We start from the raw sequence: 114907 nt of genomic DNA, 5'->3' as shown, positions 1-114907 counted from the left end.
CCGTACGGCGCTGCCCCCCAGTGTTCCCGCGGCCCGCGTCCGTCCGTCCGCTCGCGCCCTCCGGCCGCCCACCGCGGTCTCCCGCGAGGGGCCGGAGGAGCGGCGGATTCTCAGTGGGTGAGACGGCCTGAGACACCCTGACCCGACGTCATTTTCCGCCGCCCTACCGCCCCCTTCGGCCGCCGGGGCCGCACTCCGCCCGGCCTGCGCATTGTGCGGCGCCCGGGGCATCCGGCTGATCTTCCGGCCGAACTCCCGCCGGGTTCCGGGCCGAAACGCCCTCTTGTGTGTTGCCTGTGAGGTCTGAATACTCCCATGAGTACTCGTCAGCCGCATGAGGCGTTCGTTTATCGGTGCGGTCATGACGGTACACCGACAAATCACCCGCCCCCTACCTCCCACCCCCACAGGAGGAACGAGTGAAGTCCACCCGACGCATACAGCTGATCGCGGTCACCTCCGGCCTGCTCGCCGCGACCGCTTTCGCGCTGCCGTCCGCGACCGCCGCCCCCACCCCCAAGGCGACTCCGGAAGCAGCCGCATCCGTGGCCTCGCACCTCGGCGCGAACGCCACCGCGGGCACGTACTACGACAGTGCGAGCAAGACCACCGTCGTCAACGTCACCACCCAGGCCGCGGCCGACACCGTCCGCGCGGCGGGCGCCACCCCACGGCTCGTGACGCACAGTGCCGCCCAGCTGGCCCAGGCCGACAGCGCGGCCCGGAGCGCGGACATCGCCGGCAGTGCCTGGTCGGTCAACCCGCGTACCAACACCCTTGACATCAACATCGACAGCCGGGTGACCGCAGCTCAGCTCGCCCAGCTGCGGCAGTCCACCGCGAGCTACGGCGACGCCGTCCACATCAGCCGTGTCTCCGGCACCTTCAGCAAGCTGCTCTCCGGCGGCGACTCCGTGCAGACCACCCAGTGGCGCTGCTCGGTGGGCTTCAACGTCCGCAGCGGGAGCACGTACTACTTCCTGACCGCCGGTCACTGCACCGAGGGCAGCCCGGCGTACTACACCAGCTCGGGCACGTACATCGGCCCGACGACCGGCACCAGCTTCCCGGGCAACGACTACGGCATCGTCCGCTACGACTCGAGCGTCGCCCATGACGGCACGGTCGGCAGCCAGGACATCACCAGCGCGGCGAACGCCTTCGTCGGTGAGTCGGTCAAAAGGCGCGGTTCCACCACCGGGATCCACAGCGGCACCGTCCAGGGGCTCAACGCCACCGTCAACTACGGCGGAGGCGACGTCGTCTCCGGGCTGATCAGGACCAACGTGTGCGCCGAGCCCGGCGACAGCGGCGGCTCCCTCTACGACGGCGCGAAGGCGATCGGCCTGACGTCGGGCGGCAGCGGCAACTGCTCCTCCGGCGGGACGACGTACTTCCAGCCCGTCACGGAGGCGCTGAGCGCTTACGGAGTCAGCGTCTTCTGATCGATCCGCTTCACCCCGCCCGTGCGCGGTCCCGCCGCGCGCGGGCGTGACGGAACGGTGCTTCCCGGTGGTCCCGCCGCGTCCTGCTCGCGCGGCGGGGCCACCGGCCGTCCGCAGGCCCGGCGTCCGCAGGCCCGGAGTCCGGGTGTCCGGAAGCCCGGGGTCCGGAGGGCGTACGGCCCCGGGGATCGCGGACAGATCCGGTCCGCGACGGCTGGCAGACTGAGCCGCATGCTGGAAACGTCCGCGCGGCTGCTGCGCCTGCTCTCGCTGCTCCAGTCACGGCGCGACTGGACCGGCCCGGACCTCGCCGAGCGGCTCGACGTCACCACCCGCACGGTGCGGCGCGACGTCGAACGGCTGCGGGCGCTCGGCTATCCGGTGCATGCCGCCCCCGGCACCGCCGGTGGCTACCGGCTCGGCGCGGGGGCCGCGCTGCCGCCGCTGCTCCTGGACGACGAGGAGGCGGTGGCGGTCGCGCTCTGTCTGCGGACCGGGGCCGGCGGCAGCGTCGAGGGGATCGAGGAGACGTCGGTACGGGCGCTCGCCAAGCTGGAACAGGTGCTGCCGTCGCGGCTGCGGCACCGGCTGCAGGCCATGGAGGCGGTCACCGTCAGGCCGGGCACCGCCGGAGCGACGGTCGGGCAGGAGGTCCTGACCGTGCTCGGCGCCGCCTGCCGGGACCGGGAACGGCTCCGCTTCGACTATCTCGACCACGGCGGCGCGGCCAGCCGCCGCGAGGTGGAGCCGTACCGGCTGGTGCACCACGGCCGGCGCTGGTACCTGCTCGCCCACGACGTGGACCGCGCCGACTGGCGGACCTTCCGGGTCGACCGGATCGAGCCCAAGACGCCCACCGGCCCGCGCTTCACCCCCCGCGAACTGCCCGAGGACGCCGCCGAGTACGTCGCCAAGGGCGTCACCACCAGGACCTACCGCTTCCAGGCCCGGGTGCTGCTGCGCGCCTCCGCCGAGGTCGTCACCCAGCACACCTGGGCCGGCTTCGGCACGGTGACCTCGGCCGGCGACGACTCCTGCGAACTGGTCACCGGCTTCGAGTCGCTGGACTCCCTGGCGATGTACCTCGGGATGCTCGGGGTGGACTTCGAGGTCAGGGAGCCGCCGGAACTCGCCGCGCACCTGCGGGTGGTGGCGGCCCGGCTGACCCGCGCGGCGGAGAGCCGGCCGGCCGCGCCGGGCCGGCGCGGCGCTCTCCCGCCGGTCAGTCCAGCGGACCGCTGACACTGCCCTGGCCGCGTCCCCAGCCGTACGCGCGGTCGGCGCGCAGTTTGATGACCAGCCGGCGGTCGGAGACCATCGCCGCCCGGTACTCGTCCCAGTCCGGGTGTTCGCCGGCGATCGCCCGGTAGACGTCTATGAGTTCCTCGACGGTGGCGTCATGGGGATCGGCGGCCACCGGGGTGACCTCGGCGTCTCCCTCGGCGACCAGATAGGCGCCGAGGTCGGGCGTGGACACGTAGAAGCTGGCCCGCGGGTCCCGGCGCAGATTGCGGGTCTTGGCGCGGTCGTCGGTCGCCGAGATCCGGACGGTCCTGGTGCTGTCGTCGTAGGTGAAGGAGACATTGGACAGCTGCGGCCTGCCGTCCCTCTTGAGAGTGACGAGCACTCCGGTGTGGTGCTCCTTGAGCAGGTCGAACAGCGGGCCGGTGGCGGGTGGCTGGCTCATGGTCACTCCGTGGTGGTCTCAGTGGTGGGGTGCCGGGTCCGGGTGGCCGGTGTCAGTGGCTGGGTCCGGCGGCGGGCTCCTCGGTGGCCGGACTCCGTGGTATTCGCGCAGGTGTACTGGCCAACGTGACCCCGGCGGAGGTTGTTCCGGCCGGGCGCCCGTATCGGCGTGTCGCCCGGGAGTTCACCCGTTCGGCGGACGGTCCGTACCGCGTGGTGCGCTGCCGTGAAGCGCGAAGGTGGTCCGGTGGTGCCAGCGGACGCCGTCGTTGACCACGAGGTGGACGCCGCTGACCCGGGTACGCAGCGGAAGCCCGGGGGCGAGTTCCCGCTCCATCGCGTCGAACGTCTCGACCGGCAGCTTGACCGCGACCGTCAGATGCGGGATCACATCGTCGAACGCCCCGCCGTACGGCGGCGCTTCCGGCCAGCGAGCCTCGGCCGCCGCGGTCAGCGCCCTTACCGGGCCGTCCGCTTCCGGGGCCAGCCAGAGCAGCTCCGGGAACCGCCCGAACCCGGTGAAGTCCAGCGTGAACTCCTCATGCCCGGCGAACATCTCCCGCAGTTCCGCGAGCACGCCGTCGTCGATCCGGTCGTCCGGCAGGAACGGGTACAGCACCGTCACATGCGCCGGAATCCCGCTCCTGGCCGACGCGTCGTGCTTCTCGCGGACCGCGCCCACCAGCGGGTCCGCCTCCGGCACCGTGATCAGCAGTGCCGTCTCGCCCGCCACCCACCGCGGCTCTTCCTCATCGCTCATCCCCCCATGCTCTCCTGCCGGACCCGGCGCCAACTCCTAATTCCTCCCCCCGCACTTCCGGCCCTCGCCCGCCCCCGGCCGCGGGCCGCCGCAGTCCAGGAACCCGGCGATTTTTTACCCGCCCGTAACTAGGCATCGCTTACTACTCGTGCGTAACTTGTGATGAGCCCCGTACGAGTGATCCGGATCACAGGGCGTGTCGTCCACGCGTTCCCCCCACCCGTGAGGAGATCACATGAGGCTGCCCTGGAAACGTCTCCTGCCCGCGTTCGCGCTGGCCGCGGCGATGACGGTCGTCCCGGCCGCCGCCGCCTCGGCCACCTCCGCACCCACCAGCGGCTGGAACAACTTCTCCTGCCACCCCTCGGCCCAACACCCCCGCCCGGTCGTCCTTGTGCACGGCACCTTCGCCAACGGCACCGACAACTGGCTGGCCTTCGCCCCCTACCTCGTCGCCCGCGGCTACTGCGTCTTCTCCTTCGACTACGGCATGCTGCCCGGCGAGACGCTGATCGGCGGCCTCGGACCGATCGCCGACTCCGCCCAGCAGCTCTCGGACTTCACCGACCGGGTGCTCGCCGCCACCCACGCCGCCAAGGTCGACATCGTCGGCCACTCGCAGGGCGGCATGATGCCGCGTTACTACCTGAAGTTCCTTGGCGGCGCCGCCAAGGTGAACGCCCTGGTCGGACTGGCGCCGGACAACCACGGCACGACGCTGAGCGGGCTGACGGCGATCCTGCCGTACTTCCCCGGCGCCGCCGACCTGCTGCGGGACAACCTCCCCGGACTCACCGACCAGGTGGCCGGATCGCCCTTCCAGCAGACGCTCAACGCCGGCGGCGACACGGTGCCCGGCGTGCACTACACGGTGATCTCCACCGTCTACGACGAGGTGGTCACGCCGTATACGACCCAGGCGCTCTCCGGGCCTGACGTGCGCAACGTGGTGCTGCAGCACCTCTGCGCGGTCGACCTCTCCGAGCACGTCGCGATCGGCCTCACCGACCGCATCGCCTTCCACGAGGCGGCCAACGCGCTCGACCCCGCGCACGCCACCCCGTCCACCTGCCTGTCGGCCTTCAGCTAGCCGTTCTCTCCACGGCTGGTCATGTCCGCGAACCGCCGTCCGGCGAGGCTTCGTTGCCGGCGGTCGCGGCGCGATCCACGCCGTGGCCGGCTCCTCCCCGGGATCGCTGCCGCCCGCGGAGGAGCCGGGAAGGCCGCAGTACCGCGCGCGAGCGGTGCCTGGCTGCGGCGGGCGCAGCCGATTGTCAGAGGTGGATGGCAGGCTGTTCCCATGAGCACTGAGAGTGACGGCCGCCAGTTCTGGGACGACGCCGCCGAGCGGTTCGACGAGGAGCCCGACCACGGTCTGCGTGACCCGCGGGTCCGGGAGGCGTGGGACATACGGCTCCGCGGCTGGCTGCCCGCCGCGCCCTGCGACCTGCTCGACCTCGGCTGCGGCACGGGCAGCCTCGCCCTGCTCGCGGCCGGGCAGGGACACCGGGTCACCGCGGTCGACAGCTCGCCCCGCATGGTCGAACGGGCCCGGCGGAAGCTGGCGGACACCAGTGCCCAGGTGCTGCCGGGTGACGCGGCGTCCCCGCCGGTCCCCGACGGCTGCGCCGACGTGGTGCTGGTCCGGCATGTGCTGTGGGCGCTGCCCGATCCGGCGGCGGCCCTGCGGAAGTGGGTGCGGCTGCTGCGGCCCGGCGGCCGGCTGGTGCTGATCGAGGGCCGCTGGGGCACGGTGGAGCCGGTCGGACTCGACGCCGACACCCTCGCCGCACTCGCCGCGCCCCTCGGCGGCTCGGTCCGGATCGAACAGCTGGGCCACGACCCGGCGTTGTGGGGACGCCCGGTCCAGGACGAGCGGTATGCCGCGGTGGTCAGGCCGGCCCCCACCGCGCCGCCCGCCGCCCGGCAGCGCCACACGGAGATCGTGGACGTCCACCTCGTCCTGCTGCGCGGCGCCGAGGTGCTGCTCGCCCGCCGTGCGAACACGGGCTATGCCGACGGGCTGTTGCACGCGCCCTCCGGACATCTGGAGGACGGCGAGGACGTCAGAAGCGGCATGATCCGCGAGACCCGCGAGGAGATCGGCCTCGACCTGGCACCCGAGGACCTGGAGGCGGTGCTGGTGATGCAGCACCGGGCGCCGGACGGCCGCTCGCGGATCGGCTGGTTCTTCCAGGCCCGCCTCCCCGAAGGCGCCGAGCCGGTGAACGCCGAGCCCGACAAGTGCTCGGAGCTCGGCTGGTATCCCCTGGCCGCGCTGCCCGACGACATGGTGGCGTACTGCAGGGCGGGCCTGGACGCCTGGTGCGCCGGCCACCGCTTCCTGCTGCACCTGCACGAGAGCGGCGACCGTATCGCCCACGACCCCGACGGGCCGGGCCGGGCGGTCCCGCTGGCACCGTCCGCTGTGCCAGGATCGCTCATATGAGCTTGAAGATCGTCATCGATCAGGACGCGTCCGCCGCTCCCTACGAGCAGCTGCGCGGGCAGATCGCGGCGCAGACCAGGGCCGGCCGCCTCCCGGTCGGCTACAAGCTGCCCACCGTGCGGGGCCTGGCCGAGCAGCTGGGGCTCGCCGCGAACACCGTCGCCAAGGCGTACCGCGCGCTGGAGGCGGACGGAGTGATCGAGACCCGGGGCCGCAACGGCACGTACATCGCCGCAGGAGACGCCCGCGCCCGCGAGAGCGCCGCCGCCGCGACAGCCTACGTGGAGCGGACCCGCCGCCTCGGCCTGGACCGCGACGCCGCCCGTGAGGCGGTCGAGGAGGCCCTGCGGGCCGCCTACGGCGACTGACGCCCGTTCCCGGCACGGGGGGATGTCCGGGAGTCCGGCGGGCCGCACAGGGGGGCGTCCGTCCGTTTTGCGTACTTCCGGAGGTGGCGGGCAGGCGCTCGCTACGGCCACCCGGCCGCCGATGGAGGTAACAGATGACGATCACTGCCGCGCTCCCGCGCAATCTCGGCGCCCTGTGGACACTGCCCGGGGTGTACGCGCCCCAGGCCGACACGTATCTGCTCGCACGGGCGCTTCACAACGAGGGGGTCACGGCGGACATGGACGTCCTGGACATCGGTACCGGCAGCGGGGCACTGGCCCTGCTCGCCGCCCGGATGGGCGCCCGTGTCTCGGCCACCGACGTCTCCTGGCGGGCCGTGGCGACCACCAGGATCAACGCGGTCCGCAGCCGGCAGCGCATCCGGGTGCGGCGCGGTGAGTTCGCCGACCCGGTGGCGGGCCGCACCTACGACCTGGTGATCAGCAACCCGCCGTATGTGCCGACACCGCATCCGCGGCAGGTCCGCACCCGGGGCGCGGCCGTCGCCTGGAACGCCGGCCACACCGGGCGGCAGGCCGTGGACCGCATCTGCGCCCGCTCCCACAAGGTGCTCAGGCCGCACGGTGTGCTGCTGATGGTCCACTCCGGCCTGTGCGGCGTCGAACCGACCCTGCGGCGGCTGACCGACGCCGGCCTGCGCTGCTCGGTCACCGAACGGGCGTACGTGCCCTTCGGACCGGTGCTCACCGAACGGCTGCCGTGGCTGCGGGCCCAGGGGCTGATCGGCGCTGACGAAGACAAGGAAGAGCTGGTGGTCATCCGTGCCGAACGGAGCTGACCGGCCCCGTCGCGTCACCGTCGACCGGGACGGCCCGATCCTGATCGAGGGCCCGGTCGAGGTGGTGAAGGACGACGGCACGGTGGTCTCCTCCGACCGGTTCGTCGTCGCCATCTGCACCTGCCGCCGCAGCCGCAGCTACCCGTGGTGCGACACCAGCCACCGCGGCCACAAACGACCCCCCGCCGCCGAGCGTCCCCGCCCGGACGGACGGCGGCCCCACCACGACACCGAGGGACCCCATGACGGCGACCACCACTGACCTGCGCCGTACCGGCCCGGCCCTGCCCGCCGCGCGCGGCCCGCTGTCGGCGGGCGTCGTGGCCGCGCTCACCGCGCCGCACCTGCCCCCGCCGGACCCGCGCGAGGCCGCGGCGGCCGACCCGTACGGCGAGGACCTGCAACTGGCGCTCTATGTGCTCTACGAACTGCACTACCGCGGCTTCGGCTCGGTGGCCGACGACCGGGAGTGGGATCCCGCGCTGATGCCGCTGCGCAGGGCCATGGAAGAACGGTTCCTCGCGGCCCTGCGCGGCGACGTGCGCGCGGGCCGGAGCTCGGACGAGGCATTCGGCGACCTGCTGGTGGAGTCCACCGACCACCGGAGCAGCGTCGCCTACCACCTCGAACACGAGGGCGAGCTCTGGCAGTTGCGGGAGTACGCGGCCCTGCGTTCGCTCTACCACCTCAAGGAGGCGGACCCGCACGCCTGGGTCATCCCGCGGCTGCGCGGCAGGGCGAAGGCCGGCATGGTCGCCATCGAATACGACGAGTTCGGCGGGGGCCGGGCCGAGAACGTCCACGCACAACTCTTCGCCGACCTGATGACGGACCTGGGCCTGGACACCGAATACGGCCACTACCTGGACCAGGCGCCGGGATCCGTGCTCGCCACCGTCAACGTGATGACGCTCTTCGGGCTGAACCGCGCCCTGCGCGGCGCCCTGGTGGGGCACTTCGGGTGCGTCGAAGTCACCTCCTCGCCCGGTTCGCGCCGCCTCGCCGAGGCCATGCGGCGCACCGGCGCGGGTCCCGCCGCGGAACGCTTCTACGCCGAGCACGTCGAGGCCGACGCCGTGCACGAGCAGGTCGTACGGCGTGAGGTGATCGGCGGGCTGCTGGCCGACGAGCCGCACCTGGAGGCCGATGTGGCCTTCGGGGCCGACGCGACGGTCTTCCTGGACGACCGGCTGGCCGCGGAACTGCTGGGCGCCTGGCGATCAGGCCGCTCCGCCCTCCGGGACGGCCGGGCGCCCGGAGGACGGGACCTTCACAGGTAGAGGCCGTCGGACGACTGGGCCGGGACCGGCAGGATGGCCGGCTGGCCGCGGCGCAGGGCGTAGAGCTCGGCGAGCGTGGCGCCGTCCCGGCCGACGCCCTCACTCGTACCGAGCCAGTTGACGGCCTCGGGGCGGGTGAGCGGGCCGATTTCGATCCGGGCCAGGCAGCGGCCCGGACGGACCACGGCGGGGTGCAGCCGCTCCAGGTCCTCATTGGTGGTGATGCCGACCAGGACGTTCCGCCCCTGGCCGAGCAGGCCGTCGGTGAGGTTGAGCAGCCGGGAGAGGGCCTGCCCGGTCTGGTGCTTGGCCTGACCGCGGATCAGCTCGTCACAGTCCTCCAGGAGCAGCAGCCGCCAGCGGCCCCCGGTCGCGTCGTCCTCGCCGATGGCGATGGACATCAGATAGCCGACGTCGTTGAAGAGGCGCTCGGGGTCGAGCACGCAGTCCACCTGACACCAGTCCCGCCAGGCGCGGGCCAGGGTGCGCAGCGCCGAGGTCTTGCCGGTGCCCGGCGGGCCGTGCAGGAGCAGCAGCCGTCCGGCCACGTCGTCGGCGGTCAGCTTCATCAGGCCGTCCATCGCGTCGGCGACCGGCGCGGTGTAGTTGACCCGCAGCTCCTCCCAGGTGGCGGCGGCGATCCGCCGGGTGGTGCGGTGCGGTCCGCGGCTCGGCACGATGTACCAGAAGCCCATGGTCACGTCGTCCGGCTGGGGCTCCGGCTCGTCCTCGGCGTCGTCCACCGAGGACTTGAGCACCTGCTCGGCGAGTTCGTCGGTGACCGCGGCCACGGTGACGTCGGCTCCGCGGTTCCAGCGGGAGATGAGGATGGTCCAGCCGTCGCCCTCGGCGAGGGTGGCGCTGCGGTCCTTGTCACGGGCCATGCGCAGTACCGAGGCGTCCGGCGGCAGCAGCGTGAGGCCCGACTTGACGTTCTCCACCGAGGACCCGCGGGCGAACGGGTGCTCCCCGGAGGTGAAACGGCTCAGGAACAGGGCGTCCACGACATCCGACGGCGAGTCACTGTCGTCCAGGCGCAGATGGATGGGCAGCGCCTGCTCCGGCGCGGTGTTGCCGGCCCGCACGGTCGTGTTCCCCACGGCCTTCCGCGCCTTGCCGGCCTTCCCGGTGCTCCCGGCCTTCTCCTGCTTCTGCGCCTTCTGGGGCTTGTCGGCCTTCTCGGCCTTGTGGCCTTTCGCGGGTTCTGCGCTGGCGTTCGCGGACTCGGCGGCTCCGGCGGGTGGCACTTGCCTCCTCGGTTCGCGGGCTGTGGCGGACATGCGGCCCATGATCCGCCCTCGCGGGCCGATTCGCCCAGTGCTTTTCCTCACGGGTACGGCGATCGGCCCTGACGTCACACGCTTGGCGGCTCCCGGCGTCGCCGCTGCTTCTCGGCGCTCCTTGCGGCTGTGGCCGCGCGCGCCCTGGTCCGGCCGTCCGGTTTCCGCTCGTCCGTTCGCCTGCGGCGGGCACGTTCCGGCGTCAACACCCTTGGGCAGAAGGTGAATAGAGCGCGCAAGCCGGGCCGGGGATGCGCACGTGACGTGACGGGGCGATAGGGTTACCCTGCCCGAGCCGGGTGCCCTCGACAGGGTGGGGAGAGTCATGGAACAAATAGCGATGCCCAGCAGGCCGAGAGTGCCTGCCATCAACTGCGGTACCAGCGCGTCCAGTGCGCGCCTGGACCGGCACTTGGCGATACTCGCCGGGCCCGCCGCACCGCAGCGCGACACCGACGACGCGACGGTGCTCATGCGGGAGTTGACCTCGCGCAACACCGTCCACACCCGGACCAACCGGGGCGCCCGCGTATCGCTCTTCGCACCGCTGCGGCGGCTGCGCAGGTCACTGTTCGGCAACCGCGGCTGACCCGGGGCCCGGCGCCCGCGCGGTGACTCACCGCGCCCTCCCTGGACCCGGCTCACCACCCGGACCGTCACGACGGCCACACCGTCCCGGCTCGGCGCTGCGCTCCGCAGCGCCTCGGTGTGCGCCCGTCGGGGCCGCCCTCTCCCCGGCGGCCGCTTCGGTCCTCGTCCCTGGCTCCGTCCGACGGCATCCGGCTGCCCCCGGCCGGCCTCACAGCAGTGCGAACTGCCCGTCAGGGCCCTCTTCATGGTGCGCGAGCACCGACGCGGGCCTGCGTCGCGCCGCGGGCACCGGCAGAATCCCCGCCGCCCGCAGCTCGGCGGTCACACCAGGGGCACGGCCGCGTCCACCCCGTCCACCCTCCTCCTGCCGCGCCACCTGTGCGGCGAAGTCGGAGAGTTCCCGGCGGAGCCCGGCCAGCAGGGTCAGCCTGCTGATCAGCTCCAGCAGCTCCGAGGTCGTGGTGCGGGTCCAGGCGGCCGGGCGCAGCGCCTCCAGCGAACCCGGCTCACCCGCGGCTGTCCGCCGCTCGTACCACTGTTCCAGTACGCGTACTCCGCTGCTGGACAGCTCCCACGCCTCCGGGGCGACCGGTGAGATCCGGCCGTCGCCGATCAGCAGGGTGCGCGTCTGCGGGTCGTAGCAGAGTTCACCCGGACGGGGGACGGATGGGAGCGGGGACCGCACATAGGGCCGGCTGCCGCCGGGCAGCCGCAGCCGGTCCTGACCGCGTCCGGCTGCCGGATCGGCCCACCGGGCGCCCGCGGTGTGCAGCCACACCGACTCCCGGCCGAGCGTCAGACCCTGTCGCCACAGGTCAGGATCGGCGGGGAGCGGTACGGAGCTGCCCGCCGGCCCGGGCCGGGCCGCCGCGGCGATCCAGGCGAGTACGTCCCCGGCGCCGACCCCGACGCCCAGCCGGGCGGCGAGCCACGCGGTGAGCCCGGGCGCCAGGTTGGGCTCCAGGCCGCCGGGGCGGCGGTACAGCGGACGGATCCGGCACGGTTTCCCGGCCGGCGAACGCCCGTCGGGCAGCAGGGCGGAGAACACCACCGGCGGCTCCGGCGCCTCGGGCAGATGAGCCAGTTCGATCGCGAAGATCTGCTGCTCGTCGGCGACCCGCCACAGCTCCGGGCGGGCCACGTCGATCAGGCGGTGGTCGGGTATCAGCCACTGCGGGTCGAAGGCGCCGTGCTGGACCCGCACCGGCTCGGGGCAGCGGCCGTCCTCGCGGGCGAGCGCCGTGGTCGGGGTGCGGTGGCCGGGCAACTGGGCGACCGGGGTGTACAGGCCGCGGGCCCGGGTCGGGTGCAGCAGTGCGGCCCGGGCGGCGGGGTCCGCCGCGCCGGTCAGCAGCGCCCAACGGGCCCGCAGACAGGTGGGTTCCGGGGCCAGCGGCCAGCCGCGGCCGATCCGCAGCGGTCGCACGGACCACGGCATCAGATCATGCAGCGCAGGCACGTCGTCGCTCACTGCATGCATGCTACTGACGGCCCTCAGGGTGCCTCCATGGTCACGGTGAAGGAGAACCGGTCGCCCCGGTAGTGGATGCGCACCACGTCCACCGCCCGGCCGGAGCCGTCATAGGTCACCCCGGTGTAGTGCAGGATCGGGCTGAGCAGCGGCACACGGAGCAGCCGGGCGGTCTCCGGATCGGCGAGCCTCGCCTCCACGGTGTCGGTGATACGGCTGATCCGCACCCCCAGCACGTCCCGCAGCACCTTCGTCATCGGCCCGCGCTCCAGGTCGGCGAGGTCGATACGCTCGGCCAGTTCGGGCCGGACGAAGTTCTCCGCCCAGTTGGTGGGCTCCCCGTCGTCGTCGCAGCGCAGTCTGCGGTAGGCCATGGCCTCGGTGAGACCGGGGAAGTGCTCGGCGACCCCGGGCGGCAGCGGCGACAGGCCGTGCTGGAGCACCGCGGTACGGCCGCCGGACTGCTGGGCCACGATCGCGTCCACCGAGCCGAGCAGCTTCACCGGTGCGCCGCGCAGGGCGGTCGGCTCGATGAAGGTGCCGCGTCTGCGGTGCCGGGTGATCAGGCCCTCGCCCTCCAGCTCCTTGAGGGCCTGGCGCATGGTCAGCACGCTGACCCCGTAGTGCGCCGCGAGCCCGTCCTCGGTGGGCAGCCGCAGTGGGGTGTCCGCGGGCCGGCCGAGTATGGAGGCGCGCAGCGACTGCGAGACCTGGTACCACAGCGGCAACTTGCTGTTGAGCACCAGTGAGTCAGGGGCGAAGGAGGTCACGGCCGGAAGTTTCTCTCAAGTCCCTCCCAGACCTTGTCGTACCCCTCCTGCCGGTGGGCCGCGCCCATCGCGGTGCTCGTGGGCACCACCGGCCAGCGGGTCTCGAACATGAACGCCAGCCCGTCGTCCACCTTCTGGGGGATCAGTTCGGCGCTGCTCGCCCGCTCGAAGGTGGCCCGGTCGGGGCCGTGCGCGGACATCATGTTGTGCAGCGAGGAGCCGCCCGGCACGAAGCCCTCCGCCTTCGCGTCATAGGCGCCCTCGATCAGGCCCATGAACTCCGACATCACATTGCGGTGGAAGTACGGCGGGCGGAAGGTGTCCTCGCCGACCAGCCAGCGGGGCGCGAAGACCACGAAGTCGGCGCCCGCGAGGCCCGGGGTGTCCGAGGGCGAGGTCAGCACGGTGAAGACGGACGGGTCCGGGTGGTCGTAGCTGATCGATCCGATGGCGTTGAAGCGCCGCAGGTCGTAGACGTACGGCACATGGTTGCCGTGCCAGGCCACGACGTCCAGGGGGGAGTGGTCGTAGTCGGCCGCCCAGAGATTGCCGCCGAACTTGTTGACGACCTGGGTGGTCTCCTCCCGGTCCTCGAAGAAGGCCACGGGGGCGAGGAAGTCCCGTGCGTTGGCGAGGCCGTTGGCGCCGATCGGGCCGAGGTCGGGGAGCTGGAAGGGCCGGCCGTAGTTCTCGCACACATAGCCGCGTGCGCTGTCCTCCAGCAGTTCGACCCGGAAGCGCATCCCGCGGGGGATCAGGGCGATCCCCCCTGGTTCGGCGCGCAGCAGGCCCAGTTCGGTCCGCAGGAGCAGGGCGCCGTGTTGCGGGACGACGAGGAACTCGCCGTCGGAGGAGGAGAAGACCCGGGTGTCCATCGACCGGTTGGCCGCGTACCAGTGGATGCCGATGCCCTCGCGGCGCAGCACATCGCCGTTTCCGCCCACGGTGACCAGGCCCTGGACGAAGTCGGCCGGCTCGTCGGGGAGCGGCAGCGGGCTCCAGCGCAGGCGGTTGGGATCGGGCTCCACGTCCTGGAACGGGGCGCTGCGCAGGGAGCCGTTGGGGATCCGGCGGAAGGAGGGATGAGCCGCCGAAGGGCGGATGCGGTAGAGCCAGCTGCGGCGGTTGGCGGCCCGGGGCTCGGTGAACGCGGTGCCGCTCAGCTGTTCCGCGTACAGCCCGAGCGGCGCTCGCTGCGGCGAGTTGCGGCCCACCGGGAGGGCGCCCGGTACGGCTTCGCTGCTGTGCTCGTTGCCGAAACCGGACGAGTGGGCCAAGTCCTTGCCGGCGCCCGTTTCCCCTGACGCTTCTTCCTTGCCGGTGCCCTGCGTCACGTCCATGGTGCGCTCCCCGTGCTTGCCGCTGTGCCGCCGTCCTGATTCCTATGCTGAGCCATAGGAATCAGGACGGCAACCCCCCTCGGCCCGCAACCGGTGGCTAGGGTTGGGCAAGGGGAGTGCGGCAGGTTCGGTTCAGCAGGTTCAGCACGTTCGGTACGTTCGGTACGTTCGGCATGTTTTGGTACGGAGGATGGTGGGCCGTGGCGGCGACACGCACAGACACTGACGGCGGCCCGCAGGAGACCGCCCCGGGCGGCGGCGCCGTCGAGGAGCCGCAGGCCGCGCCGGCTGAGTCGCGGGCCGAACTGAGCGCGTTCTCCGACGTGTTCGCCGCCGAGGGCTGAACACGCCATGCCTCGTACCGAGAGTGCGGGGAGCGGTCTGCGGCGCACACCTGTCCAGCGCCGCAGCACCGAACGGCTGGAACGGATCCTCGACGCGTGCGCACGCGAACTGGACGAGAACGGCTACGAACGCCTCAGCACCCGAGCGGTCGCGGCCCGTGCCGGGGTCCCGATCGGCTCGGTCTACCGCTTCTTCTCCGACAAGCGGGCGATGGCCGACGCGCTCGCCCACCGCAATCTGGACGACTTCCTCCGCCGGGCCGCGGCCCGGCTGGCCGAACCGGACACCGGCTCCGACTGGCGTGCCGCCGTCGATGTGCTGGTGGACGAGTACGCCGCCATGAAGCGGACCGCGGCCGGCTTCGCGCTGGTGGATTTCGGGGTGCCTGGCGAGAACAACCACGATCTCGCCGACCGGCTGCCCGCGCTGCTGGGCGACCGGCTCACCACCGATCCGGCCGATCCGCGGCTGCGGCTGGCTCTGGTGGTCGCGGTGGAGGTAGCCGACGCGGCGCTCCAACTGGCTTTCCGTCACGATCCGTCGGGGGACCCCGGTGTGGTCGCCGAGACGAAAGAGCTGGTCCGGGCCTATCTGGCGACCGTGCTCGACTGAGCCGGCCGGAGTTTTCCACAGGCTGGGAATGCGTCCCGGCGGGACGGGGGCTGCCGGAGCTACTGTCGTTCTCAGTACCGGCGAGTACCGGCGAGTACCGATTGCTGTCGATGAGTTTCCGATCGGCGACGCCGCGACCGACAGGGGGAGTCACCGATGTCCACCACCGCTCTGCGGATCTGCCCGCTCTGTGAGGCCACGTGCGGCCTCGCGCTGACCATTGACGGCGGCCGGGTCACCCATGCCCGCGGCGACCGGGACGATGTGTTCAGCGCCGGCTTCATCTGCCCGAAGGGCGCCTCCTTCGGGGCGCTCGACGCGGACCCGGACCGATTGCGCCGGCCACTGGTCAGGCGCGGGGGACAGCTGGTCGAAGCGGGCTGGGACGAGGCGTTCGCGGCGATCGCCGACGGCACCGGCGGGGGCACCGGCGGGGTCACCGGCGCGCACGGCGGGGCGGCGGTCGGTGTGATGCTCGGCAACCCCAATGTGCACACGGTGGCCGGCGGCCTCTATCCGGCGCAACTCGTCGGGGCGCTGGGGACCCGCAGCCTGTTCACCGCGAGCACACTCGACCAGATGCCCAAACACGTCGCCTGCGGCCACATGTACGGCGACCCCAACGCGATCGCGGTGCCCGACCTGGACCGCACCGACCATCTGCTGCTGATCGGCGCCAACCCGCTGGTTTCCAACGGCAGTCTGGCCACCGCGGCCGATTTCCCCGGCAGACTCAAAGCGCTGCGCGGACGCGGCGGCCGGCTGGTCGTGGTGGACCCGCACCGGACCAGGACCGCCCGCGCCGCCGACCGGCATGTGGCACCCCGCCCCGGCACGGACGCGGCACTGCTCTTCGCGATGGTGCACGTGCTCTTCGCCGAGGATCTGGCCGACCCCGGCGAACTGGCCGCCCACCTCGCGGGAGTGGACGAGGTGCGGGCACTGGCCGCGGACTTCGCTCCTGAGCGGGTCACCGGCTACTGCGACGTCCCCGCCGCGGAGATCCGCACTCTTGCCCGTGAACTTGCCGCCGCGCGACGGGCGGTGGTCTACGGGCGGCTCGGCAGCACCGCGGTGGAGTTCGGCACCCTGGCCAGCTGGCTGGTCGACGTGCTCAACGCGCTCACCGGCAACCTGGACCGGCCCGGAGGCGCGATGTTCCCGCTCTCCGCGACGGCCCGGGCGCCCCGGCCGCCGCGCCGGGGAAAGGGTTTTCGCACCGGCCGCTGGCACAGCAGGGTCTCCGGCCACCCCGAGGTCAAGAGCGAGCTACCCACCGCGTCGCTCGCCGCGGCCCGGGAGGCGGGTGCGAACGTCAACCAGCTGCTGCACGGCAGCCGGCTCGACCCGCTCTCCGGCACGGCGGTGCTCAACGGCTTCCCCGTGCGGATAACGCCGGCCACCGACGGCACCCCGGGAGCCAGGCCCCTGGCCACACAAAACTAACGGCGCTAGTTTGGGCGTCGCACGCAGTCGAGAGTCCGGAGGACGGCACGGTGGACGGCACAGCGGCAGAAGACATGGCCGGACAGGCGGCGGGCGCGCCCAAGGTCTTTCCGGCACGGGACGCGCAGTACATCGGCGGGAAATGGCGCCCCGCGGCGGCGGACGCCCGGATCGATGTGGTCGCCCCGGCGACCGGGCAGGTCATCGGACGGGTTCCCGCCGGGGACGCAAGGGACGTGGACGCCGCGGTGCGGGCGGCGCGGGCGGCGCTGCCGGGCTGGGCGGCCACCGCACCGGCCGAGCGGGCGGCCAGGCTCGCCGCCGCCCGGGATCTGATGGCGGCCGGGCGGGCGGAGATCGCGGCCACGGTGAGCGCCGAACTGGGTGCGCCGCCGGCCTTCGCCACCGCCGTCCACGCCGATCTGCCGATCCGCGTCATGGGCTCCTTCGCCACGCTGGCCGCCGAGTACGCCTTCGAGGAGAAGATCGGCAACTCCCGGGTGTTCCAGGAACCCGTCGGGGTGGTGGGCGCCATCACCCCCTGGAACTACCCGCTGCATCAGATCGTGGCGAAGGCCGCGCCGGCACTGGCCGTGGGCTGCACGGTGGTGCTGAAGCCGGCCGAGGACACCCCGCTGGTGGCGCAGTGGCTGGCGGCGGTCCTGGATGAAGCGGGGCTGCCCGCAGGGGTGTTCAACCTGGTCACGGGGCTCGGACCGGTGGCCGGCCAGGCGCTCGCCGAGCATCCGGAGGTGGACTTGGTGTCGTTCACCGGCTCCACGGCGGTGGGACGGCGGATCGGCGCTGTGGCGGGTGGCGCCGTCAAGCGGGTGGCGCTCGAACTCGGCGGCAAGTCGGCGAACGTCATCCTGCCGGGCGCCGATCTGGCCCGGGCGGTGAATGTCGGCGTCGCCAACGTCTTCGCCAACTCCGGCCAGACGTGCAGTGCGTGGACCCGGATGCTGGTCGACGCCGCGCGGTACGAGGAGGCCGTGGAGCTGGCCGCGGCCGCTGCCGCCAAGTACGTGCCGGGCGAGCGGCTCGGCCCGGTGGTCAGCGCCAAGCAGCGGGAGCGGGTGCGGGGATACATACGGCGCGGGGTGGAGGAGGGCGCCCGGATCGTCGCGGGCGGGCCCGAGGCACCCGAGGGGATGACCGCTGGGTACTACGTGCGGCCCACCGTCTTCGCCGATGTGCGGCCGGAGATGGCCATCGCGCAGGAGGAGATCTTCGGCCCGGTGGTGGTGCTCATCCGGTACGAGGACGAGGAGGACGCGCTGCGGATCGCGAACGGCACGGTGTACGGGCTGGCCGGGGCGGTCTGGGGCGCCGACGAGGAGTCGGCCGTCGCCTTCGCCCGCCGGATGGAGACCGGGCAGGTGGACATCAACGGAGGACGGTTCAACCCGCTGGCGCCCTTTGGCGGTTACAAGCAGTCCGGGGTGGGACGGGAACTGGGGGCGCACGGGCTGGCGGAGTACCTCCAGACCAAGTCGCTCCAGTTCTGAGACCGGGTCCGTGACCGGGCCCGCTCTCCGCCCCTCCGCCCCCGGGCCGGGCCGAGGCCACCGCGCCCCCGGCCGTCAATCGACTTGTCCATGAACCGCTGAGGAGACACCGTGGTCCGCGCCGCCGTCCTGTCCGCCGTGAACGCCCCGCTGACCGTCGCCGACATCGAGTTGCCGGAGCCCGGCCCGGGCCAGGTGCGGGTACGGCTCGCGGCGGCCGGGGTCTGCCACTCCGACCTGTCGCTCTCCAACGGAACGCTGCGGCAGCCGGTGCCGGCGGTGCTGGGACACGAGGGTGCCGGCACGGTGGTCGCTGCCGGAGAGGGCGTCACCCATGTCCGCCCGGGCGACGGCGTGGTGCTCAACTGGGCGCCCGCCTGCGGTTCCTGCCACTTCTGCGGCCTGGGCGAGCCGTGGCTCTGCGCGAACTCGGGCGCGGCGGCGGCAGCACCGTACGCGAAGCTGGCGGCGGACGGCAGCGAGCTCTATCCGGGGCTGGGTACGGCGGTGTTCGCCGAGGAGACGGTGGTGGCCGCGGGGGCGGTGCTGCCGTTGCCTGCGGGGGTGCCGTTGGCCGACGCGGCACTGCTCGGCTGTGCGGTGCTCACCGGATACGGCGCGGTACACCACTCGGCCCGGATCCGCGAAGGCGAGACGGTGGCGGTCTTCGGCGTCGGCGGGGTCGGCCTCGCGGTACTCCAGGCGGCCCGGATCGCCGGCGCCGGGCGGATCGTCGCGGTGGACGTGGCACCGGGGAAGGAGGAGCTGGCCCGGGCCGCGGGGGCAACCGATTTCGTGCCGGCGGGGGAGGACACCGCCAAGCGGATCCGTAAGCTCACCGGGGGGTACGGGACCGACGTGGCGATCGAGTGCGTGGGCCGGGCGGAGACCATCCGCACCGCGTGGTCGGCGACCCGGCGCGGGGGCCGTACGACGGTGGTCGGCATCGGGGGCCACGACCAGCAGGTGGGTTTCTCGGCGCTGGAATTCTTCTACTTCGGACGGACGCTGGCGGGCTGCGTCTACGGCAACTGTGACCCGGTGAAGGACCTGCCGGTCATCGCGGAGCACGTACGGGAGGGCCGGCTGGACCTGTCGGGCATGGTCACCGACCGGATAGGTCTGGACGACATCCCGGCCGCCTTCGAGGCGATGACCGCCGGGCGGGGCGGCCGGGCCCTGGTCGTCTTCTGAGCCGCCGCTCAGCCGCCCGAGACCATCGCCAGCCACTTCTCGTGCGCCCCGCCGAAGGGCCCGCCGCCCGCCGCCACCGCCGTCATCAGCCAGTCGGCGGAGGCCAGGGCGGCGGTGATCACCTCCGGCGGATAGGAGTAGCGCACCTGGTGCTCGGCGAACTCGTCCTCGTCCACCAGGATCGGGGCGTCGGAACCGCGTTTGCGCAGGACGTCGAGATCGAGGTCGACCATGGTGACCCGGCCGGGTGACGGCCATTCAGGAGGGGTGGTGATGTCGCAGTAGATCTCGGTACTGCGCGGGGCCGCGTTGAAGGTGGCGGTCCACCAGGCGTCGCGCGGGAAGAGGAGGACGTGGGCTTCGGGGACCGGGATCTCCGGGTTGTGCCCCTTGCGCATCACACTGCCCGCGGGCAGGCCCAGCCAGACGCCGTGTTCGTCCTCGCCGAGCCGCCTCATCCGCAGGTTCCAGTGCAGGCTGCCGTCGTATTTGTGGTAGTCGACCTGGACAAGTCCGTATCCGTAGGTGGCCATGCCGACATCCTGTCAGCCGCCGGCCGTCCGCAGCTCCTGATATTGGAGCGCCAGCCCGTCGACGAGGGCGCGCAGGCCGGTCTCGAAGGCACCCTGGTCGACCTGCTCACGGTGACCGGGCAGCAGATGGGCCTGCCCGAGGTGGGGGTAGTCGGCGGGGTCGTAGGCCGCCGCGTCGCCGACGAAGCCGCCGGCGAAGGAGCCGAGCGCCGAGCCGGTCACGAAGTACCGCATCAGGGCACCGATCCTGGTCGCCTGGGCGGCCGGCCAGCCCGCCTCCACCATTCCGCCGAAGACCGCGTCGGCCATCCGCAGCCCGGCAGGCCGCAGCCCCGGCCCGGTGGCCAGGAAGGGCACGATGTGCGGGTGGTCGGTGAGCGCGGCCCGGTAGGAGCGCCCCCAGGCCAGCAGCGCGCCCCGCCAGTCCCGCCCGGTGCCGTCACGCCCACCGCCCGCGCGGGCGGCGAGCGCGTCGAACATCGACAGGTCGACCTGCGCGACGACCGTGTCGGCCGCCGCGTCCAGGATCGCCTCCTTGGTGGCGAAGTGGTTGTAGAGCGAGGGCCCGCTGACCCCGAGTTCGGCGGCGAGCCGGCGGGTGGACAGGGCGGCGAGCCCCTCCTCGTCGATGAGGGCGAGCGCGGCCTGTGCGATGCGGTCGCGGCTCAGCAGGGGCTTGCGGGGGCGGGCCATGCGGCACATAGTAGAGGCCGCCGCCGGAAAACTAGCGGTGGTAGTTTCGGGAAGGGGTCCCCCGTGAATCTTGAGCTGTCCGCCGAGCAGAGCGCCGTCAAGGCGCTGGCCAGGGACTTCACCGACCGCGAGATCACCCCCCACGCGGCTGCCTGGGACCGGGCGGAGAGCGTGGACCGGGGGATCGTGAAGAAGCTCGGCGCGCTCGGTTTCCTCGGTCTGACCATCGAGGAGCGGTACGGGGGCTGCGGCGGTGACCATCTGGCGTACTGCCTGGTCACCGAGGAGCTGGGCCGCGGCGACTCCTCGGTCCGCGGCATCGTCTCGGTCTCCCTCGGGCTGGTCGCCACGTCGATAGCGCGCTGGGGGAGCGAGGAGCAGAAGCAGGAGTGGCTGCCCCGGCTCACCTCCGGCCAGGCGCTGGGCTGCTTCGGACTCACCGAGCCCGGCACCGGTTCCGACGCCGCGCGGCTGACCACCCGCGCCGAGCGTGACGGCGACACGTATGTGATCACCGGCAGCAAGATGTTCATCACCAACGGCACCTGGGCCGATGTGGTGCTGCTCTTCGCGCGCACCGGCGGCGAGCCGGGGCACCGCGGCATCAGCGCCTTCCTCGTCCCCGCCGACGCGCCCGGGCTGACCCGCCGGGAGATCCACGGCAAGCTCGGGCTGCGCGGCCAGGCGACCGCCGAGCTGGCGCTGGACGCTGTGCGGGTCCCGGCCGCCGCGATGCTCGGGCCGGAGGGCAAGGGCTTCTCGGTGGCGATGGCGGCGCTCGCCAAGGGGCGGATGTCGGTCGCGGCCGGCAGTGTCGGCATCGCCCAGGCGTGCCTGGAGGCGGCGGTGGCCTACGCCGGGCAGCGTGAACAGTTCGGCGCGCCGATCGCCGGCCGCCAGCTGGTCCAGGAACTGCTCGCCGACATCGCGGTGGACGTGGACGCCGCCCGGCTGCTCACCTGGCGGGTGGCCGACCACATCGACCGCGGGCTGCCCTTCGCCACCGAGTCCTCGACCGCGAAGCTCTACGCCGCCGAGGCGGCGGTCCGCTGCGCCAACAACGCGCTCCAGGTCTTCGGCGGTTACGGGTACATCGACGAGTACCCGGCCGGCAAGCTGCTGCGCGACGCGCGGGTGATGACGCTGTACGAGGGCACCAGCCAGATCCACAAGCTGCTGATCGGCCGGGCGCTCACCGGGGTGTCGGCCTTCTGAGCGGACCGGGTCCCGGCCGGCCGCGGAGGGTACCGATCGCATGACGCATCCGCCGTGCATCTAAGCGCTTGCTCACCCGCCAGGTAGGGTGTGGCCCTGTCAACGAACCGGGGTCGGGCGACCAGGTGGGAGGACGTGCGATGAGCGCGGAAGCGGCAACAGGCGGCGAACCGCCCGCCGAGGAGGAGTCTCCCGGCGAGCTGTCCGGCGGTGCGGCGGACGGCGGTGCGGCGGACGGCGGTACGGCGGACGCTGACGCGGCGCAGGGCGGTACGGACGCCGGAGCCGGGGCGGACGGCGGGTCCTGGGAGGGCATCACCCCCGACGCCGCCCGGCGGCTGGTGGTCGCCGCCGTCGAGGCGTTCGCCGAGCGCGGATACCACGCCACCACCACCCGCGACATCGCCGGCCGGGCCGGTATGAGCCCGGCGGCGCTCTACATCCACTACAAGACCAAGGAAGAACTGCTCTACCAGATCAGCAAGGTGGGCCATCTGCGCTCGCTCGCCCTGCTCGCCGGGGCCAGGGACGGCGCGGGCACGGCGGCCGAGCGGCTGGCGCACGCGGTACGGGTCTTCGTCCGCTGGCACGCCGAGCACCACACCACCGGGCGGGTGGTGCAGTACGAACTGGGCGCGCTCAGCCCCGGGCACTACACCGAGATCGTGGCGCTGCGCCGGCAGAGCGAGGACGCGATCCGGTCGATCATCGGGGACGGGGTGGCGGCGGGCGAGTTCGACGTGCCCGACGTCTCCGGGACCACGCTCGCGGTGCTGTCGCTCTGCATCGACGTCGCCCGCTGGTTCAACCCGAACGGCCGGCGGACCCCCGACGAGGTCGGCGCGCTCTACGCCGACCTCGTGCTGCGGATGGTCCGGCAGGCGGACGGGCAGGCCGGGCCGGCGGCGTAAGACCCGCGCGGGAGAACGGCCGGCCGGCCCTCGCACAGGCGCACGAGCGGTCAGCGGTAGAAACGGGCCACCGTCTCCGCCACGCACACCGGCTTCTCGCCGCCTTCGCGCTCGATCGTGACCTGGGTGACCAGCTGAAAGCCGCCGCCGGCCTCACTCACCTCGGCCACCACGGCGGTGCCCCGCAGCCGGGAGCCGACCGGTACCGGGGCCGGGAAACGGACCTTGTTCACGCCGTAGTTGACACCCATCTTCACGCCCTCGACCCGGAAGAGCCGCGGGGTCAGCGCCGGGATGAGGGAGAGGGTGAGGAAACCGTGCGCGATCGTGGTGCCGAACGGTCCGGCCGCCGCCTTCTGCGGGTCGACGTGGATCCACTGGTGGTCCCCGGTGGCCTCGGCGAACGCGTCGATCCGCTTCTGGTCGATCTCCAGCCAGTCGGTCCAGCCGAGCTGTTCGCCGACGGCGGCACGCAGGTCGTCGGGCGAGGAGAAGACGCGGGGCTGCTGCGGCACGGCGGGGACCTCCTGAATACGGGTTACCAAGCGCTTGCTCAGCATGGTTCGGGCGGCCTCAGGTGTCAATGTCCGCCGCCCACACCTCCGGCCGTCGCCCACACCTCCGGCCGCCGCCCCGCCCACGGCCGCGCCGCCTCCAGCTGCGCCGACAGGGAGATCAGCGTCGCGTCGTCCCCGTACCGCCCGCCCAGCATCACCCCGATCGGCAGGCCGTCCGCCGTCCAGTGCAGCGGTACGCTGACGGCCGGCTGGCCGGTCGCGTTGTAGAGCGGGGTGTACGGCGTGAAGTGCGCCAGACCCGCGAACTCGGCCGCCGGGTCCGCCTCGTCGCGCAAACCCCCGACCGCCGCCGGCGGCTTGGCGAGCGTCGGGGTGAGGATCACGTCGTACGCCGACAGCAGCGCGTCCGCGATCAGCTGGCCCAGCGCCCGGAAACCGTAGAGCGCCGAGGCGAAGGCCGGACCGCTCACACCGGCCCCGGCCGACCGCAGATGACGGGTCAGCGGCATCAGGGACGCCTCGTCGTGCGGGGCCACCGGATAGACCGTGGCCATCACCGCCCACACCGTCTCGAACGCGGTCTTCACCGATTCGTCCACCGGCAGGGCCAGTTCGTCCACCTCGTGCCCGAGGTCCCGCAGCAGCGCGACGGCCGCGTCGTGCGCCGCCCGGCAGTCGGGGTGCAGTTCCACGCCGGGCACCGGCGGATCGGGCAGCGCCACCACCCGCAGCCGGCCCGGGTCGCGGCCCGCGTACGAGGCGAAGGACTCGCCGGGCGGCAGCGAGGGCGCGCCGTACGGCAGGCCCGGCATCGGGCCGGCCAGGACGTCGAGCAGCGTCGCCGCGTCGGCGACCGTACGGGCGATCGGCCCCGAGGTGCTCAGCCCGCTGACATCGTGCTGGACCGGCCCGCCGCTGACCCGGCCCCGGCTCGGCTTGATCCCGAACAGGCCGCACACGGAGGCCGGGATACGGATCGAGCCGCCGCCGTCGCTGCCCTGCGCGACCGGCGCGAGCCCGCCCGCCACCGCCGCCGCGGCTCCGCCGCTGGAGCCACCCGCCGAAAGGGTGAGGTCCCACGGGGTGCGGGCGGGCGGTGCCAGCCGGTTCTCGGTGTAGCAGGGCAGACCGAACTCGGGGGTGTTGGTCTTGCCGAGCAGGATCGTGCCGGCATCGCGCAGCCGGGTCACCACGTGGTCGTCCACGTCCGGCACGTGCTCGGCGTAGGCCGCGCTGCCCAGCGTGCAGCGCACGCCCGCGACGAAGTTGAGGTCCTTGACCGGGACCGGCACACCGTAGAGCGCGGGCAGGCCGCGGCCCTCGCGGCGGGCGGCTCGCGCCACCGTCTCGGCCTCGGCGGCCTGCTTGCGGGCGATCTCCGGCGTCCGGGTGATGAAGGCGCCCAGCGTCGCGTCCAGCCGTTCGATCCTGGCCAGGTAGTGCTCGGTCACTTCGACCGGTGAGAGGGAGCCGTCCCGGATCGCGGCCGCCTGCTCCACCGCCGTCAGATCGTGCAACTCGCCCATGGCCGTCCCTTCGCCGGATTCCCGCCACTCGGCGCGATCCTCGCACTACCGTCGGGTAACGGCCATACCTCGGGACGCACCGCCGACGGCGAGTCGCGGGCGTGGCGCCACGGGTTGCTCCAGCCGGGTGAGCGGCGCCCCGACGCCGGGTGCGGGCCCTGATCGCCGGGCGCCGGGCGCGGCCGGCCCGGCGCCCGCTGTATTCGAGTGGCACGCCGCCCGGCCGATCGGGCAGCATGCCCCGAAGCCCGAAGCCCGAAGCCCGAAGCCCGAAGCCCGAAGCCCGAAGCCCGAAGCCCGAAGCCCGAAGCCCGAAGCCCGAAGCCCGAAGCCCGAAGCCCGAAGCCCGAAGCCCGAAGCCCGAAGCCCTGACTCCAGGGCAGCCGGCACACCGGGTCCGCCGCCCCGCCCCGCCCCGTGAGGGAACCGCATGAGCCTGCGCCACCACGAGATCGCCGAATCCGGCCATCGCATCCTCAACCCGTACACCGAGGAGAAGCTGATGCTCCTCGGTGAGATCTGCCGGCTCCAGGAGGGGCAGCGTCAGCTCGATCTGGCGTGCGGGAAGGGGGAGATGCTGAGCCGGTGGGCGCAGCGGTGGGGGACCGGCGGGGTCGGGGTGGACCTGAGCCGGACGTTCCTGGCGGCAGCCGAGGCCCGGGCCGCGGAGCTCGGCGTGGCCGGCCGGGTGACCTTCGAACGCGGGGACGCGGGCGCGTACCGGGCCGAGGAGGGCGCCTTCGACGTGGTGTCCTGCATCGGCGCCACCTGGATCGGCGGCGGTTTCGCCGGGACGGTCGAACTGCTGCGGCCGGCGATGCGGCCGGGCGGGCTGATGCTGATCGGCGAACCGTACTGGACCGAGCCGCCGCCCGAGGAGGCGCTGGAGGCGGTCGAGGCGGAACCCGACGACTTCACCTCGCTGGCCGGGACGCTGGACCGGATCGAGGCGGCCGGGATGGAACTGGTCGAGATGGTGCTGGCCGACGGGGACAGCTGGGACCGGTACGCGGCGGGCCAGTGGTTCACCATCGACCGGTGGCTGCGCGAGACCCCGCGGGACCACCCGGACGCGGCCGACATGCGGGTCTTCCTGGAGCACTCCCGGCGGACCCATCTGACCTGGGCCAGGCGGTACTTCGGCTGGGGCGTCTTCGTGCTGCGGCCCGCACGCCGCTGAAGCCGGCCCGGACGCCGGCGCACAGTCCGGACGCCGGCACACGAGCCGGCCGGCCGGGGCCGCGCACGCCGCTGAAGAAATCCCGTCCGCCGGAAAAACATGACGTATGTTCATCTTCCGGGGTCGATGTACCGGCAGTAACCTCCGGCGCACCGGTACCCGGAAGGAGCAGACATGCCGCTACGGACCCCACAACGGATCGGCAGGCACAGCAGGTCCCGCATTCTGAGATCGGCGACCGCCGCCGCCCTCCTCGCCCTCGCCGCCACTTTGGTGGCCCCGCTGCCCCCGGCGCTCGCCGCGGACCCCGGCACCGACTACTGCGCCCAGCAGTGCGCCGACATCCTGCCGCCGGGCGAGAACGGCAACGCCACCCTCGCCGACATCCTGGCGAACAAGGTGCTCGGCACCCGGCCCGCGCACACCATGGACCAGCTCGGCCCGTACTCCTCCCTCGCGGACGGCTACCAGAACCTCACCGACGCGACCATCACCACCTTCTTCAACGACGCCTCGTTCGGGGTGCCTTCGGGCCAGGTCGCCTCGGTGACCAGCCCGCGCCCGGACGTGACCATCACCCGGGACAAGAAGACCGGTGTCCCGCACATCAAGGGCACCACCCGCGCCGGCACCGAGTTCGGCGCCGGATACGCCGCGGCGCAGGACCGGTTGTGGCTGATGGACCTCTTCCGGCACGTGGGCCGTGGCGAGTTGTCGTCCTTCGCCGGCGGGGCCGCGGCCAACCGCGGCCTGGAGCAGGAGTTCTGGCGGCAGGCGCCGTACACCGAGGCCGATCTGCAGGCCCAGGTGGACTGGCTGGCCGACAACAGCGGCCCGCGCGGCCGGCAGGCACTCGCCGACGCCCAGTCGTACATCGACGGCATCAACGCCTACATCACCGCCTCGAAGAACGGGCGTTACTTCCCCGGCGAGTACGTGCTCACCGGGCATGTGGACGCGATCACCAACGCCGGGACCATCGACCCGTTCCAGCTCACCGACCTGATCGCGCTCGCCTCGGTGGTCGGCGCGCTCTTCGGCACCGGCGGCGGGGGAGAGGTGCAGTCGGCGCTGTCGCTGCTGGACGCGCAGCAGAAGTACGGCGTGGAGCAGGGCACCCGGATCTGGGAGTCGTTCCGCGAACGCGACGACCCGGAGGCCACCGCGACCGTGCACGACGGCACCAGCTTCCCGTACGCGGGCAAGCCGGCCGACCCGCAGGGTGAGGCGCTGCCCGACCCCGGGTCGGTGGTGGCGGAACCGCTGGTCTACGACGCGACCGGCGGCGCCACCCAGGCCACCACCAAGAGCCCCGGCGTGCTGCCGGGCAATCTGCTGGACAGCCCGAAGAAAGGCATGTCCAACGCCCTGGTGGTCAGCGGCGCGCACACCGCGAGCGGCCACCCGGTCGCCGTCTTCGGCCCGCAGACCGGCTACTTCGCGCCGCAGCTGCTGATGCTCCAGGAGCTGCAGGGCCCCGGCATCAGCGCCCGCGGCGCCTCCTTCGCGGGCCTGGGCATGTACGTGGAGCTCGGCCGCGGCCAGGACTACGCGTGGAGCGCCACCTCCGCCTCGCAGGACGTCACCGACACCTACGCGGTGGAGCTCTGCCAGGACGCCAACCACTACCTCTTCCACGGCAGTTGCGTCCCCATGGAGAAACTGGAGCGCACCAACTCCTGGTCGCCGACGGTCGCCGACTCCACCGCGGCCGGCTCCTACCGGATGCAGGTGTGGCGGACCGCCTACGGGCCGGTGGAGTACCGGGCCACGGTCGGCGGCAAACCCGTCGCATACACCCAGTTGCGCAGCTCCTACCGGCACGAGGCCGACTCCATCATCGGCTTCCAGGAGCTGAACGACCCGGGCTTCGTCCACGACGCCGCCTCCTTCCAGCTGGCGACGCGGGACATCAACTACACCTTCAACTGGTTCTACGCCGACTCCCGGCAGACCGCCTACTACAACAGCGGCACCAACCCGGTGCGGGCGGCCGGCGTCGACCCCTCCTTCCCGGTGTGGGCGCGGGCAGCGTACGACTGGCGGGGCTGGGACCCGGACGCCAACACCGCCGACTACACCCCGCCCGCCCAGCACCCGCAGTCCGTCGACCAGGATTACTACGTCTCCTGGAACAACAAGCAGGCCCCCGGCTACACCTCGGCGACCTTCGGCAACGGCTCGGTGCACCGCGCCGACCTGCTGGACGACCGGGTGAAGGCGCTGGTCCAGGCGGGCGGGGTGACCCGGGCGTCGCTCGCCAGGGCGATGGAGGACGCCGCGCTCACCGACCTGCGCGGTGAGGACGTGCTGCCCGAACTGCTCCGGGTGATCAACTCCGCACCGGTCACCGATCCCCAGGAGGCCACCGCGGTCCAGCAGTTGACCGCCTGGCTGACCGCGGGCGCCAAACGCCGTGCCGCGTCGGCCGGTTCGCACACCTACGCCAACGCCGACGCGGTGCGGGTGATGGACGCCTGGTGGCCGCTGCTGATCCAGGGCGAGTTCCAGCCGGGGCTGGGCAGCGAGCTGTACGACGCGCTGGCGGCCGGCCTCACCATCGACGAGGCGCCGTCCGCCGGCCACGGTCCGACCGGTGCGCACGCCGGCAGTTCCTTCCAGTACGGCTGGTGGTCGTACGCCGACAAGGACCTGCGCTCGGTGCTCGGCGAGAACGTCCAGGGGCCGCTCGGCGCCGCGTTCTGCGGCGGCGGCGTGCTCTCCGCCTGCCGCGACACGCTGCTCGCCACGCTGAAGCAGGCGGCGGCCGTCCCGGCGACCACCGTCTACCCGGGCGACGACGGCTGCTCGGCCGGTGACCAGTGGTGTGCCGACTCGATCGTCCAGCGGCCGCTCGGCGGCATCACGGACGACCGGATCTCCTGGCAGAACCGCCCCACCTACCAGCAGGTGGTGGAGTTCCCCGCGCACCGCTGACCGCTCCCCTGCACGGCCCGCGGGCCGGGTTCCGCACCGCGCGGGACCCGGCCCGCGGCGCGCCACGCCACCGGCCACGGCTCTTCCGCATCGGATGACCGACCGCTTAGTATGCGAGAGGAAGCGCCGAGCCGAAGGAGACACGTCGTGGTCGTGGAAGTGCTGCGCGACGCCCGGGTGGTCGTCACCGGAGCGGGTGGCGGCATCGGGACCGCCCTCGCCCGCAGATTCGCCGCCGAGGGCGCCCGGGTGGCCGTCAACGACCTCGACGCCGACGCCGCCCGCAAGGTCGCCGCCGAGATCGGCGGCGCGGCCGTGCCCGGCGACGCCTCCACGGTGGTGCCCGCCGCCAGGACCGCGCTCGGCGGCGGCATCGACGTCTTCTGCGCCAACGCCGGCGTCGGCACCGGCGGCGGCCCCGAGGCCGACGACGCGGCCTGGGAGCTGGCCTGGGACGTCAATGTGATGAGCCACGTCCGCGCCGCCCGGGCGCTGCTGCCGCAGTGGCTGGAGCGCGGCGAGGGCCGCTTCGTCTCCACCGTCTCGGCCGCCGGACTGCTGACCATGATCGGCGCGGCCCCGTACTCCGTCACCAAGCACGGCGCCCTCGCCTTCGCCGAATGGCTGTCGCTCACCTACCGGCACCGCGGCATCCATGTGCACGCGGTCTGCCCGCAGGGGGTGCGTACCGAGATGCTCCGCTCCTCCGGCGTCGCCGGGGAGCTGGTGCTCGCGCCGAACGCCATCGAACCCGAGGACGTGGCGCAGGCGGTGCTCGACGGGATCGCCGCCGAGCGGTTCCTGATCCTGCCGCACCCGGAGGTCGCCGGGTTCTACGCGGCCCGCGCCGCCGAACCCGAGCGCTGGCTCGGCGGCATGAACAAGCTCCAGCGCGGCTACGAGCACCTCCAGCGGGAGGCGGCCGGCCACCGGCAGGGAGGGGACCCGGCATGATGCGCTACGCCGACCGGCCCTGGCTCAAGCACTTCACCGCCGAGCAGCGGGAAGACGTCGAGCACCCGCCGTCGGTGCTGCACAGCTTCCTGGCCGCGGCCGAACGCGATCCCGGCCACCGGGCCCTGGCGTACTTCGACGGCTCGCTGAGCTACGGCGAACTCGACGCCCTCTCCGACGGCCTCGCACGCCACCTCGCCGACCGCGGCTTCGCGCCCGGCGACCGGCTGGCAGTCATGCTGCAGAACGTGCCGCAGTTCGTGGTGGCCCTGCTGGCCGCCTGGAAGGCCGGCGGATCCGTCGTCCCGGTCAACCCGATGTACAAGCGGGGCGAGCTGGCGCACATCCTCTCCGACGCCCAGGTCACCGCGATCGTCTGCTCCGAGCACGCCTGGCAGGGGTACGTCCGTGCCACCGTCGCCGGCTCGCCGGTACGGATCGCGCTGACCGCGAACGAACGCGACCTGCAGACCAGGAACGACCCCCGGGTGCTCGGCGGCGCACCGCAGCCCGCCGACGACGCGGCCGACGTGCTGGCCGCCGCCCGCGCCGCCGCCGGACCGCGTCCCGACGTCGCCCTGCCGCAGGCGGCGCAGACCGCGCTGATCAGCTACACCTCCGGCACCAGCGGGCAGCCCAAGGGCGCCGTCAACACACACGGCAACATCTCCTTCAACGCCCACCGGCAGGTACGGATCCAGGGGCTGCCCGCCGACGCCGTGGTCTTCGCGCTCGCCCCGCTCTTCCACATCACCGGCATGGTCTGCCAGCTGTCCGCCGCCCTGGCCGCCGGCCACACCCTGGTGCTCGCCTACCGCTTCGAGCCCGGCGTGGTGCTCGACGCCTTCCGCGAGCACCGGCCGGCGTACACCGTCGGTCCGTCCACCGCGTTCATGGCGCTGCTGGCCCGGCCGGACGCGAGCGCCGCGGACTTCTCGTCCTTCCGGCTGATCTCGTCCGGCGGCGCCCCGCTGCCGCCCGCCGTCGTGGAGTCCTTCCGGGCGCGGTCCGGCGGCCTCTACCTGGCCAACGGCTACGGCCTCACCGAGTGCACCGCGCCCTGCGCCAGCGTGCCGCCCGGCGCCGAGGCCCCGGTCGACCCGGCGTCGGGCACCCTCGCGGTAGGAGTCCCCGGGCCCGGCACCATGCTCCGGATCCTCGACGACACCGGCGCCGAGGTGCCCTTCGGGGAAACCGGCGAGATAGCCGTCAGCGGGCCGATGGTCGTACCCGGCTACTGGAACCGCCCGGAGGAGTCGGCGGCGGCGCTCCCCGGCGGCGAACTGCTCACCGGCGACATCGGCTTCATGGACGAGGACGGCTGGCTCTACGTCGTCGACCGCAAGAAGGACATGATCAACGCGTCGGGCTTCAAGGTCTGGCCGCGGGAGGTCGAGGACGTCCTCTACACCCACCCCGCGGTCCGCGAGGCCGCGGTGGTCGGAGTGCCCGACGCCTACCGCGGCGAGAGCGTCAAGGCGTACGTCAGCCTGCGGCCCGGCACGGCCGCGGGTCCCGCCGAGCTCATCGCCTACTGCAAGGAACGGCTGGCCGCCTACAAGTACCCGCGGGAGGTCGACGTCCTTCGCGAACTGCCGAAGACCGCGACCGGGAAGATCCTGCGGCGCGAACTGAAGACCATGGCCGGATAGGGTCCATACCGGTCGGAACGCCGGTCGCCCGCCGGACGCGGACAGGGCCGGCCGGGTGGGTACGCAGAGAGGGCACGCGATGGCACGCAGCACCAGCAACGACGGCACGGGCACCGGCGCCGCGGTCCCCGAGCGGCTGCTCGCCGAGGCCACCCGGCTCTTCGCCGAACGCGGCTACGACCGCACCTCGGTCCAGGAGATCGTGGAGGCCGCCGGGGTCACCAAGGGCGCGCTCTACCACTACTTCGGCTCCAAGGACGATCTGCTGCACGAGATCTACGGCCGGGTGCTGCGGCTGCAGACCGAACGCCTCGACGTGATCGCGGCCCGCACCACCGACGTACGCGACCGGCTCGCCGAGGCCGCCGCCGACGTGGTGGTCACCAGCATCCAGAACCTGGACGACACCAAGATCTTCTTCCGCTCGATGCACCAGCTCGCCCCCGAGAAGCAGAAGGAGGTACGGGCCGAACGCCGCCGCTACCACGAGCGGTTCCGGGCCCTGATCGAGGAGGGGCAGCGCGACGGGTACTTCCGGCCCGACCTCCACCCCGACCTGGTGGTCGACTTCTTCTTCGGCTCGGTGCACCACCTCGGCACCTGGTACCACGCGGACGGCCCGCTCCCCGCGGACGCGGTCGCCGCCGAATTCTCCGACCTGCTGCTGCACTCGGTGCGGCAGCCCTGACCCGCTGGGAGCTGCGACGTGAAGGCATGGCGCGTGCACGAGACCGGGCAGCCGCGCGAGGCGATGCGCCTCGACGAGGTGCCGACGCCCGTACCCGGCCCGGGCGAAGCGCTGGTCCGGGTGCTGGCCGCGAACGTCAACTTCCCCGACGCGATGCTCTGCCGCGGCGACTACCAGATCAAGCCACCGCTGCCGTTCACCCCCGGCGTCGAGCTGTGCGGTGAGGTGGTCGGGCTCGGCGAGGGGGTCACCCTGGAGCCCGGAGCCCGGGTGATCTCCCCGGCGCTGCTGCCCGGCGGGGCCTTCGCGGAGTACGCGCTGGTCACCGCGGACGGGGTGCTGCCCGCGCCGGAGGCGCTGGACGACGCGGAGGCCGCCGCGCTGCACATCGGCTACCAGACCGGCTGGTTCGGGCTGCACCGCAGGGCCGCGCTGCGGCCCGGTGAGACGCTGCTGGTGCACGCCGCCGCGGGCGGCGTGGGCAGCGCCGCGGTCCAGCTGGGCAAGGCCGCGGGCGCCACGGTGATCGGCGTCGTCGGCGGCCCGGAGAAGGTGAAGGCGGCACGGGACCTCGGCGCGGACATCGTGGTGGACCGCAGGAGCGAGGACTTCGTGGCCGTCGTCAAGGAGGCCACCGCCGGCCGCGGCGCGAACGTCGTCTACGACCCGGTGGGCGGCGAGGCGTACACCCGCTCCACGAAGTGCGTCGCGTTCGAGGGCCGCATCGTGATCGTCGGCTTCACCAGCGGCACGGTCCCGGCTCCCGGGCTCAACCACGCCCTGGTCAAGAACTACGCGATCCTGGGCCTGCACTGGGGCCTGTACAACACCCACGACCCGGTCGCCGTCCGCCAGGCGCACGACGAACTCACCCGGCTGGCCGCCGAGGGCGTGGTGAGGCCGTTCGTCAGCGAGCGGCTTCCGCTCGCCGCCGCCTCCGACGCGGTCCAGCGGGTCGCCGACGGCAGTACGGTCGGCCGTCTGGTGATCGTCCCCTGACCCCGGTCCGTCCCGCGCCGCCGGGGGCGCGGGACGGACCGCTCAGCACGCGGATTCGGACCGGGCGGGCGCGTTGCCCGGCTTCCCGCAGTGCGGTGTCACGAGGCGTACTTCCTCAGTTCGCGGCGGGCCAGCGAGCGCTTGTGTACCTCGTCAGGGCCGTCGGCCAGGCGCAGGGAGCGGGCCGCGGCCCAGAGGTGGGCGAGGGGGAAGTCCTGGCTGACGCCGCCCGCACCATGCGCCTGGATGGCGCGGTCGACGATCCGCTGCACGGTCGCCGGGGTGGCGATCTTGATCGCCTGGATCTCGGTGTGCGCGCCCTGATTGCCGACGGTGTCCATCAGCCAGGCCGTCTTGAGCACGAGCAGCCGCAACTGCTCGATCTCGACGCGTGCTTCGGCGATCCACTCCTGGACCACGCCCTGCGCGGCGAGCGGCTTGCCGAAGGCGGTACGGGAGGCGGCCCGGCGGCACATCAGCTCAAGTGCCCGCTCCGCCATACCGATCAGCCGCATGCAGTGGTGGATCCGGCCGGGCCCGAGCCGGGCCTGGGCGATGGCGAAGCCGCCGCCCTCCTCGCCGATGATGTTCTCCACCGGCACCCGGACGTCGTGGAAGACCACTTCGGCGTGGCCGCCGTGGTCCGCGTCGTCGAAGCCGAACACCCGCATGCCACGCCGTACTTCGACCCCGGGGGTGTCGCGCGGCACCAGGATCTGGCTCTGCTGGCGGTGCCGCTCGGCCAGCGGGTCGGTCTTGCCCATCACGATGAGGATCCGGCAGTCCGGGTTCATCGCCCCGGAGATGAACCACTTGCGGCCGCTGATGACGTAGGAGTCGCCGTCGCGCCGGATCAGCGTCTCGATGTTGGTCGCGTCGGAGGAGGCCACGTCCGGCTCGGTCATCGCGAACGCGGACCTGATCTCGCCGGCCAGCAGCGGCTCCAGCCACTCCTTGCGCTGCTCGGGGGTGCCGAACTCGGCGAGCACCTCCATATTGCCGGTGTCGGGCGCCGCGCAGTTGAGCGCCGGCGGCACCAAGTAGGGGCTGCGGCCGCTGAGTTCGGCCAGCGGCGCGTACTGCAGATTGGTCAGCCCGGCGCCGTGCTCGCCGGGCAGGAAGAGATTCCACAGGCCCTGCCGCCTGGCCTCGGCCTTGAGCCGCTGGACCACCGGCGGCGCGGACCAGCGGTCCTCGCCGGTGATCTCCTCGCGCTGCCGGGTGAATTCGGCCTCGGCGGGATACACATGCTCGTCGATGAAGGCGCCCAGCCGGGCGATGAGTTCCTCGGTTCGGGTGTCGTGGGCGAAATCCATGGAGTTTCAGTCCTCGCTTGTGGTGGGCCGGACTTACCTCTGCCGGAGGGTGTGCAGACCGCGGTCGATGAAGCCGGGGACGAGGCCGCCGATCCGGTCGAAGCCGGCGCCGAGCGTCTGGCCCAGCGTCCAGCGGTAGTGGATGCCTTCGAGGATCACGGCGACCTTGAAGTAGGCGAAGGCGACGTACCAGTCGATCGCCGACACGTCGCGGCCGGAGCGCTGTGCGTACCGCTCGACGATCTCACCGGTGGCGGGGTGGCCGGGCGCGCCGCCGATGGTGGGCGCGGGCACGCTGACGTCCGCGCCGGCGGCAGCGCTGACGCCGGTGCCGGCGCCGGCGCCGGCCGTGTCACCGGGTGCGCCGGCGGCTTCCGCGGCGTCAGAGCTGTCGTCAGAGCTGTCGTCGGCGCTGTCGTCGGCCCGCAGCTCGCCGTACATCACCAGCAGGCCGAGGTCGGTGAGCGGGTCGCCGAGGGTGGACATCTCCCAGTCCAGTACGGCGGTCAGCCGCCCGGTGTCGTCGATGAGGACGTTGTCCAGCCGGTAGTCGCCGTGCACGACGGACGCCGCGGGGGAGGCGGGCAGCGCGGCTCCGAGCCCCGCGTGGAGTTCGTCCACCCCGGGCAGGTCACGGCTGCGGGAGGCGTCGAGCTGCTTGCCCCAGCGCCGCAGCTGTCGGTCGAGGAACCCCTCGGGTCGTCCGAAGCCGGCCAGACCCACCGCGGCGGGGTCCACCGCGTGCAGGTCGACCAGCGTGTCGACCAGGGTGAGCACGGCCGCCCTGGTCCGTTCCGGCCCGATCGCCCGCAGCTGCCGCTCGTCGCGGTACGGGGTGCCGGGCACGAACTCCATCACGTAGAAGGGAGCGCCGATCACCTCCGGGTCCTCGCAGAGCAGGACCGTGCCGGGCACCGGTACCGGCGTCCCGGCGAGCGCGCTGATCACCCGGTGCTCGCGGGTCATGTCGTGCGCGGTGGCCAGCACATGGCCGAGCGGCGGCCGGCGCACCACCCAGGTGCCGGCGCCGTCGGTGACCCGGTAGGTGAGGTTGGACCGGCCGCCCTCCACGAGCCCGGCCCGCAGGTCGCCGGTCACCAGGCCGGGCAGCTCCCGGTCGAGGTGGCTCCGCAGCCGGCCGAGGTCCAGGCCCGGGGGGTTGTCGGTTCCGCTCATGCGTTGGGGTCTCCTCGTCGGGTGGATGGCCGGCGCAGGTATCATACCGACTGGTCGGTATGTCGTCCAGCTCCGGCCGGGCGGCGGGGCGGGACGATTGACTGCCGCGCCCCGCTCCGCCTAAGGTCAGGTCTTATGGGTGAACGTAATTCACATATGCAGACAGCGGTCGATTCCCCGGCACTCACGGTCGCCGAAGTACGGCTGACCCCCATCCTCATCACCGACCCGCCGCTGCTCAACACCCAGGGCCTCCACCAGCCGTACACCCCCCGGCTCATCATCGAGGTGGTCACCGCCGACGGTACGACCGGGGTCGGCGAGACCTACGGGGACACGCGCTATCTCGACCTCGCCGCGCCGCTGGCCAAGGCGCTCCCCGGCCACCGGACCAGCGACCTGAACGGCCTGTTCACCCTCGCCGAGCAGGTCTGCGGTGAGCCCGCCGGCACCTCCGACTCCACGGCGGCCGGCGGCCTGCGCGGGGTGCAGACCGCCGACAAGCTGCGGCTGTCGGTCATCTCCGGCTTCGAGGTGGCCTGCCTGGACGCGCTCGGCAAGGCGCTCGGCCTGCCGGTGCACGCCCTGCTCGGCGGCAAGGTCCGCGACACCGTCGACTACAGCGCCTACCTCTTCTACCGGCTCGCCGCCCACCCCCAGGGCCGGGGCGAGAGCGACGACTGGGGCGCCGCCCTCGACCCCGGAGGTGTGGTCGCCCAGGCCCGCCGGTTCGCCGCTCTGTACGGTTTCGGCTCCTTCAAGCTCAAGGGCGGCGTCTTCCCGCCCGAGGAGGAGATCGCCGCCATCCGGGCGCTGGCCGAGGCGTTCCCCGGGCAGCCGCTGCGGCTCGACCCCAACGGCGCCTGGTCGGTGGAGACCTCACTGGCCGTCGCCCGCGAACTCGGCGACGTGCTGGAGTATCTGGAGGACCCGGCCGGCGGCACCGACGGCATGGCGCGGGTCGCCGCCGCCACCGGCGTACCGCTGGCCACCAACATGTGCGTGACCACCTTCCAGGAGATCGAGGAGGCGTTCACCCGCAAGGCGGTCCAGGTGCTGCTCTGCGACCACCACTACTGGGGCGGCCTGCGCAACACCCAGCAGCTCGCGGCCATCTGCCGCACCTTCGGGGTGGGGCTGTCCATGCACTCCAACACCCACCTCGGCATCAGCCTGGCCGCCATGACCCATGTCGCGGCCACCGTGCCCAACCTCGACTACGCCTGCGACACGCACTACCCCTGGCAGACCGAGGACGTCATCACCGAACGGCACGTCTTCACCGGCGGCCGGCTCACCGTCTGCGACCGGCCCGGCCTCGGTGTCGAACTCGACCGGGACGCGCTGGCCGCCCTGCACCGGCGCTGGCTGGACGACGACGGCACCCTGCGCGACCGCGACGACGCCGCCGCGATGCGCGAGGCCGATCCGGACTGGCGTACGCCCGCGGTGCCGCGCTGGTGACCGGCGCCCCGGCGCCACGACGACGGCGTGGGTGGTGACAAGAGTCCGGACCACCCCCGCCGTCGCGTCCGCGCGCTACAACCAGATCGACAGCAGCATCACAAAGCCCAGCGACACCACCGAGATCACCGTCTCCATCACCGACCACGTCTTGAGCGTCTGCGGGACGTCCATCCCGAAGTACTCCTTCACCAGCCAGAAGCCGGCGTCGTTGACGTGCGAGAAGAAGAGCGACCCGGCGCCGACGGAGAGCACCAGCAGCGCGGTGTGGGTGGAGGACATGCCCTCGGCCAGCGGAGCCACCAGGCCGGCCGCCGAGATGATGGCCACCGTCGCGGAACCCGTCGCCACCCGGATCAGCACCGCGATCAGCCAGGCCAGCAGCAGCGCCGAGATGTGCCAGTCCTTCGACCAGTCGAGGATCATCTGCCCGACCCCGCAGTCGATCAGCGTCTGCTTGAAGCCGCCGCCCGCACCGACGATCAGCAGGATGCCGGCGATCGGACCGAGCGAGGCGTCCACCGTCGAGGAGATCCGCTCCTTGGTGAACCCCGCGGCCCGCCCGAGGGTGAACATCGCCACCACGACCGCGGCGAGCAGCGCCACCAGCGGGGTGCCGATCACATCGAAGATCCGGTAGACGAGGCTGTGTTCGTCGTCCACGGTCACGTCGACCAGTGCCTTGGAGAGCATCAACACCACCGGCAGCAGCATCGTGCAGGCGGTGGCCGCGAAGCTCGGCCGGTGCTCCAGGTCGTCCGAGGCGCGGGCCGGCGTCATCCGCTCGGGCGGCTCCACATCGACCCAGCGGTCCGCGATCCGGCCGAAGAGCGGCCCGGCGATGGCCAGCGTGGGCAGCGCCACCAGTACGCCGAGCGCGAGGGTGATGCCGATGTCGGCGTGGATCGCGCCGATCGCGGCCAGCGGCCCCGGGTGCGGCGGGACCAGACCGTGCATCACCGACAAACCGGCCAGCGCCGGGATGCCGAGCCGGATCACCGACTGGCCGCTGCGCTTGGCGACCAGCAGCACCACCGGGATCAGCATCACCAGGCCGATCTCGAAGAAGAGCGGCAGCCCGACCAGACCGGCGATCAGGGCCATCGCCCACGGCAGCCGCTTCTCGCTGGTACGGGCCAGGATCGTGTCGACGATCTGGTCGGCGCCGCCGGAGTCGGCGAGCAGTTTGCCGAGGATCGCGCCGAGCGCGATCAGGGTACCGACGCTCGCCACCGTCGAACCCAGGCCCGTGGAGTAGCTGGTGATGGTCTTGGCCAGCGGCGCGCCCGCGACCGTGCCGAGCACCCCCGAGCCGATGGTGAGGGCCAGGAAGGCGTGCATCTTCCAGCGGGTGATCAGCAGGACGATGACGGCGATGCCGGCCAGCGCGGCCAGCGCGAGCCGGGTGTTCCCGGCGTCGGCTATCAGCGGCGGGTCGGCGGCCAGCAGCTCGGCACTGAGTGCGGACACGGTGTGCTCCAGGGGGGAGGGGGCGGGCAGAGACGGACAGGGGCGGGTGACAGTGAGTGCCCTAGTGGGGGAGGGCGGCCAGGGCGCGTTCGGTGATCTGCTGCGGCCCGCCGTCGATGGAGACCACCGCGCCGGCCTCGTCGGGCTGCAGCGGCTCCAGCGTCGCGAACTGGGACTCCAGCAGTCCGGACGGCATGAAGTGCTGCATCCGGGCGGCCACCCGGTCGGCGATCAACCGGTGGGAGCCGTCCAGGTGCAGGAAGAAGAGGTGCGGGGTGTCCCGGCGCAGCCGGTCGCGGTAACGGCGGCGCAGCGCCGAGCAGCTGACCACTCCGCCCCGGTCGCCGCGGGCGACGATCCAGTCGGCGATGGCGTCCAGCCAGGGCGCGCGGTCGGTGTCGTCCAGCGGGTGGCCGGCCGACATCTTCGCGATGTTGGCCGGGGGGTGGAAGTCGTCGGCCTCGGCGTAGGGCACGCCGAGCCGCTCCGCGAGCAGCCCGCCCACCGTGGACTTGCCGGAACCGGAGACGCCCATCACGACGATCACGGGCAGCCGTGCGGACGGGTCGGCCATCGCGCTCGTACCTCCTTGTGCAAGCGGGTTGTCGGGTGGTGCCACGGGAGTTGCCGGGGCGTGTACCCGGGGATGCGCCGACCACTGAACACCAATAGGTACTACTTATTCAAGATGGTGTGATCTAAAAGTCATACGTGAGTGCCGCCGGGGGAGACAAAGGGTCGACCTCTACGCTGGGGGCATGCCTCAGGAATCAGCCGAAACCGGTGGCCTGCACTCCCGTGTGCTCGCCGAACTCGGCCCGGCCATCGCCTCCGGCGCGCACCCGCCCGGGACCGTGCTGCGGATCGACGAACTGGAGTCGCGGTACGGCGTCTCCCGCACGGTCGTGCGCGAGGCGGTCCGGGTGCTGGAGGCCATGCAACTGGTGGAGTCCCGCCGCCGGGTCGGCGTCACCGTACGCAGGACCGAGGAGTGGAACGTCTTCGACCCCGCGGTGATCCGCTGGCGGCTGGCGGGCGCCGACCGGCCCCGGCAGCTGCGCTCGCTCACCACCCTGCGCACCGCGGTGGAGCCGGTGGCCGCCGGGCTCGCGGCCGGTGCCGCCTCACCCGCACAGTGCCGTGAACTCACCGTGCTCGCCGCCGAGATGGCCGCCGCCGGACGGGCCGCCGACCTGGCCGCGTACCTGGTGCACGACATCGCCTTCCACCGGGTGGTGCTTGCCGCCTCCGGCAACGAGATGTTCGCCCGGCTCGGCGATGTGGTGGCCGAGGTGCTCACCGGCCGCACCGAGCACCATCTGATGTTCACCGCCCCCGACCCGGAGGCGGTCACCTTGCACGTCCGGGTCGCGGAGGCGGTCCGCTCAGGGGACGCGGCCGCGGCCGAGCGGCTGATGCGGGAGATCTGCGTGGGCGCGCTGCGTGAACTGGACATCCTCGCGCCCGAGCCCGCCGGCAGCCCGTAGCCCGTATTCCCCCGTCCGAACCACGTCCCGCGCCGCGCCGATATTCCGTTGAACCGCCCGGCCCGCCCTGCTGCACTGGCCGGGTGACCGCACCTCCGCCCGCCCCGCCACAGCCGTTCCGGTGGACCCTCTCCTCGTACGCAGGCGCCGCGCCGGACCGGCTCGGCGCGCTTGGCGACGATACGGGACCGGCCCGGCTGTGGCACCTGCCCGAACTCGTCGTGTGCACCGGCAGGGTGCTGGCCCGCTCGCGGGCCGCCGACCTCTGCTTCGTCGGCCGTTCGCTCGACCCCATGTACGACCTGCTGACCGGCGCCCTGGAAGGTGACGGCTGGCCCGGCCGGCTGGGCCGGCTCCCGGTGTCACTGCGGCAGTCCGGGCCGACCGGGGCGTCCGGGCCGACCGGGCCGCAGCGCCGCCGCTTCCGCGAGCACCTGGCCGCCGCCGGCCTGGACCCGTACGCCCTGGCCCGGCGGGGACGGCCGCTCGCCGTGGTGGATGTGGTCTCCGGTGGCACCACCTTCGACCGGCTGCACGGCGAGCTCGCCGGCTGGATAGCGGAGAGCCGGGAGCCGTGGGCGGTGATCCGCCGCAAGCTGCGCTATGTCGGCGTGACGATCCAGGGCCGGACCAGCCCGCACACCTGGCGCTGGCAGCAGTCGCCGGAGTCCGCCCGCTGGGTACGGACGCTGCCCGCCGGGCACGTGGTCAACGTCTCGCTGCCGGAGCGGATATGGACTTGGTACGGCAACGAGCAGCCCAAGCTGCAGCCGTCCTTCCCGCCCGGTCACTGGTTCGACGACCACGCGGCCGAGCCCTGGCGCCACAACGCCCTGCCCGAAGCGCTCGCCGAGGCGCGGGCGCTGGTGGCCGCCGGCCGGACCCGTACCGTGCGCGACGGTCTGGTCAGGACCGTCGCGGCCGAACCCGGCTTCGCGGACCGCGAGGTGCGGGCGCTGGTGGGCGCCCTGCGGCGCCGGGCCCGCTGAGCCCGGGAGGCGCGGCCGGCCGGGGGGACTGACCGGCTCACAGGGGGTGGGCCGGACGTCGGGGCGGCGCGGAAGCCAGAAGCGGCTCAGAAGAGGAGAACCGCGCCGAAGACCGCGAGTGCCACCGTGCAGGCCACCGCCGACAGCGCTGTCCCGACCGGCATTCCGGGCGGCCGGGCGGCCGTCAGACGGAGCATCCGCGGATGGGCGAGCAGGAGGAAGGCGACGAAGGCCAGCGCGGTGAGGGCCACCGCGACCGTCCGGAGCGCGTCTCCGTCGGCGCGCAGCGCCTGGCGTACCGCGAGGACCCCGGCCACCGCGAAGGACAAGGTGGTGCGGCGCCAGGCCAGCCGGGTGCGTTCGGGCTGCAGCCCCGGGTCGCGCTCGGTCTCCACCGGTCCGGCCCGCCGGGAGCCGGCCGGCGAAGGCTCCCGGGGCACCCCGCTCATCCGGCCCAGCCGAAGAGCACCACGGCCACCATCGCCACCGCGAGCACCGTCACCAGCAGCGCCAGGGCCGCGGGGAAGCGGGACGCCGGGAGATCCGTGCCCTGGCGCATGGCCCGCTCGCACCGCACCCAGTGGTTGACGGCCCGCAGCGTGCAGGCGACGCCGCCGGCCAGCAGCGCCAGCGCCAGCACGGCCCGTACCCAGTGCGTCAGGTGGTCGGTGAGGAACTGGTCGACGGCGAAACCCCCGCCGATCAGGGCGAGGGCGGTACGGATCCAGGCCAGGAAGGTGCGTTCGTTGGCGAGCGAGAAGCGGTAGTCCGGGGTGGTGCCCTCACGCTGGATCCGGGCCGGCGCGAACCACAGCCGTGCCGACTCCCGTACCCCGCGCAGCCCGCCGTCCGCATCGCTCACGTGACCACACTAACCAGCTCCGCCCGGCCCGGCGGCCCGGGCACCCCCCTGCCTGCCGAACCACCGCCACCGGTACTCCCACCACGCCGCCCGACCCCGCCCGACCCCTGGATTCCCGGGCAGCCCTGCCGGCTGTCCGTCGCGGACAAGGTGCGACGGGCGCTCGGTGCTCTCCGGGCGCGCCGCCGGCGCCGGGTCACTGCCGGCCGGGTACTCCTGAGCCGGCGTTGCCGGCGCGCCGCTCCCGCAGCAGCCGGTACGCCTCCAGGCCGTCCGGTACGAACTCCCACTCCGCGAGCCGGGCGGTCAGTTCGTCCTCGGTGAGGAAGGCGTGCCAGGCCACCTCCTCCGGCTGCGGCGACACCGGCAGCTCGCACCGCACCTGGTAGACGGCCGACCACCACGACCGCGGGCCGTCGTCGTAGCGGAAGGTGAACAGCCGCTCGGGCTGCGGCAGTCCGCTCACGCCGAGCTCCTCCTCCGCCTCCCGCAGCGCCGTCTCGTCGTAGCTCTCGCCCGCGCCGACCACGCCGCCGACGAACATGTCGTACAGCGAAGGGAAGACGAGCTTGCGGGCGGTCCTGCGGTGCACGAAGATCCGGTCCTCCGCGTCGCGCACCAGGATGAACGCGCAGCGGTGGCGCAGCCCCCTGGCGTACGCCTCTCCACGGGGCGACTGCCCGACCACCCGGTCGTCCTCGTCCACGATGTCGATGATCTCGTCGACCGACAGCTTCGGTTCCGCGTCCCGCTCCTCGCTCATACGGCGATTCAACCATCCGTCCACTGCTGTGCCCCGGGCATGTTCCCGGGGGGCCTTGCGCGCCGCCGACCCCGGTCGGATGATCGTGCGGATCGGTGAGCTGTGAGAGAAGTGACGGGAGCGTACGGTGAGCGATGTCCCGACCGCGGGCGGACCGGCCACACGCCGGGAGCCGCTGCGGATCGCCAACTGCTCCGGCTACTACGGCGACCGGCTCTCCGCCGCCCGGGAGATGGTCGAAGGCGGCCCGATCGACGTCCTCACCGGTGACTACCTCGCCGAACTGACCATGCTGCTGCTGTGGAAGGCGCGGCAGCGCGACCCCGACGGCGGCTACGCCGTCTCCTTCCTTGCCCAGATGCGGGACGTGCTCGGCACCTGCCTGGACCGCGGCATCAAGATCGTGGTCAACGCCGGCGGCCTCAACCCGGCGGGGCTGGCCGGAAAACTCCGCGAACTCGCCGCGGCCGGCGGCCTGCACCCGTCCGTCGCCCATGTCGAAGGCGACGACCTGCTCGGCCGGCTCCCCGAACTCCAGGCCGCCGGCCATGACTTCGCCCATCTGGGCACCGGCCGCTCGCTGGCCGGGTCCGGCGTCGAACCCGTCACCGCCAACGCCTATCTCGGCGGCTGGGGCATAGCCGAGGCGCTGCGGGCCGGCGCCGACGTGGTGATCTGCGGCCGGGTCACCGACGCCTCCCTGGTCGTCGGCCCCGCCGCCTGGGCCTTCGGCTGGGCGCCCGACGACTGGGACCGGCTGGCCGGCGCGGTCACCGCCGGCCACATCATCGAGTGCGGCACCCAGGCCACCGGCGGCAACTACTCCTTCTTCACCGAGATACCCGACCCGGTGCACCCCGGCTTCCCCATCGCCGAGATGCACGCCGACGGTTCCAGCGTCATCACCAAGCACGCGGGCACCGGTGGCGCGGTCAGCGTCGGCACGGTCACCGCCCAACTGCTCTACGAGATCGGGCATCCGGCCTACCTCAACGCCGATGTGGTGGCCCGCTTCGACACCGTGACCCTCCGTCAGCAGGGCCCCGACCGGGTCGCGGTCGGTCCTGTCACCGGCGAACCCGCGCCGGCCACCCTCAAGGTGTGCCTCAACCACCGCGGCGGCTACCGCAATGCGGCGACCTTCGTGCTGACCGGCCTGGACCGCGACGCCAAGGCCGACTTCGCGGAAGCCACCCTGCTGGACGCGACCGGCGGCCCGGCCGGCTTCGCCACCTACGACCTGCGGCGCGAACACGGCACCACCACCGACCGGCTGACCCTCACGGTCAAGGACCCGGACCGGGAGAAGGCCGGCCGCGGCTTCTTCTCCGCGGTGGCGGGCAGCGCCCTGGCCGGCTATCCGGGGCTCTACCTGGAGCACGCCTCGGCCCGCGCCACCGAGTACGGCGTCTACTGGCCGGCGCTGCTCGACGCGGCACAGGCACCGGCGTACGCGGTACTGGCGGACGGGACCCGGCTGGCCGCGCCCCGGCCGGCCACCGCGGAGCCCGCCGCACCGCCCGCCGCCCCGGGAGCGCCCCGCGCCGACGCCGTACCCCCGCCCCCGGTCCTCCCGCCCGGCGCCGAGGCCGGGCCGGGCCGCCCCGACCGGCCGGAGCCCGTGGCCGGCACCCGGCACGGCCGCACCGTACGGCTGCCGCTCGGCCTCCTGGTCGGCGCCCGTTCCGGTGACAAGGGCGGCGACGCCAACGTCGGGCTCTGGACGGGGGACGACGAGACCTACGCCTGGCTGCGCGACCACCTCGACGTGCCCCGGCTGCGGGCGCTGCTCCCGGAGACCGCGAAACTGCCGGTCAGCCGGTACGAACTGCCGAATCTTCGGGCGCTGAACTTCGTCGTGCACGGCCTGCTCGGCGACGGTGTGGCGGCCTCGACGGGCGCGGATCCGCAGGCCAAGGCGCTGGGAGAGCGGCTGCGCGGGTGCCTGGCAGACATTCCGGAAAAACTGGTAGATCTTTTGCAGAGCCAGAACACGCCGTTGCCCATCCGGTGACATACGCGGAGTCATCATGGGTGGCGTCCGAGGGCGCAGGGCCCGCGGGGGTTCTAAAGGGGCGTGACCCATGGAAGCCGATGTTCTGCGCAAAGCGATCTTCCTGCTGCGTGACTGTCACGAGTCGGAGCAGCAGGTGGTGACCCGGCTCAAGGACTACTTCCCCGAGCTGGCCGTGGGCGACCGGGAAATGTACGTCAGCCAGGCATGGGACCTGGTGCACGGCACCCACCCGGCGATGTGACTCCCGCCGGTCGTGCCCCGGGGGCATGATCGGTGCATGAGCAATCTCGATCTGAAACCGGCGGCGACGGTGTGCGGCGGCCGGCAGGACGTGTCCGCCGCTCCGGTCCGCGACCTGCTCACCGCCCGTACCGTCACGCTCGGTGAGAGCACCCGGGTGCGGCGGCTGCTGCCGAACCTCGGCCGCCGGATGGTCGGCGCGTGGTGCTTCGTCGACCAGTACGGGCCCGACGACATCGCCCGCGAGCCGGGGATGCAGGTGCCCCCGCACCCGCACATGGGTCTGCAGACGGTGAGCTGGCTGCACGACGGCGAGGTGCTGCACCGCGACAGCCTCGGCAGCAAGCAGACGGTACGGCCGCGTGAGCTGGGCCTGATGACCTCCGGACGGGCCATCGCGCACAGCGAGGAGTCCCCCCGCGACCACCCGCGCTATCTGCACGGCGCGCAGCTCTGGGTGGCCCTCCCCGACGCCCACCGGCACCGCGCCCCGGCGTTCGAACACCACGCCCAATTGCCCGAGGTCACCGGCGGCCACGGGCTGCACGCCACCGTGATCCTCGGCGAACTCGACGGGGCGCGGTCCCCCGGCACGGTCTACTCGCCCCTGGTCGGCGCCGACCTCACGCTCGCGGCCGGCACCTCGGCGCGGCTCCCGGTCCAGCCCGACTTCGAGTACGCGGTCCTCACCATGTCCGGCGAGGCGGAGGTCGACGGGGTGCGGGTGCCGCCCGACTCCATGCTCTACCTCGGCAGCGGCCGCAGCGCGCTCCCGCTCAGCGCCGACGTCGACAGCTCCCTGATGCTGCTGGGCGGCGAACCCTTCGAGGAGCGCATCCTCATGTGGTGGAACTTCGTGGGACGATCTGCTGATGACATCGTAAGAGCCCGTGAGGACTGGCACAAGGGCGATCGCTTCGGCGAGGTCCACGGCTACAACGGCGAGCGTCTGACGGCGCCGGCCCTCCCGTCAACTCCGCTGAAACCGCGCGGCCGGGAGCGCTGACCTGTGCTTTTGTGACCAGAGAAGCCATTACGGCTCATCGACCTACGGCAGTGCCGGGATGGTATCGAGACGTCATCGACCCCGATTCTGAAGGTGTACTGGGGCGTGGCCCGATCGGTTCGGCGAATCGCGGGTGTGATGGTTTGTATCCAGGTGTGCCAGACCTGATGCTGACCTCATGCTGACTTCTGTGACGAGGCGTCAGTTCTTGTCGCCGACGTCAAGGCTGAGCCGCCATCTGAATTGCGTCCGACGGACCGGCTCGTTTTGTCTACCCGTTGTCACCTACAGGGGGAGACGCCGACGTATCTGCGCGGGCCCCCTCCGACTGCGCGGGAAGCACCGCCGCTGTGCTGGCGTACCAGGACCGGCGCGTCGGACCACCACCGCCTGCGCGGGAAGAACCCCTTCACGACCAGCAGACTCTGGGAGACTCTGCATGCGGACATCGCCTCACGCACTCGTAATGCGTAGGTCTCGGGTTCGAATCCCGAAGGCGGCTCCAAAGTGAACCCCAGGTCAAGCCTCTGACCTGGGGTTTCTTGTTTCGGTTGACCTTGGAATGCGAGCCAATCGGACACGTGTGGTCTACGCATCGCAATGCGTAGGTCTCCGGTTGGCCGACGGTGATCATTTTTCTGGCGCAGTGCCCTGACCTGGTGGTTTATCGATATCCGGCTTCTAGCTGTCGCTCCGAAGGCTAGGCCCGGTGGCCGTCCGGTGGCCATGCGTGCAGGCAGCGTGCAAGATTGCTGCCAGGGCTCATGCTGTGCGGTCCGGGAGTTTGTCGTGTTCTCACAAAGCGCCTGCCCCCCGTTCGCGTCCAGGGCGACGGGGGCGTCGCGGTCTGGCGGACCAGTGGGGTGTGCTGGTGGCGGAGATCGTCCGCAAAGACCGGTCTGGACCGGAGAGTCCGGCGGTGCTGGCCCTGTAGCGGAAGCCTCGGGGCGTGTACGACCGGGCAAGGTCCTGCTGGACCTCGTGCTGGCGGTGTCGCAGGAGGCGACTGCCTGTCGGACGTGGCGGTACTGCGAGCCGAACCCGCCGTGTTCGGGCCGTGACCTCCGATCCGACTGTCTCGCGCCTGGTTGAGGCCCTGGGCACGCTCGGCCCCCACGCGCTGACGGCGATCCGCCGGGACAGAGCCGAAGTCCGCTGGCAGGTCTGGAGGTTACCCGGCGCCGGCGCCTCCAACGCGAGCGGGTGGGTGGTCGTGGATATCGCCAGGGTGCTGGTCTTGGCGCGCACTGATCCACGCCGACTTTCCCCTGGTCTCGCCGCGGGTCTCCACTGGCGGCACCCACAAGTTCTTCGACTGGCTGTCGGCGCACGGCCTGTGGCTGTCCTACTCGGTCGCGATGGCCATCACCAACGCTGTCGACCACCGCCGTGCTGCAGATCCCGGCCCCGGCCTGGACACCGGCGGCCGCACTGGACGGCCAGGTCCGACAAACCAGCGCCTTCGCCCGGCTGCAAGTCCTGCCGAATCCGGACTCGTCAGCAGGATCAGCCCATCCCGATGAGCGGACAATGGCTTCCGGACCTGTGGAACCGAGGGCTCACCCGGGACGACAGCCAGGCCCCAGTCTTTCCACCACCCGCAAAGGCCCATCGGATAACCTGACAGACCGTCGCAAAAGGTCGGGCAGTGCGGCCGACGGGGTAGTGATTTTACGTTTTCTTTACTGTGTTGATCTGGTGAATGTCCTTGAGTGATCATCGTCAAGAGTCGTCAGTCCCGGGGGGGATCTGCGTGCGTGCAGCGCGTTCGCTTTTTGTCGGCATGTCGTTTGCCGTGATGCTCGTCGCTGGTACACAGGGCGCCGCCGCGGTTGCGGGGCAATGGAATCCGGCTTCGCCGCTCGATGGTTCGGCGCCGGGGCAGCAATGGGGTTCGGCTTCCGGGCGCGGTCACACGGTGGGAGCCGGACTGACGGATGCGAGCGCTTCCGGCGGCCGGGAGGGCGCGCTCACGGCTCCTGGCGAACTACCTTTGGACGCGGGCCTTCCGACCGGCAGTAGTACCGTCACTCCCGGTCCTGGCACGCTGCCAGTTCCGGTCTCCGCCGCCCAGGTGCCTTCACCGACTGTTCGCATCCAGGGATTTGATGCCCAGGCGAGCAGGGAAATAGCGGGGAAGCGCCAGAGCCAGTCGCGGACGTTTCAAAATCCGGACGGCACGTACACGACCCAATATTACGACGAGCCCGTCAACTTCAAGTCCGCTGACGGCGGAAGTTGGACGCCGATCGACACCAGGCTCGTACGTCCGTCAGGCATCTCCACGATGGACGGATCGGACGACGCCGGCTACACCACCGCCGCCACGGAGACCGGCTTGGCGTTCTCCGGATATGCGGACGAAGCGCCAGTGGTCGACATGACGCTGGAGGGCGGACGGTCCGTCGGCTTCGGCGTGGACGGTGCCGCTCATGCGGCGGGCGTCACCAATGAGGACGAGATCGACTACCCGGCAGTCCGTCCCGACGCCGACATGGCATTCTTGGCTGGGAATGATTCGGTCAAGGAAACGATCACCCTCAACTCCGCTGAGGCGCCGACGCATTGGAGCTTTCCGCTCTACCTGGACGGACTGACGGCGGCACTCGACCCCAACGGTTCTGTGGTTCTGACGGACATCGGCGGAGCCGAGGAGGCGCGCATACCGGCGGGGTGGATGGAGGACTCCATGCCGTCCAACGCCAACCAGGGCGCGATATCCACGGGTGTCCATTACAGCCTGACCACTGAGAACGGGCGGCAGGTCCTCAACGTCGACCTCGATCAGGACTGGCTGAACTCTCCTGACCGGGTTTTCCCGGTGAAGGTTGACCCATCGGTGGTGAAGTCCGTGAACGCCACCTCCGGCACGTATGTGGAGTCCCCGTACAACACTGGTTTCTCCACCGACACGGTGCTCAAGACCGGTACGTACGACGCCGGCGGTCACAAGGCGGCGGCCTTCCTGCGGTTCGATGGCGTTGAGTCTTCGCTGAAGAACGCCTGGGTCCTCAACGCGAATCTGAACTTGTACAACACGTGGTCGGAGTCCTGCACGGCACGCCCGGTGACCATCAGCCCGATCACGTCCAACTGGTCGGAGGCGAACACCAAGACGTACCCGGGCCCGGCCACGGGCGCTTCGCTTGCGTCGAAGAGCTTCGCTCACGGCTGGCGTCCCGAAGGCACCACCACGTGGTCCTGTGGTGCTGCCTGGGAGACGATGAAACTGGGCTCCGCCGGGCGTCAGTTGGTGGATGACTGGACCCACGGACGGAAGAAGAACTACGGCCTGGCGGTGAAGGCGTCCACCAGTGACACCAAGGCGTGGAAGCAGTTCGGTTCCGACGACTACCCGAACGGGAAGCCTCGGCTCGATGTCACCTGGACCAAGTATGGGGCCGCCTACAAACTCGGCGACTGGGTGACCCCGGTGACCGCCACCGCCGCTGGCTCGATGAAGGTTACGGTCACCAACCAGGGCCAGGAGACCTGGCCCGCCAACGGCCGCTATCAACTGCGCTACAACCTGTTCGATGCCAACGGCACACCCATGACCGACCTTTCGCAGATCGCCTACACCAAGATGCCCAGCGACATCTCTCCGGGCGAGTCGGTGACGGTGACCGCAGCCATCCATCCGCTGGCCCCCGCCACCTACACCTTGCAGTGGACCATGGACGAAGCCAGCGTCAGTACCTTCACGGCTGCCGGTGTCCCCGGACCGAGCATCCGCTTCTCCTCCGTAAACGTGCCCCCGCAACTCACGGCCGAGTCTCCGGCCAGCGGTGTAGTGCTGGACTCGCTGACCCCCACGCTATGGGCCAACGGTAAGGACACCGACCGCTATCCGTCCGGCACGCTGCAGTACAGTTTCGAGGTGTGCGAGGTCTCGGGCACGAACGCGCGCGTCAACTGCCGTACTGGCAGCCGTAGTTCCGCGAAGCAGTGGGCAGTGCCGGTCGGGTGGCTCACCTGGGCGAAGCAGTACGCCTGGTACGGGTACGCGTACGACGGCAGTGCGACATCCGCCCGGCCCGGTCCGGCCTTCTTCACCACCGAGGTGCCCCAACCCGCGATCACCAGCCACCTCGGAGCCGCGGACGGCGGCCACGAATTCGGGTCCCGTGCGGGCAACTACGTCACCGCTGCTACCGACGCCTCCGTGAAAACGATCGGCCCGGCGCTTTCGGTGACCCGCACCTACAACTCGCAGGACCCGCGTACCGGCAATGCGTTCGGCTCGGGGTGGGCCACGCGCTGGGACATGCGCGTACACGACGAGCCGCAGACCTCCACCGTCCTGGTCACGCTGGCCGACGGTTCGCAGGTGCGTTACGGCAAAAACGCCGACGGCAGTTACACCTCGCCTGCGGGCGACACCGCCAGCCTCACACACGACTCCACCGGGTGGACGCTGCGTGACCACTCCGCGTCCACGTACCGCTTCGATACCACCGGCCTGCTCATTTCCGTTGCGGACGGCTCCGGACGTGTCCAAAACCTCACCTACACTTCCGGCAAGCTGACGGCCGCCACCGACGCGGCCTCCGGACGGGCCCTCGCCTTCACCTGGTCGGGCATGCACGTCCATACCGTCAGCACCGGCGCGGTCAGCTCAGGCAACCCTCCGCTGACTTGGACTTACACCTACACCGGGGACCGCCTCACCACGGTCTGCCCACCAAATTCCACCACCGCTTGCACCGCTTACGACTACACCGATGGCTCGCTCTACCGCAGCGAGGTCCTGGACGCGAACCCCACCGCCTACTGGCGGCTCGGCGAGACCGACGGCTCGGAGGCGGACAGCGAAGCCCCGTCCAAGACCGGCAGTAACCAATCCCTCTACCGAGATGTCCAGTTGGGCCAGCCGAGTGCGCTCGCCGGTACCACCGATGGCGCGGCGGGCTTCGACGGCACAGACTCGGTCGTGGAACTTCCGCCGGACGCCCTACGGACCTCGACGTTCCTGTCTGTCGAGTTGTGGTTCAAGACCAGCCAGCCCGGCGTGTTGATGGGCTTCCAGGACCACGCTCTCGATGACGGCCAGCCCTACAACTGGACTCCGACCTTGACGGTGGACACCGCTGGTCATCTACGGGGTGAGTTCTACACAGGCGCGGTCGCGCCCATCACCAGCACCCGGACTGTTACGGACGATGTGTGGCACCACGCGGTGCTCTCGGGCGCCGGCACCACACAGACCCTCTATCTGGACGGAGCGGCCGTCGGCACGCTCATCGGCCCGATCGATCACCTGGAACAGTCCTACACCTACTTGGGCGCGGGCTTCTCCAGTCCCGGCTGGGGAGCCACGGCGGCTGGTGTCAATCACTTCACCGGTGAACTGGACGATGCGGCCGTCTACCAGCACCCGTTGGATGCCGCCACTGTCGCAGCCCACTACGCCGCGCGCGTCGTCACCGGTCAGATGTCCCGGATCACGCTCCCATCGGGCCGGGTGCACGCCGCCATCGCTTACGACCCTGCCAACAGCCGCGTCACGCAGAGCACTGACGAGAACGGCGGCACCTGGCACATCTCCGCACCCGACTTCGCCACCGGTTCGGTCGGCTACGCGGACGAGGTGAAGGCGGCCATTCCGGTCGGGTACTGGCGGCTCGGCGAGAGTACCGGGGCCGTTGCGGGCAATGAAGTCACCGACGGTGCCGACGGCGCGTACAGCGACGGAGTAGATCTGGGAGCGGTAGGCGCGTTCTCCGCGGGGGACGACACCGCCGTTGAGTTCGACGGTGCCGACTACGCCGAACTGCCTGACGACGCCCTGCACGGCGCAACCGACGACACCGTGGAACTGTGGTTCAAGACGACCAAACCGGGCGTGATCATCGGAGACCAGTCGACTGAGGCCGAAGACGCGCCCGCGACTCCCAGCGGCTCCTGGACGCCGGTGCTGTATGTGGGTGCGGACGGGAAGCTGCACGGCAAGTTCTACGTCGCCGGGCAGACCGCGACCCCGCTGGCCTCCGCCGCCACCGTGACCGACGACACCTGGCACCACGCGGTGATCTCCGCCTCCGGCTCCACCCAGACGCTCTACCTGGACGGCGCCAAGCAGGGCATCTTCACCGGTGCGGTCAACCACCAGTCCAACAGCCACACCTATCTCGGGGTCGGCTACGCGAAGAACTGGCCCAGCTCTCCGGGCGATCTGAGCCACTTCTCCGGACAGATCGACGAAGTCGCCATCTACCAGCACCCGCTGGACGAAGCCACGGTCGCCGCCCACTATCGGGCCAGAAGCGACGTGGTCAGCGGCGACGTCGCGGCCTACCGCGGCGCTACCGGAGCCGACGCCCCAGGCGGTTATTGGAGTCTGGACGAAGCCGACGGCACCACAGCAGCCAGCGACGTCGCTGTCAATGACGGCGACGGCACGTACAGCCACACCACGCTCGGCACCACCGGCGCGTTCGGACCGGGCGACGGCAGCGCGGCCCAGCTCGCGGGCAACGGCTACGTCGAAGTCCCCGGAACGATCATGCACGCCTCGACGGACCTCGCGGTGGAGATGTGGTTCAAGACGAGCGGGCCGGGCGTTCTCGTGGGCGACCAACAGAACCCCATCGCCGCCGCGTCCGCGACTCCCAGCGGCTCCTGGACGCCGGTGCTGTATGTGGGTGCGGACGGGAAGCTGCACGGCAAGTTCTACGTCGCCGGGCAGACCGCGACGCCGCTGGCTTCCGCCGCTTCCGTGACCGACGGCCGGTGGCACCATGCGGTGATCTCCGCGTCGGGCACCGTCCAGACCCTCTATCTCGACGGTGACGCGCAGGGTACCTTCACCGGCGCCGTCGACCACCAGGCCAACACGCACACGTACATCGGCGCCGGATTCGCGAAACTCTGGCCGAGCGCGCCCGCGGACATCAGCTACTTCACCGGGCAGATCGACGAAGTTGCCATCTACCCGCACGCCCTGACCGCCGGCCAGGTCCAAGCGCACTATTCGGCCGCCACGGAGTCGAGCACCTCCGCGCTGACGGCCGCGGTGTCTGTCACCGACCCCGAGGGTCACACCACCAGCACGAGCTACGACATGCTGCACGGCCAGCGTACGGTCTCCGCCACCACCGCCACAGGCGGCGTGAGCACGTACGGATACGACACCGGAGGTTTCCTGCACACGGTGATGGATCCGGACGGGCACGCGACCATCACGGGGCACGACGCACGGGGCAACGTCGTTTCGCTCACCACCTGCCGGGACAAGAACTCCTGCTGGACATCCTTCACCGACTACTACCTGAATGCCGTCGACCCGCTGGACCCGCGCAACGACAAGCCGACAGCGACTCGTGACGCCCGCTCGTCCAGCGACAGGGACAACCGTTACCGCACTGCGTTCGGCTATACGGCCACCGGCCTGCCGACGACCAGCACGCTGCCCGACGGCCGGGCGTCCTCCACTGCCCACACCGCTGGTACGGAGGTGGCGGAGGGCGGTGGGACCGAACCCCAGGGGCTGGTTGCCACCCAGACCACACCCGGCGGGGCGGTCACCTCGTACGCCTACTTCTCCAACGGGGATCTGGCCAAGGTCACTTCCCCATCGGGGCTGGTGACCAGATACACCTACGACGGGCTCGGCCGGAAGCTCACCGAAACGCAGGTGTCCGACACCTTCCCAGCCGGTGTGACCACGGCATATGGATATGACGCCATGTCCAACGTCATCTCCGAGGCCGGTCCATCGGTGACAAACGAGCTCACCGGTGTGACCCACACGTCCGACATCACCCGGGTGTACGACCTGGACGGTAATCAGCTCAGTGAGACCACTGCCGACGCCACGGGCAGCGATGAGTCCCGCACTGTCAGTTGGCACTACGACGAGCACGGCTTGAATGACTCGGCTACCGACGCGGCAGGCAAGGTCACCACCTACGGCCATGACCTGCTCGGCCGGCCGGACACCTCCACCGATCCGTCAGGTACCACCTTCACGTCGTCCTTCACACCGAACGGGCAGCTGGCCGAAACGGTGTTGAAGGGATGGACAGGAGACCCGGCCGGAGGTGACCCACACGATCTGGTGTTGAGTTCGAACGCCTACGACCCGGCCGGACGGCTGGCATCCACAACGGACGCCATGGGTGCAACGACCGCGTACACCTACTATGACGACGGCCTCCAGGCGTCCGTCGTCTCGAAGCAGATCACCCAAGCCGACGGCAGCAAGCACGACATCACGCAGGAGACCGACAGCTACGACGGCGCCGGACATCTGGTCGAGCAGACCACAGGTGGTGGTGCCTCCACCGTGGTGAACGCCGTGGACGCCACCGGTCGCGTCAGCCACTCCGTACTCGACCCCGACGGGCTCAACCGCTGGACGGAGTTCACGTACGACGGCGACGACCACGTTCTGCGACAGAAGCAGGATGCCAGCGGTCCCAGTGCTCAAACGTCCGGTCCGGTGCCATCGCCCGCTATCGACGCGAGTTACGTCGAGGACTACACCTACGACACGGCCGGAAACGTAGTGCGCACCGACATGCACGAGCCGGGTGCCGAATCGGTCGTCACCAGCACGTACGACCAGCGGGGTCTGCCGTTGACGACGGTCAGCCCCCGGGGCAACGTCGCCGGCGCCGACCCGGCGGCCTTCACCACGCACTTCCGCTACGACGCGCTGGGGCGACCGGTCCAGGAGACCGATCCTTCGGTGAAGGCGGAGAGCAACGGCGGGCCGGCCACCGACGTCAACCCGACCACGTTGACCGGTTACAACACCTTCGGCGAGGCCACGGACAGCCGCGATCCGGACGGCAACGTCTCACGGACGGATGTCGACAGCCTCGGACAGCCGGTGACCGTGACGCTTCCCGGCTACACTCCGCCAGGAGGTTCCCCGATCACCGCGGTGGCACACGCCGAGTACGACGACCTGGGTCGGCTCACGGCGCAGATCGATCCGCTCGGACGTGAAGTCCAATATGGCTACGACCAGTTCGGAGACCGGACGTTCCAGAGTGTGCCCGTCCCACAAGAAAGTGGCCTGTCCGGCGGACACCTCACCGACCAAGGTACATACACCACTTACACCCCGACGGGACTACCGCTTACCGTCACTGATCCGATCGGTGCCAAGTCACAGGCGACATATGACGAGTTGGGACGCCGCCTGACCGCGAGCACGGTCGAGCGCTACCCCGTGGCGGCCACTTACACCAGTCGCTACACGTGGGACGACGCGGGCCGGCAGACCACCTCGACCACACCCAGCGGGCTGACCACTCAGGCGGATTACGACCCGGCAGGCGAGGTGACGTCCACCACCGAACCTGGCGGTGCCATCACCCACGTTGCCTACAACGCGCTGGGGCGCCAGTCCGTCCTGACCGACCCCCTGGGCCGGGAAACAGATACCGCATACGACTTCAGAGGCGATCTGACCGATACGTCGAGGTCCTTCGGCGGCACGCAACTCACCAGCTTGCACGGGGACTTCGACGCGGAGGGCAACATCGTGTCCGCGCGGGACGCCGAGAACGGCACGGTCTCCTACAGCTACGACGCCGTGGGCCGGACGACCGGCCAGAGCGAGTCCGTCAGCGCCACCAAGTCCATCGCCACGACATTCGGCTACGACGCCAACGGAAACCGCACCCGCCTGACCGACGGTCGTGGCAACAGCACCACCTACACGTACAACTCCTGGAACCTGCCGGAATCCACCATCGAACCGGCCACCACCGCGCATCCGGCGACAGCAGACCGGACCTGGACATTCGCCTACGATGCGGCCGGCCAGGCCACGAAAGTGACCGAACCCGGTGGGGTGACCCGGTTGCGCGGCTACGACCTGATGGGCGACCTGACGTCGGAGACCGGCACCGGTGCCGGGGCGGACACCAGCACGCGGGCACTGTCGTACGACCTTGACGGACGCCTGACCGCGACCGGCGGCAGCGGATTCGCGGCCGAGAACACGTACACCCTCGACGACCGGGGCCAGTTGCTCACTGCCACCGGCACTGGCGGCCACTCCGCCTACGCCTACGACAGCGACGGGCGGATGACCTCGCGTCAGGACGCTTCGGGCACCACCACCTACGGCTACGACGCAGCCGGTCGGCTGAACCTGACCAAGGATGCCGTCACCGGCGACTGGATGAGCACGACCTATTACAGCGACGACCAGATCCACACCCAGCAGTACGAAACTCCTGCGGGCGCCGTCACCAGCACCCGAACCTACGGCTACGACAACCTTGGCCGCCTCACTACCGACACCCTGACCCAGCCGGACGGCTCCATCACAGCCGGGTCGACGTACGGCTACGACAAGAACGACCGCCTGACGTCCAAGGCCACCATCGGCCTGGCCGGGAGCGCGGCCAACACTTACGGTTACGACGAGGCCGGGCGTCTCACCTCCTGGGGGCAGGGCTCGACCACCACGGCGTACACCTGGGACGATGCGGGCAATCGCACCTCGGCGGGCGGGCGGACCGCCACCTTCGACGAGCGCAACGAGCAACTGACCGACGGCAGTACGGCCTTCGGGTACGACCCCCGTGGCAACCAGGTATCCACCACGACCAGCGGCACGACCACATCATCAGGCTTCGACGCCTTCGACCGTCTGCTCGCGGACGGCTCCGCCACGTACTCCTACGATTCGCTGGACCGCGTCACCAGCAGCGGTGGCTCCGCCTTCACCTACGACGGCGGCTCCAACTCGCCTGTCACCGACGGCACATACACCTACAGCCATGCACCTGACGGCACTGTTCTCGCTGGAACCGACGGCAGCAATCCGCAGTGGGAGCTCACCGACACCCACACCGACGTGGTGGCCGGCCTCGATCCCGCGGGCACCGCTCTCACCGGCTCCACCGCATATGACCCCTTCGGCACCGTCACCGCCACCACCGGAGCCACCTCCTCGCTCGGCTTCCAATCCGGCTGGACCGACCCGGCAACCGGCGACGTCAACATGGCCGCCCGCTGGTACCAGCCCGGCACCGGCACCTTCACCGCCCGCGACAGCGCACAACTCGACCCCGTTCCGTCGGTGCAGGCGAACCGCTACACCTACGGGAACGCCGACCCCCTCGACGGCACCGACCCCACCGGACACGGGTGGAAGTCCCTGCTCCTGGGATCGGGGATCTCCGCGATATTCGGGCCGCCCGGAGAAGCGGCGTACTGGGGCTCCTGGCTTTACATGGCCGGGTCCGACAGCATCGGCGTAGACGGCTGCGAGCGGTACGGGTCATGTGCCGCGTACGAGGCAGCCATACATCCGGTATCGCAGCACGACCAGTTCTGCGACTTCCACTCATGGACAGCTCAGTGCGGTGGGCCCGGCAATAACCCGTACGACGGTGGCGGCACGAGTCCGCACAACGGCGGGGGCAGCGGGCCGCACGGTGGCGGAGGAGGCAACCGCCCGCCCAGTGGGGGCAGCGGTTCAGGCGGCCACGGCGGAGGCACCACCACGGCCCCGCCCCGCCCCCCGATCGACCAGAATCCCAACAACGGCTGGAACCCGCTCCCCGCTCCGACGCTCGCCCCGGCCGCCGCAGCTCTCGTCGACGCCACCTGGACCAGCGGTTCGGCGGTCACCAGTACCCTCACGGCTGACGAAGCCTTTGACCTCCTAACCGACGAGATCTTCATTCCGAGCGTGGATCCGGAGTTCCTGCCCAAACCGACGGACAACCCGGGTGGGAAGAACGACGGTCGGAAGCGCGCGGACGGCACATGTGACGTGGGACCGGGCCTCAGCGCCACCGGTCATGTGGTGTACCTGCCCCGCGAGCGCTACTACGACAGCGTTGAAGGACAAGAGGAATGCCGGGCAACCGGCGCGTACGGCCTCATCGACAACGCGGACATCACCGACCGTAAGAAAGTGTCCCGGGTCAACACCAGTCGAAGCATCCAACCGCCCGGAATGGCTGAGATCAGGAACCAAAACGAAATACCTGGAAATGGGCATCTGGCTCCCGCGGCGATAGGCGGCGATGGAAAGGACCTTCGGAACCTTGTCGCCCAGTACAAGAATACCAATGAGATTTACCTGAATCATGGCATCGAGGCGAGACTGCGTAATCCGATCAAACAGAACAAGCACGTCTCGTTCAGTGTCATCCCACATTATGGAAACGTGAATTCTGGAGTACCCACGACGATCGAGTACAATATCACGGTACTTGAAGACGGATCGAATCTACACTGTGTGATTAAACAGCAAATGGGGAAGCCCGGCGGTGTGACCAACGGCAGCATTGATTGCCCCAGGAGGTAAGAATGAATTCCAACTATCTCATTCTGATCGCCGGCGTGTTGGGCGAAGGATCGTATCGGTTCGCCGATGAGGGCGCGTGGCGTGATCTGGAGGAGAGTTTGGGTTTCGCCTTGCCGTCCGACTATAAGCAGATCGTTGACGCATATGGTCCTATTTGCATTAACGATGACTTCTATCTAAGTCACCCTGCGACTCAGGTGTGGAATCTCGGGGAAGAAATTAGGAATTCCGCCGGTTCGTGGTCGGCTGTGGTGTGGGACGAGGATAGCGACCTCGAGTTCGACCCGCGGGAAGCACTCGGCATCCCGGAGATGCGCTTCGCCACGGCGGATGGCCTGACCCCGGTGGCTGGTACATCTCAGAGCCAGACGGTGTTCCTCGCTCCGGGCGTTGCACCGCAGAAATGGCGCATCATCGTGCACAACCGAGGTGACTTCGAAGAGTATCGGATGGGGTTCGCAGAGTGGTTCTACCTATACCTTTCGGGTGCGGATGCATTTGGCCCGCTCAGCGCCGAGGAACCGGTCGTGCCAGCTGAGTTGCGCCTTCTTCCGGGCCGGGCTGGAGATGCCATCGAGACCGTGTACGGGCCCAGGCCCTGACAGGTGGCTCGGCGGACAGAGCATTGCCCGCGCCTCTCACGACTCTTTGTGGGGGCAGCGAGTTGAAAGTCGAGGCTGTCTGGGCAGTCGGTTGCGCCGCCACCAGCACACAGACCGCACAGATGGCCCGCGACATGGTCACCGTCGCGACCTTGGTCCCGCTCGCCGTGCTCGCGGCCGGGATGCCAACACGTTCCCGGCGCGTGGCGGCCCAAGAGATCGTTTCACGAGCTCTTCCGGGGATCACCTGTTGTTCCAACTGGAGTGGCCTCCGGAGCACGGAACGCTCACCTGGGCCTCGAACGAGGCGGGCGAGGAATTCCTGGGGCGGTGCACCGGTGAGCCCGACACATGGCCGGTGATCTTTCGACCGAGGCACCGTCACCGGGACGAGGTCTACGACATGGGGATAGCCGAGTTCCTGTTCGAGCTCCTTCGCAGGACCGTCCGCCCTCCATCGGGCTCGGAGTTGTCGCTTCCGAAGGGCACGCGAAGGGCGTACCTTCCCGAATGATCCTGTGATGGTCACCGAGTAGGCCGGCATTGCAGTGCCGGTCGGGAAAGGTACGCCCGTGCTTGCCGTAGTGAATGACGACGCTGCTGCGCGAGACGGCTCCTTGATCGACGAGATCGTCCGCGAGGGAGCACGCCGGATGCTCGCTGCCGCTCTGGAGGCGGAAGTCAAACCAGTACATAGCCGAGTTGGCCTCCGAGCCCGATGAGCGTGGGCACAGGATAGTGGTGCGCAATGGCCGTCACCGGGCTCGGACCGTGGTCACCACGGCCGGGCCGGTCGAGGTTACCGCGCCCTGGGTGAACGGCCGTCGGGTGGACGAGGAGTCCGGCGAACGCCAGCGGTTCTCCTCGAAGATTCTGGCACCGTGGTGCCGCAAGTCGCCGAAGATCTCCGAGGTGCTGCCCCTGCTCTTCCTGCACGGACTGTCGTCGGGGGACTTCGTGCCTGCGCTGGAGCAGTTCCTCGGCTCCACGGCCCGCCTGTCCGCAGCCACCGTGACCCGCCTGATTAAGCAGTGGCAGGACGACCACACCGCCTTCCAGGACCGGGACCTGTCGGACCGCGACTTCGTATACGTCTGGGCCGACGGCGTCCACCCCAAAGTCCGGCTCGGCCAGGCACACAGCTGGGTGTTGCTCCTGCTCGGCGTCCGCCTGGACGGCACCAAGGAACTGATTGCGCTCGCGGAAGGGCTGCGGGAATCCACCGAATCGCGGGCCGACTTGCTGCGTGACTGCCGCCGCCGGGGCATGCGCGACCCGGAACTGGTGGTCGATGATGGAGCGATGCGCCTATGGAAGGCACTGGCCGAGGTCTTCTCCGCAGCACGGCATCAAGGGTGCTGGGTGCACAAGGCGCACAATGTCACGAATGCCCTGCCGAAGTCCGCGCAGCCGGGCGCGACGAAGGCGATGCAGGAAATCTACAACGCCAAGGACCGCGCTCATGCAGAGCGAGCGATCGAGGCGTTCGCGAAGACCTACAACGCGAAGTGGCCCAAGGCCGTCGCGAAGATCACCGACGACCCGGACGAGTTGCTCGCGTTCTACGACTTCCCAGCCGAACACTGGATCCACTTGCGGACCACCAACCCGATCGAGTCGACGTTCTCCACGATGAAGCTGCGGACCAAGGTCACGCGCGGTGCGGGCAGCCCGGCCGCGGCCCTCGCGATGGTGTTCAAGCTAGTCGAGTCCGCCCAGGACCGCTGGCGCGCGATCAAAGGCGCCCACCTGGTCCCCCTCGTCCGCGCCGGCGCCAGATTCGAGAACGGTGTCCTCGTCGAGCGACAGGAACGGGCAGCGTGAACCTCCAGGACTCACCACAGGAAGAGCCGGCCGAGCACCTTCGCTTCTGGGCGTACCTGGGGATGCTGGAGCACGTCACCGATGCCGACGAGACCGACATCGTCAGCGAAGTCCTCACCGACTCGGACCAGAACGTGGGCCAGTCTGCGGTCCTGCGGCACCTTGACCGCCGAGCCGATGAACTCTACCCGCAACCGGTTTACGAGCCCTGGGCCGAGACGATGACGAGGACCACGATCCGCTACCCGTTCCTGACCCAGCGCCTGCGAGAGTGGGCCCTCTTCCGAGCCGTCATGTCGGGGCAGCCTCGGCATCGGGACGCCTTGCTCGATTCGTCCAACTGGCTCCAGCTCAAAACTGCCGAAGCATCGGCCGCCGCCGCCCTCGAGATCCTTGCCGAAAGAGGTCGCACCAAGCGGATCCGCGACACCGCCAAGACCAACATTCAGCACCACAGCTCACCGTGAGTCGCACCCCAACTCATCCATAAATCTTGACTATTGCTCCCGTTCCGGGTCCGGAGGAGGCTCGATCCTTTCAAATAATTGAGCCTCTACGGACCCCTGAGTGGTTCATTGAGCGCTCTGGGAGGGCAGCAGCCTTCTATCGGATGTGCTCCCTTTTGCGTGTATGGGTTCCACAAGAGGCCAGGCGCACCGTACTGGTGGCGCGAAGCCCTCACGGTGGCCAGCCGGTGGCCGGACGCCTTCGGACGACGAAAGGGACCTCCCCCTGACTGGTGGACACGCTGATACTGGATCTGCTTGATCCGGAGGAAGCGAGAAGACCGCCGATGGCGATGAAGGACTACTCGGACGAGTTCAAGGCCGATGCTGTGGCCCTGTACGAGTCCACACCCGGGGCGACCTACAAGAGCATCGCCGCTGATCTGGGCGTCAACCGGGCCACCCTGCGTGCGTGGGTGCTGCGGGACCGCGAACGCCGCGGCGTCACCGCCACGGCTGCAAAGCCGACCGTCCAGCCGGGGGCGGCGGTGCCGTCCGACGCTCCGGACGAGCGGATCCGGCAGCTGGAGGCGAGGGTGGCAGAGCTCGAAGCGAGCGAGCGGAAGCCGGCGACCGAGCGGGACATACTCCGCAAGGCGGCCAGGTATTTCGCCGGGGAGACGAACTGGTGATGAGCCGCTTCCGGTTCGTTGACGACCACCGGGACACCTACGAGGTGAAGCAGCTCTGCGAGGTCCTGGGCCTGAACCGGTCCAGCTACTACAAGTGGGTCGCCGGCCGACAGGCGAGGGCGGCCAGGCAGCGCGAGGACCGGCTCCTGGCCGAGCGGATCCGTGAGGTCCACGGCGAGTCCAACAGCGCCTACGGTTCCCCACGGGTGACCGCCGAGCTCCGGGAGAAGGGCCTTCGGGTCAACGAGAAGCGCGTCGCCCGCGTGATGCGGATGTTCTCCATCACCGGTATCCGCCTGCGCAGACGCGTCCGCACCACGATCTCGGACCCGGCAGCCTCACAGGTCCCGGACCTGTTCAAGCGCGACTTCACCGCCACCGAGCCGGGGCGCAAATACATGGGCGACATCACCTATCTCCCCCTGGAGAACGGGGAGTTCCTCTATCTCGCGACCGTGCTGGACTGCTTCAGCCGCAAGGTCGTCGGCTGGTCCATCGCCAGCCACATGCGCACCGATCTGGTCGCCGACGCACTGCGGATGGCTGCCCACACCCGGGGCAGCCTCGACGGGGCGGTGTTCCACTCCGACCACGGGGCCCAGTACGTCTCCCGGGCCTTCGCCGGCCTCTGCACCGAACTCGGGGTCACCCGGTCGATGGGCGCGGTCGGCACCAGCGCCGACAATGCGGCCTGCGAAAGCTTCCACGCATCTCTGAAACGCGAGACCCTCCAGGGCACCCACGACTTCGGCGACGCCCCCACCTGCCGCAGAACCGTCTTCGCCTGGCTCACCCGCTACAACACCCGCCGCCGGCACTCCGCCAACGGCCACCTCAGCCCCAACGCATACGAACACCGACACCACACCGCTACACTCACGCTCGCCGCGTGACCATTGACCGCGTGTCCACCTTCACGGGGGAAGGCCCCTCGACTTCTCGTGCTCCCTTGATCCCCTTCCACTGGTTCGAGATGTAGTACTCCGGATACGGCTGGCTCGGGTCTTTGGGGTGGCGGAGGAGATAGCCGTCGACTGTGCCGTACTTGTCGGCATACCACTCGATGGTCGCCCTGACGCGAGCCGGCAGAGGTACGTCGCGGTACTCGCCAGGTTTGCGGTGCTTGAGTCGGGCATAGGACTTGGTGGTCTGGTTCACCTGTTCACAGACCCGGTACACGTCATCGGCGATGAGGTTGTTCAGGTTGACTGCGGCGGCCTCTCCGTTACGCATCCCGCAGCCACTCATGAGGTCCGTGATCAGCATGAATGTGTCGTCGCCCGCGCATCGAATCTCGCGAAGCTGCTTGGGCGAGGGGATCACGACGCGCCCGGGTGCGTACTGCGGCGGCTTGACTCCGTCCAGCGGGCTCTCGTCGTAGAGTCCCAGCCTGTGAGCGTCGAGGAGTATCGACTTGAGCTTGTCGAAGGCATTGGACTGAGTGGCGAGCCCTGCGCCGTTCCGCTCCATGGTGCGGATGAACGCGTCCACGACCTTGTGGTCGAAGGCGTCCATTCGTCGGCTTCCGAGTACCGGGAACAGGTGGTGCTCAAGAAGGGAGTCGAGATGTCCCAGCGAGCTCGGAGACAGGTGGCGCTGTCCGGCTTTCCACTCGGCGGTGTACTCCTCGAACCGCATCACGCCGTACTTCCGGGCGCGTTCGGCTTTTGTTTGGCTGCGAGGTGCTGCCTTCTTCTCGGCGTACACCTTGACGAGTCGGTCAATCGCCGCATCCTGGGTCGCGAACCCGGACTCCTCGGCCTGCTTCCCCGCGCCGTTGCGGTATCGGATCTTGTACTCGTGCGCGCACTTGGACCACTTCGAAGGACTGTGCTCGCACTCTTTGAAGAAGGAACCCATGCCACGGGCAAGCTTCTTGGACGTCGTGCCGGCGACCATAGCCGCGCCACCTCCTGGACCGATGCTGACGATTTGCTGACGGCAGATCGTCAACCCAGGTCCTGACCTGGGCGAAGTCCCGGATCACGTGGTATGTGGTGGAACTTCGTCGGCCGCACCCCGGAGGAGATCGCCGCCGCCCGCACCGCCTGGAACGCGGGGGAACGTTTCGGCGAGGTCCACGGCTACGCGGGCGCCCGCCTGTCCGCCCCGGACCTGCCGGTCACCCCGCTCAAGGCACGCGGGCGGGAGCACTGACCTGGCGATTCGCTGACGGATCCGTGACGTCGGGCACCGAGAGGGCGTGACCGTCGTATCACCGGCGGGTGAGACCCCGTCAACTACCAGGGCCCGCACCGCTGTTGAAGCTTGCGTCGTCCGGGGCGAGGAACGCTGCCGCGGACGCGACGTCCTGGGGAGGCCGGTCCCTGCGCAAAGGCAGGTGCGTCGAATCCCACCCCATGGCCGTGAGTGCCGGGCTCCGGGGGCAAGGGACTTGGGGGTGTGCGCACGGCGGTGTGCGGAGCCGTATGGGGGGACTACGGGTCCCTGGATGGTCTGTGCCTTCATCCCGTACTGGAGGGCCCCGATCGTTGGTGGTGGCGGGCATTCCGCCGGCGGGCTGCGACAGCGGTCCGGCCGTTGCAGGGCACGGGGCACCGCCGGGTCCGCCACCCGCGTGCCGTGCCCCGGGTACGCGCCGGCACGGCACGCCACGATCACCCGCTCGTTCCGCACCTGCGTTCCCGGGCCGCGCGGCGGCCTCCCCCGTATCAAGGAGACGAACCACCATGGCGAAGGCCGAATACACCGTTCCCGATCTGACCGGGAAGCTGGCCGTGGTCACCGGAGGAAGCGACGGGATCGGCCTCGGTCTGGCCGGCCGGCTCGCCGCCGCCGGGGCCGAGGTCGTCCTGCCCGTCCGCAACCCGGCCAAGGGCGAAGCCGCCGCCGAGCGCATCAAGGCCGGACATCCCGGCGCTCAGGTCTCCACCCGTAGCCTGGACCTTGCCTCGCCGGCCTCCGTCGAGGCGCTGGCGGACGGTCTGAACACCGAGGGCCGGCCCATTCACCTCCTGGTCAACAACGCCGGGATCATGGAGCCGCCCGGGCGGCAGGAGACCGAGGACGGCTTCGAGCTGCAGTTCGGCGTCAACCACCTGGCACACTTCGCCCTGGTCGCCCGCCTGCTGCCGTTGCTGCGCAAGGGCGGGGCCCGGGTCACCTCGCAGACGAGCGTGTCCGCGAACATGGGCGGCATCAACTGGGACGACCCGCAGTGGCGCACCAAGTACAAAGGCAGCGGCGCCTACAGCCAGTCCAAGATCGCGCAGTTGCTGTTCGCGATGGAACTCGACCGCCGCAGCACCGCCCGCGGCTGGGGGATCACCAGCAATGCCTGCCACCCCGGCGTCACCCCCACCAACCTGCTGGCCGCACAGCCGCACATGGGCCGGGACAAGGACACCACCTCGGTGAAGCTGATCCGCCGCTTCGCCCGCGCCGGGATCCTCGTCCAGCCCCCCGAGGCCGGGCCGCTGCCCGCCCTCTACGCGGCGACCAGTCCCGAGGCCCACGGCGGGGCGTTCTACGGCCCGAGCGGCCTGCTCCACCTGAGCGGCGCACCCGCCGAGCAGCCGCTGTACAAGAACGGCCGCAGCCACCAGGACGCCCAGCGGATCTGGGAACTCTCCGAAGAACTGACCGGCGTCCGCTTTCCCACCGCCTGAGGCACCGCGCGCCGGCGGCAACTCCCCACGCCGCCGGCCCCGGTGTCCGGCACAGCGCCGCTCCGACAAAGGGAGCACCCCCCATGGACCGAGCGTGCCGCCCGACCTTCGCCTCCGCCGGGGTGGGCGGTCAGGGGGTGCCGCCGGGCAGGGACCGGTCGAGTTGGCTGCGCGAGGTGATGCCGAGTTTGGCGAACACTTTGCGCAGGTGGTACTGGACGGTTCGTGGGCTGATGAACAACCGGGTGGCGATCTCGGGATTGGACAGGCCGTCGCGCGCGAGCCGGGCGATCTGCGCCTCCTGGGCGGTCAGGGCGGTGTGCACGGCGGGGGCGCTTCGGGAGCGCGAGGTGCCGCCGGCCGCCCGCAGCTCTCGTGCGGCCCGCTCCTCGAACCCCCGGGCCCCCGCTGCCGCGAACATCTCGTGCGCGGTACGCAACTGCTCCCGTGCCTCGCCCGGGCGCCGTTCCCGGCGCAGCCACTCGCCGAACAGCAGGTGCGCGCGGGCGAGTTCGATGCGCAGCCGGGTTCCCCCGAGATGTCCGAGCGCGTCGCGGAAGCTCTGCTCCGCCTCCCGGCCTTCGGTGAGCAGCGCGTACGACCGCGCCTGGATGCCGAGCGCGTACGGAGTTCCGGCCGCCTGCGTCATTCCGGCGAGCCGCTCGTAGGCGTCCTTGGTCTCCGGGGACCGGCCGGTGCGTGCGGCCGCTTCGACCAGTTCGACGGTCGGCCAGATCTGCGTGCCGGGATCCTTCCCGTAGGCGACGGCGTCCCGCGCGGCGGCCAGCGCCTGCCGGTAGTCGCCGAGCCCGTTGTGCAGCAGGGCTCTGACCCACTGGGCGAAAGGTGATCGCATTGCCTTCCCCGCGCCGGACCGCGGCCGTCAGGGCGGGTTCGAACACCGCGGTGAATTCCTCCCGCTCACCGCGGAAAGCGGCCACCCCCAGGGCGCAGTAGGGCATCATTCCACTGCCGGTCACGTCGATGACGGTCCGGTTCTCCTCGCTGAGCTCGGCCGCCTCGGTCAGGCAGCCGCTGAACAGCAGGAGGTAGACGCGCGACAGGAGGGCGAGCGGCAGTTCGCCGAGGGCGCCGGTCTCGCGGGCGAGCCGCAGGTGCCGGGCGGACAGGGCGTCCCAGCGCTCGTCGTCCCACTGCCGCATGGCGGTGATGGTCGCCGTCCACAGCAGAGGCAGCTCCTCCTCGGCGGGCATCGTGGTATCGAAGGCGGCCAGTGCCCGCCGCAGCGTCGGCAGTCCTTCCGCGTAGCCGTGGGCGACGGTGACCGCAGTGCCTTCGAGCAGGAGGTCGGAGGCGCGGGGCACGGCCGGGGCGGGCGGCGCCTGGGTGGCGGCGCGTGCCGCGTCCAGGATGTCGCCGCCGGGCAGGGCCAGGCGGCCGGCGAAGAGCGCGGCACCGAGAGCGTCGAGGTAGGTGGCGCGCGAGAGCGCCGGGTCGACGTGCCGGAGCCTCGCGGCGGCGGCCAGCAGCAGAGGTGAGGCCTCGCTGCCGCGCGTCGTGGCGAAGGCGAGGCGGGCGCGGACCACGTCGGTGCGCGCCCGCTGGGCGTCGGTGAGCGGCCCGGTGACGACGGTGGCCAGGAGTTCCGCCGCCGCGTCGAACCCACCGGTGCGCACCTCGGCCTGGGCGGCGGCCAGCAGCCGGTCGGCTCGCGCGGCGGCGTCGAGCGTCAGCTCCGCGGCGCGCCGCAGGAAGGCAGCCGCCGCGGAAAGGCCGCCGCGTGCCTGTGCGCGGCCGGCCGAGAGCTCCAGTTCCGCGGCTACGTCCTCGTCCGGCCCGTCGGCGGCCTCCGCCCTGTGCCACGCGTGCCGGTCCGGATCCAGGCCGGCGTCGATCGCCTCGGCCAGCGCCCGGTGCACGCGCCGCCGTTCCCCGGCCGGCGCCGTCCGGTAGACGGTGGACCGGATCAGCGGGTGCCGGAAGGACGGCCGCACCCCGAAGTCGGCGAGCCCCGCGTCGGTCGCGGGAGCCGCCGCCGAGGCCGGGATGCCGAGCCGTACGGCCGCCCGCCACACCACGGTCGCGTCCCCGCAGGGGTCGGCCGCCACCACCAGCAACAGCAGCCGGCTTTCGACCGGCAGGGACTCGATCCGCCGCAGAAAGTTCCCCTCGATGCAGTCCCACAGCGGCAGCGCCCCGGACAGGCCGAACCCGCCGGCGAGCTTCTCCTGGGTCAATCCGTGCGCCAGCTCCAGAAGGGCCAGCGGATTGCCGTCCGCCTCGGCGACGATCTGATCGCGGACGAGGGCGTCGATAGGCCGGGGCAGCGCCCGGTCGAGCAACGTGCGCGCATCGGCGTCCGCGAGCCCGTGCACGGCCAGTTCCGGCAGCCCCGCCAGGTCCGGCGAAACGGCTCGCGCGGCCAGCACCAGCCCCACCGACTCCGTCCCCAGGCGGCGGCCGACGAAGGCCAGGATCCGTGCCGAGGCCCGGTCCAGCCATTGGTAGTCGTCCACCAGACAGATCAGCGGCTGCTGCTCGGCCGCCTGGGAAAGCAGGGTCAGCACCGCGAGCCCGACGAGGAACCGGTCCGGCACCGGTCCCGGGGCCAGGCCGAAGGTGACGCGCAGCGCGTCGCGCTGGGGTGCGGGGAGCCGTTCGAGCTGGTCCAGCAGCGGCGCGCACAGCTGGTGCAGCCCCGCGAACGGCAGCTCCATCTCGGATTCGACGCCGGTCACCCGGCCCACCCGGCAGGACTGCGCGTGCCCGGCGAGCTGGTCGAGCAGAGCCGACTTGCCGACGCCTGCCTCGCCGTGTACGACCAGCACCCGGCTCTTGCCCACGCGGACAGCGGCGATCAGGCTCTCAAGCACCGTGAACTCGGCGTCGCGGCCGGTCAGTCCCGCCGTGCGCGTCCGCCCTGGCGGTTCCCCGAGCCTGTACACGCCGCCAGCGTATCGCCCGCCCCAGCGGACTCCGTGGGGCCAGGGAGCCGGCCGGCGGCAGGCCAGAACGGCTGGCCACTGGCAGATGCCGTCGCGGCAGCTCCGCCGCAGACTCGGGACGACCGCGAAAGCAATCACTTCTGTGCGGCGCGGGACAGCGGAACGGCTGTCGCCGGCCGTCGGCTCGGACGGCCGGCGCCCCGAGGGTTCCCGTACAGCCCACTGACATCCGAGAGGGATTTCCCATGAAGCGCGTCACGCGAATCGGCGGCGGCACCGCCGCACTGGCAGCGACCGCCGCCGTGTCCGTCCTCGTGCTCGGTCCGACGGCGGACGCCCGTACGGCACCGGCGGCACAGAAGCCGACGGTGGTGCTGGTGCACGGCGCGTGGGGGGACGCGGCCGGCTGGACCCCGGTCGCCGAGCGCCTGGAGAAGGACGGTTACACCGTCAAGGCGCCGCCGAACCCGCTGCGCGGGCTGACCTACGACGCGGACTACATCAACAGCGTCCTGAAGCAGATCAAGGGTCCGGTCATCCTGGTGGGCCACTCCTACGGCGGCGCCGTCATCACCAACGCCGTCAAGGACGACCCGAACGTCAAGGCTCTGGTCTACATCGCCGCCTTCGCACCGGACGCCGGGGACTCCCTGGCCACCCTGAACGCCAAGCCGGTCCCCCACGCCATCCCGCCCGTACCGGCCGTGCCCAGCACTTTTCCCCAGCAGGACGGTACCGAAGGCACCGAGCTGACCATCGACCCGGCCAAGTACCCGGGCGTCTTCCTCAACAACGAAGTCCCCCGGTTCACCGCCGAGGCGCTGGCCGCCGAGCAGCGCCCGCTCAGTCTGGACTCGGTCAATCAGACGTCCGGCGCCCCCGCCTGGCAGACAGTAAAATCGTTCTATATGGTCGCAAAACAGGATCATGCGATCTCGCCCAACCTCGAACGCTTCATGGCCGCACGCGCCCACGCCAAGACCGTCGAGGTCAACGGCCCCCACCTGATCATGTACACGAACCCCGCCCCCGTCACCCGCCTCATCGAAGAAGCAGCCCACGACACGGTCCACTGAGCCCGGCCCCGGGGTCCCGGGCACCGACCCGAAGGCCCGGGACCGCGGGCGGCGGAGAGGGAACGAGGGGGAAACCACGTGTCAACTGAAGAGCGGAAAGTCCGCCCCCGGGCGCGCCTCATGGGGGAGAAACGGGCGGCGCTGCTCGAAGCGGGGCTGGACGCCTTCATCGCCGAGGGCCTCGGCGGCAGTTCCGTCAACCGGATCGCCGCCGCGGCCGGGGTTTCCATCGCCACCTTGTACCGCCACTTCGACAGCAAGCCGGACCTGTTCGTCGCGGTGATACACGACCTCATCCGGCGAGGCGGCACCTTCGCCGGACGGCCGTGGAAGGGCAAGCCGCCACGGGAAGCCCTGACCGAACTCGGTGCGGCATACCTCGGCCACATACACAGCTACGAGCGCAGATTCCTGTTCCGGGTGATGGCCCGCGACGCCTACCGCGTACAGGGTCTGTACGAGACCTACGCCGACGAGGTCATGGGATCCCGCGAGGGCTTCTTCCGGGAATGCGTCGAGGAGTGGCCGGACGGTCTTCGCGCGAAGCTTCCCGACGTCGCACGAGGAGCACTGGTCCTCACGGCGTTCCTGCAGGGCGGTCTGATCGAGGCTCTCATGTTCCGCGACAGCACACCCGACCCCGCGGCCCTGCGGGCTCATGCGGCCTTCGCGGCTGACAACTTCATGACCCTGGTGGAACTGGGGAAGTTCCTCCCTCCGCCCGGGCCGGCCGGCCGGTCCGCCTGAATCCCGCCGGTCCGGCCACGGCCCGGGGCGCGCACCCGCGCACCCGCGAACCTGCGCACCCGCGCCCACCCGGGCCCACCTGCGCACGGCAGAACAAGACACCGACACACAAGGAGCCCATGCCATGTCCGATTCGAACCCCACCGTCGTACTCGTGCACGGCGCCTTCGCCGACGCCTCCGGCTTCGCCGGCGTGATCGGGGAGCTGACGGCGGCCGGCGTCAAGACGGTCGCACCGCCGAACCCGCTGCGCGGCCTTGCCTCCGACGCGGCCACGGTGCAGGCGGTGGCAAGCTCCGTCGACGGGCCCGTCGTCCTGGTGGGCCACTCCTACGGCGGCGCCGTCATCACCCAGGCGTCGGCCGGCCTGGACAACGTGGCCGCACTGGTCTTCCTCGCCGCCTTCAGCCCCGACTCCGGCGAGAGCTGCGCCTCGGTGCAGGCCCCGTTCCCGCCCTCCCTGCTCGCGAGCACCGCGCAGCCGACCCCGTACGACGCGCCCGGCGCCGCGGGCGGCCCCGACCTCTACATCGCCGCTGACCGCTTCCGGGAGACCTTCTGCGCCGACGTGCCCGCGGACCTCGCGCGGGTCATGTGCGCCACCCAGCGGCCACTGGCCGCTGCGGCACTGACCGAGAACGCGACCGCCGCCGGCTGGAAGACCATCCCCGCCTGGTACCAGTTGGCGCTCCACGACAACGCCATCGCGCCCGAGGCACAGCGCTTCATGGCCGAGCGGATGGGCGCGACCGTCGAGGAGATCGACGGCTCCCACACCGCGTTCGTCGCCCAGCCGGTGCGTGCCGCCCGCTTCATCCAGGCCGCGCTCGCCAAGCTGTAGCCCGCGGGACATGCCTCGCCGGGCCGCCGCCGGCGGCCCGGCACCCGCCCCCTTCATCCGGCCCGCGCCGGGCCGGTCCTGGCCCGGCGCGGGCCGGGCACGGCCGGGGGGGGGGACCGCACCCCGTCCCAGCCGCAGCCCCCGGGCCCCACTCCCTCGCGCTCAGCAGGAAGGAGATGGCGGCCATGACCGCGTTGGCACCGGCCGGCCACGCGCGGAACCGCGGATCGCCGGCCCAGAGGAGGATCGGCGATCCCTGGACAAGTGAACCCTTCATCGGCCGGGCGCCGCGGTCCACGCTGGTCGTACGGCGGGCGGGCCGGACCGGATCGCGTGAAGGGCACGCGGCGGCGGTCCCCGCCGGGCTGAGGAGCACAGGTCATGACGACGCAGAGCAGGATCGCACTCATCACGGGCGCCAACCGGGGACTGGGCAAGGCCGCCGCCCTGCGGCTGGCCGCGGACGGTACCGATCTGATCATCACCTACCGCTCGCACGCCGAGGAGGCAGAGGCGGTCGTGGCGGAAGCCACCGCGCTCGGCCGGACCGCGGTGGCGCTGCGGCTCGACGCGGGAGAGGTCGGCACGTTCGACGCTTTCGCCGGTGAGGTGGGCCGCGTGCTGAAGGAGAGCTGGGACCGGGACACCTTCGACCACCTGGTGAACAACGCGGGCGTCGGGATCGGCGCACCCTTCGCCGAGATGGCGGTCGAGGACTTCGACGCGCTGATGAACGTGCACTTCAGGGGGGTCTACTTCCTCACCCAGAAGCTGCTGCCGCTGATCGCGGACGGAGGCCGCATCATCAACCTGTCCACCGGCCTGACCCGTTTCGTCGGCGTCGGCTACTCGGCGTACGCGGCGATGAAGGGTGCCATCGAGGTCCTCACCCGCTACCAGGCCAAGGAGCTCGGCGCGCGCGGTATCAGGGTCAACACGGTGGCGCCCGGACCGATCGCGACCGACTTCGCGGGCGGTGTGATGCGCGACAACGAGCAGGTCCGCGCGGTGATGGCCGACCAGGCCGCACTCGGCCGGGTCGGTGAGCCGGACGACATCAGCGGGGTGATCTCGGTGATGCTCGCCGAGCAGACCGGCTGGATCACCGCCCAGCGCGTCGAAGCCTCCGGCGGCACGCTGCTCTAGGCCGGAAGCGCTCAGGCCAGAAACAGCCCGCCGGGAACCGGCGCGATCCGGGGGAGAGGGAGACTGGAGCCATGGACCGAGCACAACTGGCGGACTTCCTGCGGACCCGCAGGGAAGCCCTGCAACCCGAGGACGTGGGCCTGCCGCGGGGCGTGCGCCGGCGGACCCGCGGGCTGCGCCGGGAGGAGGTCGCCGTCCTGTGCGGCATGTCCACCGACTACTACAGCCGGCTGGAGCAGGCCCGCGGGCCGCAGCCCTCCGAGCCGATGCTGGCCGCGATCGCCCGCGGCCTGCACCTCTCGCTCGACGAGCGGGACCATCTGTTCCGGATGGCCGGCCACAACACCCCGGGCCGCGCCGACCGCGCCGACCACCTCGAACCGGGCATGATGCGGATCTTCGACCGGCTGCAGGACACACCGGCGCAGGTGATCAGCCCGATCGCCGAGACGCTCAACCAGACCCGGCTCGCCGTCGCGCTGCTCGGCAGCGAGACCGGCTTCACCGGTCTGGACCGCAGCATGGTCTACCGCTGGTTCACCGACCCCCGGGCCCGCCGGGTCTTCCCCGAGGAGGACCACCCGCAGCACAGCCGGCTCTTCGCCTCCGACCTGCGCGCCGCGTACTCACGGATGGGCGCCGACTCGCGGGCCGGCCAGGTCGTCGACGCGCTGCTGGAGCGGAGCAAGGAGTTCTCCGCCCTCTGGCGTGCCCACGAGATCAGCGTCCGCCGCCACGACGACGCCAAGCGGATCTCCCACCCGGACCTCGGCATTCTCGAACTGCACTGCCAGGTGCTCTTCGACGCCAACCGCAGCCAGGCCCTGCTGGTCTACACCGCCACCCCCGGCACCGAGAGCCACGAGAAGCTCCAGTTGCTGTCGGTGGTGGGGGACCGGCCCGCCCACATCTGACGGTTGGTACCTGACGTCTGACGGAGTGTCAGTCGCCCCGGGCGAGCAGGCCGGAGAGGAGGACTTCGAGGGTCTGGCGCATCGTGTCGGTGAAGTCCGGCCGCATGGCTGCCAGTTCCGGGTCCGCCTGGTAGGCGGCGAGCATCGCGGCGGACGGCTGGGTATGGGTCCATACGGTGCCGGTGACCATGAGGGTGACGCCGGCGAACCGCAGCGCGTCCGCCTCGCCGAGTTCCGGGACACGGTCGGCGATCATCCCGGCGAACCGCAGCGCACCGGCGACGGCTGCCCGCTTGTACTGGGCGGCGATCTCCGCCGAGACATTGCGTTCGAGCACCGCGGCCTGTGCGCCGACCAGGTCGCACAGGACCGGGCGGGCGGCCAGCGAGGAGGCGATGGCCGCGGCCACCGTGTCGCCGCGCTCGCGCGGCCCGCCGGCCGGGTCGACCGCGGCGGTGAGTTCCGCGTCGAGGCCGTCCAGCCACTCGCCGGCCGCGGCGTCCAGGAGTTCCAGCAGTACGGCCTCGCGGGATTCGAAGTACCGCAGCACATTGGACTTGGCCAGGCCCACCCGGCGGCTGAGCTCGTTGAGGCTCAGCTGGGCCACGGGCATCTCGGTCAGCATCGCGGCGGCGGTGTCGAGGATGGCCTGCCTGCGCTGGGCGCGCTGTTCCTCGCTGCGGGCGCGCTGAAAGGTCGTAGCCATGGGTACATCGTACAGACCCACGGTCTGTTGTTATCGGACCAGTGGTCTGCTAGCTTGGGGACAACAGACCGGCGGTCCTTTAGGGGCCGGACCCTGAGGAGTCCCCATGTACACCGTCCCTGACCAGACCGGGAAAACCGCCGTCGTCACCGGCGCCAACAGCGGGACCGGCAAGGAGGCCGTACGACGGCTGGCCGCCGCGGGCGCGCACGTGATCATGGCGGTGCGCACACCCGCCAAGGGCGACCAGGCCCGCGCGGAGATCCTCGGCAGCCACCCCGGGGCCGACCTGGAGGTGCGCCGGGTGGACCTGGCCGACCTCGGCTCGGTCCAGGAGTTCGCCGCGGGCGTCCTGGCCGGCGGCCCGCTCGACCTGCTCGTCAACAACGCCGGTGTGATGGCCCCGCCCACCCGGATGACCACCGCCGACGGCTTCGAGTTGCAGTTCGGCAGCAACTTCCTCGGCCCCTTCGCCCTCACCCTGCGGCTGCTGCCCGCGCTGCTCGCCGCCCCCGCGCCCCGCGTCGCCACCATGAGCAGCGGCAGCGCGCACTACGGCCGGATCCACTTCGACGACCTCCAGTGGCAGACACGGCGTTACGGCCCCAACCGCTCCTACGCCCAGTCCAAGCTCGCCGACCTGATCCTCACCGTCCAGCTCGCCGCCGTCGCCCGCGAGCGCGGCTGGAATCTGCTGAGCACCGCGGCCCATCCCGGCTACACCGTCACCAATCTGCAGACCGCGGGCGCCTCCCTCGGCCGGGACAAGCCGAAGCGCACCTTCCTCAACAGCATCGACATCCTCCCCAAGCAGGGCGTCGAGACCGGCACCGAACCCCTGCTGTACGCCGCCACCAGCCCCGACGCCGCGCCCGGTGCCTATTACGGCCCCAGCGACCGGATGGGCCTGGTGGGCCCGACGACGGTCGCCCGCATCCCCCGCCGGGCCCTCGACACCGCCACCAACACCCGGCTGTGGGCGGCGGCCGAGCGGCTGACAGGAGTCACGCTGCCCGCCGCCGCCCACGCCGCCTGACCGGGACCGGGGGCCGGGACACGGAGCCGACCGGGGCCAGGGCCGGCCGTGCCGGGGCCAGGGCCGGCCGTGCTGGGGCCGGCCGGGACCGTCGAGTCCGCGCCCGTGCCCCCGCCGCAGGTCAGCGGTCGCGGCGGTCGTCGAACGGTGCGTACGGGTTACGGCCCGGCCGGTGCTGCTGCCGCTGCCCGTACCGATCGAGCCGCCCGGCCAGGAAGACCGAGCCGTCCTTCTCGGGCGCGAACGGAATCCCCGAGGCCAGCGACCGCGGGACGACCACGGCGGCCTGCCCGAGCCGGTTGATGCCCAGCATCAGCAGAATCGTCGAGGAGGAGGCGGCCACATGGGCGCCCATGCTCGCGGCGATGGCCGTCATGACCAGCCGGGACGCCACCAGACCGCCCCACAGCCACAGGCCGCGCACCGGCATCTTGCCCCACAGCCCGCCGTCGCGGTGCCGCAGCTGGATGACCGACCCCTGGGCCGCGCCGATGCCGGCCGCGACCAGCGCGCCGGCCACGATGCAGACATAGTCGGCGGTCGCCGGATGGCGGCCGTCCTTGCCCAGGCTCGTCGCCCCGATCACCGTGACGATCGCGGGGAGCAGCACGAGGCGCTTTCCGCGCAGCGGTTCGCCCTTCAGCTGCCGTCCGATGACGAACACCACGATCGCGACCGCGGCCAGCACTTCCAGCACGTTCACAACACTCTCCTCCAGGCGGCGTCATGCGCTTCTCGCGCGTCTCTCGCTTTCTTCGCTTCGACGCTCGCAGGGCGGCGGGTGGGCGGACGTCAGCCCGCGGGTTGACCGGGGGTTGACCGACCGGTGGAGGAGGCCCGCCGGGGACGGCGGTCAGCCGTCGGCGCGGGTGGGGTGCGGGTCGGCGTACCCGTGGGTGTAGGCGTAGTGAACGGCCTGGGCGCGGTCGCGGCTGCCGGTCTTGGTGAAGATCCGGTTGATGTGCGTCTTGACGGTGGCGTCGCCGATGAAGAGCGCGCGGGCGATCTCCCGGTTGGAGAGCCCGCCGGCGATCAGCTTCAGCACCTCGGCCTCCCGCCCGGTCAACTCGTCGGCGGCCTCCGGCGGATCGGCGGACTCCGGCGCTCCCGCGCTCTCCCGCGCGCCCGCGGCGCCCGCGGTGGCCGCCGCCAGCAGCCGCCGCTGCACGGCCGGGTCCAGCACCGCCTGCCCGGCCGCCGCGGCCTTCACCGCCCGCTCGATGTCCGCCCGCGTCGCGTCCTTGGTCAGATAGCCGAGCGCGCCGGCCTGCAGCGCCTTGAGGATGGAGTCGTCGTCCGCGTAGGTGGTCAGCACCACCACCCGGGTGCCGGGGTGCTCCGCGACGATCCGGGTGGTCGCCTCGATGCCGTCGCAGCGCGGCATGTTCAGATCCATCAGGACCACGTCGGCCCCGGTCCCGGCGACCGCCGCCACCGCCGCGAAGCCGTCGGCCGCCTGTCCGACCACGGCCAGGTCCGGCAGGGTGTCGAGCAGCAGCGCCAGCCCCTCACGGACCGCGGACTGGTCGTCCGCGACGACAACACGGATCGGGCCTGCGGAGGTCTGCGGTTCGGGGCTCGTCACGTGGGAATTGTGACGCACACCTGCCAGGTGCCGTCCACCGCCCGGGCGGTCAGCGTCCCGCCGGCCAGCTCGGCCCGCTCCCGCAGGCCGATCAGGCCGTAACCGCTGCCGCCGGCCGACGCGGCCCGGGTGGCGCCGCCGGAGCCGGCCGGCGCATGAGTGACGGTCAGCGCGTTGGTGACGGTCAGTGCCACCTCGTCCGCCCGGTAGGCGAGCGTCACCGCCGGTACCGAACCCGGGGCGTGCTTGGCCGCGTTGGTCAGCGTTTCCTGGGCGGTCCGGAACACGGCAAGCGACGCGTCGGGCGGCAGCGTCCGCTCGGCGCCGGTGACATGCAGCGGGACCGTACCCACGCCGGAGTCGGCGCTGTGCGCGGTCACCAGCACGGACAGCAGCTCCGGCAGGGACGTCAGATCGCCGCGCAGGGCGTGCAGGGCACGGCGGGTCTCGGTCAGGCCCTCGCGGGCGAGCTGGCCGGCCCGGTTGACGCAGCCGACCGCCTTCACCAGGGACGGGTCGTCGGCCGGCAGGCTCGCCGCGCCCAGCAGCGCGTTCGCCGCCTCGATCTGTACGGTGAGGGCGCCCAGCGAGTGGGCCAGGATGTCGTGGATCTCCCGGGCGATCCGGGCCCGTTCGGCGAGTGCCGCGGCCCGTGCCTCCGCCTCGCGGGCCCGGGTGGTCTGCTCCAGCAGCCGTTCCGCCTGTTCGGCCCGCTGGGAATTGGCCTGGCGGACCAGGCCGGCCGCGAGCCCGCCGCAGATCAGCACGCTGTAGCCGAGCAGGGTGCCGGTCGAGCCGTCGGTGAGCAGACTGGTCACCGCCAGCGCGACGACACCGGCCACCGTGATGCCGACCGACACTTCGAGCCGCAGGGAACTGCCCGCGCCCAGCGCGGCGATCGCCGAGAACGCCACCGCCGAACTGCTGGGGGTGACCGCGGCCAGCATGCCGCCGGCCACCGCCGTCAGCAGCAGGCAGCCGGCCATCCAGCGCGGCCGTCCCTCGGTCAGCAGCCAGCCCGCCCAGCCCGCGGACGCCACCACGAGGCCGACGGTGACCACCAGGCCCTCGCCGTGCGCCCCCGGGTGCGGCGCGACCCCCGCGGTGCTCAGCGCGATGGCCACCAGACCCGCCGTGCGCACCGCCCTGATGCCCCACACATAGGCCGCCCGGTCCCGGATGGCGATCAACGAACCCGGCATGCCACGCCTCCTCCGGCTCGACCGGCCGGCGCGGTGCGCTCCCGCCGTCCGCGCCGACGGGCAGTCACACCCGCCCGGGCCGACCTTAGGCGCCCGCGGACCGCGGACGCGTCCACCCCCGGGTGGGCGCCGCGCGCTCCACCCCGGGTCAACCCGCGCCCCACCTCCGGGCCGACGCCTCTCCCACCTGCGGATTCGTAGCGTCTGCCGGGACAGCACGACCCACCCGAACTCCGAGGAGTGCGCCATGGACACCACCGTCTGGCTGATCAACCTGGCCGTGCTGGCCGCGGTACTGGAAGCCGACCTCGGCCGCCGCCGGATCAGCTGGTTCCGCCTGGCGCGGCCGGTGCTGGTCTCCGGTGTGATCATCCCGCTCTACCTCACGTCGGCCACCGCGCACGGCAACGGCCTGACCCTGGAGATCGCCGGGGCGGGCGTCGGGATCCTGGCGGGTCTGCTCGCCGCCTCGCTCATGCGGGTCGAGTACGACCCCGGGCGGCGCCGGGTGGTGTCCCGGGCCGGAATGCCCTACGTGGCCTTGTGGGTGGCGGTGGTCGGGGCCCGGCTCTGGTTCGCCTACGCCTCCGAGCACACTTTCAGGACCCAGCTCGGACGGTGGCTGGTGAGCAACGCGATCAGCGCCGACGTGCTCACCGACGCGCTGATCTTCTTCTCCATCGGCATGCTCGTCTCCCGTACCGGCGCCCTGCTCACCCGCGCCGGCCGGGTCCGCCACGCACACGCGGTGGCCACACCCGCGGGCCGGGCAGGGGCGCCGGCCGGCTGACCCCTCCGCTACAGGCCGGGGGTCAGCGGGCCGCCGGCCTGAGCGTGTCATCGGGTCAGCGGGCGGGCAGGACGCGGCCGGTCACCTCGCCGAGGCCGACGCGGGTGCCGGCCGGGCCGGGGGCGGTCGCGGTGATCGTCACCTCGTCGCCGTCCTCCAGGAAGCCGCGCCGGGTGCCGTCCGGCAGCTCCAGCGGCTGCTCGCCGTTCCAGGTCAGTTCGATCAGGGCGCCGCGCGAGCCGCGGTCGGGGCCGCTGACGGTGCCCGAGGCGAAGAGGTCGCCGGGGCGCAGACTCGCGCCGTTCACCGTCAGGTGGGCCAGCATCTGGGCGTAGGTCCAGTACATGGCGGCGAACGGCGGACGCGCGACACGGTGGCCGTTCAGCCGTACGTCGAAGGTGATGTCGAGGCCGTACGGGGGGCGGGCGGCGCGGTCGTCCAGGTACGGGAGCGGTGCGGTGTCCCGGGCCGGGGGAGCGGTGCGGGCGGCGGCGAGGGCGTCCAGCGGGACCACCCAGGGAGAGACCGAGGTGGCGAAGGACTTGCCGAGGAACGGGCCGAGCGGAACGTACTCCCAGGACTGGATGTCGCGGGCCGACCAGTCGTTGACCAGGCACACCCCGAAGACATGGTCGTCGGCGTCGGCCAGTGCCACCCGCGAGCCCTGCGGGGAGGGTGCGCCGACCACGAATCCCAGCTCGGCCTCGATGTCGAGCCGCCGGCTCGGACCGTAATCGGGCGCCGGATCGGCGGGGGCCTTGCGCTGCCCGCAGGGGCGGACCACCGGGGTGCCGGAGACCACGACGGTGCCCGCCCGGCCGTGGTAACCGATCGGCAGGTGCTTCCAGTTGGGCGGCAGCGGCGCCGCACCCGGGCGGAAGATCCGGCCGACGTTCGCCGCGTGGTGCTCCGAGGCGTAGAAGTCCACGTAGTCGGCGACCTCGAACGGCAGGTGCAGGGTCACGTCCGTGCGGGGCACCAGGCACGGCTCGACGGCGGCCCGGTGCTCGTCGGCGGTCAGCCAGGCGGTGAGGGCGGCCCGGGCCCGGGTCCAGGCGGGGCGGCCGGCGGCCAGCAGCGGGTTCAGCGAGCCCGCCGCGAGCAGCGCGGTCAGGCCGGCCGGCGCACCGGCCGCCCGGGCGGCGGCGCCCGCGTCCAGCACGTGCTCCCCGTACGCGACCCCGAGCCGGGGCCGGGCATCGGCGGCCGTGGTGAACACCCCGTACGGCAGGTTGTGCACCCCGAAGAGCGTGTCGGGCGGTACGGCGAGCGGGCTCACGGGGCGCAACGGACCTCCAGGGATCACGGAAACGCCCCGAGGCTACCGGTGGGGCACCGCCGTCCGGGTTTGGAGCTGCCCCGGATCGAAACGTAAGGTTCGGCCCTGAGGCCCGGGTGGACCCTGGCAAAGCGGGTGAAAGCAGAGAGAGCAGCGGCGGGATGACGGCGACGACGCAGGACCTTCACGACCTCGGCCCGGAGAAGGACCCCGCCGCCCCACCCTCCCCACCCAGCCCCACCCCGGCCACCCCGCTACCGCCCGGCCCCCCGCCGGCGCACCCGCGCAGCCGGGTACGGACGGGACTGACGCGCCGTTCGCCGACACCGAGGCGCCCGCGCGGGCGTCCGCCGGCGCGGAGGCCGGCCCCGGGCCGGCCACCGGCACCGGGGTGCCCGCGCAGCCGGACACGGACCGGACCGGGTCGCCGGTCGCGGACGCCGGGGCGTCCGCCGGCGCCGGCGCTGCCACGGCGCCCCAGCCGGACGGCGACCCCGTACCGCCCTCCGCAGGAGACGGCATCGACCCCCAACGGCTCGCGGTCTGCCTCGCCGTCCTCGCGGAGCTGGACGGCATCCCCGTCGACCACCCGGACGCCATCGCGGTACGGCGGGCCACCGCCGGGATCTACCGGACCGTGAAGCAGCGCCGCAGGCAGGAGCGGCGGGCCGAGAAGACCGCCAACGACAAGGCCGTCACCGAGGCCACCGCCACCGGGGCCGCCGACCGCATCGACGACGAGACCCTCGGCATCCAGCTGACCGCCTCCGTCAGCACCGAGATCGCCGGCATCCTCCAGCGCCCGCGCTCCTGCTACGTCTGCAAGACCCGTTACGTCGAGGTCGACGCCTTCTACCACCAGCTCTGCCCGTCCTGCGCGGCCGAGAACCGGGCCCGCCGCGACGCCCGCACCGATCTGACCGGACGGCGCGCCCTGCTCACCGGCGGCCGGGCCAAGATCGGCATGTACATCGCGCTGCGGCTGCTGCGTGACGGCGCCCACACCACCATCACCACCCGCTTCCCCAACGACGCGATCCGCCGCTTCAAGGCGATGCCGGACAGCGACCAGTGGATCCACCGGCTCAAGATCGTCGGCATCGACCTGCGCGACCCCGCCCAGGTGGTCGCGCTCGCCGACTCGGTCGCCGCGGCCGGCCCGCTGGACATCCTGATCAACAACGCGGCCCAGACGGTACGCCGTTCCCCGCGCGCCTACAGCGAACTGGTCGCCGCCGAGTCCGCCCCGCTGCCCGCGGGCGAACTGCCCGCCGCCGAGGTGTTCGGCGCCTTCGGTTCCGGCGCCCAGACCGCCGCCGCGCTCCCCTCGCCGCACGGACAGGCGCTCACCGCGCAGGACGTCACCGAGCTCGCCCTGGTCAGCGGCTCGGCGTCGCTCGCCCGGATCGAGGCGGGCACCGCGATCGACGCGGGCGGCCTGGTCCCGGACCTGGACCCCTCCAACACCTGGGTGCAGACCGTCGAGGAGGTCGACCCGGTGGAGCTGCTGGAGGTGCAGCTCTGCAACGTGACCGCGCCCTTCGTCCTGATCAGCCGGCTGCGGCCGTCGATGGCAGCGGCGGCGGCCCGCCGCAAGTACGTGGTCAACGTCTCGGCGATGGAAGGGCAGTTCAGCCGTGGCTACAAGGGCCCCGGCCACCCGCACACCAACATGGCCAAGGCCGCGCTCAACATGCTCACCCGCACCAGCGCCCAGGAGATGCTGGAGACCGACGGCATCCTGATGACCGCGGTGGACACCGGCTGGATCACCGACGAGCGCCCGCACCCCGACAAGGTCCGGCTCGCCGCCGAGGGCTTCCACGCCCCGCTTGACCTGGTGGACGGGGCCGCCCGCGTCTACGACCCGGTGGTCCGCGGCGAACAGGGCGAGGACCTCTTCGGCTGCTTCCTCAAGGACTACCGCCCTTCCGCCTGGTGACCCGGAGCCGGAAAATCCGGTGGCAACCCTGCGGCCCCTGACGGGAGTATGAACGGGTGAGCGACGACGCCCGAGGAACGGTGCATCCGGCCGGGCCGCCCGTCACGGGGGTGCGGGCGGCCCGGAATTCCGCCCGCCCGGCCGCCGTTCCCGCACCGGCCGACCATGGCGCGCACCGGCTGGTCATAGGCCCTACGGTGGCCGGGTGGCCCCCTTTGTGATCCAGCGCGACACCGCGCTGCCGCCGGCCGAGGCGTGGCGCCGCCTCACCACCTGGGAACGGCACACCGCGAGCGTGCCGTTCACCCGGATCGCCGTGACCACGCCGCCGCCGTCCGGCATCGGCACCGTCTTCACCGCGCACACCGGCGTCGGGCGGCTCGGCTTCGACGACCCGATGCGTGTCACCGAGTGGTCGCCGCCCGGCGGATCCGCCGGGGGCGGGCACTGCCGGCTGGAGAAGACCGGCCGGTTCGTCACCGGCTGGGCCGAGATCGACGTCGTACCGCGGGGCCCTGGCTCCCGGGTGCGCTGGCGCGAGGAGCTGCGGGTGTGGCACCTGCCGCACGCGCTGGACCGGCTGACCGCCGTCACCGGCCGCCTGGTCTTCGGCCGGGCCCTGGACACCCTCCTCGCGGGGTGACCTTCCGCCGCCCCGGCCGATGAGTTCCGGGCACCGGGCCGGTCTGCCCGGGTGACAGCACCGACCGAGGAACCCGAGCGGAAGCAGAGGCACCGTCATGACGACCAAGATCTTCGTCAACCTCCCGGTGAAGGACCTGGAGGTCTCCACGTCCTTCTTCACCGCGCTGGGCTACCACTTCGACCCCGACTACACCGACGACAAGGCCGGCTGCCTCGTCCTCGGCGACGACATCTTCGTCATGCTGCTGGTGGAGCCGTACTTCACCCACTTCACCGGCCGGCCGGTCATGGACACCGCCGCAGGCAACGAGGCGATCGTCGCGCTCGGCCTGGACACCAGGGCGGACGTCGACCGGGTCGCCGACGCGGCACTCGGGGCCGGCGGGAAGCAGGCGCACCGGACCGAGGAGCAGAGCCCGATGTACACCCGCAGCTTCTACGACCCGGACGGCCACCACTGGGAGATCTTCGCGCTGGAGACCATGCCCGCGTAGGCACCCCGGCCGCAGCCGTACGGCCGGCGCGGAGACGCCGGCCGTACGAGGACAGGACCCGCGCGGCGATCCCGGCGGCATCCCGTCCTTGCGTGCCCGGTCCGCTCCCGGCGTGCCCGATTCCCTCCGGTTCGGCCCCGGCCGCCGCTGGGACCGGCCGGCGGGCCCGCGTCAGGCCAGCGCGGCGCTCAGCTCCGTCAGGTCCGGGGGATTGGCGCCCGGGCGCGAGACGGTGACGGAGGCGGCGGTGGCCGCCCGGCGGAGGACGGCGGCCAGGGTGGGTTCGGGCAGGGCGGCCAGCCGGGCGCGGGAGGGGCCGCCGAGGAGGCCGAGGTCCGCGAGGGCGTCCAGCGTCGCCGACATGAAGGAGTCGCCCGCGCCCACCGTGTCGGCGACCTTCGCGGGGACCGGCGCACCGCGCACCTCGCCCGCCGCGGAGTAGGCCACCGCACCTTCCCCACCGAAGGTCACCACGACCGTGCCGGGGCCGGCCGCCAGCCACCGTTCCGCGACCTGCGGGGGCGCCTCGCCCGGGTAGAGCCACGCCAGGTCCTCGTCGCTGGCCTTCACCAGATCGCTGAGCGCGACGCACGCCTCGACCCGCGGCACCGCCTCCGCGCGTGGACCCATCAGGGCCGGCCGCACATTGGGGTCGTAGCTGACCGTCGCCCCGTGCCGCAGCGCCGCCACCACGTCCCGGACCGCCGCCGCCCCCGGCTCGGTGACCGCGCCGATCGACCCGAGGTGCACATGCCGCACCCCGCCCGGCGGTGTGCCGACCGGCCGCAGTGTCCACCGCACGTCGAAGTCGTAGCTGGCCTGCCCCCGGCCGTCCAGCGTCACCACGGCGGTCGGCGTGGCGACACCCGGCCCCCCGAGGTCACCCAGCACCTCCACGCCCGCCGCCCGCAGATGTGCCCCGATCAGCTCGCCCGCCGGGTCGTCACCCAGTTGCGTCAGCAGCGCGGTGCGGCGCCCCAGCCGGGCCAGGCCGTACGCCACGTTGGCCGGGCTGCCGCCGGGATGCGGCACATCCGGCCGCCCGGCCACCCGCACGATGTCCGCCACGCACTCGCCGACCACCAGGAAGTCACTCATGAGAGCCCATGCTGCCGTACGACGGCGGCCGGTCGCGGAGCCCTACCCGAAGGCCCCGCGCCGTCGCGCCCGCTCGCCCCCGGCCTACGCCCGTTCCGCGCCCGCCGCGCCGAGCCCCAGCGCGATGGCCTCCTCCTGATAAGCGGTGTAGGCGGCCCGCAACTCGCCGGCCGGCCAGTGCGGCGGCAGCAGCGCGGCGGGCAGCACCGGGTCGGTGAGCAGGTGCCGCACGATGGCCGCAGCCGCGGCGAACCGCTCCGCGGGCCCCGTCGTCCGGGTGAAGCGCCCCAGCAGTTCCTCGGCCGCCCCGGCCCAGGCCGCAGGCGCCCACAGCCGCGCCGCCAGTTCCCGCGGGTCCTGCCCGGGCCGGGCGGTGAACCGCTGGAGCACCGGCGCGAGGCTCTCCGGCCAGGTCCGCCGCAGATTGGCCGGGCGCAGCCACACCCCTTCGCGCAGCTCGGCGAGGCGGAGCCGGGAGAGCTCGGCGCGCAGCCCGGCGCGCTCGGCGGGACCGCGCCCGCCGGCGGGGACGACCGCCATCTCCCAGTCGCCGTCCCACGGCCTGGTCCTCGGGTGGACCGCCTCGTCCTGGCGCCGCTGGCGGTCCAGCAGCCGGTCGGAGAGCCGGTACGTGCCGGCGGAGCGGTGGAGGTCGCCGGCCGCCGTCATCCGGGTCAGTGCCACCCGCAGCGTCGCCTCCGAGACCCCGAAGGGCGCCACCGCGCGCACCAGGTCCCGCACCGGCATCTCCGGCCGGTGCGCGCCCAGCAGCAGGCTCAGCACCACCGACCGCGCGGACAGCGGCCGCGGCGCCTGGGCGTCCTCGCTGTTCATGGGCCCTATTGTGCCCGCCCGGCCGCCGCCGGGTCCGGCCCTGGGCATTACATCCCTTGTACGGTTGTGGAAACGACGTAATATCGAGGCCATGGAGACTCTCGCCCCGTACGCCACGCACGACGTCACCAACCAACCCCCGCCGCTGGCCCCGTACGACGCCTCGCAGGACGCCGCCCTGATCGAGGGCCTGCACCGGGAGGGCGCCGGCTGGGCCGAGCAGGACGTCCGCCGGGTGGGCCGGCTGGCCGGCGGCACCGAGGCGCAGGAGTGGGCCGAGCAGGCCAACCGGCACGAGCCGGAGCTGCGTACCCACGACCGCTTCGGCCACCGGATCGACGAGGTCGAGTTCCACGACAGCTGGCACCGCCTGATGCGGGTCGCGGTGGCCGAGGGCTTCGCCGCCTCCGCGTGGGCGGACAGCCGGCCCGGCGCGCACGTCGCCCGGTACGCGGGCGCGCTCGCCTGGGGCCACACCGACGCCGGGCACGCCTGCCCGATGGCGATGACGTACGCGATCGTGCCCGCGCTGCGCCACCAGCCGGACCTCGCCGCGGTCTACGAACCGCTGCTGGTCAGCCGGGTGTACGACCCGGGGCTGCGGGCACCGGCCGGCAAGCGCGGCCTGCTGGCCGGGATGGGGATGACCGAGAAGCAGGGCGGCTCCGACGTCCGTACCAACACCACCACGGCCACCCCCACCGCCGAGTCCGGCGTCTACACGCTGCGCGGCCACAAGTGGTTCACCTCGGCGCCGATGTGCGACGTCTTCCTGGTGCTCGCCCAGGCGCCCGGCGGCCTCTCCTGCTTCCTGGTGCCGCGGGTCCTGCCGGACGGCACCCGCAACGCCTTCCGTATCCAGCGGCTCAAGGACAAGCTCGGCAACCGCTCCAACGCCTCCTCCGAGCCCGAGTTCGACGGGACCGTGGCCTGGCTGGTCGGCGCCGAGGGCCGCGGGGTGAAGACGATCATCGAGATGGTCAACTTCACCCGGCTCGACTGTGTCCTCGGCTCGGCCGGGCTGATGCGCAAGGCACTGGTGGAGGCCGGGCACCATGCCGCCCACCGCACCGCCTTCGGTGCCCGGCTGCTCGACCAGCCGCTGATGCGCAATGTGCTGGCCGACCTGGCCCTGGAGTCCGAGGCGGCCACCGCCCTCACCCTGCGGCTGGCCGGGGCCGCCGACCGGGCGGTGCGGGGCGACGCCGCCGAGCACGCCTTCCGGCGGGTGGCGACCGCGGTCGGCAAGTACTGGGTGACCAAGCGCGGCCCGGCCTTCACCGCCGAGGCGCTGGAGTGCCTCGGCGGCAACGGCTATGTCGAGGAGTCGGTGATGCCCCGCCTCTACCGCGAGGCGCCGCTGCTGTCCATCTGGGAGGGCTCGGGCAATGTCAACGCGCTCGATGTGCTGCGCGCGCTGGGCCGCGAACCCGCCTCCGTCGAGGCGCTGCTCGCCGAACTCTCCCTCGCCCAGGGCGCCGACGCCCGCCTCGACGCCGCCGTGGCCCGGCTGCGTACCGAACTCTCCGACCTCACCGCGGTCGAGATGCGCTCGCGCCGGCTGGTCGAGCTGATGGCCCTCACCCTCCAGGGCTCCCTGCTGGTCCGCCATGCCCCGGCCGCGGTGGCCGATGCCTTCTGCGCCACCCGCCTCGGCGGCGACTGGGGCAACGCCTTCGGCACCCTCCCGGCCACCGCCGACCTCGACGCCATCGTGACCCGCGCCCTCCCGGCCACCGCGTGACGCGTCCCCCGCGCCGACGGGAAGGGCCCGGGGTCGCACCGCCCCCGGGCCCTTCACGATCAGCTTCCGCCGCCTCCTAGGACGGCATGCACCGGTCCTGACGCATGATCAACGTCGGGCCGAGGGCCTGGGGCCCCTCGTTCAGGACGATGATCACTGCCGGCGGGGGCGGGGGTGGTGGCAGCTGTATGAACACGAGGGCATGTCCTTGCATACGGACAGGCGGAATTAACTTCCGTCCCGTCAGTTTCGGTAATGGGCTAGAGCTTCGTCCATGTGCCAGGGCGCGCGCAAGATCTTTGGGGCGCCCAATTCCGGCCCCGCTCAACCGGGGGCTCAGGGTAAATTACGAGCTCTTTGTGAGCTCCTCCAAACGCCTCGCCAACTGCAGCGCAGCGCGGGAACTGCTGTTTTTCACGAGCTCATGTGCTGTGCCGAGATGGCGAATGCTCTCATCACGCCGGCCCAATGCCAGGAATAGCTCGGAAAAGCTCTCGTGAATACTCGCTTCTTGATCTGTGACTCTCAGTTCGCGGGCCAGCCGAAGGGCGGAGGAGAGGCTTTCCGAAGCCGCCGTGAACCGCCCTGCCCGTAACTCGGCGACACCCGCGCCCCGCAGTGCCTTGACTTCTTCCAGGCTCGCCCCCGTGCCGCGTGCGAGCGTCAGCGCCGCCGCGTGGTGGCCGGCGGCCTCCACGTGGTGCCCTGCGGCCAGCAGGACGCCGCCGATCGCGTTGAGCGTCTCCGTCTCTCCCCATTTGTCGTTGACGGAACGGAAGATGGCCAGCGCCTCGCGCAGGGTGTCGAGCGCCTCCGCGGGGTCGTCCCCGGCCGGCCGGACGGTGGCCAGGTTGAGCTGGGCGACGGCCTTCTCCGAGCGGCTGCCCGCTTCGTTGATGAGAGGCAGCGAGCGGCGGAAGGAGTCGTACGCTTTGTCCGTCTCGCCCATGTGTGCGTAGAGATCGCCCATGTTGTTGAGGGTCTGCCCCTGCCCGCGGATGTCTCCCACCTGGCTGAAGCCGCTCAGCGCGGACCGGAACAGCTCCATCGCCGCCTCGTGCTGCCCCAGTTGGATCAGCGGCATGGCCAGATTGTTCTGGAATCGTGCGATGTACCACGGATCGCCCATGCCGAGCCGGATGTCCAGCGCTTCCTGGAGGCGCAGCCGTGCCTCTTCCAGCCGGCCGCTGTTCCAGTGCAGCAGCCCCAGTGCCCGCTGGGCCTCGGCCTCGGCCGTGGCGTCGCCGACCGCCTGCGCGACGCTCAGCGCCCGGCGGGCGGTCGCCTCGGTCTCTTCGTGCCGGCCGGCCTGGGACCGGACCGCCGCCAGGGCGATGAGGGCATGCGCCTCCGGGCCCTGCTGACCGGTGGAGTGCCAGAAGCCGGCGGCGAACGCGTGCAGTTGCTCGGCCTCGGCGAAGAGGCCCTCGGAGTCCAGGAAACCGGCGGCCGCGTGCGCGAGCCGGGCCGCGCGCTCCGGCCGGCCGTGGTCACGGAATTGGTCGGCCGCGGGGAGGAGGGCGCCGGTCTCGGCCAGCAGCCAGTTCTTGGCGCGCTCCGGGTCGGGCCAGCCGGGAAGGACGAACCTCGCACCGGCCGGCGGGAGTTCGGCGCGGGGACGGCGCGGGTGGATCAGTACGTCCGCGGCCGTGAACGCCTGCAGATAGAAATCCGCGAGCCGGCCGCGGGCCTGGTCGCGTACCGGCTCGGGGTCCTGTGCGGCCAGTGAGTGCGAGACAGCGGCGATCAGGTCGTGGAACTCATAGCGTTCCGGGGCGGGTTCGCGTATCAGGTGCACGTCCAGGAGGGCTTCCAGCAGCCGTTCCGTCGCGTCCAACGGGAGGGCGACGAGCGCCGCCGTGGCGTGCGGACCGAACGTGGTGGTGAAGTGCAGGCTGAGCAGCCGGAAAACCCGCTGCTCCTGCGGCGGCAGGGTGTCGTAGCTCAGGGTCAGCACGGAGGCGATCTCGACCTGGCCGTCGCGGATCTCGGCGAGCCGGTCCGTGCCGCCGGCGATCCGCTCCACGAGGTGGGAAACCGTCCAGCTGGGGCGGGAGTTGAGGCGGCCGGCGGCCAGTTCCAGGGCGAGCGGGAGGCCGCCGCACAGCCGCGCCAGTTCCGCCAGCTCGGCGGGGCCGCCGGACTGCTCGGGGCCGATCAGCCCGGCCAGCAGCGCTTCGGCGTCGGTCGCCGGCAGGACGTCCAGGAAGACCTGCCGGACGCCCGGCAGTCCGCCGAGCCGGCGCCGGCTGGTGATCAGGACGAGCGAGGTGGAGTCGCCCGGCAGCAGCGGCTTGACCTGCGCCGGGCCGGCCGCGTCGTCCAGCACGATGATCGCCCGTCGGGTGCTGAGCACCGTCCGCCACAAGGTGGTGAGGTCCTCGGGGTCGTGCGGAATGGCGGTGGCGGGGGTTCCGAGCCGGCGCAGGAGCGTGGTGAGCGCGGCCTGCGCGGTGAGCGGCTGCCGGCGGGAGTGGGCCTGGAGGTTCAGGAAGAGGGCGGCGTCCGGGTAGTGCGGGGCCAGCCGGCGGGCGACGTAGAGGGCCAGCTGGGTCTTGCCGACCCCGCCCATGCCGGTGATCGCCTGGAACGCGATCACGCCGGGTGCGACCGCGGTGAGCCGCTGCAGCTCCGCGTCCCGTCCCACCAGCCGCTCGACGCTCGCCGGCAGGCTGTGCGGGGCCTGCGGCGGTGCGGACGGGCGGGGGCCGGGCAACAGGTCGGCGACCGGGGCCTGCGCGAGGATACGGCGGTGGACGCGGGCCAGGGCCGCGCCGGGCTCGGTGCCCTCGGTGCGCAGCCGGCGGCGCAGCGCCTCGTACGCGCGCAGGGCGTCCGTCTGCCGCCCGCAGGCGTATGCGGCGGTCATGAAGTGTCCTGCGACCACCTCGTCCGTCGGGTAGCGCTCGGCGAGCGCGGACAACTCGCCGACCACAGCGGCGAACCGGCCCGTCCGCAGTTCGATCTCGGTGCGCAACAGCGTCGCGGCCAGGCGCTGTTCGTCGAACCGGTGACGCGTCCGCGCCGCCCACAGACCGGTGAAGCCGGTGAGCGGTGTGCCCCGCCACAGCTCCTCCGCCTGCCTGAGCAGGGCGAGCGCCTGGACGTCGTCGCCGCTGGACGCGAGCGAGCGGGCCTGGGCGGACAGCCGCACGAAGCGGTGGCAGTCGACCGCGTCGGGGTCGATGTCCAGCAGATACGAACTCGCCTGCTGGGAAAGCCGGTCGTGGCCGATCCGCTGCCGGATGCGGGTGGCGAACGCGTGCAGGGACGCGCGGGGCTTGCCGGGAGGCGCGTCGTCCCAGAGCCGGCCGATCAGCACGTCCAGCGGGACCGCCTTGCCCACGTCGACCGCGAGAGCGGCCAGGAACTGTAACTCCTTGGCGGACCCGGACATTTCGCGCCGCCCGTCGGACCTCAGCTCGACGGGCCCCAGAACGACGATGTCGAATCCCACCAGCACCCCCGCCGCCGGTCCGCTCCGCCCCTCCCAGAGTGACATGTCCGCAACTTCGGTCAAAGAGAGCCGAGACGACGACAAATTGTTGGCCGAAACATTTCTTTCTTTGTGATTTGCGGTCTTTCATGGTCAAGAGGGAGAACTCCGGCCGTACGAGGGCCGGCTGAAGGGCGTGCGACGCGTGAAACAGCACGTGCTGGTGGGGCTGCGGCGGGGGGCGGGACATGTGCCAGGTATCAGCCGCTGAACTGGCCGCGGCCCTCTCACGCGCCGACCCGGCGACGCGCCGTGCGCTGGCCGAACTGCTGCCCACCGCCCCGGACGGCACCGAGCCGGTGTCCGCCCTGGCCGGGCAACTGGCCGAAGCGGCCCAGGCCGGGCCGGAGACTCGCGCGGCCCTGCGAGCCTGGCTGGCCACAGTGCCCGCACCCGGAGCGGACGCCACCGCCGGCACGTCCAACGGCGTCTCCGGGGCCGCCCGCGTCACGGGGCCCGTCGTCCAGGCCCGGGACATCAGCGGCGGCATCCACGTCCATGAGCACGGCCGGCCGGCCAAGCAGGTCCTGCCGCCCCGCGTACCGCGCCAGCTCATTCCGGCCCCGGCCCAGCTCACCGGCCGTGCCGGCGACCTCGCCGCCCTCGACGCCCTGCGCGCCGCCGCCACCGGCGGCGGCCCGTCCCTCATCGTCGTCACCGGCGCGGCAGGCGTCGGCAAGACCGCACTCTCGGCCACTTGGCTGCGCGCGCAGGCCGCCGCGTACCCGCACGGGCAGCTCTACGCCGATCTGCGCGGCCACTCCACGGCCGGACCGGCGGGGCCCGGCGAAGTGCTGGGCCGCTTCCTGCGCGCCTTCGGTGTCGGCCACGTGCCCGCCGACCTGCCCGAGCAGACCGCCCTGTGGCGCACGGTCACCGCCGGGCTGCGGATCTCCCTGCTCCTCGACAACGCCTTCAGCGCCGCCCAGGTCCGCCCGCTGCTGCCCGGCTCACCGGACGCCCTCACCGTGGTGACCAGCCGGCGCAGGCTCTCCGGACTCGGCGTGGACGGCGCCGCCTTCCGCCTGCTGGACGTCCTCGACCCCGCTGCCACGGTGGAGTTGCTCGCCCGCAGGCTCGGTGGCGACCGCGTCGCCAGGGAACCCGCAGCGGCCCTCGGGCTGGCCCGGCTGTGCGCGGGGCTGCCGCTCGCGGTGTGCGTCGCCGCCGCCCGGCTGGCGGCCCGGCCCCGGCAGCCGCTGGCGGTGCTGGCCGGCGCCATGAGCCGGGAGAGCGAGCGCCTGGCCACCTTGGAGGCGGGAGGCGAGGGGGCGGTACGCGCCGCACTGGACGACACGTACGCGTCCCTGGCACCCGCGACGGCCCGCTGCTACCGCCGGCTGGGGCTGGCGCCGGTCACCGAGTTCGGCACGGCGGTGACCGGGGCTGCCGCCGGGGTGTCCCCGGAACCGGCCGCCCGGCTGCTGGACGAACTGGTCGAGGTCAATCTGGTCGAGGAACTCGGCCCTGACCGCCACCGGTTCCACGATCTGATCCGTCTGCACGCGGCCCAGCGTGCCGCGGCGGAGGAGACGCCCGCCGGCCGCGAGGAGGCGGTACGCCGGGTGCTCGACTGGTACCTGGCGACCGCCACCGGGGCCAGGGCACTCCTGTCGCCCACCCACCGCAGACTGCGCCGCGACTACGCCCGGCAACCGCAGGGCGTCCCGGACTTCCCGGACGAGGCGAGCGCGCTCGCCTGGCTCGACGCCGAACGGCAGCACCTGATGACCGCGGTGAGAACGGCTGCCGAGCGCGGCTGGGACGCCACCGCCTGGCAGACCGTCGACAGCATGCAACCGCTCTTCCTGCGCCTGCGCCCCCTGGACCTGTGGATCGAGGCGCACACCGTCGGCCTGGCCGCCGCCGAGCGGGCCGGGCACACCGCGGGCGTCAGCCGCATGCTCACCACCGGGGGCAGCGGCCTGTCCAACGCGGGCCGCTACGACGACGCGGTCAGCTGGTTCGGCCGGGCGCTGGAGGGGGCCCGCAGGGACAGCGACCGACGGGCCGAAGCACAGGCACTGCACGGCCTCGGCCAGTCCCACCGGCTGGCCGGCCGCCTCGGGCCGGCAACCGCCTTCTTCCTCGCGGCCCTCACCATCCGCGAGGAGATCGGTTACGCCCGGGGAGCCGCCCTGACCCGGGTGTGCCTCGGCGACATCGCCCTGGCGGCCGGCCGGCCGCTCGCCGCCGTGCGGTGGCTGGCCCGCGCCCGGGCCGACCTGCTCGCCGTGCCCGATCCCTATGACGCGGCCCGGGCACTCGCCTTTCTCGGCCGGGCCCACGCGGCCGACGGGGTCACCGACTTCGCCGTGGCCGAGCGGGAACTCCGCGACGCGCTGGAGGAGTTCGCCGCCGCCGGCTCGGTGCACTGGCAGGGCAGAGTGCTGGAGCTGCTGGGTGAGAGCGCCGCCGGGCGCGGGGAACCGGAAACGGCCAGGGACTGGTACGAGCGGTCCCTGGCCGTCTACCTGCCGGTCAGCCCGGTGGACGCCCGCCGCCTCACGGCCCGGCTGGGTGCTCAGGACCCCGGCCCGCCGCAGGACCGGGGTGCGCCGCCGCAGCCGCGCTGACCGCCACCAGCCACCGGTGCACCATCGAAGCGAACAGGGCGTGCTCCTCGCCGCCCCGCACCGGGCCGGCCGTGATCAGTACCCCGGTCCGGGTCAGCGTCGTGCACTGCCCGTGCTCGTCCCGGACCGACACCAGCAGGCAGCCCGGATGGCGCCGCAGCAGCCGCGCCGCCGCCTGCGGGCCGCCGGCGCCGTACAGGACGTCCGCGCAGGCGAGCAGCGTCCGGTCCGGCGGCGGCGAACCGTCCAGGTCCACCCTGACGTGATCGCAGGCGGGCCCGGTCACGCGGACACCTGGCCCGAGGAGAGCGACACCGGTTCGGTGTCCGGTGCGTAGGCGGGCTGCCCCAGTCCCAGCACCCTGTACATCAACCGCCGCATACGCCGGTTGAAGCGGCCGGGCTCCGAAGAGATCCGCCGCGCGATCCGGGCGTACTCCCGGCGCGGGTACTCCGCGGCGGCGTACGCCAGCTGGTCGGCGAGCGGCCGGTGCGGTGAGAGAGCCGGGGCCGCCATCGCGAGCGCGACCCCGGGCGAGAGCGGGTTCGCGTCCTGGTACGGATAGCGGGAGAGCAGGATCGGCGCGCCGGTCATGGTGGCGTACAGCGTCACCGAGCCGTAGTCCCCGATCACCGAATCCGCCGCGATCAGCGGTGCCCGCCAGTCCACCTCCGGCGGAAGGAGCAGCACCCCCGCCCGCCGGCAGTCCGCGAGCCACGCCTTCACCTGCCAGGGGCCGTGCTTGGCCCAGACATTCGGATGCACCAGCATCGCGACCTGGTACGTGCGCCGCGGCAGTTCCGCGAGCAGCCGCGGCAGCAGCGCCTCCAGGCGGTTGAACGCCGACCGGCGGCCCCAGGTCGAGGTCAGCAGCACCAGGTGCCGGCCGGCCCCGAGCCCCAGCTCGGCCCGGTACCGCTCCCGGAACGGCAGGCTCGCCGCGACCCGGTCGTACGCCGGGTCACCGACCACCTCGGCGACCGGCAGCGCCTCCGGGCACCACTGCCGCAGCGCCCTCAGGTCGTCCCGGTGGGCCAGCGCCACCGCACGCGGCACCACTGCCCCCTTCCAGGTCAGATGGTCCCGCCCGGTGATCCCGCCGGGCTCGCGGGGCAAGCCGTGTTCCGCCGCACCCTCCTGTGCCCGTGCCAGCGACATGTGGCCCGCGCCGTGCGAGATCCGCACCAGCGGCGCCCTGACCTGCTCCATTCCCTGGGACCCCGCGGCGAGCGCGAGGTCGAACGTCGTCCTGACCGCCTCGGCCCACGGGATCACCGTGGCACCCAGGCCCCGCAGATAACGCGCGACGCCCCCGTTGAACGCGTGCGGCGCGATGGTGAAGACCACCTCGATCCGCAGGTCCGATGCCAGCAGCGGCAGCAGATCCTGCAGTCGTCTGCCGTACACCTCGGTGTGCACCAGTACCAGCACCGTCTTGCGGGCCGGCACCGTGCGCCACCGACCGGCGTCCGCCCCCGCGGCGAACCGGTCCCGTACCGCCTCCTGCTGCGTACCCGATGTTCCGTCCTGCACTTCCCTCACCGGCATGACCCTCCCCCGACACGTCGAAGCCCCGCTCTGGGGCCCGGGTCGAAACCTCCTCGCCAGGGGGATGCCCGACGGCTGCGGTGAGGGTCTTGCGCAACCCTTGCGGTCGGCTTGCAGGCCGGTGCCGGGGCCGGTCAGGCCGTGGGGCGGGCGGGCCGGGAAACGGTCGGAAGCGGGGTCCTGTCGATCGCGGGGTGTGCAAGGGATATCTTGATATCGAGCAATCTAGAGACCTGGAGCGGAGCGACCGGTGGCTGACTCGACCATTATCTATACGCACACCGACGAGGCCCCGGCCTTGGCGACGTATTCGTTCCTGCCGGTGATCGAGGCCTACGCCTCCACCGCGGGAGTGAGTGTCGAGAGCCGGGACATCTCCTTGTCGGGACGGATCATCGCCGCCTTCCCCGAGTACCTGGAGGAGGGGCAGCGGATCGCGGACGCCCTCGCCGAGCTGGGAGAGCTGGCCAGGACGCCGGCCGCGAACATCATCAAGCTGCCGAACATCTCGGCGTCCATCCCGCAGCTCAAGGCGGCCGTCGCCGAGTTGCAGGCGCAGGGCTACGCGCTGCCGGACTACCCGGACGACCCGAAGTCCGACGCCGACAAGGACGTACGGGCCCGGTACGACAAGATCAAGGGCAGCGCCGTCAACCCGGTGCTGCGCGAGGGCAACTCCGACCGCCGCGCTCCCGCCTCGGTGAAGAACTACGCCAAGGCGCACCCGCACCGGATGGGCGCCTGGTCGCCCGCGTCCAAGACCAACGTCGCCACCATGGGCGTGGACGACTTCCGCAGCACCGAGAAGTCCGCGGTGATCGCCGAGCCCGGCAGCCTGCGCATCGAGCTGCACGGCGACGACGGCTCCACCACCGTGCTGCGCGAAGCGGTGCCCGTGCTGGCCGGAGAGGTCGTCGACGCCTCCGTGCTGCGCGTCGCCGCGCTCCGCGAGTTCCTGACCGCGCAGATCGCCCGCGCCAAGGCCGAGGACGTGCTCTTCTCGGTTCACCTCAAGGCCACCATGATGAAGGTCTCCGACCCGGTCATCTTCGGCCACGTGGTCCGCGCCTTCTTCCCCAGGACCTTCGCCGAGTACGGCGCCACCCTCGCCGCGGCCGGCCTCACCCCGAACGACGGCCTCGGCGGCATCCTCAAGGGCCTGGACGCGCTGCCCGAGGGCCCGGCGATCAAGGCGTCCTTCGACGCCGAACTGGCCGAGGGCCCGGCGCTCGCCATGGTCGACTCCGACCGCGGCATCACCAACCTGCACGTTCCCAGCGACGTCATCGTGGACGCCTCGATGCCCGCCATGATCCGCACCTCCGGCCACATGTGGGGCCCCGGCGGCCAGGAGGCCGACACCCTCGCGGTCATCCCGGACAGCTCCTACGCCGGCATCTACCAGGTCGTCATCGACGACTGCCGCGCGCACGGCGCCTACGACCCGGCCACCATGGGCTCGGTGCCGAACGTCGGCCTGATGGCGCAGGCCGCCGAGGAGTACGGCAGCCACGACAAGACCTTCGAGATCCCGGCCACCGGCACCGTACGGGTGGTCGACGGCAGCGGCCGGGCCGTGCTGGAGCAGGCGGTCGGCGCCGGCGACATCTTCCGGATGTGCCAGACCAAGGACGTGCCGATCCGCGACTGGGTCAAGCTCGCCGTCTCCCGCGCCCGCGCCACCGGCGACCCGGCGGTCTTCTGGCTGGACGAGAGCCGCGCGCACGACGCGGTGCTCATCGAGAAGGTCACGGCCTACCTCCCGGAGCACGACACCGACGGGCTGCAGATCGAGATCAGGACGCCGGAGGACGCCATCGCGTTCTCGCTGGAGCGGATCCGCCGCGGCGAGGACACCATCTCCGTCACCGGCAACGTGCTGCGCGACTACCTGACCGACCTCTTCCCGATCATGGAGCTGGGCACCAGCGCCAAGATGCTCTCGGTCGTCCCGCTGATCAACGGCGGCGGTCTCTTCGAGACCGGCGCCGGCGGCTCCGCGCCCAAGCACGTGCAGCAGCTGCTCAAGGAGAACTACCTGCGCTGGGACAGCCTCGGCGAGTTCCTGGCGCTCGCGGTGAGCTTCGAGCACCTCGCACAGAGCACCGGCAACGCCCGCGCACAGATCCTCGCGGACACCCTGGACCGGGCCACCGGCACCTTCCTCAACGAGGACAAGTCGCCGTCCCGTCGGCTCGGCGGCATCGACAACCGCGGCAGCCACTTCTACCTGGCCCTGTACTGGGCGCAGGAGCTGGCCGGCCAGACCGAGGACGCGGCACTCGCGGAGGCGTTCGCGGCCCTGGCCAAGTCGCTCGCCGCCCAGGAGGAGACGATCGTCGCCGAACTGATCGCCGTCCAGGGCAGCCCGGCCGACATCGGCGGCTACTACCGCCCCGACGACGCCAAGGCGACGGCCGTGATGCGGCCGTCCGCGACGCTCAACGCGGCGCTGGCGACGCTGGGCTGACACCGCCCGGCACATGTACGGACGGCGGTGGCCGGGACCCCCGAAGGGTCCCGGCCACCGCCGTTCCCGCATCCCCCCGGCTCAGAACAGCCGGGCAGCCTTCTCCCCGGCCGGCTCCTCCAGGTCCAGCAGGAACCGCTTCCGGTCGAGCCCGTCCGCCCGGCCGATCCCGTCCGGATCGCTCTCACCCGGTAGACGCCCGCGGGGCCGGGAACGTGAGATCGCGTCCGGCACGGCGGACGCCCGGGCCGGGGTTGCGGACCCGGGCGCCCGAGGACACGGTCAGACCGCGGGGGCCGCGGGCTTGAGGGCCACGGCGGCCTCGGAGGTGTAGACCAGGAAGGTCAGCGTCTCCTGGAAGTACAGCTCGACGCTGGTGGCGTCGTGGCCGAGGTAGCCGATCGACACGTCCTGGCCGAGACGGAGCTCGAAGTCCCCGCCGCGGGTGGCGAGCAGGAAGGCGCCGTCGATCGCGGGCGCCCAGATGATGTCCCCGTCGAGCAGCCGGGCGAGGTGCTCGTGGATCGGGTAGCCGTGGTCGGAGGTCTCACTGACCGCGGTGTACGCGTCCGCGCTGAGCGCCAGGCTGTACGCGCCGTCCACACCGGCCAGCCGCAGCGCGGTGATGGCCTGGCTGATGACGTCCGGGTACTCCCGTACGTCGGCGGGCAGCGTCAGCTCGGCGTTGGAGGAGGAGGCCCGGATACCGGTGATGCCGGCCGCCGGGTAGCCCTCGAAGACCGCGCGGTCCTCGGCGAAGGCGAGCGCCCGGGCGGCGTCCTTCACCGGCTGCCAGTCGGCGTCCTTGGCACCGCGCTCCACGTCGTCCACCTGGGAGCGGTCGACGGTGAACGGCACCCGCAGCTCGACCACCGGCTGCGAGCGGCGGGTACGGGCGAGCACCCCGTCGGCCGGCGCGGTCACCGTGTCCAGGTGGCCGGTCGTGACGGCGGCCAGCTCGGAACCGGCGGGTTCGGGCACGTCCACCATCCGGCGGGCCGCGACGTTCCGCTTGAAGGTACGGGTCGCCTCCGCCTCCAGATCGGCCCAGGCGGCGGCGGAGACAGGGGCGAGTTCACGGTGCAGATTGTTCACGGGGTCGTGCTCCTGTTCAGGTTGCCGATGCCCAGGCTGCCGTCGGCGGGCCGGGGGAGGGAGGCCGCGGCCGGTGCCGCCGCGGCGGTCGTGGCGGCGGTCGTGGCGGCGGCCGGGGGGCCGGGCGGGTCGTCGAGGAAGTCGGCGGAGGGCACGTAGAAGAGCGTGCCGGTGACCGCCGTGGAGAAGTCCAGGATCTTGTCGTGCCCGGTGGGTGCCACACCGAGGAACATATTGCGCAGCATCTGCTCGGTGACGTCCGGGGTGCGGGCGTAGCCGATGAAGTACGTGCCGAACTCGCCGCTGCCAGGACTGCCGAACGGCATGTTGTCGCGCAGGATGTCCCGCTCGGTGCCGTCCGGGTCGGTGACGGTGTTCAGCGCCACATGCGAACCGGGCGCATCCAGCTCGATGTTGGTCGCCTTGGTCCGGCCGATGATCTTCTCCTGGGCCTCGACCGGCAGTTGGTTCCAGCTGTCGAGGTCGTGCAGGTACTTCTGCACGATCACATAGCTGCCGCCCGCGTGCGGCGGATCCTCGTCGCCGATCAGCACGGCGTCGCTCGCGTCGTCGCCCACCGGGTTCTCGGTGCCGTCCACGAAGCCCATCAGGTCCCGGGTGTCGAGGTACTTGAAGCCCTGCACCTCGTCCTGGAGCGTCACCGCGCCGCGCAGCCGCTTCATGATCTCCGAGGCGAGCGCGAAGCACAGGTCGAGCCGGGTGGCCCGGATGTGGAAGAGCAGGTCGCCGGGGGTGGCCGGGGCCCGGTGCCGGGCGCCCTCCAGCGGTACGAAGGGGTGCAGGTCCGCGGGACGCGGGTAGTCGAAGAGGCGGTCCCAGGCGTCGGACCCGACCCCCGTCACACAGCTGAGCACCGCCTCGGGCGCCGCGAAGCCGAACGCCCGCTGCAGCCCCGCGATGTCCGGCAGCAGATCACGTACAGCCTGCTCGCCGCCGGGGTCGACCGTGACGACGAGGAAGATCGAGGCACTGGTCAGCGGACTGAGCACCGACTGCGGCTCTGACCCCGGCCCGGCCTCGGGAAGCGATTCGGACGGCAATCCGGTCTCCTGCTCTCTGCGTCGGCGCGCGGAGGGTGCGCGGTGATCACATGGCTCATCAGGACTTTACTTGCATCCGCTGTCGGGCGAGCGGTCCGGTGGCCGTGTCCGGACCGGGATCGGGCGCCGCGCGCGGGTGGGCGCACCGGACCGCGCCGGAGCCGGTCAGCGCCTCCGTGGTATCCCCGTCAGGCGGCTTCCCGGCCGGCCCTGGCCTCCCGCAGCGCGTTCAGCCAGACCAGCGCCATCTTGTCGTAACCGGTCCGCGAGGGGTGGACGCCGTCGGCGAGGTCGGCGGTCGTCAGTGCCGCGTGCATGTCGACCAGATGGACGTTCGGTCCCTTGCCGGCCACGATGCCGGGCAGCGCCGCGTTGAAGGCGTCCACCATCGCGGCGCGCTGCGCGTTCTGCTCGGTGATGATCCGGGCGACGAAGAGCTGCACGCCGGGCTCGGTCCGCAGGATGTCGTCGATCAGCCCGGACAGCCGGGCGGGGGCGTGGGCGACGTCGTGGTCCTGGTTGATGTCGTTGGTCCCGATGTGCAGCAGGATCGTCCCCGGGTCGCTCTCCTTCAGCCAGCTGACGATGTGCGCGTCGAGCTGGTCGATCCGCCAGCCCGGGTGGCCCTCGTGGTCGTGGTCGCCGAGGGCGGCCGGGCCGTTGGCCCGGGAGCCGACGAAGTCCACCCGGTGGCCGCCGGCGGTCAGTTGCTGCCACAAGGTGACCCGGTAGCCGCCGGGATACGGGGTCCAGCCGTCGGTGATCGAGTCGCCGAGCGGCATGATCCGTACCCCGCTGCTGGACCGACCGGGTGTCGCGGGTACCGCCGCGGTGGGGAACATCAGCCCGATGAAGGCGCCGGTCACCGCCAGTGCCCATGCACCGAACAGGGACATGACACGTTTATCGGAGAAGATTCCGCGCAAGGCAGGTCCTTTCAACGAGACTTGAGAAGTGTGGGGTGCCAAGCGGCATGCGCAGTACCGCGGGTACGCGGCGAGCACGTCACGTGATTACCATCCGCCGCACTTCCGGCGGGAGCGGCCGCACCGAAACGCAACCGGTTTGGCCGCAAAAGCCCTCCCCCGGTGGGGCGTCACTCCCGGCCGGCCGCACCCACCGCCGCGGACCTGTCGGGCGGCGCGCCCGAGTTCGCCCGTTCCCGCTCCACGTCACCCACCGGATTGAGCAGCACGGTGGAGAGCGGTACGGCCCCCAGCGGCGACCACCACGCGGAGTCCCGGCCGGGCGGGTCGGCCGTACAAGGTTGTAACAGTTGCCGGCGGCCGGCTCCACCGGCACCGGCTGATATGTGCCGTACGGAAATCGCCGCCGGGTGACGGGCGTTGTGCGGTGGGGCGGCTGCCCCTTCACGAGTCGGGTGAGCGGGATTTCCGATCGTGGAAATGAGCCATCGCGGGATGTGTTCTTCCCGGTGCTCCGGCCGGTCAGGGGATGACGACGGGCGCCGGCGGTGTGTACGTCCCCTTGAGCTGTGCGCTGATGAACTCGCGGCTCATGAACTGCAGTTCGGGGTGCGGGCTGTGGTGGCCCCTGCCCGCCGCGACCCTGAGCAGAGTGCCCTCGTCCTTGCTGTCGGAGTAGTGGAACACGTACTCCGCGCCCGTCGTGTTCCGTGGCAGCAGCTTCATCATCTCCGGATCGTCCGGGTTGATGATCTTGTTGGCCCGCAGGGACCGGATGGTGTCCGCCATGTCCCCCTGGTGCACCAGGCGAACATTCACCGTGCCGCCGCTGGTGTCGACCGTGTCGCTCCACCCCGACGGCAACTGCGACGCGATGTCCGCCTGCAGCCGGGCGGCGCCCGTACCACCGCCGCCTCCGCCGTCCCCGCTGTTCCCTCCGTTGGTGAGCGCGATGATCCCGGCCACGCCGCCCCCGACCACCACGATGGCCGCGGCCAGCGTGATGCCTGTTCTTCTCCCCATGGGGCGGGAGCGTAGCGGCTGTGCGACCGGCCCCGGAGGGGGCGGTGCCGGCCGGGCCGCCGCGTCGCGGGAGTCTCCGCCGCCCTGGCCGGGCAGACTTCGGGAGTGGTGAAAAAACGCAGTGCCGGAATCCTGCCCTTCCGCGGGACGGACGGCCCGGACGGACGGATCGAAGTGCTCCTCGGGCACATGGGCGGACCGTTCTGGGCGCACCGTGACGCGGGCGCGTGGAGCGTGATCAAGGGCGAGTACGAGGCGGACGAGACCGCGGAGGCCGCGGCCCGCCGCGAGTTCCAGGAGGAACTGGGACTGCCGGTCCCCGACGGCGAGTTGATCCCGCTCGGCGAGGCCGCGCAGCCCAGCGGCAAGATCGTGACGGTCTGGGCGGTCCGCGGCGAACTCGACCCCGGCCTGGTGGTCCCCGGCACCTTCTCGATGGAATGGCCGCGGGGCTCCGGCACGGTCCAGGAGTTCCCGGAGATCGACCGGGCTGCCTGGCTCGGCATCCCTGCCGCCCACGAGAAGATCCTCCCGGCCCAGCGGATCTTCCTCGACCGCCTCACCGCCCTCCAGGCCCCCTGACCCGGGCGGCCGGCCCGGCCCACGCCGGGCCGCGGGCATTGAGCGGGTGCCACGTGGGGGCCAGCCGGACGCCCGGAAGCGGGCCGGGAAACGCGAACGGTGCCGGTCGGAATCCGACCGGCACCGCTGGGAATCACTGTCTGTGTCCGAGGGGGGACTTGAACCCCCACGCCCGATAAAGGGCACTAGCACCTCAAGCTAGCGCGTCTGCCATTCCGCCACCCGGACCGGGTGTGTCGCGCCGGCCCCGAGGGCGTGGCGACGAGGTAAACCATAGCAAAGATCGGGGGGCGCTCGACCACGCGCGGGCGGCTGCCGGAGGGCACCGGTGGGGAGCCTTGGGGGAGGCGGGGCGCGCGGGGGAGGATGGGGGTCGAAAGAGAGTTCGCGGTCGCCGGGAGGGTCGGCGGCGCGGCAGGGCGACGAGTGAGGAGCGAGCGCGTGGGCGCATCGGCACCGGGCGCGGCGGGTACGGGCGAGGACGAGGTCGTCGCGCTGTGCAGTGAGCTGATCCGGATCGACACCAGCAACTACGGCGACCACTCGGGCCCGGGGGAGCGGGCCGCGGCGGAGTACGTGGCGGAGAAACTGGCCGAGGTCGGCCTCGAACCGCGGATCTTCGAGTCGCACAAGGGCCGGGCCTCCACGGTGGCCCGGATCGAGGGCGAGGACCGGTCGCGGCCCGCGCTGCTCATCCACGGGCACACCGACGTGGTCCCGGCCAACGCCGACGACTGGACCCGGCACCCCTTCGGCGGCGAGGTCGCCGACGGGTGCGTCTGGGGCCGCGGCGCGGTCGACATGAAGGACATGGACGCCATGACGCTGGCGGTGGTCCGCGACCGGCTGCGTACCGGCCGCAAGCCGCCGCGCGACATCGTGCTGGCCTTCCTCGCCGACGAGGAGGCGGGCGGCACCTTCGGGGCCCGCTTCCTGGTGGACAAGCACCCCGACCTGTTCGAGGGCGTCACCGAGGCGATCGGCGAGGTCGGCGGCTTCTCCTTCACCGTCAACGAGAACCTGCGGCTCTACCTGATCGAGACCGCCGAGAAGGGCATGCACTGGATGCGGCTCACGGTCGACGGGACCGCGGGCCACGGCTCGATGACCAACAAGGACAACGCGATCACCGAGCTCTGCGAGGCGGTCGGGCGGCTGGGCCGGCACGAGTTCCCGGTACGGGTCACCAAGTCGGTGCGCGGCTTCCTCGACGAGCTCTCCGACGCGTTCGGGGTCGAGCTGGACCCGGAGGACATGGAGACGACCCTCGCCAGGCTCGGCGGCATCGCCAAGATGATCGGCACCACGCTGCGCAACACCGCGGCGCCCACCATGCTCGGCGCCGGCTACAAGGTGAACGTGATCCCCGGCCAGGCCACCGCGCACGTCGACGGGCGCTTCCTGCCCGGCTACGAGGAGGAGTTCCTGGCCGACCTGGACCGTATCCTCGGCCCGCGGGTCAAGCGGGAGTCGCTGCACTCCGACAAGGCGGTGGAGACCGACTTCGACGGTTCGCTGGTCGACGCGATGCAGGCGGCGCTGAAGGCGGAGGACCCGATCGCGCGCGCGGTGCCGTACATGCTCTCCGGCGGTACCGACGCCAAGTCCTTCGACGACCTGGGCATCCGCTGCTTCGGCTTCGCGCCGCTCCAGCTGCCGCCCGAGCTGGACTTCGCCGGGATGTTCCACGGCGTGGACGAGCGGGTGCCGGTGGACGGACTGCGTTTCGGCGTACGGGTGCTGGACCGCTTCATCGAAAACTCCTGACCGGTTCGGCCGCCAGTGCCCGTAGTGCCAGGGTTCATCCCCGGTACGAGTGAATGGGCCGGTGCTTTCGTAGCTCTATTTCGTCCGGCCTCGTTACGACGTGTGTGGTCCGCGGCTGGGACCGCACATGTCCCACGAGGAAGGAAGTCAATGATCAAGAAGGTTGTCGCTGCTGCGGCCGTCACCGGTGGGCTGGTGCTCGCGGGTGCCGGGCTGGCCGTCGCCGACTCCGGCGCGGAGGGTGCGGCGGTGCAGTCCCCGGGCGTGCTGTCCGGCAACGTCGTGCAGCTTCCTGTACACGTTCCGGTGAACCTGTGCGGCAACACGGTCGACGTGGTGGGGCTGCTCAACCCCGTTTTCGGGAACGCCTGCGTCAACCAGTAGTCCTGCGGATCGGCCCCGGGCGCTTCCTCGCGCTCCGGGGCCGATCGTCTTTTCCGGCGGACGAGAACAACGAGCACGACGAGAACAACGAGCACGACAGAGCAACGAGCACGACGAGAACCCCTTCGGAGGGCACAGATGGCGCGTAAGACAGGCAGGACCGAGATCATGCGCGAGGTTACGAAGAGACGGCTGCTCACGGTGGTCGCCACCAGTGGGGTGCTGGCCGCGACCGGCGGCTCGATGGCGTACGCGGACGCGGGCGCCGGGGCGACGGCGGCGGGTTCGCCGGGCCTGCTGTCCGGCAACGTGCTCCAGCTTCCTGTACACGTTCCGGTGAACGTCTGCGGCAACACGGTCGACGTGGTGGGGCTGCTCAACCCGGTGGTCGGCAACGACTGCGCGAACGTGTCCGTGACCGAGCACCCGGGCACCCCCGGCACCCCGGGCGACGACTGCCCGGACGAGCCCGGCACCCCGGGCAACCCTGGGAACCCCGGCACTCCCGGGAACCCGGGCACTCCGGGCACCCCGGGGAACCCGGGCACGCCCGGCAACCCCGGCACTCCGGGCACCCCGGGGAACCCGGGCACGCCCGGCAACCCCGGCACTCCGGGGAACCCCGGTACGCCCGGTAACCCGGGTACGCCGGACAACCCCGGCGCTCCGGGCCAGCCCGGCAACCCGGTCACCCCGATCTCGTACCCCGGGACGGGCACCGGCGCCGGCACTCCCACGCTGGCCCACACCGGCGCCGAGGGCCTCGGCGTGACGGCTCCGGCCGCCGGCGCCCTGCTGCTCGGCGGCGCGCTGCTCTACCGCCGCGGTCGCGCCGCCCGGCGCTGACCGCGCACCGCAGGAACCCGCGGGCTCAGGGGCCCGCACCACAGGGACCGGGCGGCAGCAGGACGGCCGCCCGGCCACCCGTACACTCCGCGCCGGCTCCCGGGTGACTGTCCCCCGGGCACGCGTGCCCTCACCACGTCGCGCGGATCTGGCGGATGATCCGCCGCCGCAGGCGCACCCGCCGGCTGCCGTCGGGGTAGAGCCGCACCCGGTCCAGTTCCCAGTGCCCGTACTCCGCCTCGTCGGTCAGCAGACGTGTCGCGTCCTTGCGCGAGACCCCGCGCGCCACGTACATCTCTCTGAATTCGTATTCCGGCATCGCATCTATTGTGCGGGCAACGCCCCGGTGCGGATAGCGTCTGCTCCATGTCTGATGACGTGCAGCCCACCGTGGCCGAGGTCCGCGCCGCGGTCGAGGCGTTCAAGGCCGCGCTCGACCGCCACCTGGAGGCGATCGAGAACCGTGCCGGCGGGGACGATCCCGCCGTCTACGCGGCGTTCGAGGCGCTCGCCTCGGCCGCCGAGGGGTATGACGAGTTGCTGTACGAGAACTACGACGAGGTGACGCCCTTCGAAGTGCCGACCGCCGACGCGCTGCCGGAGTACGCGGGGCCCGAGGAGCCCGAGGCGGTCAGCGTGCTGATCCGCCGCGACTACACCATCGTCGAGCCCGACCGGCTCTTCGCCCAGGCCCGCAGGGCCGCCGAGGGCGACGATGCGGAGACCGGCACGGTCAACGCCGCGATCGGGGTGGTCTTCGGCGAGTACGAACCCGACGAGATCGCCCAGCGCCACAAGGAGTTCGGCCTGGAGGAGGGCGACTCCACGCTCTGGGTGTCGGCGGTGGAGCCGGCCGAGCCGGGGGAGTGGCTCGACGCTCCCTTCGAGCTGGCCGATCCGCAGCTGGTGGTCTGCCGGTTCGACGTCAGCACGGTCTTCGACGACGAGCTGAGCACGCTCGACCCGGACTGAGGCCCCTGCCGGGCGGCGACGGGCGGGGGACGGGCGGGGTGCGGCGAGCAGCGCCCCGCCCCCTGGCCCGCACGGCGCTCCGGCCCGCACCGGCTCACGCCGGCTCACCCCGGTCCGGCCCGGAGCCCCGGCTCACACGTCCGCCGCCAGCTCCCGCAGCACGCCCGTCAGCCGGGTCGTCCGCTCCTTCGCCGGCGGCCCCGCGACCGCCTCGGCCAGCCCCTGGTCCGCGCCCTGCACCACCGACAGGTGCCGTTCGCCGCGGGTGAAGGCCGTATAGACCCAGGAACGGGTCAGCAGCGGCCCCGCGTCACCCGGCACGACCACCACCACCGCCGGCCAGCGCATACCGGCCGCCTGGTGCCCGGTGACCGCCCAGCCGTGCCGCACCTTCGCCGCCACGTCCTCCCGCGGCACCACCACCGGGCCGTGCTCGCACTCCAGCCGCAGTCCGTCCCCCTCCGCGCCGGCCACCGTGCCCGGAGCCGTATGACCGGGCACCGGGACGTGCACCACGCGGTCGCCCGGGTCGAAGCCGCCGAAGCGGCCGGGGCCGGGGTTGAGCCGCTCCTTGAGGGCCGCGTTCAGCGCCCGGGTGCCGACCGCCCCGCCGTGGGCCAGGGCGATCACCTGGGTCTCGGCCGCGGGTACGCCGATCGCCCGCGGTACGGAGTCGGCGACCAGCTGGACCGTACGGTGCAGGGCCTCCTGCGGATCGCGGACCGGCACCACCACGACCTCGCGGTCCGGGGCCTCCACGGCGGTGAGCTCCCCGATACCGACGCACGAGGTCAGCTCGCCGATCGGGCCCGGGTCGGGCGTGCGGGAGGTGACCCGCGGGCAGATCTTGGCGGCCAGCAGGTCGGCGAAGGCCCGGCCGGCCCCCGTGGACCACAGCGCGCCCGGATCGCCGCTGAGCACCAGCCGGGCGCCGTCCGGCACCGCCTCCACCAGGTCGGTGGCCTCCTCCACGGACAGCTGCGGCGCGTCCAGCACGGCGAGTACGTCGAGCGCGAGGCTGCCGTCCTCCGCGCGGCCCGGGCCGGCGTCCCCGTCCAGCAGCTCAGCCACCGTCAGCGCGGCGTCCTCGCCCACCACTTCGGCGAGACGGCGGCGGCCGTCGCCGGTGTACGCGGCGGCGTACGCGCGCAGCCCCGCGGCCCGGGCGGCGGTGACGAGCGCGGCGGGCTCCACGCGGGCCGCCTCGCCGCCCGTGTGCACCACCAGGCCGCTGCCGGCGGCGGCCCGGATCAGCTCGGCGGCGGACCGGGTGGGGGCGCCCGCCGCGGCCTTCTCCCAGACCTCGGCGGCCTCGGCGGCGTCCTGCGCGGTGCCTTCGAAGGAACGCAGCACCCGGACCAGGCCGTCGGCGAGGCTCTCCTCGGCCAGGGCGTACCGGTCGAGGCCAAAGAGCAGCGGTACGTCCGCCGGTTCGTCCCCGTCCTCCTCGTCGTCGGCTGCCGCGGTCTGCTCCGGTCCGGTGCCGGCCCGGAAGGCCAGCAGCCGGCCGTCCTCCACCGCCGCGGCCAGGGCGGCGGCCGGGTCGGGTACGGCGTGCCGGGACAGCGCGGTCTGCAGCGCGTCGGCGGTGAGGGCGGTGTGGCCCTGCTCGGCCGCCCGCTCCATCAGATACCCGACCAGCGCGCGGGCCCGCCGTACGTCGTCGGGTCCGCAGGCCGCGCCGAGCACGGCCCGGGCGAACGCGTCCGCGTGCTCCACCCGCACCCCGGGCAGTCCGAGGACGCCCCACGGGTCCTCCCGCAGTGCCTCCCCGGCCCGCTCGCCGAGCGCGCGCACGGCGTCCGCCGCCAACTCCGCGGGCGCGCCACCCCCGACCAGCGCCGCACGCGCCTCCTCGACCGCCCCGGGGTCGACGGCCGCCCGCCCACCCCCCGGGGCCGCGCGCCCCGCAGCGCCCGCCCCCCGGCGGGACCCCGGTACGCCCTCAGCAGCGGGCAGACCCGCCGGGTCCCCCGCATCCGCGCGGCCCGGGTAGGCCCCCGGGACATTCTCGGCGCCAGGCAGACCGACCCGGGCCCGCCCGGCCGCGGGGACGTCCTCAGCGGCGGGCACACCCGCCGGGCTGTCCGCGTCCGCGCGGCTCGAAGCGACCGGTGCCCGCCCGGATGACGCGTCGGCACCCCGGCCGGCCCCCGGGGCCTCCGCGTTGTCGCGGCCCGCAGCGTCCGAGCCCCGGCCGGGCGCCGGGATGTCCTCCGCGGTGGGCGGACCCGCCGGGGTGTCCGCGTCCGCGTGGCTCGGAGCGGCCCCGGTCCGGGCCGGGGAGTCCTCGTCCGTGCTGTCCGCGGTGGCCGCGGGCGCGCCCGTAGTGCCGCCCTCGCCCGCGTCCGGCGTCCCGGCCTCGCCGGCTGCGGGGGCCACGGCCCCTGCCAGCTCCGCCAGTTCGGCCGCCTGCAGCGCGGCTGCCTCCGCCGCCATCGCCTCCCGCCGCTTGCGCCGCGCCTCAGCCGCGTCACCGCGCGGCGCCGGGGTCGCCGGATTCTCCCCGCGCTCGATCGACCGCACGGCGGCAGCCAGCCCGGCCAGATCCACCCGAGGCTTCGCCCCCGCCCGTCCCCCACCTTGGCCGTCCCGCCCGAGAGCGGACCCCCCGCCGCCACCGGGGGTGGGCACCCCGCCGTCGCCGCTCCGGGCGGCTCCGCCGGCCCCACCGGAGGCCGGCACCCCGCCCGCCGGGGCGGGAGCGGACCTGCCGCTGGGTCCTGAGGCTGGTACCGGGCCTTCGCCGGACCGAGTGGCTCCGCCGGCCCCACCGGGGGCCGGCACCCCACCCTCGCCGTCCCGCCCGAGAGCGGAACCCGCGCTGCCACCGGGGGCCGGCACCCCGCCGTCTCGGGTGGGAGCCGTCCCGCCGGCGTTGTTCGGGGCCGGCACCGAGCCTTCGCCGGAAGGGGCGGACCCACCGGCGCCGCCGCCCGGGGTCGGGGCGTCGGTGGCTGTCGCTGAAGGCCCTCGTCCGCCGCCGTCCTCGGGGGTGGTGGGGGGCGGGGTGGAGGGGTGGTGCGGGGTCTCGGTCACTGCGGGGGCCTCCGTGGAGCGGCGCGGCCACGACTCAGAGCGTGCTCCAGTCGTGGTCGGGATAGCGGTGCAAAGGCGCCGAGACATCGTCCAGCGCCAGACAGATCTCTTCCGGCAGCGTAAGGGCCTCCACCGACAGCGCGGCCGTGAGCTGCGCGGCGTTGCGCGCGCCGAGGACCGGGGCGGCCACGCCGGGCCGGTCGCGTACCCACGCCAGGGCGACATGGAGCGGCGAGACGGCAAGCCCGTCCGCCGCTATGGCCAGCGCGTCCACGATGAGGCGGGCGGTCTCGTCCAGGTAGGGGGCGACGAAGGCCGCCATGTCGTCGGAACCGCCGCGCGAATCCGGTGGCGTCCCGTGCCGGTACTTGCCGGTGAGCACCCCGCGCCCGAGCGGCGAGGACGGCAGCAGCCCCACCCCGAGGTCGAGCGCCGCAGGCAGCACCTCCCGCTCCACCCCGCGCTGGAGCAGCGAGTACTCCATCTGGGTGCTGGCCAGCGGGGTGCGGCCGGGCGCCGCGAGCTGCCACGCCGCCGCCTTCGCCAACTGCCACCCGCAGAAGTTGGAGACGCCCACATACCGCGCCCGGCCGGTGCTGACCGCGATCTCCAGCGCCTGCAGCGTCTCGTCGAGCGGGGTACCGGGATCGTAGGCGTGCACCTGCCACAGGTCGACATAGTCCGTACCGAGCCGCTGGAGCGAGGCGTCCAGCGCGGAGAGCAGGTGCCCGCGGGAGGTGTCGAAGCGCCGGTCCGGGTCGGGTACGCTGCCCGCCTTCGTGGCGATCACCAGATCGGTCCGCGGCACCAGGTCCTCCAGCAGCCGCCCGAGCAGATACTCGGCACCGCCGTCGGCGTAGACGTCCGCGGTGTCGATCAGCGTGCCGCCGGCGTCCCAGAACGCCTTCAGCTGGTCGGCGGCGTCGCGTTCGCCGGTGCTGCGCCCCCAGGTGAGCGTGCCGAGCCCCAGCCGGGACACACGCAACCCGGTGCGGCCGAGGTGCCTTTGCTCCATGGACGCTGAGGCTAGCGCCCGGACCCGCCGAATGGGCAGCAGTGACGTACCCGACAGGCGCCCGAGCCGCGGGAGGGCGCTACAGTCCGGAGGGACAGCGACGTTACTCGTCAGTACACCGGCTCGCCCGCCCACCGCCCGACGGGGCCGGCCCGGACGGACCGGCCGGGACGGACCAGCAAAGGGGAGCGGTATGCGGCTCGGGATCAACCTCGGCTACTGGGGCGCCGGCATGGACGCCGACAACCTCGCCGTGGCGCAGGAGGCGGACCGGCTCGGCTACGCGGTCTGCTGGGCCGCCGAGGCGTATGGTTCCGACGCGCCCACCGTGCTCGCCTGGGTCGCCGCGCACACCGAGCGGATCGACGTCGGCTCGGCGATCTTCCAGATCCCGGCCCGTACCCCGGCGATGACCGCGATGACTGCCGCCACCTTGGACTCCCTGTCCGGCGGCCGGTTCCGTCTGGGCCTCGGCGTCTCCGGGCCGCAGGTCTCCGAGGGCTGGTACGGCGTCAGGTTCGACAAGCCGCTCTCCCGCACCCGCGAGTACGTCGAGATCGTCCGCAGGGCGATGAGCCGCGAACGCCTCAGCTACGAGGGCGAGCACTGGACGCTGCCGCTGCCCGGCGGCCCCGGCAAGCCCATCAAGCTGACCGTGCACCCGCAGCGCGAGCACATCCCGCTCTACATCGCCGCGATCGGCCCGAAGAACCTGGAGCAGACCGGCGAGATCGCCGACGGCGCGCTGCTGCTCTTCCCGTCCGCCGCCCAGTTGGAGGAGACCGCGCTGCGGCACATCCGGGCCGGCCGGGAGAAGGCCGGACTCACCATGGCGGGCTTCGACGTCAGCCCCACCGTGCCGCTGGCGCTCGGCGACGACGTGGCCGCGCTCGCGGACGTCTTCCGCCCGTACACCGCGCTGTACGTCGGCGGCATGGGCAGCCGCAAGCAGAACTTCTACAACCAGCTCGCCGGGCGCATGGGATACGAGAAGCAGGCCGCCGAGATCCAGGACAAGTACCTGGCCGGTGACAAGGACGGCGCCGCGGCGGCCGTACCGCAGGAACTGATCGACTCCACCAGCCTGCTGGGCACCGTCGAGCGGATCGCCGACCGGATGACCGAGTACGCGGAGGCCGGTGTCGACACCCTCAACCTCAACCCGGCCGGCTTCACCCTCGACGAGCGCCTCGCGGGGCTCCGGGCGGGCGCCGAGGCACTGGAGCGCGCCGGACTCGCGTAGGCACGCGCGGGACGGCCCAGGGGGCCGGGGACGCCGCCGGGACACGGCCGGGGACCAGGGCGCGCCGGAGTCGTCACGCCGCCGGTCGGGACACCCCTCGCGCCGGGGCAATTTTGCCTCTCAGGTAGGAACCAGGCTGCCCAGCAGCCGGCCGAAGGCGATGAGCCGGGCTATCTGCCCGGCTCCGCCGTCGTCCAGGGACTTGCTGAAGCGGAATGCCTCCGGGCGGACCTTCGCGGAGGCGACCGGCAGCGGCGAGTCCGGGTCGGCGGCCACCGCGGTGAGTTCGTGCGGCATCGCGGTGGCCAGCACCAGATAGACACCGCGGTCGATCCGCCGGCCGAGTTCGTCGCGGCCCACCAGCGTGCGCATGCCGACGTGGCCGATCGAGTCCAGCGGCAGCACCTGCACCGACGAGTCGAGCACCCTGCCGCCCGGCGCCTTCTCGTCGGCCAGTTCCTCGCTGTGCCACAGGATCAGGCGCTGTCCGTCGCAGACCGCAGCCTCCTGCCACACCGAGGCGCCGGCCTCGGTCAGGTCCACCACCCGCTCCAGGGTGAAGCCCCGCACCCGGCGGCGCCCCAGCACCCCCTCGATGGCGTCCAGCGCGACATCCGCGTGCAGGAAGTAGACCCCCGCCGCGTCCTCCAGCCGGCTGTAAGGAGACCAGTCCGCCCCCGCCGGACCTGCTCCGGCTGTGGCGTGCGGACGACTCCTCGTCGCCTTGCTGAACATCTCCACCCGCTTCGCGCCTCCGATTCCGGGTCCTGACCGACCTCTGCTGCACCTTACCCAGCGGGTAAGGCAGCGAGGAGTATGCGGAAGGACGCAGAATGCTACGGAGTGCGGAAAAAAATTCCGCGGCCGTGGTGGGGGCTCGGGGGGATCTTCCCCGCCACGGCCGGCACCCAGCACAACGGCCCTGCCCCCGAAGGGTTACGGTGGCGGGCATGCCCACCGTGATCCTTGTCCGGCACGGCCGTTCGACCGCCAACGCCGATGGAGTACTGGCCGGGTGGAGCCCGGGCGTCGCCCTGGACGACACCGGCCGGGACCAGGCCGCCGCGCTCGCCGCCCGGCTCGCCGCCCTGCCGCTGGCCGCCGTGGTCAGCAGCCCGCTGCAGCGCTGCCGGGAGACCGTACAGCCGCTCCTCGACACCCGGCCGGAACTCCCGCTCCACACCGAGGACCGGGTCGGCGAGTGCCACTACGGCGACTGGACCGGCCGCAAGCTCGCAGAACTCGCCGAGGAGCCGCTGTGGGCCACCGTGCAGCGGCACCCGTCGAACGCGGTCTTCCCCGGCGCGGAGGGCGAGTCGCTGCGCGCCATGCAGGCCCGCGCGGTGGACGCGGTACGGGACTGGAACGAGCGGATCGAGGCCGAGCACGGCCCGGACGCGATGTATCTGGTCTGCTCGCACGGCGACATCATCAAGTCGCTGGCCGCCGACGCCCTCGGCATGCACCTGGACCTCTTCCAGCGGATCGGCACCGACCCCTGCTCGGTCACCGTGATCCGCTACACCCCGCACCGCCCGTTCCTGCTCCGGCTGAACGAGACCGGCGACCTCACCGCCCTGGTCCCGCCGCCCCGCGCGGAGAGCGAGAACGGTACGGAGGCCGGGTCCGCCGGGGACGCGGTCGTCGGCGGCTCCACCGGCACCCCGTGATCAGCTTCCGCAGTAGGGTGGGGGACCGGCAGCGTACCCGCTGAGAAGCGCACTAGGACGAGCAAACGGAGCAAGGCGTGCCGCGTCAGGTCTTCTTCTACGAACATCCCGACCGTTTTGTGGCCGGGACCGTCGGCCAACCCGGCCAGCGGACGTTCTTCCTGCAGGCCACCGGCGCCGGCCGTACCACCAGCGTCGCCCTGGAGAAGACCCAGGTCGCCGCGCTCGCCGAACGGATCGACGAACTCCTCGACGAGGTGGTGCGCAGGACCGGCGGCAGCGCCCCGGTACCCGCCGTCGCCCCCGCCGAGCTCTCCGACTCCGGGCCACTGGAAGTGCCGGTCGAGGAGGAGTTCCGGGTCGGCACCATGGCGCTCGCCTGGGACGGCGCCCACGAGCGGATGGTCATCGAGGCGCAGGCCCTCGTCGAGATCTCCGGTGACGACGAGGAGGACCTGGAGGCGGCCGAGGAAGAGCTGCTCCAGGACGACGAGAACGGCCCCCCGCTGCTGCGGGTGCTGCTGACCGGTGCCCAGGCCCGCTCCTTCGCCAAGCGCGCGCTCGACGTGGTCTCCGCCGGCCGCCCGCCCTGCCCGCTGTGCAGCCTGCCCCTGGACCCGGAAGGACACGTATGCCCGCGTCAGAACGGGTACCGGAGGTCGGCCTGAGCCCCGCGGCGCCGGCCGTGCGCGCGCAGGACACCGAGGCGCTGATCCACGGTGAGCTGACCGTCAAAGGCCGCGTCAGGGACGCCTCCAACGCGGTGCTGTACTGCGAGAGCGTCCACCAGGGGCATACCGTCCCGTGCGTCTACAAGCCCGTCGCCGGTGAGCGGCCGCTGTGGGACTTCCCCGACGGCACCCTGGCCCAGCGCGAGGTGGCCGCCTATCTCGTCTCCGAGGCCACCGGCTGGGGGCTGATCCCGCCGACCGTGCTCAGGGAAGGCCCGTACGGCGAGGGCATGGTGCAGCGCTGGATAGAGCTGCCGGAACCGGGCGAGGGCGACGACGGGCCGCCGCCGCTGCTCGCGCTCACCGAGGAACTGGAGCCCGCCCCCGGCTGGAAGGCGGTCGTCGAGGCCGAGGTGGAGGAGGGCAGGACCGCGCTGCTGGTGCACGCCGACGACCTGCGCCTGCGCCGGATCGCGGTTCTGGACGCGGTGATCAACAACGCCGACCGCAAGGGCGGCCATCTGCTGCCCGCCCCTGACGGCCGGATCTACGGCATCGACCACGGAGTGACCTTCCACACGGACGACAAGCTGCGCACCCTGCTGTGGGGATGGGCGGGCGAGCCGCTGCCCGCCGAGGCGCGGCCGGTTCTCGACGGCCTCGCCGGCGCACTGGACGGCGCGCTGGGCGAGCGGCTGGCGACCCTGCTGACCACGGCGGAGACCACCGCGCTGCGGGCAAGGGTGCACCGACTGCTGGAGACCGGCACCCACCCGGAGCCGGGCGGCGAGTGGCCCTCGATCCCGTGGCCGCCGGTCTGACCTGCGGCCCCCCGGCCCTCGCCGGGGGCACGGAACCGGCGTTCGTGCTGATCCCGGTCGTTTTGACGGCCTGCTGCCCGGTTAATCTCATGACATGCATGCCTGGCCCGCTTCCGACGTCCCCGCCCTCCCCGGCGTAGGACGCGTCCTCCGTCTCCACGACACCGCGACCGGTGGCCCGCTGACCATCGATCCCGGTCCGGTCGCCCGTCTCTACGTCTGCGGCATCACCCCGTACGACGCCACCCACATGGGGCACGCGGCCACGTACACCGCGTTCGACCTTGTGCAGCGGGTGTGGCTCGACACGAAGCGCCAGGTCCAGTACGTGCAGAACGTGACGGACGTCGACGACCCCCTGCTGGAGCGGGCGGCGGCGACCGGTGAGGACTGGACGGCGCTCGCCGAGCGCGAGACCGCGCTGTTCCGCGAGGACATGACCGCGCTGCGGCTGCTGCCGCCGGCCCACTACATCGGCGCGGTCGAGGCCATACCGGCCATCGTGCCGCTGATCGAACGGCTCCGGGAGGCCGGCGCCGCCTACGAACTCGACGGCGACGTCTACTTCTCGGTGGAGTCCGACCCGGACTTCGGCAAGGTCTCCCGGCTGGACGCCGCCACCATGCGGCTGCTGGCGGCCGAACGCGGCGGCGACCCGGAGCGGCCCGGCAAGAAGAACCCGCTGGACCCGATGCTCTGGCTGGCCGCCCGTGAGGGCGAGCCCAGTTGGGACGGCGCTTCGCTGGGCCGGGGCCGGCCCGGCTGGCACATCGAGTGTGTGGCCATCGCGCTCGAACACCTCGGCATGGGCTTCGACGTCCAGGGCGGCGGCTCCGATCTGGCCTTCCCGCACCACGAGATGGGCGCCTCGCACGCCCAGGTGCTCACCGGCGAGTACCCGTACGCGAAGGCGTATGTGCACGCCGGGATGGTGGCGCTGCACGGCGAGAAGATGTCGAAGTCCAAGGGCAACCTGGTCTTCGTCTCCGCCTTGCGGCGCTCCGGCGTCGATCCCGCCGCGATCCGGCTGGCGCTGCTCGGCCACCACTACCGCTCCGACTGGGAGTGGACCGACGCCGTACTGGACGAAGCGGTCGAGCGGCTGGGCCGCTGGCGGGCGGCGGTGTCCCGGCCGGACGGACCGGCCGCCGAGGCGCTGGTGGAGGAGATCCGCGAAGCGCTCGCCGACGACCTGGACGCGCCGCGCGCGCTGGCCGCGGTGGACCGCTGGGCCGCCGCTCAGGAGGCGGACGGCGGTACGGACACCGGCGCGCCC

The 114907-nt window shown here is 72.0% G+C and carries 93 protein-coding genes, 1 tRNA gene and 4 pseudogenes (1 of these 98 only partly in view); 58 read left to right on the top strand and 40 right to left on the bottom strand.

Translation table 11 applies throughout. From position 1 onward, the window contains the following. The first annotated feature begins 419 nt into the window (after positions 1-419). Together OG552_RS07100 and OG552_RS07095 are read left to right on the top strand one after the other, a co-directional pair. On the top strand, positions 420-1445 hold the full coding sequence (locus OG552_RS07100) for a S1 family peptidase (RefSeq protein WP_329130379.1): 1026 nt from the start codon (positions 420-422) through the stop codon (positions 1443-1445). A gap of 231 nt (positions 1446-1676) precedes the next feature. Further along, positions 1677-2687, top strand: a complete 1011-nt coding sequence (locus OG552_RS07095; protein ID WP_329130377.1) for a helix-turn-helix transcriptional regulator — start codon at positions 1677-1679, stop codon at positions 2685-2687. Here the strand turns inward: OG552_RS07095 and OG552_RS07090 are convergent. Together OG552_RS07090 and OG552_RS07085 are read right to left on the bottom strand one after the other, a co-directional pair. Then, on the bottom strand, positions 2668-3132 hold the full coding sequence (locus OG552_RS07090; RefSeq protein ID WP_329130374.1) for a PPOX class F420-dependent oxidoreductase: 465 nt from the start codon (positions 3130-3132) through the stop codon (positions 2668-2670). The two genes, OG552_RS07095 and OG552_RS07090, sit on opposite strands and share 20 nt — an antisense overlap. A 183-nt stretch (positions 3133-3315) precedes the next feature. After that, positions 3316-3891 carry a 2'-5' RNA ligase family protein gene (locus tag OG552_RS07085; protein WP_329130372.1) on the bottom strand — a complete coding sequence of 192 codons (576 nt, stop codon included), beginning with the start codon at positions 3889-3891 and terminating at the stop codon, positions 3316-3318. Between the two features lie 235 nt (positions 3892-4126). Between OG552_RS07085 and OG552_RS07080 the strand changes: the two genes are divergently transcribed. The 6 genes from OG552_RS07080 to OG552_RS07055 all read left to right on the top strand — a co-directional run bounded on the left by OG552_RS07080 (position 4127) and on the right by OG552_RS07055 (position 8809). Then, positions 4127-4981 (top strand): esterase/lipase family protein, encoded by an 855-nt coding sequence (locus OG552_RS07080; RefSeq protein ID WP_329130369.1) that lies wholly within the window; start codon positions 4127-4129, stop codon positions 4979-4981. A 210-nt stretch (positions 4982-5191) separates the two neighbouring features. Beyond that, positions 5192-6340 (top strand): methyltransferase domain-containing protein, encoded by a 1149-nt coding sequence (locus tag OG552_RS07075; protein ID WP_329130366.1) that lies wholly within the window; start codon positions 5192-5194, stop codon positions 6338-6340. Continuing rightward, positions 6337-6708: a GntR family transcriptional regulator gene (locus OG552_RS07070; RefSeq protein ID WP_329130364.1), complete on the top strand. Its 372-nt coding sequence runs from the start codon at positions 6337-6339 to the stop codon at positions 6706-6708. Before OG552_RS07075 ends, OG552_RS07070 begins: the two co-directional genes overlap by 4 nt. A gap of 134 nt (positions 6709-6842) precedes the next feature. Continuing rightward, the gene (locus OG552_RS07065) at positions 6843-7529 is read left to right on the top strand and encodes a HemK2/MTQ2 family protein methyltransferase (RefSeq protein ID WP_329130362.1); all 687 of its coding nucleotides are present in this window, start codon (positions 6843-6845) and stop codon (positions 7527-7529) included. Continuing rightward, entirely contained in the window at positions 7513-7791 is a 279-nt protein-coding gene (locus tag OG552_RS07060) for a CDGSH iron-sulfur domain-containing protein (protein WP_329130360.1), read from the top strand. The genes OG552_RS07065 and OG552_RS07060 overlap by 17 nt, the downstream gene beginning before the upstream one ends. Then, entirely contained in the window at positions 7772-8809 is a 1038-nt protein-coding gene (locus OG552_RS07055) for an iron-containing redox enzyme family protein (RefSeq protein ID WP_329130358.1), read from the top strand. The genes OG552_RS07060 and OG552_RS07055 overlap by 20 nt, the downstream gene beginning before the upstream one ends. Here OG552_RS07055 and OG552_RS07050 read toward each other — a convergent pair. After that, positions 8800-9909, bottom strand: a complete 1110-nt coding sequence (locus OG552_RS07050; RefSeq protein ID WP_443071146.1) for a DUF5925 domain-containing protein — start codon at positions 9907-9909, stop codon at positions 8800-8802. The two genes, OG552_RS07055 and OG552_RS07050, sit on opposite strands and share 10 nt — an antisense overlap. Positions 9910-10414: 505 nt before the next feature. On the opposite strand from OG552_RS07050, the gene OG552_RS07045 reads away from it, so the two are divergent. Further along, positions 10415-10678, top strand: coding sequence for a hypothetical protein (locus OG552_RS07045; RefSeq protein ID WP_329130356.1), 264 nt, complete (start codon positions 10415-10417; stop codon positions 10676-10678). A 210-nt stretch (positions 10679-10888) separates the two neighbouring features. Here the strand turns inward: OG552_RS07045 and OG552_RS07040 are convergent, their stop codons facing one another. Genes OG552_RS07040 through hmgA form a run of 3 tightly spaced genes read right to left on the bottom strand, consistent with a single transcriptional unit; the run spans position 10889 to position 14261 of the window. Beyond that, positions 10889-12160 (bottom strand): type ISP restriction/modification enzyme, encoded by a 1272-nt coding sequence (locus OG552_RS07040; protein ID WP_329130355.1) that lies wholly within the window; start codon positions 12158-12160, stop codon positions 10889-10891. A 14-nt stretch (positions 12161-12174) separates the two neighbouring features. Next, positions 12175-12921: a GntR family transcriptional regulator gene (locus OG552_RS07035; protein ID WP_329130353.1), complete on the bottom strand. Its 747-nt coding sequence runs from the start codon at positions 12919-12921 to the stop codon at positions 12175-12177. After that, the gene (hmgA, locus tag OG552_RS07030; protein WP_329130351.1) at positions 12918-14261 is read right to left on the bottom strand and encodes a homogentisate 1,2-dioxygenase; all 1344 of its coding nucleotides are present in this window, start codon (positions 14259-14261) and stop codon (positions 12918-12920) included. The genes OG552_RS07035 and hmgA overlap by 4 nt, the downstream gene beginning before the upstream one ends. Positions 14262-14461: 200 nt before the next feature. Here hmgA and OG552_RS07025 point away from each other — a divergent pair, with 200 nt between their 5' ends. From OG552_RS07025 to OG552_RS07005, 5 genes and pseudogenes are all read left to right on the top strand, one after another. After that, positions 14462-14605 carry a hypothetical protein gene (locus tag OG552_RS07025; protein ID WP_329130349.1) on the top strand — a complete coding sequence of 48 codons (144 nt, stop codon included), beginning with the start codon at positions 14462-14464 and terminating at the stop codon, positions 14603-14605. Between the two features lie 7 nt (positions 14606-14612). Further along, entirely contained in the window at positions 14613-15218 is a 606-nt protein-coding gene (locus OG552_RS07020; RefSeq protein ID WP_329130347.1) for a TetR/AcrR family transcriptional regulator, read from the top strand. Between the two features lie 156 nt (positions 15219-15374). Beyond that, a pseudogene (locus OG552_RS07015) lies at positions 15375-16508 on the top strand (molybdopterin-dependent oxidoreductase); the annotation flags it as partial. A gap of 230 nt (positions 16509-16738) precedes the next feature. Beyond that, the gene (locus OG552_RS07010; RefSeq protein ID WP_329140608.1) at positions 16739-18172 is read left to right on the top strand and encodes an aldehyde dehydrogenase family protein; all 1434 of its coding nucleotides are present in this window, start codon (positions 16739-16741) and stop codon (positions 18170-18172) included. Positions 18173-18283: 111 nt separating this feature from the next. Next, positions 18284-19366 (top strand): zinc-binding dehydrogenase, encoded by a 1083-nt coding sequence (locus OG552_RS07005; RefSeq protein WP_329130345.1) that lies wholly within the window; start codon positions 18284-18286, stop codon positions 19364-19366. A gap of 8 nt (positions 19367-19374) precedes the next feature. On the opposite strand, the gene OG552_RS07000 is transcribed toward OG552_RS07005, so the two are convergent. Together OG552_RS07000 and OG552_RS06995 are read right to left on the bottom strand one after the other, a co-directional pair. Further along, complete coding sequence (locus OG552_RS07000; protein WP_329130343.1) at positions 19375-19899, bottom strand: DUF402 domain-containing protein; 525 nt, start codon at positions 19897-19899, stop codon at positions 19375-19377. 12 nt (positions 19900-19911) lie between these two features. Further along, entirely contained in the window at positions 19912-20592 is a 681-nt protein-coding gene (locus OG552_RS06995) for a TetR/AcrR family transcriptional regulator (protein WP_329130341.1), read from the bottom strand. 63 nt (positions 20593-20655) lie between these two features. On the opposite strand from OG552_RS06995, the gene OG552_RS06990 reads away from it, so the two are divergent. After that, the gene (locus tag OG552_RS06990; RefSeq protein ID WP_329130339.1) at positions 20656-21807 is read left to right on the top strand and encodes an acyl-CoA dehydrogenase family protein; all 1152 of its coding nucleotides are present in this window, start codon (positions 20656-20658) and stop codon (positions 21805-21807) included. A gap of 140 nt (positions 21808-21947) precedes the next feature. Then, positions 21948-22718: a TetR/AcrR family transcriptional regulator gene (locus tag OG552_RS06985; protein WP_329130337.1), complete on the top strand. Its 771-nt coding sequence runs from the start codon at positions 21948-21950 to the stop codon at positions 22716-22718. A 50-nt stretch (positions 22719-22768) separates the two neighbouring features. On the opposite strand, the gene OG552_RS06980 is transcribed toward OG552_RS06985, so the two are convergent. Together OG552_RS06980 and OG552_RS06975 are read right to left on the bottom strand one after the other, a co-directional pair. Beyond that, the gene (locus OG552_RS06980; protein WP_329130335.1) at positions 22769-23233 is read right to left on the bottom strand and encodes a MaoC family dehydratase; all 465 of its coding nucleotides are present in this window, start codon (positions 23231-23233) and stop codon (positions 22769-22771) included. Between the two features lie 65 nt (positions 23234-23298). Then, on the bottom strand, positions 23299-24762 hold the full coding sequence (locus tag OG552_RS06975; RefSeq protein ID WP_329130333.1) for an amidase: 1464 nt from the start codon (positions 24760-24762) through the stop codon (positions 23299-23301). 430 nt (positions 24763-25192) lie between these two features. On the opposite strand from OG552_RS06975, the gene OG552_RS06970 reads away from it, so the two are divergent. The 6 genes from OG552_RS06970 to OG552_RS06945 all read left to right on the top strand — a co-directional run bounded on the left by OG552_RS06970 (position 25193) and on the right by OG552_RS06945 (position 33172). Beyond that, positions 25193-25942 (top strand): SAM-dependent methyltransferase, encoded by a 750-nt coding sequence (locus OG552_RS06970; RefSeq protein ID WP_329130331.1) that lies wholly within the window; start codon positions 25193-25195, stop codon positions 25940-25942. Between the two features lie 174 nt (positions 25943-26116). Next, on the top strand, positions 26117-28879 hold the full coding sequence (locus OG552_RS06965; protein WP_329130329.1) for a penicillin acylase family protein: 2763 nt from the start codon (positions 26117-26119) through the stop codon (positions 28877-28879). A 153-nt stretch (positions 28880-29032) separates the two neighbouring features. Beyond that, the gene (locus OG552_RS06960) at positions 29033-29833 is read left to right on the top strand and encodes an SDR family oxidoreductase (RefSeq protein WP_329140606.1); all 801 of its coding nucleotides are present in this window, start codon (positions 29033-29035) and stop codon (positions 29831-29833) included. Next, entirely contained in the window at positions 29830-31485 is a 1656-nt protein-coding gene (locus tag OG552_RS06955) for a class I adenylate-forming enzyme family protein (RefSeq protein ID WP_329130327.1), read from the top strand. The genes OG552_RS06960 and OG552_RS06955 overlap by 4 nt, the downstream gene beginning before the upstream one ends. Before the next feature lie 79 nt (positions 31486-31564). Continuing rightward, positions 31565-32173: a TetR/AcrR family transcriptional regulator gene (locus OG552_RS06950; protein ID WP_329130325.1), complete on the top strand. Its 609-nt coding sequence runs from the start codon at positions 31565-31567 to the stop codon at positions 32171-32173. A gap of 18 nt (positions 32174-32191) precedes the next feature. After that, a complete protein-coding gene (locus OG552_RS06945; protein WP_329130324.1) occupies positions 32192-33172 on the top strand; it encodes an NADPH:quinone oxidoreductase family protein in 981 nt (326 codons plus the stop codon). Positions 33173-33270: 98 nt separating this feature from the next. Here the strand turns inward: OG552_RS06945 and OG552_RS06940 are convergent, their stop codons facing one another. Continuing rightward, on the bottom strand, positions 33271-34488 hold the full coding sequence (locus OG552_RS06940; RefSeq protein WP_329130323.1) for an acyl-CoA dehydrogenase family protein: 1218 nt from the start codon (positions 34486-34488) through the stop codon (positions 33271-33273). A gap of 33 nt (positions 34489-34521) precedes the next feature. Next, a complete protein-coding gene (locus OG552_RS06935; RefSeq protein WP_329130321.1) occupies positions 34522-35664 on the bottom strand; it encodes a phosphotransferase family protein in 1143 nt (380 codons plus the stop codon). A 156-nt stretch (positions 35665-35820) separates the two neighbouring features. On the opposite strand from OG552_RS06935, the gene OG552_RS06930 reads away from it, so the two are divergent. Further along, complete coding sequence (locus tag OG552_RS06930; RefSeq protein ID WP_329130320.1) at positions 35821-37128, top strand: glucarate dehydratase family protein; 1308 nt, start codon at positions 35821-35823, stop codon at positions 37126-37128. Between the two features lie 75 nt (positions 37129-37203). On the opposite strand, the gene OG552_RS06925 is transcribed toward OG552_RS06930, so the two are convergent. Together OG552_RS06925 and OG552_RS06920 are read right to left on the bottom strand one after the other, a co-directional pair. Beyond that, positions 37204-38598 (bottom strand): GntP family permease, encoded by a 1395-nt coding sequence (locus tag OG552_RS06925; RefSeq protein WP_329130319.1) that lies wholly within the window; start codon positions 38596-38598, stop codon positions 37204-37206. A 61-nt stretch (positions 38599-38659) separates the two neighbouring features. Continuing rightward, positions 38660-39172, bottom strand: coding sequence for a gluconokinase (locus OG552_RS06920; RefSeq protein WP_329130317.1), 513 nt, complete (start codon positions 39170-39172; stop codon positions 38660-38662). 184 nt (positions 39173-39356) lie between these two features. Between OG552_RS06920 and OG552_RS06915 the strand changes: the two genes are divergently transcribed. Both OG552_RS06915 and OG552_RS06910 read left to right on the top strand, forming a co-directional pair. After that, entirely contained in the window at positions 39357-40085 is a 729-nt protein-coding gene (locus tag OG552_RS06915; protein ID WP_329130316.1) for a FadR/GntR family transcriptional regulator, read from the top strand. Between the two features lie 83 nt (positions 40086-40168). Continuing rightward, positions 40169-41074: a hypothetical protein gene (locus OG552_RS06910; protein WP_329130315.1), complete on the top strand. Its 906-nt coding sequence runs from the start codon at positions 40169-40171 to the stop codon at positions 41072-41074. 86 nt (positions 41075-41160) lie between these two features. Here OG552_RS06910 and OG552_RS06905 read toward each other — a convergent pair whose 3' ends face one another. From OG552_RS06905 to OG552_RS06895, 3 genes are all read right to left on the bottom strand, one after another. Next, positions 41161-41523: a DUF202 domain-containing protein gene (locus tag OG552_RS06905; protein WP_329130314.1), complete on the bottom strand. Its 363-nt coding sequence runs from the start codon at positions 41521-41523 to the stop codon at positions 41161-41163. Then, positions 41520-41936, bottom strand: coding sequence for a YidH family protein (locus tag OG552_RS06900; RefSeq protein ID WP_443070880.1), 417 nt, complete (start codon positions 41934-41936; stop codon positions 41520-41522). Before OG552_RS06900 ends, OG552_RS06905 begins: the two co-directional genes overlap by 4 nt. A 196-nt stretch (positions 41937-42132) precedes the next feature. Next, positions 42133-42699 carry an NUDIX hydrolase gene (locus OG552_RS06895; protein ID WP_329130312.1) on the bottom strand — a complete coding sequence of 189 codons (567 nt, stop codon included), beginning with the start codon at positions 42697-42699 and terminating at the stop codon, positions 42133-42135. 127 nt (positions 42700-42826) lie between these two features. On the opposite strand from OG552_RS06895, the gene OG552_RS06890 reads away from it, so the two are divergent. The 8 genes and pseudogenes from OG552_RS06890 (at position 42827) to OG552_RS06855 (ending at position 62705) form a co-directional block, all read left to right on the top strand. Further along, the gene (locus OG552_RS06890) at positions 42827-44713 is read left to right on the top strand and encodes an acyclic terpene utilization AtuA family protein (RefSeq protein WP_329130310.1); all 1887 of its coding nucleotides are present in this window, start codon (positions 42827-42829) and stop codon (positions 44711-44713) included. Positions 44714-44783: 70 nt separating this feature from the next. Further along, positions 44784-44957, top strand: a complete 174-nt coding sequence (locus OG552_RS06885; protein WP_329130308.1) for a hypothetical protein — start codon at positions 44784-44786, stop codon at positions 44955-44957. Positions 44958-44993: 36 nt separating this feature from the next. After that, a complete protein-coding gene (locus OG552_RS06880; protein WP_329130306.1) occupies positions 44994-45962 on the top strand; it encodes a pirin family protein in 969 nt (322 codons plus the stop codon). Between the two features lie 1753 nt (positions 45963-47715). Next, positions 47716-58248: a LamG-like jellyroll fold domain-containing protein gene (locus tag OG552_RS06875; RefSeq protein WP_329130305.1), complete on the top strand. Its 10533-nt coding sequence runs from the start codon at positions 47716-47718 to the stop codon at positions 58246-58248. 2 nt (positions 58249-58250) lie between these two features. Next, positions 58251-58850 (top strand): SMI1/KNR4 family protein, encoded by a 600-nt coding sequence (locus tag OG552_RS06870; protein ID WP_329130303.1) that lies wholly within the window; start codon positions 58251-58253, stop codon positions 58848-58850. A gap of 572 nt (positions 58851-59422) precedes the next feature. Then, positions 59423-60674 (top strand): annotated as a pseudogene (locus OG552_RS06865) (IS256 family transposase). After that, positions 60671-61141, top strand: coding sequence for a hypothetical protein (locus OG552_RS06860; protein WP_329130301.1), 471 nt, complete (start codon positions 60671-60673; stop codon positions 61139-61141). The pseudogene OG552_RS06865 and the gene OG552_RS06860 overlap by 4 nt, the downstream one beginning before the upstream one ends. A gap of 326 nt (positions 61142-61467) precedes the next feature. Further along, positions 61468-62705 (top strand): IS3 family transposase gene (locus tag OG552_RS06855; protein ID WP_329140602.1). Its coding sequence is split into 2 segments (ribosomal slippage): positions 61468-61792 and positions 61792-62705, totalling 1239 coding nucleotides; the frame shifts between segments, so codons are not numbered across the junction. Here OG552_RS06855 and OG552_RS06850 read toward each other — a convergent pair. Next, on the bottom strand, positions 62689-63711 hold the full coding sequence (locus tag OG552_RS06850; RefSeq protein WP_329130299.1) for a site-specific integrase: 1023 nt from the start codon (positions 63709-63711) through the stop codon (positions 62689-62691). The two genes, OG552_RS06855 and OG552_RS06850, sit on opposite strands and share 17 nt — an antisense overlap. A gap of 93 nt (positions 63712-63804) precedes the next feature. Here OG552_RS06850 and OG552_RS06845 point away from each other — a divergent pair. Both OG552_RS06845 and OG552_RS06840 read left to right on the top strand, forming a co-directional pair. Beyond that, positions 63805-63969 (top strand): annotated as a pseudogene (locus tag OG552_RS06845) (pirin family protein); the annotation flags it as partial. 533 nt (positions 63970-64502) lie between these two features. Then, a complete protein-coding gene (locus tag OG552_RS06840) occupies positions 64503-65441 on the top strand; it encodes an SDR family oxidoreductase (protein WP_329130297.1) in 939 nt (312 codons plus the stop codon). 130 nt (positions 65442-65571) lie between these two features. Here OG552_RS06840 and OG552_RS06835 read toward each other — a convergent pair whose 3' ends face one another. Next, a complete protein-coding gene (locus OG552_RS06835; protein WP_329140600.1) occupies positions 65572-65862 on the bottom strand; it encodes a helix-turn-helix domain-containing protein in 291 nt (96 codons plus the stop codon). 2041 nt (positions 65863-67903) lie between these two features. Next, a pseudogene (locus OG552_RS06830) lies at positions 67904-68245 on the bottom strand (AAA family ATPase); the annotation flags it as partial. A 347-nt stretch (positions 68246-68592) separates the two neighbouring features. On the opposite strand from OG552_RS06830, the gene OG552_RS06825 reads away from it, so the two are divergent. From OG552_RS06825 to OG552_RS06805, 5 genes are all read left to right on the top strand, one after another. Then, positions 68593-69423, top strand: a complete 831-nt coding sequence (locus tag OG552_RS06825) for an alpha/beta fold hydrolase (RefSeq protein ID WP_329130295.1) — start codon at positions 68593-68595, stop codon at positions 69421-69423. Positions 69424-69543: 120 nt separating this feature from the next. Then, entirely contained in the window at positions 69544-70170 is a 627-nt protein-coding gene (locus OG552_RS06820) for a TetR/AcrR family transcriptional regulator (protein ID WP_329130293.1), read from the top strand. 124 nt (positions 70171-70294) lie between these two features. Further along, complete coding sequence (locus tag OG552_RS06815) at positions 70295-71011, top strand: alpha/beta fold hydrolase (protein WP_329130291.1); 717 nt, start codon at positions 70295-70297, stop codon at positions 71009-71011. A 381-nt stretch (positions 71012-71392) separates the two neighbouring features. Beyond that, positions 71393-72157, top strand: coding sequence for an SDR family NAD(P)-dependent oxidoreductase (locus OG552_RS06810; RefSeq protein ID WP_329130290.1), 765 nt, complete (start codon positions 71393-71395; stop codon positions 72155-72157). 71 nt (positions 72158-72228) lie between these two features. Then, on the top strand, positions 72229-73071 hold the full coding sequence (locus tag OG552_RS06805) for a helix-turn-helix transcriptional regulator (RefSeq protein ID WP_329130289.1): 843 nt from the start codon (positions 72229-72231) through the stop codon (positions 73069-73071). A gap of 28 nt (positions 73072-73099) precedes the next feature. On the opposite strand, the gene OG552_RS06800 is transcribed toward OG552_RS06805, so the two are convergent. After that, positions 73100-73777 (bottom strand): TetR/AcrR family transcriptional regulator, encoded by a 678-nt coding sequence (locus OG552_RS06800; protein ID WP_329130288.1) that lies wholly within the window; start codon positions 73775-73777, stop codon positions 73100-73102. A gap of 106 nt (positions 73778-73883) precedes the next feature. Here OG552_RS06800 and OG552_RS06795 point away from each other — a divergent pair, with 106 nt between their 5' ends. Continuing rightward, positions 73884-74813, top strand: coding sequence for an SDR family oxidoreductase (locus OG552_RS06795; RefSeq protein WP_329130287.1), 930 nt, complete (start codon positions 73884-73886; stop codon positions 74811-74813). Between the two features lie 121 nt (positions 74814-74934). Here OG552_RS06795 and OG552_RS06790 read toward each other — a convergent pair whose 3' ends face one another. From OG552_RS06790 to OG552_RS06780, 3 genes are all read right to left on the bottom strand, one after another. Next, complete coding sequence (locus tag OG552_RS06790) at positions 74935-75516, bottom strand: hypothetical protein (RefSeq protein ID WP_329130286.1); 582 nt, start codon at positions 75514-75516, stop codon at positions 74935-74937. 150 nt (positions 75517-75666) lie between these two features. After that, positions 75667-76398, bottom strand: a complete 732-nt coding sequence (locus OG552_RS06785) for a response regulator transcription factor (RefSeq protein ID WP_329130285.1) — start codon at positions 76396-76398, stop codon at positions 75667-75669. Beyond that, positions 76395-77600 carry a sensor histidine kinase gene (locus OG552_RS06780; RefSeq protein ID WP_329130284.1) on the bottom strand — a complete coding sequence of 402 codons (1206 nt, stop codon included), beginning with the start codon at positions 77598-77600 and terminating at the stop codon, positions 76395-76397. Before OG552_RS06780 ends, OG552_RS06785 begins: the two co-directional genes overlap by 4 nt. 247 nt (positions 77601-77847) lie before the next feature. On the opposite strand from OG552_RS06780, the gene OG552_RS06775 reads away from it, so the two are divergent. Further along, a complete protein-coding gene (locus OG552_RS06775; protein ID WP_329130283.1) occupies positions 77848-78390 on the top strand; it encodes a hypothetical protein in 543 nt (180 codons plus the stop codon). A gap of 55 nt (positions 78391-78445) precedes the next feature. On the opposite strand, the gene fahA is transcribed toward OG552_RS06775, so the two are convergent. Continuing rightward, on the bottom strand, positions 78446-79678 hold the full coding sequence (fahA, locus tag OG552_RS06770; protein ID WP_329130282.1) for a fumarylacetoacetase: 1233 nt from the start codon (positions 79676-79678) through the stop codon (positions 78446-78448). A 511-nt stretch (positions 79679-80189) separates the two neighbouring features. Here fahA and OG552_RS06765 point away from each other — a divergent pair. The 3 genes from OG552_RS06765 (at position 80190) to OG552_RS06755 (ending at position 82750) form a co-directional block, all read left to right on the top strand. Next, entirely contained in the window at positions 80190-81611 is a 1422-nt protein-coding gene (locus tag OG552_RS06765) for an SDR family NAD(P)-dependent oxidoreductase (protein ID WP_329140598.1), read from the top strand. A gap of 205 nt (positions 81612-81816) precedes the next feature. After that, positions 81817-82254, top strand: coding sequence for an SRPBCC family protein (locus OG552_RS06760; protein ID WP_329130281.1), 438 nt, complete (start codon positions 81817-81819; stop codon positions 82252-82254). 97 nt (positions 82255-82351) lie between these two features. Beyond that, positions 82352-82750 carry a VOC family protein gene (locus OG552_RS06755; protein WP_329130280.1) on the top strand — a complete coding sequence of 133 codons (399 nt, stop codon included), beginning with the start codon at positions 82352-82354 and terminating at the stop codon, positions 82748-82750. A gap of 171 nt (positions 82751-82921) precedes the next feature. On the opposite strand, the gene OG552_RS06750 is transcribed toward OG552_RS06755, so the two are convergent. After that, positions 82922-83848: a carbohydrate kinase family protein gene (locus tag OG552_RS06750; RefSeq protein WP_329130279.1), complete on the bottom strand. Its 927-nt coding sequence runs from the start codon at positions 83846-83848 to the stop codon at positions 82922-82924. 84 nt (positions 83849-83932) lie between these two features. After that, complete coding sequence (locus tag OG552_RS06745) at positions 83933-84682, bottom strand: PaaX family transcriptional regulator C-terminal domain-containing protein (RefSeq protein ID WP_329130278.1); 750 nt, start codon at positions 84680-84682, stop codon at positions 83933-83935. Positions 84683-84773: 91 nt separating this feature from the next. Between OG552_RS06745 and OG552_RS06740 the strand changes: the two genes are divergently transcribed. Beyond that, complete coding sequence (locus tag OG552_RS06740; protein ID WP_329130277.1) at positions 84774-86426, top strand: acyl-CoA dehydrogenase family protein; 1653 nt, start codon at positions 84774-84776, stop codon at positions 86424-86426. A gap of 346 nt (positions 86427-86772) precedes the next feature. On the opposite strand, the gene OG552_RS06735 is transcribed toward OG552_RS06740, so the two are convergent. Next, positions 86773-89928 (bottom strand): AfsR/SARP family transcriptional regulator, encoded by a 3156-nt coding sequence (locus OG552_RS06735; protein WP_329130276.1) that lies wholly within the window; start codon positions 89926-89928, stop codon positions 86773-86775. Positions 89929-90110: 182 nt separating this feature from the next. Between OG552_RS06735 and OG552_RS06730 the strand changes: the two genes are divergently transcribed. After that, positions 90111-92498: an ATP-binding protein gene (locus tag OG552_RS06730; protein WP_329130275.1), complete on the top strand. Its 2388-nt coding sequence runs from the start codon at positions 90111-90113 to the stop codon at positions 92496-92498. Here the strand turns inward: OG552_RS06730 and OG552_RS06725 are convergent. Beyond that, positions 92428-92784, bottom strand: coding sequence for a hypothetical protein (locus tag OG552_RS06725; protein WP_329130274.1), 357 nt, complete (start codon positions 92782-92784; stop codon positions 92428-92430). The genes OG552_RS06730 and OG552_RS06725 overlap by 71 nt on opposite strands. Next, the gene (locus tag OG552_RS06720; protein WP_329130273.1) at positions 92781-94046 is read right to left on the bottom strand and encodes a hypothetical protein; all 1266 of its coding nucleotides are present in this window, start codon (positions 94044-94046) and stop codon (positions 92781-92783) included. The genes OG552_RS06725 and OG552_RS06720 overlap by 4 nt, the downstream gene beginning before the upstream one ends. 250 nt (positions 94047-94296) lie before the next feature. On the opposite strand from OG552_RS06720, the gene OG552_RS06715 reads away from it, so the two are divergent. Then, positions 94297-96516: an NADP-dependent isocitrate dehydrogenase gene (locus tag OG552_RS06715; RefSeq protein ID WP_329130272.1), complete on the top strand. Its 2220-nt coding sequence runs from the start codon at positions 94297-94299 to the stop codon at positions 96514-96516. 81 nt (positions 96517-96597) lie between these two features. Here the strand turns inward: OG552_RS06715 and OG552_RS06710 are convergent, their stop codons facing one another. The 5 genes from OG552_RS06710 to OG552_RS06690 all read right to left on the bottom strand — a co-directional run bounded on the left by OG552_RS06710 (position 96598) and on the right by OG552_RS06690 (position 100621). Next, on the bottom strand, positions 96598-96750 hold the full coding sequence (locus OG552_RS06710; RefSeq protein ID WP_329130271.1) for a hypothetical protein: 153 nt from the start codon (positions 96748-96750) through the stop codon (positions 96598-96600). 48 nt (positions 96751-96798) lie between these two features. After that, positions 96799-97611 (bottom strand): family 1 encapsulin nanocompartment shell protein, encoded by an 813-nt coding sequence (locus OG552_RS06705; protein ID WP_329130270.1) that lies wholly within the window; start codon positions 97609-97611, stop codon positions 96799-96801. Then, positions 97608-98672: a Dyp-type peroxidase gene (locus OG552_RS06700; RefSeq protein WP_329130269.1), complete on the bottom strand. Its 1065-nt coding sequence runs from the start codon at positions 98670-98672 to the stop codon at positions 97608-97610. The genes OG552_RS06705 and OG552_RS06700 overlap by 4 nt, the downstream gene beginning before the upstream one ends. A 188-nt stretch (positions 98673-98860) precedes the next feature. Beyond that, entirely contained in the window at positions 98861-99568 is a 708-nt protein-coding gene (locus OG552_RS06695; RefSeq protein ID WP_329130268.1) for an SGNH/GDSL hydrolase family protein, read from the bottom strand. A 552-nt stretch (positions 99569-100120) separates the two neighbouring features. Then, positions 100121-100621 (bottom strand): hypothetical protein, encoded by a 501-nt coding sequence (locus OG552_RS06690; protein ID WP_329130267.1) that lies wholly within the window; start codon positions 100619-100621, stop codon positions 100121-100123. Between the two features lie 105 nt (positions 100622-100726). Here OG552_RS06690 and OG552_RS06685 point away from each other — a divergent pair, with 105 nt between their 5' ends. Continuing rightward, complete coding sequence (locus OG552_RS06685) at positions 100727-101203, top strand: NUDIX domain-containing protein (protein WP_329130266.1); 477 nt, start codon at positions 100727-100729, stop codon at positions 101201-101203. A gap of 143 nt (positions 101204-101346) precedes the next feature. On the opposite strand, the gene OG552_RS06680 is transcribed toward OG552_RS06685, so the two are convergent. Continuing rightward, positions 101347-101431, bottom strand: a tRNA-Leu gene (locus OG552_RS06680). 213 nt (positions 101432-101644) lie between these two features. On the opposite strand from OG552_RS06680, the gene OG552_RS06675 reads away from it, so the two are divergent. From OG552_RS06675 to OG552_RS06665, 3 genes are all read left to right on the top strand, one after another. After that, the gene (locus OG552_RS06675) at positions 101645-102970 is read left to right on the top strand and encodes a M20/M25/M40 family metallo-hydrolase (protein ID WP_329130265.1); all 1326 of its coding nucleotides are present in this window, start codon (positions 101645-101647) and stop codon (positions 102968-102970) included. A gap of 150 nt (positions 102971-103120) precedes the next feature. Next, positions 103121-103354 carry a chaplin gene (locus OG552_RS06670; RefSeq protein WP_329130264.1) on the top strand — a complete coding sequence of 78 codons (234 nt, stop codon included), beginning with the start codon at positions 103121-103123 and terminating at the stop codon, positions 103352-103354. 168 nt (positions 103355-103522) lie between these two features. Beyond that, positions 103523-104200, top strand: coding sequence for a chaplin family protein (locus OG552_RS06665; protein ID WP_329140596.1), 678 nt, complete (start codon positions 103523-103525; stop codon positions 104198-104200). 130 nt (positions 104201-104330) lie between these two features. Here OG552_RS06665 and OG552_RS06660 read toward each other — a convergent pair whose 3' ends face one another. Next, entirely contained in the window at positions 104331-104519 is a 189-nt protein-coding gene (locus OG552_RS06660) for a DUF5703 family protein (RefSeq protein WP_329130263.1), read from the bottom strand. A gap of 47 nt (positions 104520-104566) precedes the next feature. Between OG552_RS06660 and OG552_RS06655 the strand changes: the two genes are divergently transcribed. Beyond that, on the top strand, positions 104567-105172 hold the full coding sequence (locus OG552_RS06655) for a hypothetical protein (RefSeq protein ID WP_329130262.1): 606 nt from the start codon (positions 104567-104569) through the stop codon (positions 105170-105172). 132 nt (positions 105173-105304) lie between these two features. On the opposite strand, the gene OG552_RS06650 is transcribed toward OG552_RS06655, so the two are convergent. Continuing rightward, on the bottom strand, positions 105305-107725 hold the full coding sequence (locus OG552_RS06650) for a helix-hairpin-helix domain-containing protein (protein WP_443070879.1): 2421 nt from the start codon (positions 107723-107725) through the stop codon (positions 105305-105307). Positions 107726-108245: 520 nt separating this feature from the next. Further along, positions 108246-109226 (bottom strand): aldo/keto reductase, encoded by a 981-nt coding sequence (locus OG552_RS06645; RefSeq protein WP_329130261.1) that lies wholly within the window; start codon positions 109224-109226, stop codon positions 108246-108248. 193 nt (positions 109227-109419) lie between these two features. On the opposite strand from OG552_RS06645, the gene OG552_RS06640 reads away from it, so the two are divergent. Next, a complete protein-coding gene (locus OG552_RS06640; protein WP_329130260.1) occupies positions 109420-110469 on the top strand; it encodes an LLM class F420-dependent oxidoreductase in 1050 nt (349 codons plus the stop codon). 120 nt (positions 110470-110589) lie between these two features. Here OG552_RS06640 and OG552_RS06635 read toward each other — a convergent pair whose 3' ends face one another. Then, positions 110590-111204 (bottom strand): hypothetical protein, encoded by a 615-nt coding sequence (locus OG552_RS06635; protein ID WP_329140592.1) that lies wholly within the window; start codon positions 111202-111204, stop codon positions 110590-110592. Positions 111205-111419: 215 nt separating this feature from the next. On the opposite strand from OG552_RS06635, the gene OG552_RS06630 reads away from it, so the two are divergent. The 4 genes from OG552_RS06630 to mshC all read left to right on the top strand — a co-directional run. Further along, positions 111420-112139, top strand: a complete 720-nt coding sequence (locus tag OG552_RS06630) for a histidine phosphatase family protein (protein WP_329130259.1) — start codon at positions 111420-111422, stop codon at positions 112137-112139. 77 nt (positions 112140-112216) lie between these two features. Further along, positions 112217-112807: a DUF3090 domain-containing protein gene (locus tag OG552_RS06625; protein WP_329130258.1), complete on the top strand. Its 591-nt coding sequence runs from the start codon at positions 112217-112219 to the stop codon at positions 112805-112807. After that, positions 112771-113631, top strand: a complete 861-nt coding sequence (locus tag OG552_RS06620) for an SCO1664 family protein (RefSeq protein WP_329130257.1) — start codon at positions 112771-112773, stop codon at positions 113629-113631. Before OG552_RS06625 ends, OG552_RS06620 begins: the two co-directional genes overlap by 37 nt. Before the next feature lie 94 nt (positions 113632-113725). Next, positions 113726-114907: the 5' portion of a cysteine--1-D-myo-inosityl 2-amino-2-deoxy-alpha-D-glucopyranoside ligase gene (mshC, locus tag OG552_RS06615; protein WP_329130256.1), read on the top strand. 48 nt of this gene lie beyond the right edge of the window; the window shows 1182 of its 1230 coding nt (coding positions 1-1182); the start codon lies at positions 113726-113728; its stop codon lies off the right edge, out of view.

Origin of the sequence: Streptomyces sp. NBC_01476 (genome assembly GCF_036227265.1) — a bacterium.
GTDB lineage: Bacteria > Actinomycetota > Actinomycetes > Streptomycetales > Streptomycetaceae > Actinacidiphila.
This window is presented reverse-complemented; position numbering and strand designations above follow the sequence as displayed.

What these genes read in the sequence shown, in the direction of transcription:
- OG552_RS07095 (WP_329130377.1), top strand. Translation starts at nt 1,677, where the DNA reads ATGCTGGAAACGTCCGCGCGGCTGCTGCGCCTGCTCTCGCTGCTCCAG.
- OG552_RS07090 (WP_329130374.1), bottom strand. Translation starts at nt 3,132, where the DNA reads ATGAGCCAGCCACCCGCCACCGGCCCGCTGTTCGACCTGCTCAAGGAG.
- OG552_RS07085 (WP_329130372.1), bottom strand. Translation starts at nt 3,891, where the DNA reads ATGAGCGATGAGGAAGAGCCGCGGTGGGTGGCGGGCGAGACGGCACTG.
- OG552_RS07080 (WP_329130369.1), top strand. Translation starts at nt 4,127, where the DNA reads ATGAGGCTGCCCTGGAAACGTCTCCTGCCCGCGTTCGCGCTGGCCGCG.
- OG552_RS07075 (WP_329130366.1), top strand. Translation starts at nt 5,192, where the DNA reads ATGAGCACTGAGAGTGACGGCCGCCAGTTCTGGGACGACGCCGCCGAG.
- OG552_RS07070 (WP_329130364.1), top strand. Translation starts at nt 6,337, where the DNA reads ATGAGCTTGAAGATCGTCATCGATCAGGACGCGTCCGCCGCTCCCTAC.
- OG552_RS07065 (WP_329130362.1), top strand. Translation starts at nt 6,843, where the DNA reads ATGACGATCACTGCCGCGCTCCCGCGCAATCTCGGCGCCCTGTGGACA.
- OG552_RS07055 (WP_329130358.1), top strand. Translation starts at nt 7,772, where the DNA reads ATGACGGCGACCACCACTGACCTGCGCCGTACCGGCCCGGCCCTGCCC.
- OG552_RS07045 (WP_329130356.1), top strand. Translation starts at nt 10,415, where the DNA reads ATGGAACAAATAGCGATGCCCAGCAGGCCGAGAGTGCCTGCCATCAAC.
- OG552_RS07040 (WP_329130355.1), bottom strand. Translation starts at nt 12,160, where the DNA reads ATGCATGCAGTGAGCGACGACGTGCCTGCGCTGCATGATCTGATGCCG.
- hmgA (WP_329130351.1), bottom strand. Translation starts at nt 14,261, where the DNA reads ATGGACGTGACGCAGGGCACCGGCAAGGAAGAAGCGTCAGGGGAAACG.
- OG552_RS07020 (WP_329130347.1), top strand. Translation starts at nt 14,613, where the DNA reads ATGCCTCGTACCGAGAGTGCGGGGAGCGGTCTGCGGCGCACACCTGTC.
- OG552_RS07010 (WP_329140608.1), top strand. Translation starts at nt 16,739, where the DNA reads ATGGCCGGACAGGCGGCGGGCGCGCCCAAGGTCTTTCCGGCACGGGAC.
- OG552_RS07000 (WP_329130343.1), bottom strand. Translation starts at nt 19,899, where the DNA reads ATGGCCACCTACGGATACGGACTTGTCCAGGTCGACTACCACAAATAC.
- OG552_RS06995 (WP_329130341.1), bottom strand. Translation starts at nt 20,592, where the DNA reads ATGGCCCGCCCCCGCAAGCCCCTGCTGAGCCGCGACCGCATCGCACAG.
- OG552_RS06985 (WP_329130337.1), top strand. Translation starts at nt 21,948, where the DNA reads ATGAGCGCGGAAGCGGCAACAGGCGGCGAACCGCCCGCCGAGGAGGAG.
- OG552_RS06975 (WP_329130333.1), bottom strand. Translation starts at nt 24,762, where the DNA reads ATGGGCGAGTTGCACGATCTGACGGCGGTGGAGCAGGCGGCCGCGATC.
- OG552_RS06970 (WP_329130331.1), top strand. Translation starts at nt 25,193, where the DNA reads ATGAGCCTGCGCCACCACGAGATCGCCGAATCCGGCCATCGCATCCTC.
- OG552_RS06965 (WP_329130329.1), top strand. Translation starts at nt 26,117, where the DNA reads ATGCCGCTACGGACCCCACAACGGATCGGCAGGCACAGCAGGTCCCGC.
- OG552_RS06955 (WP_329130327.1), top strand. Translation starts at nt 29,830, where the DNA reads ATGATGCGCTACGCCGACCGGCCCTGGCTCAAGCACTTCACCGCCGAG.
- OG552_RS06950 (WP_329130325.1), top strand. Translation starts at nt 31,565, where the DNA reads ATGGCACGCAGCACCAGCAACGACGGCACGGGCACCGGCGCCGCGGTC.
- OG552_RS06940 (WP_329130323.1), bottom strand. Translation starts at nt 34,488, where the DNA reads ATGGATTTCGCCCACGACACCCGAACCGAGGAACTCATCGCCCGGCTG.
- OG552_RS06935 (WP_329130321.1), bottom strand. Translation starts at nt 35,664, where the DNA reads ATGAGCGGAACCGACAACCCCCCGGGCCTGGACCTCGGCCGGCTGCGG.
- OG552_RS06930 (WP_329130320.1), top strand. Translation starts at nt 35,821, where the DNA reads ATGCAGACAGCGGTCGATTCCCCGGCACTCACGGTCGCCGAAGTACGG.
- OG552_RS06920 (WP_329130317.1), bottom strand. Translation starts at nt 39,172, where the DNA reads ATGGCCGACCCGTCCGCACGGCTGCCCGTGATCGTCGTGATGGGCGTC.
- OG552_RS06915 (WP_329130316.1), top strand. Translation starts at nt 39,357, where the DNA reads ATGCCTCAGGAATCAGCCGAAACCGGTGGCCTGCACTCCCGTGTGCTC.
- OG552_RS06905 (WP_329130314.1), bottom strand. Translation starts at nt 41,523, where the DNA reads ATGAGCGGGGTGCCCCGGGAGCCTTCGCCGGCCGGCTCCCGGCGGGCC.
- OG552_RS06895 (WP_329130312.1), bottom strand. Translation starts at nt 42,699, where the DNA reads ATGAGCGAGGAGCGGGACGCGGAACCGAAGCTGTCGGTCGACGAGATC.
- OG552_RS06885 (WP_329130308.1), top strand. Translation starts at nt 44,784, where the DNA reads ATGGAAGCCGATGTTCTGCGCAAAGCGATCTTCCTGCTGCGTGACTGT.
- OG552_RS06880 (WP_329130306.1), top strand. Translation starts at nt 44,994, where the DNA reads ATGAGCAATCTCGATCTGAAACCGGCGGCGACGGTGTGCGGCGGCCGG.
- OG552_RS06870 (WP_329130303.1), top strand. Translation starts at nt 58,251, where the DNA reads ATGAATTCCAACTATCTCATTCTGATCGCCGGCGTGTTGGGCGAAGGA.
- OG552_RS06850 (WP_329130299.1), bottom strand. Translation starts at nt 63,711, where the DNA reads ATGGTCGCCGGCACGACGTCCAAGAAGCTTGCCCGTGGCATGGGTTCC.
- OG552_RS06840 (WP_329130297.1), top strand. Translation starts at nt 64,503, where the DNA reads ATGGCGAAGGCCGAATACACCGTTCCCGATCTGACCGGGAAGCTGGCC.
- OG552_RS06835 (WP_329140600.1), bottom strand. Translation starts at nt 65,862, where the DNA reads ATGTTCGCGGCAGCGGGGGCCCGGGGGTTCGAGGAGCGGGCCGCACGA.
- OG552_RS06825 (WP_329130295.1), top strand. Translation starts at nt 68,593, where the DNA reads ATGAAGCGCGTCACGCGAATCGGCGGCGGCACCGCCGCACTGGCAGCG.
- OG552_RS06820 (WP_329130293.1), top strand. Translation starts at nt 69,544, where the DNA reads ATGGGGGAGAAACGGGCGGCGCTGCTCGAAGCGGGGCTGGACGCCTTC.
- OG552_RS06815 (WP_329130291.1), top strand. Translation starts at nt 70,295, where the DNA reads ATGTCCGATTCGAACCCCACCGTCGTACTCGTGCACGGCGCCTTCGCC.
- OG552_RS06810 (WP_329130290.1), top strand. Translation starts at nt 71,393, where the DNA reads ATGACGACGCAGAGCAGGATCGCACTCATCACGGGCGCCAACCGGGGA.
- OG552_RS06805 (WP_329130289.1), top strand. Translation starts at nt 72,229, where the DNA reads ATGGACCGAGCACAACTGGCGGACTTCCTGCGGACCCGCAGGGAAGCC.
- OG552_RS06800 (WP_329130288.1), bottom strand. Translation starts at nt 73,777, where the DNA reads ATGGCTACGACCTTTCAGCGCGCCCGCAGCGAGGAACAGCGCGCCCAG.
- OG552_RS06795 (WP_329130287.1), top strand. Translation starts at nt 73,884, where the DNA reads ATGTACACCGTCCCTGACCAGACCGGGAAAACCGCCGTCGTCACCGGC.
- OG552_RS06780 (WP_329130284.1), bottom strand. Translation starts at nt 77,600, where the DNA reads ATGCCGGGTTCGTTGATCGCCATCCGGGACCGGGCGGCCTATGTGTGG.
- OG552_RS06775 (WP_329130283.1), top strand. Translation starts at nt 77,848, where the DNA reads ATGGACACCACCGTCTGGCTGATCAACCTGGCCGTGCTGGCCGCGGTA.
- OG552_RS06755 (WP_329130280.1), top strand. Translation starts at nt 82,352, where the DNA reads ATGACGACCAAGATCTTCGTCAACCTCCCGGTGAAGGACCTGGAGGTC.
- OG552_RS06750 (WP_329130279.1), bottom strand. Translation starts at nt 83,848, where the DNA reads ATGAGTGACTTCCTGGTGGTCGGCGAGTGCGTGGCGGACATCGTGCGG.
- OG552_RS06745 (WP_329130278.1), bottom strand. Translation starts at nt 84,682, where the DNA reads ATGAACAGCGAGGACGCCCAGGCGCCGCGGCCGCTGTCCGCGCGGTCG.
- OG552_RS06740 (WP_329130277.1), top strand. Translation starts at nt 84,774, where the DNA reads ATGGAGACTCTCGCCCCGTACGCCACGCACGACGTCACCAACCAACCC.
- OG552_RS06735 (WP_329130276.1), bottom strand. Translation starts at nt 89,928, where the DNA reads ATGTCACTCTGGGAGGGGCGGAGCGGACCGGCGGCGGGGGTGCTGGTG.
- OG552_RS06730 (WP_329130275.1), top strand. Translation starts at nt 90,111, where the DNA reads ATGTGCCAGGTATCAGCCGCTGAACTGGCCGCGGCCCTCTCACGCGCC.
- OG552_RS06720 (WP_329130273.1), bottom strand. Translation starts at nt 94,046, where the DNA reads ATGCCGGTGAGGGAAGTGCAGGACGGAACATCGGGTACGCAGCAGGAG.
- OG552_RS06695 (WP_329130268.1), bottom strand. Translation starts at nt 99,568, where the DNA reads ATGTCCCTGTTCGGTGCATGGGCACTGGCGGTGACCGGCGCCTTCATC.
- OG552_RS06690 (WP_329130267.1), bottom strand. Translation starts at nt 100,621, where the DNA reads ATGGGGAGAAGAACAGGCATCACGCTGGCCGCGGCCATCGTGGTGGTC.
- OG552_RS06670 (WP_329130264.1), top strand. Translation starts at nt 103,121, where the DNA reads ATGATCAAGAAGGTTGTCGCTGCTGCGGCCGTCACCGGTGGGCTGGTG.
- OG552_RS06665 (WP_329140596.1), top strand. Translation starts at nt 103,523, where the DNA reads ATGCGCGAGGTTACGAAGAGACGGCTGCTCACGGTGGTCGCCACCAGT.
- OG552_RS06660 (WP_329130263.1), bottom strand. Translation starts at nt 104,519, where the DNA reads ATGCCGGAATACGAATTCAGAGAGATGTACGTGGCGCGCGGGGTCTCG.
- OG552_RS06655 (WP_329130262.1), top strand. Translation starts at nt 104,567, where the DNA reads ATGTCTGATGACGTGCAGCCCACCGTGGCCGAGGTCCGCGCCGCGGTC.
- OG552_RS06645 (WP_329130261.1), bottom strand. Translation starts at nt 109,226, where the DNA reads ATGGAGCAAAGGCACCTCGGCCGCACCGGGTTGCGTGTGTCCCGGCTG.
- OG552_RS06640 (WP_329130260.1), top strand. Translation starts at nt 109,420, where the DNA reads ATGCGGCTCGGGATCAACCTCGGCTACTGGGGCGCCGGCATGGACGCC.
- OG552_RS06635 (WP_329140592.1), bottom strand. Translation starts at nt 111,204, where the DNA reads ATGTTCAGCAAGGCGACGAGGAGTCGTCCGCACGCCACAGCCGGAGCA.
- OG552_RS06630 (WP_329130259.1), top strand. Translation starts at nt 111,420, where the DNA reads ATGCCCACCGTGATCCTTGTCCGGCACGGCCGTTCGACCGCCAACGCC.
- OG552_RS06620 (WP_329130257.1), top strand. Translation starts at nt 112,771, where the DNA reads ATGCCCGCGTCAGAACGGGTACCGGAGGTCGGCCTGAGCCCCGCGGCG.